This window comes from Aquimarina sp. AU474 (assembly GCF_900312815.1).
Taxonomy (GTDB): domain Bacteria; phylum Bacteroidota; class Bacteroidia; order Flavobacteriales; family Flavobacteriaceae; genus Aquimarina.
In genome coordinates this window covers 230687-346029 of record NZ_OMPE01000006.1, presented here as the reverse complement: position 1 = coordinate 346029, position 115343 = coordinate 230687, and the positions used below count along the sequence as shown (strand labels likewise).

At 33.4% G+C, this 115343-nt stretch carries 107 protein-coding genes and 1 tRNA gene (2 of these 108 running past the window's edge); 72 read left to right on the top strand and 36 right to left on the bottom strand.

The features are described 5' to 3' along the window. From DK508_RS06275 to gyrB, 3 genes are all read right to left on the bottom strand, one after another. Nucleotides 1-933, bottom strand: the 5' portion of a protein-coding gene (locus DK508_RS06275) for a DUF6588 family protein (protein ID WP_109299887.1). Its footprint begins 69 nt before the window's first position; only the first 933 of its 1002 coding nucleotides appear in the window; the start codon lies at nucleotides 931-933; its stop codon lies off the left edge, out of view. Nucleotides 934-1074: 141 nt separating this feature from the next. Further along, nucleotides 1075-2973 carry a PQQ-binding-like beta-propeller repeat protein gene (locus DK508_RS06270; protein WP_109299886.1) on the bottom strand — a complete coding sequence of 633 codons (1899 nt, stop codon included), beginning with the start codon at nucleotides 2971-2973 and terminating at the stop codon, nucleotides 1075-1077. A gap of 251 nt (nucleotides 2974-3224) precedes the next feature. Further along, entirely contained in the window at nucleotides 3225-5162 is a 1938-nt protein-coding gene (gene gyrB, locus DK508_RS06265; RefSeq protein ID WP_109299885.1) for a DNA topoisomerase (ATP-hydrolyzing) subunit B, read from the bottom strand. A 499-nt stretch (nucleotides 5163-5661) separates the two neighbouring features. On the opposite strand from gyrB, the gene DK508_RS06260 reads away from it, so the two are divergent. Continuing rightward, a complete protein-coding gene (locus tag DK508_RS06260; RefSeq protein WP_109299884.1) occupies nucleotides 5662-6828 on the top strand; it encodes a M12 family metallopeptidase in 1167 nt (388 codons plus the stop codon). 147 nt (nucleotides 6829-6975) lie between these two features. Here DK508_RS06260 and asnB read toward each other — a convergent pair whose 3' ends face one another. Beyond that, nucleotides 6976-8658, bottom strand: coding sequence for an asparagine synthase B (gene asnB / locus DK508_RS06255; protein ID WP_109299883.1), 1683 nt, complete (start codon nucleotides 8656-8658; stop codon nucleotides 6976-6978). A gap of 260 nt (nucleotides 8659-8918) precedes the next feature. Here asnB and DK508_RS06250 point away from each other — a divergent pair, with 260 nt between their 5' ends. Continuing rightward, nucleotides 8919-9452, top strand: coding sequence for a DUF2911 domain-containing protein (locus DK508_RS06250; RefSeq protein ID WP_109299882.1), 534 nt, complete (start codon nucleotides 8919-8921; stop codon nucleotides 9450-9452). A 2657-nt stretch (nucleotides 9453-12109) separates the two neighbouring features. Here the strand turns inward: DK508_RS06250 and DK508_RS06245 are convergent. Both DK508_RS06245 and DK508_RS06240 read right to left on the bottom strand, forming a co-directional pair. Continuing rightward, nucleotides 12110-12739, bottom strand: coding sequence for a 7-carboxy-7-deazaguanine synthase QueE (locus DK508_RS06245; RefSeq protein WP_109299881.1), 630 nt, complete (start codon nucleotides 12737-12739; stop codon nucleotides 12110-12112). Nucleotides 12740-12859: 120 nt separating this feature from the next. Then, complete coding sequence (locus DK508_RS06240) at nucleotides 12860-13315, bottom strand: RidA family protein (RefSeq protein ID WP_109299880.1); 456 nt, start codon at nucleotides 13313-13315, stop codon at nucleotides 12860-12862. A gap of 109 nt (nucleotides 13316-13424) precedes the next feature. Between DK508_RS06240 and DK508_RS06235 the strand changes: the two genes are divergently transcribed. The 9 genes from DK508_RS06235 to DK508_RS06195 all read left to right on the top strand — a co-directional run bounded on the left by DK508_RS06235 (nucleotide 13425) and on the right by DK508_RS06195 (nucleotide 21318). Continuing rightward, on the top strand, nucleotides 13425-14960 hold the full coding sequence (locus DK508_RS06235; protein WP_109299879.1) for a helicase HerA-like domain-containing protein: 1536 nt from the start codon (nucleotides 13425-13427) through the stop codon (nucleotides 14958-14960). Between the two features lie 42 nt (nucleotides 14961-15002). After that, nucleotides 15003-15569, top strand: a complete 567-nt coding sequence (locus DK508_RS06230) for a hypothetical protein (protein ID WP_109299878.1) — start codon at nucleotides 15003-15005, stop codon at nucleotides 15567-15569. Between the two features lie 10 nt (nucleotides 15570-15579). Further along, nucleotides 15580-15948 (top strand): cupin domain-containing protein, encoded by a 369-nt coding sequence (locus DK508_RS06225; RefSeq protein WP_109299877.1) that lies wholly within the window; start codon nucleotides 15580-15582, stop codon nucleotides 15946-15948. Continuing rightward, complete coding sequence (locus DK508_RS06220; protein ID WP_109299876.1) at nucleotides 15945-16784, top strand: alpha/beta hydrolase; 840 nt, start codon at nucleotides 15945-15947, stop codon at nucleotides 16782-16784. Before DK508_RS06225 ends, DK508_RS06220 begins: the two co-directional genes overlap by 4 nt. Before the next feature lie 21 nt (nucleotides 16785-16805). Then, nucleotides 16806-17672, top strand: a complete 867-nt coding sequence (gene rluF, locus DK508_RS06215; protein WP_109299875.1) for a 23S rRNA pseudouridine(2604) synthase RluF — start codon at nucleotides 16806-16808, stop codon at nucleotides 17670-17672. 80 nt (nucleotides 17673-17752) lie between these two features. After that, nucleotides 17753-18325, top strand: a complete 573-nt coding sequence (locus DK508_RS06210) for a hypothetical protein (RefSeq protein ID WP_109299874.1) — start codon at nucleotides 17753-17755, stop codon at nucleotides 18323-18325. Nucleotides 18326-18375: 50 nt separating this feature from the next. Continuing rightward, the gene (locus DK508_RS06205; protein WP_235016301.1) at nucleotides 18376-18822 is read left to right on the top strand and encodes a VOC family protein; all 447 of its coding nucleotides are present in this window, start codon (nucleotides 18376-18378) and stop codon (nucleotides 18820-18822) included. 142 nt (nucleotides 18823-18964) lie between these two features. Next, nucleotides 18965-19957 carry a sterol desaturase family protein gene (locus DK508_RS06200; protein ID WP_109299873.1) on the top strand — a complete coding sequence of 331 codons (993 nt, stop codon included), beginning with the start codon at nucleotides 18965-18967 and terminating at the stop codon, nucleotides 19955-19957. Further along, on the top strand, nucleotides 19954-21318 hold the full coding sequence (locus DK508_RS06195) for an aldehyde dehydrogenase family protein (RefSeq protein WP_109299872.1): 1365 nt from the start codon (nucleotides 19954-19956) through the stop codon (nucleotides 21316-21318). Before DK508_RS06200 ends, DK508_RS06195 begins: the two co-directional genes overlap by 4 nt. A 20-nt stretch (nucleotides 21319-21338) precedes the next feature. Here the strand turns inward: DK508_RS06195 and DK508_RS06190 are convergent, their stop codons facing one another. Next, a complete protein-coding gene (locus DK508_RS06190; protein ID WP_109299871.1) occupies nucleotides 21339-22139 on the bottom strand; it encodes a bifunctional 2-polyprenyl-6-hydroxyphenol methylase/3-demethylubiquinol 3-O-methyltransferase UbiG in 801 nt (266 codons plus the stop codon). A gap of 220 nt (nucleotides 22140-22359) precedes the next feature. Between DK508_RS06190 and DK508_RS06185 the strand changes: the two genes are divergently transcribed. The 25 genes from DK508_RS06185 to DK508_RS06060 all read left to right on the top strand — a co-directional run bounded on the left by DK508_RS06185 (nucleotide 22360) and on the right by DK508_RS06060 (nucleotide 44048). Further along, nucleotides 22360-23748 (top strand): ATP-binding protein, encoded by a 1389-nt coding sequence (locus DK508_RS06185; protein WP_109299870.1) that lies wholly within the window; start codon nucleotides 22360-22362, stop codon nucleotides 23746-23748. Nucleotides 23749-23755: 7 nt separating this feature from the next. After that, the gene (locus DK508_RS06180; protein ID WP_109299869.1) at nucleotides 23756-25420 is read left to right on the top strand and encodes an FAD-dependent oxidoreductase; all 1665 of its coding nucleotides are present in this window, start codon (nucleotides 23756-23758) and stop codon (nucleotides 25418-25420) included. Nucleotides 25421-25447: 27 nt separating this feature from the next. Continuing rightward, nucleotides 25448-25732, top strand: a complete 285-nt coding sequence (locus DK508_RS06175; RefSeq protein ID WP_109299868.1) for a hypothetical protein — start codon at nucleotides 25448-25450, stop codon at nucleotides 25730-25732. An 18-nt stretch (nucleotides 25733-25750) separates the two neighbouring features. Then, nucleotides 25751-26179, top strand: a complete 429-nt coding sequence (locus tag DK508_RS06170; protein ID WP_200831846.1) for a hypothetical protein — start codon at nucleotides 25751-25753, stop codon at nucleotides 26177-26179. Continuing rightward, nucleotides 26180-26899: a hypothetical protein gene (locus DK508_RS06165; protein WP_109299867.1), complete on the top strand. Its 720-nt coding sequence runs from the start codon at nucleotides 26180-26182 to the stop codon at nucleotides 26897-26899. It begins immediately after the preceding gene. Nucleotides 26900-27037: 138 nt separating this feature from the next. Continuing rightward, the gene (locus DK508_RS06160) at nucleotides 27038-27283 is read left to right on the top strand and encodes a hypothetical protein (protein WP_109299866.1); all 246 of its coding nucleotides are present in this window, start codon (nucleotides 27038-27040) and stop codon (nucleotides 27281-27283) included. Next, a complete protein-coding gene (locus DK508_RS06155) occupies nucleotides 27284-28072 on the top strand; it encodes a hypothetical protein (RefSeq protein ID WP_109299865.1) in 789 nt (262 codons plus the stop codon). A gap of 124 nt (nucleotides 28073-28196) precedes the next feature. Next, entirely contained in the window at nucleotides 28197-29093 is an 897-nt protein-coding gene (locus DK508_RS06150; protein WP_160114578.1) for a hypothetical protein, read from the top strand. A gap of 110 nt (nucleotides 29094-29203) precedes the next feature. Further along, entirely contained in the window at nucleotides 29204-29734 is a 531-nt protein-coding gene (locus DK508_RS06145) for a GNAT family N-acetyltransferase (RefSeq protein ID WP_235016298.1), read from the top strand. A 97-nt stretch (nucleotides 29735-29831) separates the two neighbouring features. Continuing rightward, a complete protein-coding gene (locus DK508_RS06140) occupies nucleotides 29832-30878 on the top strand; it encodes a dienelactone hydrolase (protein ID WP_109299862.1) in 1047 nt (348 codons plus the stop codon). Between the two features lie 91 nt (nucleotides 30879-30969). Continuing rightward, complete coding sequence (locus DK508_RS06135) at nucleotides 30970-31818, top strand: AraC family transcriptional regulator (protein WP_109299861.1); 849 nt, start codon at nucleotides 30970-30972, stop codon at nucleotides 31816-31818. Between the two features lie 110 nt (nucleotides 31819-31928). Further along, a complete protein-coding gene (locus DK508_RS06130) occupies nucleotides 31929-32402 on the top strand; it encodes a hypothetical protein (protein ID WP_109299860.1) in 474 nt (157 codons plus the stop codon). A 38-nt stretch (nucleotides 32403-32440) separates the two neighbouring features. Further along, a complete protein-coding gene (locus tag DK508_RS06120; protein ID WP_109299859.1) occupies nucleotides 32441-32812 on the top strand; it encodes a DoxX family membrane protein in 372 nt (123 codons plus the stop codon). A gap of 470 nt (nucleotides 32813-33282) precedes the next feature. Continuing rightward, a complete protein-coding gene (locus tag DK508_RS06115) occupies nucleotides 33283-33831 on the top strand; it encodes a carboxymuconolactone decarboxylase family protein (protein WP_109299858.1) in 549 nt (182 codons plus the stop codon). Nucleotides 33832-33959: 128 nt separating this feature from the next. Beyond that, a complete protein-coding gene (locus tag DK508_RS06110) occupies nucleotides 33960-34328 on the top strand; it encodes a cupredoxin domain-containing protein (RefSeq protein WP_109299857.1) in 369 nt (122 codons plus the stop codon). 86 nt (nucleotides 34329-34414) lie between these two features. Beyond that, nucleotides 34415-35143 carry a hypothetical protein gene (locus DK508_RS06105; RefSeq protein WP_109299856.1) on the top strand — a complete coding sequence of 243 codons (729 nt, stop codon included), beginning with the start codon at nucleotides 34415-34417 and terminating at the stop codon, nucleotides 35141-35143. A 248-nt stretch (nucleotides 35144-35391) separates the two neighbouring features. Further along, nucleotides 35392-36660 carry a kynureninase gene (gene kynU, locus DK508_RS06100; protein ID WP_109299855.1) on the top strand — a complete coding sequence of 423 codons (1269 nt, stop codon included), beginning with the start codon at nucleotides 35392-35394 and terminating at the stop codon, nucleotides 36658-36660. Continuing rightward, nucleotides 36660-38057, top strand: a complete 1398-nt coding sequence (locus DK508_RS06095; protein ID WP_109299854.1) for an NAD(P)/FAD-dependent oxidoreductase — start codon at nucleotides 36660-36662, stop codon at nucleotides 38055-38057. Before kynU ends, DK508_RS06095 begins: the two co-directional genes overlap by 1 nt. A gap of 27 nt (nucleotides 38058-38084) precedes the next feature. After that, complete coding sequence (locus DK508_RS06090; RefSeq protein WP_109299853.1) at nucleotides 38085-38501, top strand: RidA family protein; 417 nt, start codon at nucleotides 38085-38087, stop codon at nucleotides 38499-38501. A 27-nt stretch (nucleotides 38502-38528) separates the two neighbouring features. Then, the gene (locus tag DK508_RS06085) at nucleotides 38529-39296 is read left to right on the top strand and encodes an IclR family transcriptional regulator (RefSeq protein WP_109299852.1); all 768 of its coding nucleotides are present in this window, start codon (nucleotides 38529-38531) and stop codon (nucleotides 39294-39296) included. A 17-nt stretch (nucleotides 39297-39313) separates the two neighbouring features. Continuing rightward, nucleotides 39314-40759 carry an aldehyde dehydrogenase gene (locus tag DK508_RS06080; protein ID WP_109299851.1) on the top strand — a complete coding sequence of 482 codons (1446 nt, stop codon included), beginning with the start codon at nucleotides 39314-39316 and terminating at the stop codon, nucleotides 40757-40759. A 26-nt stretch (nucleotides 40760-40785) separates the two neighbouring features. Next, a complete protein-coding gene (locus DK508_RS06075) occupies nucleotides 40786-41565 on the top strand; it encodes an SDR family oxidoreductase (RefSeq protein WP_109299850.1) in 780 nt (259 codons plus the stop codon). Between the two features lie 84 nt (nucleotides 41566-41649). Continuing rightward, nucleotides 41650-42177 (top strand): 3-hydroxyanthranilate 3,4-dioxygenase, encoded by a 528-nt coding sequence (locus DK508_RS06070; RefSeq protein ID WP_109299849.1) that lies wholly within the window; start codon nucleotides 41650-41652, stop codon nucleotides 42175-42177. 62 nt (nucleotides 42178-42239) lie between these two features. Next, nucleotides 42240-43340 carry an amidohydrolase family protein gene (locus DK508_RS06065; protein WP_109299848.1) on the top strand — a complete coding sequence of 367 codons (1101 nt, stop codon included), beginning with the start codon at nucleotides 42240-42242 and terminating at the stop codon, nucleotides 43338-43340. A 66-nt stretch (nucleotides 43341-43406) separates the two neighbouring features. Beyond that, nucleotides 43407-44048 carry an O-methyltransferase gene (locus tag DK508_RS06060; RefSeq protein ID WP_109299847.1) on the top strand — a complete coding sequence of 214 codons (642 nt, stop codon included), beginning with the start codon at nucleotides 43407-43409 and terminating at the stop codon, nucleotides 44046-44048. A gap of 51 nt (nucleotides 44049-44099) precedes the next feature. On the opposite strand, the gene DK508_RS06055 is transcribed toward DK508_RS06060, so the two are convergent. From DK508_RS06055 to DK508_RS06030, 6 genes are all read right to left on the bottom strand, one after another. Next, complete coding sequence (locus tag DK508_RS06055; RefSeq protein ID WP_109299846.1) at nucleotides 44100-45596, bottom strand: S8 family serine peptidase; 1497 nt, start codon at nucleotides 45594-45596, stop codon at nucleotides 44100-44102. Nucleotides 45597-45938: 342 nt separating this feature from the next. Beyond that, nucleotides 45939-46232 (bottom strand): twin-arginine translocase TatA/TatE family subunit, encoded by a 294-nt coding sequence (locus DK508_RS06050; protein WP_109299845.1) that lies wholly within the window; start codon nucleotides 46230-46232, stop codon nucleotides 45939-45941. Nucleotides 46233-46320: 88 nt separating this feature from the next. Next, on the bottom strand, nucleotides 46321-48633 hold the full coding sequence (locus tag DK508_RS06045) for a M1 family metallopeptidase (protein WP_109299844.1): 2313 nt from the start codon (nucleotides 48631-48633) through the stop codon (nucleotides 46321-46323). A gap of 64 nt (nucleotides 48634-48697) precedes the next feature. Then, complete coding sequence (locus tag DK508_RS06040) at nucleotides 48698-49201, bottom strand: DUF6702 family protein (RefSeq protein WP_109299843.1); 504 nt, start codon at nucleotides 49199-49201, stop codon at nucleotides 48698-48700. A gap of 52 nt (nucleotides 49202-49253) precedes the next feature. Beyond that, complete coding sequence (locus tag DK508_RS06035) at nucleotides 49254-50009, bottom strand: hypothetical protein (RefSeq protein ID WP_109299842.1); 756 nt, start codon at nucleotides 50007-50009, stop codon at nucleotides 49254-49256. 115 nt (nucleotides 50010-50124) lie between these two features. Then, the gene (locus DK508_RS06030; RefSeq protein ID WP_109299841.1) at nucleotides 50125-50916 is read right to left on the bottom strand and encodes a hypothetical protein; all 792 of its coding nucleotides are present in this window, start codon (nucleotides 50914-50916) and stop codon (nucleotides 50125-50127) included. Between the two features lie 102 nt (nucleotides 50917-51018). On the opposite strand from DK508_RS06030, the gene pepE reads away from it, so the two are divergent. The 3 genes from pepE (at nucleotide 51019) to DK508_RS06015 (ending at nucleotide 55065) form a co-directional block, all read left to right on the top strand. Further along, a complete protein-coding gene (gene pepE, locus DK508_RS06025; protein WP_109299840.1) occupies nucleotides 51019-51726 on the top strand; it encodes a dipeptidase PepE in 708 nt (235 codons plus the stop codon). A gap of 8 nt (nucleotides 51727-51734) precedes the next feature. Next, nucleotides 51735-52649: a glutaminase gene (locus tag DK508_RS06020; protein ID WP_109299839.1), complete on the top strand. Its 915-nt coding sequence runs from the start codon at nucleotides 51735-51737 to the stop codon at nucleotides 52647-52649. 61 nt (nucleotides 52650-52710) lie between these two features. After that, nucleotides 52711-55065, top strand: a complete 2355-nt coding sequence (locus DK508_RS06015) for a tetratricopeptide repeat protein (protein WP_160114577.1) — start codon at nucleotides 52711-52713, stop codon at nucleotides 55063-55065. A 70-nt stretch (nucleotides 55066-55135) separates the two neighbouring features. Here DK508_RS06015 and DK508_RS06010 read toward each other — a convergent pair whose 3' ends face one another. From DK508_RS06010 to DK508_RS06000, 3 genes are read right to left on the bottom strand one after another with little or no spacing between them, the layout of a single operon-like run. After that, nucleotides 55136-55978, bottom strand: a complete 843-nt coding sequence (locus DK508_RS06010; RefSeq protein ID WP_109299837.1) for a GNAT family N-acetyltransferase — start codon at nucleotides 55976-55978, stop codon at nucleotides 55136-55138. A 37-nt stretch (nucleotides 55979-56015) separates the two neighbouring features. Further along, complete coding sequence (locus DK508_RS06005) at nucleotides 56016-56861, bottom strand: polysaccharide deacetylase family protein (RefSeq protein ID WP_109299836.1); 846 nt, start codon at nucleotides 56859-56861, stop codon at nucleotides 56016-56018. A 10-nt stretch (nucleotides 56862-56871) separates the two neighbouring features. Further along, nucleotides 56872-57747, bottom strand: a complete 876-nt coding sequence (locus tag DK508_RS06000; protein ID WP_109299835.1) for a glycosyltransferase family 2 protein — start codon at nucleotides 57745-57747, stop codon at nucleotides 56872-56874. Nucleotides 57748-57859: 112 nt separating this feature from the next. On the opposite strand from DK508_RS06000, the gene DK508_RS05995 reads away from it, so the two are divergent. From DK508_RS05995 to DK508_RS05980, 4 genes are read left to right on the top strand one after another with little or no spacing between them, the layout of a single operon-like run. Next, nucleotides 57860-58537 carry a DUF4956 domain-containing protein gene (locus tag DK508_RS05995; RefSeq protein WP_109299834.1) on the top strand — a complete coding sequence of 226 codons (678 nt, stop codon included), beginning with the start codon at nucleotides 57860-57862 and terminating at the stop codon, nucleotides 58535-58537. Between the two features lie 36 nt (nucleotides 58538-58573). After that, nucleotides 58574-61594, top strand: coding sequence for a hypothetical protein (locus DK508_RS05990; RefSeq protein WP_109299833.1), 3021 nt, complete (start codon nucleotides 58574-58576; stop codon nucleotides 61592-61594). After that, nucleotides 61563-62303, top strand: a complete 741-nt coding sequence (locus tag DK508_RS05985) for a polyphosphate polymerase domain-containing protein (RefSeq protein ID WP_109299832.1) — start codon at nucleotides 61563-61565, stop codon at nucleotides 62301-62303. Before DK508_RS05990 ends, DK508_RS05985 begins: the two co-directional genes overlap by 32 nt. Nucleotides 62304-62312: 9 nt before the next feature. Then, on the top strand, nucleotides 62313-63185 hold the full coding sequence (locus DK508_RS05980) for a hypothetical protein (RefSeq protein ID WP_160114576.1): 873 nt from the start codon (nucleotides 62313-62315) through the stop codon (nucleotides 63183-63185). A gap of 79 nt (nucleotides 63186-63264) precedes the next feature. On the opposite strand, the gene DK508_RS05975 is transcribed toward DK508_RS05980, so the two are convergent. Further along, nucleotides 63265-63337 (bottom strand) — tRNA-Gly (locus tag DK508_RS05975). Between the two features lie 292 nt (nucleotides 63338-63629). Between DK508_RS05975 and DK508_RS21545 the strand changes: the two genes are divergently transcribed. From DK508_RS21545 to DK508_RS05950, 5 genes are all read left to right on the top strand, one after another. Further along, the gene (locus DK508_RS21545) at nucleotides 63630-66737 is read left to right on the top strand and encodes a hypothetical protein (protein WP_304529413.1); all 3108 of its coding nucleotides are present in this window, start codon (nucleotides 63630-63632) and stop codon (nucleotides 66735-66737) included. Nucleotides 66738-66812: 75 nt separating this feature from the next. Next, nucleotides 66813-67907 carry a hypothetical protein gene (locus DK508_RS05965; protein ID WP_160114575.1) on the top strand — a complete coding sequence of 365 codons (1095 nt, stop codon included), beginning with the start codon at nucleotides 66813-66815 and terminating at the stop codon, nucleotides 67905-67907. Nucleotides 67908-67913: 6 nt separating this feature from the next. Beyond that, nucleotides 67914-70217, top strand: a complete 2304-nt coding sequence (locus DK508_RS05960; protein WP_109299828.1) for a Calx-beta domain-containing protein — start codon at nucleotides 67914-67916, stop codon at nucleotides 70215-70217. 339 nt (nucleotides 70218-70556) lie between these two features. Continuing rightward, the gene (locus DK508_RS05955) at nucleotides 70557-71705 is read left to right on the top strand and encodes a gliding motility-associated C-terminal domain-containing protein (protein WP_109299827.1); all 1149 of its coding nucleotides are present in this window, start codon (nucleotides 70557-70559) and stop codon (nucleotides 71703-71705) included. Nucleotides 71706-71860: 155 nt separating this feature from the next. After that, nucleotides 71861-73447, top strand: a complete 1587-nt coding sequence (locus tag DK508_RS05950; protein ID WP_109299826.1) for a hypothetical protein — start codon at nucleotides 71861-71863, stop codon at nucleotides 73445-73447. On the opposite strand, the gene DK508_RS05945 is transcribed toward DK508_RS05950, so the two are convergent. After that, nucleotides 73448-73804: a GNAT family N-acetyltransferase gene (locus DK508_RS05945; RefSeq protein ID WP_370443816.1), complete on the bottom strand. Its 357-nt coding sequence runs from the start codon at nucleotides 73802-73804 to the stop codon at nucleotides 73448-73450. Nucleotides 73805-73950: 146 nt separating this feature from the next. Here DK508_RS05945 and DK508_RS05940 point away from each other — a divergent pair, with 146 nt between their 5' ends. The 4 genes from DK508_RS05940 (at nucleotide 73951) to DK508_RS05925 (ending at nucleotide 76707) form a co-directional block, all read left to right on the top strand. Beyond that, complete coding sequence (locus tag DK508_RS05940; protein WP_109299824.1) at nucleotides 73951-74499, top strand: ClpP family protease; 549 nt, start codon at nucleotides 73951-73953, stop codon at nucleotides 74497-74499. Between the two features lie 41 nt (nucleotides 74500-74540). Beyond that, the gene (locus DK508_RS05935) at nucleotides 74541-75266 is read left to right on the top strand and encodes a M15 family metallopeptidase (protein ID WP_109299823.1); all 726 of its coding nucleotides are present in this window, start codon (nucleotides 74541-74543) and stop codon (nucleotides 75264-75266) included. A gap of 53 nt (nucleotides 75267-75319) precedes the next feature. Continuing rightward, nucleotides 75320-75787 (top strand): CAP domain-containing protein, encoded by a 468-nt coding sequence (locus DK508_RS05930; RefSeq protein WP_109299822.1) that lies wholly within the window; start codon nucleotides 75320-75322, stop codon nucleotides 75785-75787. Nucleotides 75788-75942: 155 nt separating this feature from the next. Next, the gene (locus DK508_RS05925) at nucleotides 75943-76707 is read left to right on the top strand and encodes a M48 family metalloprotease (RefSeq protein ID WP_109299821.1); all 765 of its coding nucleotides are present in this window, start codon (nucleotides 75943-75945) and stop codon (nucleotides 76705-76707) included. A 67-nt stretch (nucleotides 76708-76774) separates the two neighbouring features. On the opposite strand, the gene DK508_RS05920 is transcribed toward DK508_RS05925, so the two are convergent. Continuing rightward, on the bottom strand, nucleotides 76775-77155 hold the full coding sequence (locus tag DK508_RS05920; RefSeq protein WP_109299968.1) for an ankyrin repeat domain-containing protein: 381 nt from the start codon (nucleotides 77153-77155) through the stop codon (nucleotides 76775-76777). A gap of 485 nt (nucleotides 77156-77640) precedes the next feature. On the opposite strand from DK508_RS05920, the gene gpmI reads away from it, so the two are divergent. From gpmI to DK508_RS05900, 4 genes are all read left to right on the top strand, one after another. Beyond that, on the top strand, nucleotides 77641-79161 hold the full coding sequence (gene gpmI, locus DK508_RS05915) for a 2,3-bisphosphoglycerate-independent phosphoglycerate mutase (protein ID WP_109299820.1): 1521 nt from the start codon (nucleotides 77641-77643) through the stop codon (nucleotides 79159-79161). Between the two features lie 180 nt (nucleotides 79162-79341). Next, nucleotides 79342-80160, top strand: coding sequence for a type I methionyl aminopeptidase (gene map / locus DK508_RS05910; protein ID WP_109299819.1), 819 nt, complete (start codon nucleotides 79342-79344; stop codon nucleotides 80158-80160). A 45-nt stretch (nucleotides 80161-80205) separates the two neighbouring features. Next, entirely contained in the window at nucleotides 80206-80973 is a 768-nt protein-coding gene (locus tag DK508_RS05905) for a class I SAM-dependent methyltransferase (RefSeq protein ID WP_109299818.1), read from the top strand. A gap of 21 nt (nucleotides 80974-80994) precedes the next feature. After that, entirely contained in the window at nucleotides 80995-81498 is a 504-nt protein-coding gene (locus DK508_RS05900) for a nuclear transport factor 2 family protein (protein ID WP_109299817.1), read from the top strand. A 70-nt stretch (nucleotides 81499-81568) separates the two neighbouring features. On the opposite strand, the gene DK508_RS05895 is transcribed toward DK508_RS05900, so the two are convergent. The 9 genes from DK508_RS05895 to DK508_RS05855 all read right to left on the bottom strand — a co-directional run bounded on the left by DK508_RS05895 (nucleotide 81569) and on the right by DK508_RS05855 (nucleotide 90040). After that, a complete protein-coding gene (locus DK508_RS05895; RefSeq protein ID WP_109299967.1) occupies nucleotides 81569-82564 on the bottom strand; it encodes an FAD:protein FMN transferase in 996 nt (331 codons plus the stop codon). A gap of 5 nt (nucleotides 82565-82569) precedes the next feature. Next, a complete protein-coding gene (locus DK508_RS05890; protein ID WP_109299816.1) occupies nucleotides 82570-82947 on the bottom strand; it encodes a Na(+)-translocating NADH-quinone reductase subunit F in 378 nt (125 codons plus the stop codon). 51 nt (nucleotides 82948-82998) lie between these two features. Next, on the bottom strand, nucleotides 82999-83877 hold the full coding sequence (locus DK508_RS05885; protein WP_109299815.1) for a DUF4846 domain-containing protein: 879 nt from the start codon (nucleotides 83875-83877) through the stop codon (nucleotides 82999-83001). An 85-nt stretch (nucleotides 83878-83962) separates the two neighbouring features. Then, nucleotides 83963-85270, bottom strand: coding sequence for an NADH:ubiquinone reductase (Na(+)-transporting) subunit F (nqrF, locus tag DK508_RS05880; protein WP_109299814.1), 1308 nt, complete (start codon nucleotides 85268-85270; stop codon nucleotides 83963-83965). 1 nt (nucleotide 85271) lies between these two features. Then, a complete protein-coding gene (gene nqrE / locus DK508_RS05875; protein WP_109299813.1) occupies nucleotides 85272-85988 on the bottom strand; it encodes an NADH:ubiquinone reductase (Na(+)-transporting) subunit E in 717 nt (238 codons plus the stop codon). Nucleotides 85989-85999: 11 nt separating this feature from the next. Beyond that, complete coding sequence (locus tag DK508_RS05870) at nucleotides 86000-86692, bottom strand: NADH:ubiquinone reductase (Na(+)-transporting) subunit D (RefSeq protein ID WP_109299812.1); 693 nt, start codon at nucleotides 86690-86692, stop codon at nucleotides 86000-86002. 3 nt (nucleotides 86693-86695) lie between these two features. Then, the gene (locus tag DK508_RS05865) at nucleotides 86696-87451 is read right to left on the bottom strand and encodes a Na(+)-translocating NADH-quinone reductase subunit C (RefSeq protein ID WP_109299811.1); all 756 of its coding nucleotides are present in this window, start codon (nucleotides 87449-87451) and stop codon (nucleotides 86696-86698) included. Nucleotides 87452-87453: 2 nt separating this feature from the next. After that, on the bottom strand, nucleotides 87454-88680 hold the full coding sequence (locus DK508_RS05860) for an NADH:ubiquinone reductase (Na(+)-transporting) subunit B (protein ID WP_109299810.1): 1227 nt from the start codon (nucleotides 88678-88680) through the stop codon (nucleotides 87454-87456). Between the two features lie 4 nt (nucleotides 88681-88684). Next, nucleotides 88685-90040: a Na(+)-translocating NADH-quinone reductase subunit A gene (locus tag DK508_RS05855; RefSeq protein ID WP_109299809.1), complete on the bottom strand. Its 1356-nt coding sequence runs from the start codon at nucleotides 90038-90040 to the stop codon at nucleotides 88685-88687. A gap of 189 nt (nucleotides 90041-90229) precedes the next feature. Here DK508_RS05855 and DK508_RS05850 point away from each other — a divergent pair, with 189 nt between their 5' ends. From DK508_RS05850 to apaG, 3 genes are all read left to right on the top strand, one after another. Next, entirely contained in the window at nucleotides 90230-91501 is a 1272-nt protein-coding gene (locus tag DK508_RS05850) for a DUF5103 domain-containing protein (RefSeq protein ID WP_109299808.1), read from the top strand. Between the two features lie 78 nt (nucleotides 91502-91579). After that, the gene (locus tag DK508_RS05845; protein ID WP_235016296.1) at nucleotides 91580-92731 is read left to right on the top strand and encodes a DUF3667 domain-containing protein; all 1152 of its coding nucleotides are present in this window, start codon (nucleotides 91580-91582) and stop codon (nucleotides 92729-92731) included. 1 nt (nucleotide 92732) lies between these two features. Continuing rightward, on the top strand, nucleotides 92733-93119 hold the full coding sequence (gene apaG, locus DK508_RS05840; RefSeq protein ID WP_109299807.1) for a Co2+/Mg2+ efflux protein ApaG: 387 nt from the start codon (nucleotides 92733-92735) through the stop codon (nucleotides 93117-93119). A 26-nt stretch (nucleotides 93120-93145) separates the two neighbouring features. On the opposite strand, the gene DK508_RS05835 is transcribed toward apaG, so the two are convergent. Together DK508_RS05835 and DK508_RS05830 are read right to left on the bottom strand one after the other, a co-directional pair. Then, nucleotides 93146-94153: a DUF6695 family protein gene (locus DK508_RS05835; protein ID WP_109299806.1), complete on the bottom strand. Its 1008-nt coding sequence runs from the start codon at nucleotides 94151-94153 to the stop codon at nucleotides 93146-93148. Then, the gene (locus tag DK508_RS05830) at nucleotides 94150-94866 is read right to left on the bottom strand and encodes an NRDE family protein (RefSeq protein ID WP_109299805.1); all 717 of its coding nucleotides are present in this window, start codon (nucleotides 94864-94866) and stop codon (nucleotides 94150-94152) included. Before DK508_RS05830 ends, DK508_RS05835 begins: the two co-directional genes overlap by 4 nt. 171 nt (nucleotides 94867-95037) lie before the next feature. Between DK508_RS05830 and pruA the strand changes: the two genes are divergently transcribed. Together pruA and DK508_RS05820 are read left to right on the top strand one after the other, a co-directional pair. Further along, nucleotides 95038-96666 (top strand): L-glutamate gamma-semialdehyde dehydrogenase, encoded by a 1629-nt coding sequence (gene pruA, locus DK508_RS05825; protein ID WP_109299804.1) that lies wholly within the window; start codon nucleotides 95038-95040, stop codon nucleotides 96664-96666. Nucleotides 96667-96730: 64 nt separating this feature from the next. Continuing rightward, nucleotides 96731-97192 carry a GNAT family N-acetyltransferase gene (locus DK508_RS05820; protein WP_109299803.1) on the top strand — a complete coding sequence of 154 codons (462 nt, stop codon included), beginning with the start codon at nucleotides 96731-96733 and terminating at the stop codon, nucleotides 97190-97192. On the opposite strand, the gene rsmG is transcribed toward DK508_RS05820, so the two are convergent. Continuing rightward, on the bottom strand, nucleotides 97189-97818 hold the full coding sequence (gene rsmG, locus DK508_RS05815) for a 16S rRNA (guanine(527)-N(7))-methyltransferase RsmG (protein ID WP_109299802.1): 630 nt from the start codon (nucleotides 97816-97818) through the stop codon (nucleotides 97189-97191). The two genes, DK508_RS05820 and rsmG, sit on opposite strands and share 4 nt — an antisense overlap. A 136-nt stretch (nucleotides 97819-97954) precedes the next feature. Between rsmG and DK508_RS05810 the strand changes: the two genes are divergently transcribed. From DK508_RS05810 to DK508_RS05800, 3 genes are all read left to right on the top strand, one after another. Next, entirely contained in the window at nucleotides 97955-99055 is a 1101-nt protein-coding gene (locus DK508_RS05810) for an acyl-CoA desaturase (RefSeq protein WP_109299801.1), read from the top strand. Between the two features lie 42 nt (nucleotides 99056-99097). Next, nucleotides 99098-100285 (top strand): pyridoxal phosphate-dependent aminotransferase, encoded by a 1188-nt coding sequence (locus tag DK508_RS05805; protein ID WP_109299965.1) that lies wholly within the window; start codon nucleotides 99098-99100, stop codon nucleotides 100283-100285. Between the two features lie 215 nt (nucleotides 100286-100500). Next, entirely contained in the window at nucleotides 100501-100770 is a 270-nt protein-coding gene (locus DK508_RS05800; protein ID WP_109299800.1) for a hypothetical protein, read from the top strand. Between the two features lie 32 nt (nucleotides 100771-100802). Here DK508_RS05800 and DK508_RS05795 read toward each other — a convergent pair whose 3' ends face one another. Beyond that, on the bottom strand, nucleotides 100803-102299 hold the full coding sequence (locus tag DK508_RS05795; protein ID WP_109299799.1) for a TrkH family potassium uptake protein: 1497 nt from the start codon (nucleotides 102297-102299) through the stop codon (nucleotides 100803-100805). A gap of 2 nt (nucleotides 102300-102301) precedes the next feature. Next, on the bottom strand, nucleotides 102302-103651 hold the full coding sequence (gene trkA / locus DK508_RS05790; RefSeq protein WP_109299798.1) for a Trk system potassium transporter TrkA: 1350 nt from the start codon (nucleotides 103649-103651) through the stop codon (nucleotides 102302-102304). A gap of 211 nt (nucleotides 103652-103862) precedes the next feature. Here trkA and ubiE point away from each other — a divergent pair, with 211 nt between their 5' ends. Together ubiE and DK508_RS05780 are read left to right on the top strand one after the other, a co-directional pair. Next, complete coding sequence (ubiE, locus tag DK508_RS05785; protein ID WP_109299797.1) at nucleotides 103863-104591, top strand: bifunctional demethylmenaquinone methyltransferase/2-methoxy-6-polyprenyl-1,4-benzoquinol methylase UbiE; 729 nt, start codon at nucleotides 103863-103865, stop codon at nucleotides 104589-104591. Between the two features lie 92 nt (nucleotides 104592-104683). Beyond that, nucleotides 104684-105391: a porin family protein gene (locus DK508_RS05780; protein WP_109299796.1), complete on the top strand. Its 708-nt coding sequence runs from the start codon at nucleotides 104684-104686 to the stop codon at nucleotides 105389-105391. A 4-nt stretch (nucleotides 105392-105395) separates the two neighbouring features. On the opposite strand, the gene DK508_RS05775 is transcribed toward DK508_RS05780, so the two are convergent. Beyond that, nucleotides 105396-106130 carry an RNA methyltransferase gene (locus DK508_RS05775; RefSeq protein ID WP_109299795.1) on the bottom strand — a complete coding sequence of 245 codons (735 nt, stop codon included), beginning with the start codon at nucleotides 106128-106130 and terminating at the stop codon, nucleotides 105396-105398. Between the two features lie 38 nt (nucleotides 106131-106168). Between DK508_RS05775 and DK508_RS05770 the strand changes: the two genes are divergently transcribed. The 3 genes from DK508_RS05770 (at nucleotide 106169) to accD (ending at nucleotide 110920) form a co-directional block, all read left to right on the top strand. Next, nucleotides 106169-108748, top strand: a complete 2580-nt coding sequence (locus DK508_RS05770) for a BamA/TamA family outer membrane protein (RefSeq protein ID WP_109299794.1) — start codon at nucleotides 106169-106171, stop codon at nucleotides 108746-108748. A 183-nt stretch (nucleotides 108749-108931) separates the two neighbouring features. Next, the gene (gene fbaA, locus DK508_RS05765) at nucleotides 108932-109999 is read left to right on the top strand and encodes a class II fructose-bisphosphate aldolase (protein WP_109299793.1); all 1068 of its coding nucleotides are present in this window, start codon (nucleotides 108932-108934) and stop codon (nucleotides 109997-109999) included. A gap of 63 nt (nucleotides 110000-110062) precedes the next feature. Beyond that, nucleotides 110063-110920: an acetyl-CoA carboxylase, carboxyltransferase subunit beta gene (gene accD, locus DK508_RS05760; protein ID WP_109299792.1), complete on the top strand. Its 858-nt coding sequence runs from the start codon at nucleotides 110063-110065 to the stop codon at nucleotides 110918-110920. 117 nt (nucleotides 110921-111037) lie between these two features. On the opposite strand, the gene DK508_RS05755 is transcribed toward accD, so the two are convergent. Next, nucleotides 111038-111862, bottom strand: a complete 825-nt coding sequence (locus DK508_RS05755; protein ID WP_160114574.1) for a hypothetical protein — start codon at nucleotides 111860-111862, stop codon at nucleotides 111038-111040. Between the two features lie 165 nt (nucleotides 111863-112027). Between DK508_RS05755 and rpsO the strand changes: the two genes are divergently transcribed. Both rpsO and DK508_RS05745 read left to right on the top strand, forming a co-directional pair. Beyond that, the gene (gene rpsO, locus DK508_RS05750) at nucleotides 112028-112297 is read left to right on the top strand and encodes a 30S ribosomal protein S15 (protein WP_109299964.1); all 270 of its coding nucleotides are present in this window, start codon (nucleotides 112028-112030) and stop codon (nucleotides 112295-112297) included. A gap of 213 nt (nucleotides 112298-112510) precedes the next feature. Beyond that, nucleotides 112511-114703 (top strand): polyribonucleotide nucleotidyltransferase, encoded by a 2193-nt coding sequence (locus DK508_RS05745; RefSeq protein ID WP_109299790.1) that lies wholly within the window; start codon nucleotides 112511-112513, stop codon nucleotides 114701-114703. Between the two features lie 44 nt (nucleotides 114704-114747). Here DK508_RS05745 and DK508_RS05740 read toward each other — a convergent pair whose 3' ends face one another. After that, nucleotides 114748-115110, bottom strand: a complete 363-nt coding sequence (locus DK508_RS05740) for a hypothetical protein (protein WP_160114573.1) — start codon at nucleotides 115108-115110, stop codon at nucleotides 114748-114750. A gap of 182 nt (nucleotides 115111-115292) precedes the next feature. Between DK508_RS05740 and DK508_RS05735 the strand changes: the two genes are divergently transcribed. Further along, nucleotides 115293-115343, top strand: partial view of a hypothetical protein gene (locus tag DK508_RS05735; protein WP_109299788.1) — the start only. It continues 918 nt past the right edge of the window; the window shows 51 of its 969 coding nt (coding positions 1-51); the start codon lies at nucleotides 115293-115295; its stop codon lies beyond the right edge, outside the window.

Here is a 115343-nt window from a genome sequence, read left to right as displayed (position 1 = left end):
AAAAACACCAAACTCAACCCGCGCTCCAACGGTAGCTTTTACCCCATTCGTTTTAGTTTTTACACTAATAGGATCTACTACGATATCTGAACTAAAAGGACCATTTTGAATTTGATAAGTTCCTAACAAATCTGCATCATTAGCACCAAAATAATACCCCAACCCACCATAAAAATTTAACACTGGCAATTTAGTAGAAACAATACCGGTGAGTAACCAAGAATTTGAGTTTAAACGTACTTCTTGATCAGAACCAGGAACAGCACTAGCGCCATCAAGGTCATAAAATCCCTTTACATTGGTATACCCCAATAAGGCCGAAAGTCTAAAAGGCCATCTTTTTAACGGAAAAATCCAATCCGTAAATTCATGCTGAAAAGCTACACCGTACAATTGAATTTCAGCATCTTCAACAGCTTTAATTCTTGGTAAATAACGAACTTTTATTTCTGTACTTTTAATTAAACCCATCGAAGCTTGAATAAAACCTCCTGGTATTGAATTTATTTCTGCATTACCTATCCCATCTGGTAAATTAACTTCTAACTCTCCTGCTCCTCCAGCATTAATGACCACCGTTAGATCTTCTTGATTTGTTCCCAAAGCAGATGCCACCGATTGACTTAATCGGCCATCTCTAAAAGAGATATCTGTATATTCTGCTACTCTAAATACAAACGATTGCTTATCCTCTCTTACAAAAGAAAGATTGCCTACTATTCCTACCTCAAAATGCCAAAGTTTTTTCGTTTGTGCCGTAGTATACCAACCATTAGACATATTGTTTATTAACGATTCTCCCGCAGGAGCAAAATAATCCTCACTAAATCTTTGAGCGTTTTCTATACCAATCTCAAGTATTTGATCAATATCTGTTTGAGAAAACGATGCATAGCTTAGAAAAAAGGTAAATAATAAAATGATTTTTTTCATGGATTTGGGTTTATAGGCATTGCAATATAAAAAAAAACGCTCAAACACTTTGAGTATTATACTTTTGGTAAATTTCTTGAATAAAAAAAGGATGCATCCATAAATGCATCCTTTTTTTATTATACTTAAATCTAATATTGATTATTTATAATCGAAAATATTAAGGTTTTTTCCTTTAGAATAAAAGATTCTTTTCTCCACTTGATCAACATGATATTGTGGTGAGTTGTCTTCAAAAGTAAATTTATCCTTTTCTTCACCAGCATCTTTTGTTACTTGTACTAAGAATTTAGTACCTGCATCATTTTTAGTGAAATAGAATGCATAATCCCTTGTATTTGCAGAACCATCATAACGATTAGGGTTGTATAGTGCAGAAGAAGCCATTTGCGCATACGCACCACCAACATATTGGTTAGCTCCTTTATTAGCTTGATTAAACCCTCCTGTTCCTGGTGCTCTTACTCCTGTAGTTGATTCAGCAATTCCAGAACCTACTCCAGCAGTCATATTGTATGCACCTGCAACTTGATAAGCAGCACCTGCAGCTTCTCCAACAACAGATAAAGCGTTTAATAGTTTACGACCTGTCTCTCCTGGCTGAGGATAATATTGTGTTTTCTTAACTTTTCCGTCCTTACCAACAATAGCATACTCCCAAGAACTACTTAAGAAATAATTATCTCCTCTTACTTCTAACCTATTAAAATCTTTATGCTTTTTAAGCTCAAGTTTTTGATTATTATCTTTCCCCCATCCTTTATCTGGGTTTAATAAGTATAGTTTTTTACCATCAAGAACAATTACGTTCTTTTCTTTTTCATCATATGCAATTCTCGTGTCTTCATCAACTCCAAATTTCCATATTGCCTTTTTTACACCATCTTCATAGTAAGAAATTCTATAAGGAGTAGCAATTATGCTTCCTTTGCTGTATGCAAACTCATCATAAGTATCTTCCTCTCCAACATCGGCTAAGAAATCATTTCCGTTAAACTGTGGTTTTTTCCAGATTTTCTTACCCACTTCATCAACCAATAACTTTCTAGCTCCATAATACACCATATATCCCTCTGCCACTTTTTCAACTTCATTGATTCTTCTTTTTTCAAAGTCTTTCTTCCAAAGTTTTTCACCAGTTTTATAGTCATAAAGACTACCCGCTTTTTCGTGCTTCACAAACATCTTTCCGTCCACCTCTTGCACAAACATAAATCCTTCGTCTAGTTTAAGTGGTTTTTTCCAGGCTTTACTACCATCTGCATTAAAAGCATAAATCTTATCTCCTAAGGCAACTAGTTTATTTAAATTCATTGTAATAGCAGCTCCCATCATCGATCCTAGACCACCTCCTGCAGCTTCTACAGCATAAAAAATATCTTTAGAAGGGTTAAGGTAAATTTTTCCGATTTTTTCTTCCTCATTAAGAATAACATTACCATCGGCACTATTAAGAATGAAAAAGTTAGAACCTAAAGAAAAAGCGATATTGTTATTTTTATCCACAACAAGGTTATCTAATGTACCTCTCTTTTTAAGAGTAAGATCTTTTTTCCACTTTACATCATTTGATTTTAAAGAAACTAAGAATGATTTATTTATTGTCTTCTCTTCTGTTGTACACTGGAAAATGAAAGATTCTAATTCAGGAATTATCTGAAAAGATTTAATTTTTTTATACCCTTCTTTTTCTTTATCAAGTATCACTTTACCGTCTCTAGTATCAATCAAAAGGTTTGAAACAATGATATACGGAGAGAAAGGAACCATTTCATAATTTGATTGATCTGATTGGATTGCTCCTCCTAAAAGAGAAATACGATCTCCTTTAACTTCCCAAATTTTTGTTCCCTTTTCTGCATCAATTCCGGCAACAGTTTTATCTGTTAATACGATTGGAACCGCAGAAAATTCATGAAAAAATAGTTCTTCTATTTTTCCATCAAAATTTACTTGCTTATCAGCACTACGCTGAGCAAAAATACCATTACAGGCTACTAAAAGAACCAGCAATGAAAGTTTAGATAGATTTAGCTTCATTTGTAATTAATTTAAATATTTAGGGATTTAATTTCGAGTTCAAATAAAAAGAAGTCCAAATACTTATATGTATAAGGCATCGCCTTATATATACAGTTACTAGAAGAATATTTCATCATACAATTCAGACTCCTTGTTTTCTTAGCTTTTTGTTAAGATTTTGCTAATTTATGTAAAAAAAAAGAACCTACCATATTTATGATAGATTCTTAATGTCTTTTTGAAATACATTTATTTATAAATCAACACTTTTAAGCATCGATATTAGCATATACTGCATTCTTTTCGATAAATTCTCTACGCGGTGGAACTTCATCTCCCATAAGCATTGAAAATATACGATCTGCTTCTGTAAGATTATCTATAGTTACCTGACGCATGGTTCTAAATTCTGGGTTCATTGTTGTATCCCATAATTGTTCTGCATTCATCTCTCCAAGACCCTTATATCGTTGTATTTTAGAATTTTCACCAAATTCTTTTACGATGATATCTCGCTGATCGTCATTCCAAGCATACTGCTTCTTAGCTCCTTTTTTCACTAAATATAGTGGTGGTGCAGCAATATATATATGTCCTGCTTCGATTAACTCTTTCATATAACGGAAAAAGAATGTTAATATCAAGGTAGAGATATGACTACCATCGACATCGGCATCACACATAATAACAATCTTATGGTAACGTAATTTTGAAAGGTTTAATGCTTTGCTATCCTCTTCGGTTCCTATGGTCACACCTAAGGCAGTAAAAATATTTTTGATTTCTTCATTTTCAAAAACCTTATGATGCATTGCTTTTTCAACATTCAAGATTTTTCCTCGTAATGGAAGAATAGCTTGAAACATACGATCACGACCTTGTTTTGCAGTTCCCCCTGCAGAATCTCCCTCGACAAGGAACACTTCGCATAATGCAGGATCTTGCTCTGAGCAATCCGATAGTTTACCTGGTAAACCACCTATACTCATAACCGACTTACGCTGTACCATCTCACGTGCTTTTTTGGCAGCATGACGGGCTTGAGCAGCAAGAATTACTTTTTGAACAATTGTCTTTGCATCATTAGGGTTTTCTTCAAGATAGTTTTCTAACATCTCAGAAACAGCTTGTGACACTGCCGAGGTTACATCTCTATTTCCTAATTTGGTTTTTGTTTGTCCTTCAAATTGTGGTTCCTGTACTTTTACAGAAATAATAGCAGTCAATCCTTCACGAAAATCGTCTCCAGCAATTTCAAACTTCAATTTATCCAACATCCCAGAGGCATCTGCATACTTTTTTAGTGTAGCGGTAAGTCCTCTTCTAAACCCAGAAAGGTGTGTTCCCCCTTCATGAGTATTAATATTATTTACGTAAGAGTGTAAATTCTCTGCATACGAATCATTATAAATCATTGCTACTTCTACAGGGATATTGTTTTTTTCTCCCTCCATAGCAATAACATCACCAATGATAGCACTACGACTCGTGTCTAAAAATCTTACAAATTCTTTTAATCCTTCTTCAGAATGAAAAGTTTCTGTAACATCTTTTCCTTCTTCATCTTGATGTCTTTTATCTGTAAGCGTAATTGTTATTCCTTTATTAAGGTATGCCAATTCTCTCAAACGACTTGCTAAAGTATCATAATTGTACTCTAAAGTTTGCTGAAAAATAGTTGGATCTGGTCTAAAAGTAACAATCGTTCCATTAAAATCTGTATCTCCTGTTGATTTTACAGGGTATAATGGTTTTCCTTTTTCATATTCTTGTTCCCATACTTTTCCATCTTTATGAACAGTAGCGTGTAAATGATCTGATAATGCATTCACACAAGAAACACCAACTCCATGAAGTCCTCCAGATACTTTATACGAATCCTTATCAAACTTACCTCCGGCACCAATCTTGGTCATTACTACTTCTAATGCAGAAACCCCCTCTTTTTTATGTATTCCCACCGGTATACCACGACCATTATCTCTAGTGGTAATAGAATTATCTTCATTTATGGTAACTTGTATAGAATCACAATATCCTGCTAATGCCTCATCAATAGAATTATCTACAACTTCATACACCAAATGATGTAATCCTCGAGACCCAACATCACCAATATACATTGATGGACGCATACGTACATGCTCCATTCCCTCGAGTGCCTGAATACTATCCGCTGAATAATCCTTCTTAGCTTCTTCGCTCATAAAACCCTTAATTAATTATTTTATTTTTTCGACAACAAACAAAGATAAAAAAACAGTAAAAGGATAAAAGTATTTTATCAAGGATGATTTAAAGAGTTATTAACAATTAGTTAAGATATAACCCTAGAAAAAGAAAAAACACTCTTAAAAACGATAAAAATAGCCTTAAACGGATTTTAGTTTAATTTCATAATTTATCTAATCTCTTAATAATGTGTCTTTAATATATAGTTCATTACAGCAATTTCTTACTCTTATTTCTCATTAAACTTAGTTTTACTACATTTATTTTCTTCGGAAAATTACTTCTATAAAACCTATCTTTTTTCATAAAAAAGCGCAATGGTTTATCTGAAAACACGTATTTAATCTACGGTTAATAACCAATTCCTTACGAATTATCATTCTTCACAATAAATAACTACTATTTAAAATACTTTTGACGTCGGTGATGTGTTAACTCACATCAAAAACAAACTCAAACTTTTAATTTAAAAAAATGAACACAAAAAATCTAATTAACCTCACAAAGGTGGCTGCGTTAAGCTTAGGGCTTTTTATGACTTCATGTGCTACTGAAGACTTTGAAGAGATTCCTGAAAGTACTGGAATTGAACTTGTAGAAAAATACTTTTTAGGAGAACTTATTAAAGTAGAAAATTTAGGAAATGGCATCTACGCAGATGGCGATATGCTTTTATCAGACGAACAATTAAGTGATTCTCCTAGTGAATTTGATAAAGACCCTATTCCGGGAGAAGATATTACGAAATTAGGATTAGCCAACGGAATTACAAAGTGGCCAAACAATACTATAATCTACGTTCTTGACGGAAGTTTGAGTAATAATCAAATTCAAGTAACTAGAAACTCTATGCAAGAATGGAGCTCTAAAACCAATATTAGGTTTAAAGAACGTACTAACGAAAACTACTATGTAACCATCGTAAACAATGGTGACAACTGTAATTGTGCTTCAGCAAATTTAGGAGTTATTGGAACAAGAGGTAGAATTAACATGGGAGTTAGAACTAGTGAAGTAGTTATGATTCATGAAATTGGCCATACTTTAGGGTATATTCATGAACAAACTCGTTCTGACAGAGATAATCATGTAAGGATTTTGTTCGAAAATATTCAAAACGGCGCAGAAAGTCAATTCAGAAAAAATAATAATGCTCGACTTATTGGTGATTTTGACATCAAATCTACAATGATGTATGGAGCTTTTACTTTTAGCAAAAACAGACAGCCCACAATTACACTTCTTGATGGTTCAACACACCCTAGAAGAAGACCAGAATTATCTGCTGGCGATATTGCAGGAACAAACCAAGTTTATCAGGCTGGTGATGGTGATGGCGGAGGTGATGGTGACGGAGGAACCAATGACACCTGTGAAGGTGTAGATGAATGGGTTAGAGGTCAACAATATAATGTAGGAGATAAGGTTACTTACAGAGGCTTCTTATACGAAAGAGATTTTACCAGATGGAATAGAATTCTTGAGTGTGATGCAACACCACAAGGAGATATTTGTGACGGAGTAAATCCTTATAGTCGAAACAATAGTTATTCTCCAGGAGATAAAGTTACATATAGAGGTTACTTATATGAATTACAAAGTAATTTTAGATGGTCTAATCAGGGCCAATGTGGTAATTAAACAAAATAATTCTTTAAAATTACTAAAAAGTCATAGTGTATGCTATGACTTTTTTATTATATAATAAAACCCTGAATAAATTTCATTCAGGGTTTTACAATCTCAATTAAACTCAACTCTCAGCTAATAATAAACTGATCTCTTTAATTATATTGTTACTAAGGCATCATATGCCTCTTCATGTACGTTGGCCACTGCTCTTCCGCTTGGATCATTCATGTTTTTAAACGCTTCGTCCCATTCTAAAGCTATTTTTGTACTACATGCCACAGATGGTTCTTGAGGAACACTTAATGCAGCTGCATCACTTGGGAAATGACCTTCAAATATCGAACGATAATAGAATTCTTCTTTATTTTGAGGGGTCTGAATAGGGAACCTAAAGTGGGCGTTTGCCATTTGTTCATCAGACACTTCTTTTTCTACCATTTCTTTAAGTGTATCTATCCAGCTATACCCTACTCCATCAGAGAATTGTTCTTTTTGCCTCCAGGCAACACTTTCTGGTAAATATGATTCAAAAGCTTTACGGATTACCCATTTTTCCATTCGTTCTCCATTGATCATTTTATCCTTTGGATTAATTCGCATTGCAACATCCATAAATTCTTTATCCAAAAACGGCACTCTACCTTCAATTCCCCATGCTGCCAAAGATTTATTAGCTCTTAAACAGTCATACATATGTAATTTATCTAGTTTACGTACAGTTTCTTCATGAAACTCTTGAGCATTCGGAGCTTTATGAAAATACAAATACCCTCCAAAAATCTCATCAGCACCTTCTCCTGATAACACCATCTTAACTCCCATAGATTTTATCACTCGTGCCATTAAATACATAGGTGTCGAAGCTCTTATGGTAGTTATATCATACGTTTCAAGGTTATAAATTACATCTTTGATAGCATCCAAACCTTCTTGGATAGTAAACTTAATCTCATGATGAACTGTCCCAATATGATCCGCGACTTTTTGTGCTGCGGCCAAATCAGGAGATCCTTCTAGTCCAACAGAAAAAGAATGCAATTGCGGCCACCAAGCTCCCTTAGTGTCTCCGGATTCTATACGCTTCTCTGCATATTTTTTAGCAATAGCCGAAGTAACCGAAGAATCCAATCCTCCAGACAATAGTACACCATACGGTACATCAGACATTAATTGCCTATGCACAGCCGCTTCTAGGGCATCTCTAAGTTCATCAATACTTGTTTGATTTTCTTTAACCGCTTCATAATCTGACCAATCGCGAACGTACCATTTTTTAATTGTATCATCTTTACTAAAAAGATAATGACCTGGAGCAAACAATTCAATTTTTGTACATACACCTTCAAGAGATTTTAGCTCTGAGCCCACATAAAAAGTTCCATTTTGATCCCAACCCATATATAAAGGTATAACCCCCATATGATCTCTTGCGATTAAATACAGATCATTTTCAACATCATAGAGCGCAAAGGCGAAAATCCCGTTTAATTCATCAATAAAATCAGCCCCTTTCTCTTGATACAATGCCAATATTACCTCACAATCCGAGTCTGTTTGAAAATCATATTTACCCTCAAATTGTTTACGAATTTCTCTATGATTATAAATTTCACCATTAGCGGCCAATACCAGTTTTTTATCTGCACTAAATAATGGTTGTTTTCCAGAAACCGGATCCACAATAGCTAATCGCTCATGAGCCAATATTGCTTTTTCATCTGCATATATACCATTCCAATCCGGACCTCTATGACGAATTTTTTTTGACATTTCTAATAATTGAGGCCTTAACACCTCTGCATCTTGCTTTAAATCAAAAGCACAAACAATTCCACACATATTCTTCTTTTTCTATTAATTGAGAATTCAAATATGCATATATGATTACAGAATAAAAACCAAAAACACATTATACATTACACATTATAACAATAAAATCATTCATTATTATGAACTGAAACTATTTAATTAAAGAACTATAGATAAACTATCAAATTGTTATTCTGAAGATTTAACACAATTTATAGAAACGATTAACATTTAGCTTACGAGTTGGCGTATATCTTTACGACAGTATATTCGAAATTTAAAAAAGTATTATGAAAAAATCACTCTTATTAATTGCAATTATGTTATTTGGTGCGTTATCAACTGTTAATGCTCAAAAATTTGCTGGATTACAAAAAAGCCCAACAGACATTTCTTATGCGAAAGTTGATAGAAATGCTAAACCAGAAATCAAAGTGGTATACAGTAGACCTCAGAAAAAAGGTCGTGAAATTTTTGGAAACATTGTTAAATATGACAAGGTGTGGAGAACTGGAGCAGACGAAGCTACCGAAATTAAGCTATTTAAAGATGTAAAAATGGGAGATAAAACAGTAAAGGCTGGCACATATTCTCTATACACTATTCCTGGTGCAAAAGAATGGACTATTATCTTAAGTAGTGATCTTGATAGCTGGGGAGCTTATTCTTATGACAAAGGAAAAGATGTTGCTCGTGTAACGGTACCCATTTCATCAGGAGATGCTTTAGAAGTTTTCTCTATTGCTTTCAAAAAAGTAGATAAAGGATATCATATGGTTATGGGATGGGATACTACGAGAGTAGAAGTTCCTTTTTACATGTAGAACTTACCGAAAGTACCGCATAAAAAAACAGCTTGGAAAATTCAAGCTGTTTTTTTAATGCCCTAAATTGATGATTTTGATTATCCTTATATGCACAAAAAAAGGATAATTATACTGTCATTTATCTACCTATGAATTGCATTACTTGATGCTCCTGGTAGTTCTCCTAGAAATTCCATTACAATTCTAAAAGTTAATCTGAATTTAGTGTAAAATAGCCCCATATCTTTATATTAAATTAATATTAAACAAATATAACATTCAAATAATGTGATGTCAATTATTTTAAACGATTTTAGATATAACAAGAGATTTTATCGATAACAAACACAAAATTTAATTCAGTGTGAAATTTCCCCGTAAATTGTTGTTGTTTTTTACTAGGAGAATGGGGTGATTTCCCCAAAAATTTCACAATTATTTCACATTTGGTACACATACTATCTTTTGCTTTTTATATAGAATACAAAAAACATGTTATCTATGAATTGCATTACTGCAAGCCGATGGTAAATCCTTCAAAAATGACTTTAAAGCCTTAATATCAATTACCAAAATACCGTATAATAGTTTCATAATTATTTGATTTATAATTCTTTGAACAAAGATACTGTCTTGGTATCCGTGGGTAAAAAAATTAACATTTTTAATACCCTATTTTAGCTAAAGCATATTTCGAATACGACAAAATACACAAATCACATATACACTTGTTAATTCTTGAAGAAATATCCTACTCTAATTAATGCATTTTTAGGGGGATTTTCCCCTAAAATATCTACCCGCCATAATAAAAAAGTTGCGATCCTTTTCCCCAAAAGTGAACATACCTCAACTGCAATAAATTGCACCCTATTAAGTACCTTATTTATCATTATTTTTTTATTCAGTCTACAAAAAAAGAGACTACACCATTTGGGGACAGTCTCTTTTTTTGTAAAATAAATATTTTAAATTTCCTGGCTGCATTATGCCATATGCACAATATTACTTACGCATTGCATTTCCTGATGCTCCTGGAAGATCCTTGATAAATCCAATAAAAGATTTAATACCAAGCCCTATAGTTATAAAAAACCTATTCATGTGTGATTCAATTAAAAATTAATTGGTATTAAATTTAGTCAAAGAAATCGAAAAAATGAAGTGCTACGCATAATAAATTTTGTTTTTTTGACAAACCACAAATTAGATCGAACAAAAACATATTTATGATAAATAACCTACATGCTATTGAAGTTTTTTCTTACAAATAAAAAGAGATTGTTTTGCAACAATCTCTTTTTACCATTGTATTACAATGATTTACACCAATAAAATTTAAAATCACTTATGTTCTCTTGGTGCTAATATTTATTATTTACGCATAGCATAACGCGATGCGCTAGGTAAATCATTTACAAAACTTATAAACGTTTTAAAATTTAATCCAAAATAAGTGTAAAATTGCTTCATAGCATATTGATTTAAAATTACTTATGTAAATTTAACCACCACACTATCTTATGTCAAGTAAATGTTAAGTCAATAATTAAATAATCGTTACAAAACTTAAAAAAATCGTTAAAACGCAATTTTTGTGTTAAAAAATTTACATAAAATGAGTTTTTTCTTTCTTATAATAATTTATATTCAGGAGAAATCTCCCTAGAAGTATGGTTTAACCACAGTTTACCGCCTATCATATACTTGTAATTTTATTTAAAAAATTCGAATACCGTAATTAATCTAAGTTTTTATGGGAAAATATAGTCCTTTTGGACTGGGAAAGTAATTTCTAAAAGCCTATATAACTAAATAAGAGATTGTTCATGTATAACAATCTCTTATTCGAGGGGGCAAAACATCAATTATTTTGTAATAATTAGGTCTTTTCATTTTATCATATTATTTAGTGATTCATAGCATACCTTGAAGCTCCAGGTAAATCCTTTAAAAAACTGATAATAATATTAAATTTTAATCCGAATATTGTAGTAATAGATTTCATAACTTTTAGTTTTTAATTTATATCTACAAATTTAGAGGATATCTATCTTGTTTAGTAAAAAAATCGATTATTGATCCCTGGGATCGATTTAAATGCTATTTACCTTCGATGAATGGTAACTTTATCTTTAAATTACATATCTAAACTAGATATTTCTTTATATCTCAATAGTATTTAAGAGATCTTTAAATACTTATGTGTATGAAAAGAAATTTTACATACCGTAATCAATCTAAGTTTTTTATGGTAAAATAGCCCTTCTTGGGCTGGGAAAGTAATTTCTAAAAGCCAATATAACTAAATAAGAGATTGTTCGTACTCAACAATCTCTTATTCTGGGGGCAAAACATCAATTATGTTATAATTTAGTCTTTTCATTTTATAGCATTATTATTAGTGATTCATAGCATACCTTGAAGCTCCTGGTAAATCTTTTAAAAAACTGATAATAACATTAAATTTTAATCCGAATATTGTAGTAATAGAATTCATAGCTTTTAGTTTTTAATTTATATCTACAAATTTATAGGATATCTACCTTGTCCAGTTAAAAAATCGATTATTGATCCTGGGGATCGATTTAAATGCCATTTACCTTCGACGAATGGTAATTTCATCTTTAAACCAGCTCTCAAACCGTATATTTCGTTAAATTGTAATTGATTTTTTAAGGGATATTCAAATACTTATGTGTTTGCAAAGAAACTTTCCATTTTGGATTTTGCATTACATAATCTACAATTAAAGGAACTATCTTTTCGCGAACACTCCATTCGGGTTGTAAATATAAAATGCAATTATCAGAGACTTTTGCTGCCTGCTCTTCAGCAAATTCGAAATCACTTTTATTATATACAATACATTTTAGCTCATCTGCCTTATCATAAATCTCTTCTTGTGGGAGTTTTATTTTTTTTGGAGAAAGACAAACCCAATCCCATAATCCCGTTAATGGGTAGGCCCCAGAAGTTTCTATATGCGTTTTGGCTCCTCTATCTTTTAACCCTTGTGTTAAATAGGACATATCCCAAGTTAAAGGCTCTCCCCCAGTAACCACTATAACCTTACTATACTGTAAGGCTTTCTTTACTATAAGATCTGTATCTGTTGGCGGATGTAAATCTGCATTCCAACTCTCTTTAACATCACACCAGTGGCATCCTACATCGCACCCTCCTATTCTCACAAAATATGCGGCAGTTCCTTTATAATAACCTTCTCCTTGGATCGTATAAAACTCTTCCATTAGTGGAAGCATTTTACCCTCATTAACTAATTCTTGAATTCTCTCTTGCATAAGGCGACAAAGGTAATTAATAATACATTATGAATTCAGTATTTAAAACCTCGTTTTTAAGACAATTCTAATGCAAAACACAAGTTTGTCTAACTAGCATTATTCTTTAAGATTAGCCCTTTATGGTTTTACAGCTATGCATTCAATCTCTATCTTAGCTCCAACAGCTAAACCCTTTGCCGCAAAAGTGGTACGTGCAGGTTTTTGAGGGAAGTACGTTTTATACACTTTATTAAATGCTGCAAAATCTTTTATATCAGATAAAATCACTGTACATTTTACCACATCTTTCATATCCATTTTATGATGTTGTAAAACGGCCTTAATATTTTCTAAAGTTTGTTTTGTCTCAGCTTCAATACCACCTTTTGCTAATGTCCTTGTTTTATGATCCATTCCAACTTGGCCTGATAAAAAATACAAATTGCCAACTTGAACGATATCAGAAAATGGAGCACCAGCCTTTTTTGGTTCATGTGTTTTATGAAAGATAGCATTATCTTTAGCATTTTCAGATTGCGCATTGCAACTTAAAAAAACTGTAAAAAGGCAAATAATCGACACTATTTTTTTCATAGATATGGTGTATAAAAACTAATAAGATAAATTTACTTGACATTAAAAGTAACTTATAATTTCAATAGAAAAGTTAAGATTCATATTTTTATCAAAAATAATATCAATTATGAGCGATAATCAGGCATTTCTTGATCATATTAATAAAGGGTATACTACCAAAGGAGATTTTCTAACCATGGGAGCTGCTATGCATAATGGAGAAACGATAACAAATGCGCATGTAAAAATACCGTTAAAAACATTAAATCGACATGGATTAATTGCGGGAGCCACGGGTACAGGTAAGACTAAAACTTTACAAATACTTGCCGAAAATTTAAGTGAAAAAGGAATCCCTGTATTACTCATGGACATAAAAGGTGATTTAAGTGGTATTGCCGCTGCAAGTCCTGGGCATCCCAAGATTGATGAGCGTCATGAAAAAATCGGAATTCCCTTTGAAGCTAAAAATTTTCCGGTAGAATTACTTTCTTTATCAGAGCAAGATGGTGTTAGGCTTAAAGCTACTGTAAGTGAATTTGGCCCTGTTCTATTATCCAGAATTCTTGATGTTACCGAGACACAGGCAGGAATCATTGCTATAATATTTAAATATTGTGATGATAATAAACTACCACTACTAGATCTAAAAGATTTAAAAAAAGTTTTGCAGTTCTCTACTCGAGAAGGAAAAGAAGAACTTGAACGAGATTATGGACGCATCTCTACTGCATCAACGGGTTCTATTTTACGTAAAATCGTTGAACTAGAGCAGCAAGGTGCTGATTTATTTTTTGGTGAAAAATCATTTGATGTTCAAGACTTATGTCGAGTAGATGATAATGGACTGGGAATAATAAATATTATACGATTAACAGACGTACAAGATCGTCCAAAATTGTTTTCAACCTTTATGTTAAGTCTTCTTGCCGAAATTTATGGAACTTTTCCTGAACAAGGAGATAGCGGAAGACCCGAGCTAGTTATTTTCTTAGATGAAGCTCATTTAATTTTTAAACAGGCCTCTAATGCTTTGATGGATCAAATAGAAAGTATTGTAAAATTAATACGATCTAAAGGCGTTGGATTATATTTTGTAACACAAAATCCTACTGATGTTCCAGATGGGGTTCTTGGGCAATTAGGCTTAAAAGTGCAGCATGCGTTGCGAGCATTTACTGCAAAAGATAGAAAAGCTATAAAATTAACAGCCGAGAATTATCCAATTTCTGAATATTACGACACCAAGGAAGTGCTAACCTCATTAGGAATTGGAGAAGCTTTAGTATCTGCATTAGACGAGAAAGGTCGCCCTACTCCTTTAGCAGCAACGATGTTAAGAGCACCTATGAGCAGAATGGATATACTTACTCCTAATGAATTAAAATCACTACTTAAAAAGTCAGAACTAAGTTCTAAATACAACGAGGACATAGATAGAGAAAGTGCTTACGAGATCTTAACAGAGAAAATTGAAAAAGCAGAGGCTGAAGAAGCTAAAGCGATAGCAAAAAAAGAAAGAGAAAAGTTAAAAAGAAGCTCTTCTAGTTCGCGATCAAGAAGCAGAAGAACGAGCACCACAGAAAAAGCAGTTATAAAAGTATTAACAAGCGCCACATTTATTAGAGGTGCTTTGGGGGTACTTAATAAGTTATTAAAATAATTTACGTTTAAGTAGCAGACACAAATTATCAATTTATTAGCCATGACAAATAATTTTTTTCAAATACTTTTAATTTCGATACTCTTTTTTAGTTGTCAAAAGGAAGTTGAACAAGATCCTTTTGAAATCTCTAACAATCGAGTAGGTCTCTTAACTAATGAGGTTAAAGTACACCAATTAGATTCAATTTTCGCAAATGATTCTATTGCAAAAAGGGTTTCCGGAGATCAATTTTTAAGTGCTTCAAATGAAATAGAAATCTATGAAAAAGGCGGGGAGAAACTTTTAGTTCTTGAAGCCAGAAAAGAATCTGATCCCACATCAACAATAGGAAGTATTCAAATTCTAGATCCTAGATACAAAACTGCTACTGGGCTATCTTCTAACAGTATTTTTAAAGATGTTAAGGACGCTTACAGCATTTCCAAAATTAATAACACATTAAGTACTGCTGTTGTTTTTGTAGATAGTATTCAGGCATATTTTACCATTGATAAAAAAGAATTACCTAGAGATTTTCAATATACTACAGATATAAAAATTGAAGCTTCTCATATCCCTGACTCTGCCAAAATCAAACATTTTTGGATTAGTTGGAACGAAAATTAAGATTAAAATCATGAGTAAGAAGTATAAAATTCAAACAACACCCTTTGTTGTTCCAACTACAGATGGTAAATTAATTGAAGAACATTTTGGGAAAGCAACAGATGGGAACTCTGCAGTTAGTATTGCACATATGATTGCTCCACCTAATTGGAGTGAACCATTTCAAACTCCAGAATTTGATGAATACACCTATATAATTAAAGGTAAAAAGCAATTTATTATTGATGGAGAGAAAGTTATTTTAGAAACAGGTCAATCTATAAAAATTGAAAAAAACACAAGAATACAATACTCTAATCCTTTTGATACAGAATGCGAGTATTTAGCCATCTGTCTTCCAGCATTTACTGTAGAAGCTGTACATCGCGAAAGTGAATGAGAGAGAGATTTAAAAAATATCTACCCGTACTAATTGGAAAATATTTCCAACTACTCTTTTTCTTTTCTCCCAAAAGAGCTATAAGAAAAGCCTATATTCTTTTTTGCACACCTCAAAAAGGAAAAATACAGCCAGATCAAGAGTATTTTCTTGAAGAAGCCGAAGACGAAATAGTAATGGTAAATGACACCTATATCCAAACCTATCTTTGGCCTAGTTTAGGAGAAACAGTATTAATGATACATGGATGGGAGAGTAATGCGCATCGTTGGAAAGGATTAATTCAAAAACTGCAAGAACAAGGATATAACATAGTAGCGTTTGATGCACCAGCCCATGGCAATTCTTCTGGAAAAATCCTGAATGTTCCTTTATACACACAATGTTTGCAGAAAATGGTGGAGCTATATCGTCCTAATCATTTAATAGGCCATTCGGTTGGTGGAATGACCTTAATATTTCATCAGCATAGTTTTCCAAATCAAGAAATTGATAAATTGATTGTTTTGGCGCCTCCAGCAGAACTTGCCCGAATTATGAAAACATACCAAGGTATTTTACGGTTATCAAAAAAATTTATGACTGCTTTAGACGAATACTTTAAGAACAAACACGGTTTTTATTTTGAAGAATTCTCTGTCGCTGAGTTTTCTAAATCCTTAACATTACCTGGTTTACTCATTCATGACAAATACGATGAAGTAGCACCATATTCTGAAGCGGTAAGTATTAGTAAAAACTGGAATAATGTACAATTTAACACTACTGAAGAATTTGGGCATTCATTATTTTTTGATGAAGTAGATGATATGATTATTGATTTTTTGAAAGATTAATTTTTATAGCCACCTTTGCATGTGGAAAATTCTAAACTCACCAGACTTAATAAATACCTTAGCGAAGTAGGATATTGCTCTCGCAGAGAAGCTGATAAATTAATAGATCAAGGTCGTGTAACTATAAATGGAGAAATTCCTGAAATGGGAACCAAAGTAGCTACCGATGATATGGTTCGTGTTGATGGAGAACTCATCACAGAGCCTAAAGAAAAACATGTATACCTTGCCTTTAATAAACCTGTTGGTATCGTATGCACTACTGCACAAAATGAAAAAGATAACATCATTGATTATATCAACTACCCTAAGCGTATTTTCCCTATAGGAAGATTAGATAAGCCCAGTGAAGGATTGATATTCTTAACGAGTGATGGTGATATTGTAAATAAGATTTTAAGAGCTAGAAATAATCACGAAAAAGAATACGTAGTAACTGTAAACAAACTTATAAATCCACAATTTATAAAACGAATGGGCAATGGTATCCCAATACTTGATACTGTAACCCGAAAATGTGAAGTAGAACAAATCAGTAAGTTCACTTTTAGAATTATACTTACTCAAGGGCTTAATAGGCAAATTCGTAGAATGTGCGAGGTTTTAGGATACGAAGTTGTTACTCTAAAAAGAATTAGGATTATGAATGTATCTCTTGATGTACCTGCTGGACAATGGCGCTATCTAACCGATACAGAGCTAAAGGAAATAAATACCGATGTAGGAGACTCAAGCAAAACCGAAGAAGCGTCAATCATTAAGGATTCTCAACCCGAAAGAAGGAGATCTTCAGGAAATCATTCTTCCAAAAAGAACAATCGTGACAATCAAGCAAAAAGAGAAACACCTAGGTCAAAGGTTAGAAAACGTAGAGATCGTAAGCGTTAATTAAATACTAATTTTCTTCCTGATAGATTTATTACATTTTCAAAATAAGTAAATTACTAGTCATACAATTTTTTGATAATATGAAACAGCTAGTTACTTCCTTATTCCTTTTGGCACAAATAATAGCCGTGGCGCAATACTCATATGAACCTTCTCAAGAACACCCTTTTGGACTGCCCAATCCTAATGCACCAAAAGAAATTCAAGATTTCGCACCTCTTATAGGGATTTGTGATTGTCTATCTATTACCCGTAATAAAGATCAAACTTGGGCTGCACCCAATAAAATGAGTTGGAAATTTAAGTATATTATGAATGGTATGGCCGTGCAGGATGAAACACTTAAAGAAGATGGTAAACACTCGGGGAGCATAAGACAGTTCATTGCAGACAGTAGCAAATGGTATGTACACTATTATTCATCATCTGCCCCAACTACGGTGCTATCTGCCTGGGAAGGAAATAAAAAAGAAGGCAAAATCATTCTATATCGTAAACAAAAAGCACCAAATGGGATGGATGGGTTTTATAAAATTAATTTTTATGATATTAAAGAAAATGGATTTAAATGGTTAGGAGAATGGGTGAATACTAATGAGTCCATTTCTTTTCCCACCTGGAAAATAGAATGCACTAAAAGAAAAGAGAAATAATAACAGGAAAATGCATCTTGATATTTGAAATAAAATAAAAACTAAACTAATTGAACTCAAAATTTATTGTGAACACTACTTTATCTCCATTTCATCTTGCAATACCCGTTGATGATTTAAAAAAAGCAAGAGATTTTTATAATACCACTCTAGAACTAAGAGAAGGTCGAAGCAGTGACCATTGGGTGGACTTTGATTTTTTCGGACACCAATTAGTAATTCATTACAAGCCAAATACGAATCTTAAAGGTAATCACAGTAATGCAGTTGACGGAAAAAATGTCCCTGTACCTCATTTCGGTATCATATTAGATTGGGATACATGGCATGATTTAGCTAATACACTTACTGAAAAAAACATAGATTTTATTATCGAACCTTACATACGATTTAAAGGAGAAATAGGCGAACAAGCTACCATGTTTTTTATCGATCCATGTGGAAATGCTTTAGAGTTTAAATCTTTTAAAGATAGGGCTCAACTTTTTGCAAAATAAAACCTGTTTTGGATTACAAATCCCTTTTAATCGATAGACAATCGTTAAAAAATCAATTTTTTAATAATTACATCGCGATTGTTAAAGAATTACTAAAAAATCTTATTATATTCTGCCCTTATTCTAATAGAACAAAAAAAGAATGGATTTCACAAACCCCTTAGTCTACGGAGTACCTTGCTTTCTTGGGTTGATTTTGCTTGAACTTACCTACAGTAAAACGCATGATCATAAAAATCTTTATGAATGGAAAGATCTTGGCGCCAGTTTATTCATGGGCGTAGGTTCTGCCGTGTTAGCACCTTTAATCAAAACTATTTCTGCGATTGTAATTTTCAACTACGTTTATGATGTTTTTAATCCAGAAATTGATGGGATTCGCACCAATATACTCGGTTGGAAATCCTTTGGCTATGCATGGTACATTTGGCTAATATGCCAATTACTAGATGATTTTACCTACTACTGGTTTCACAGGCAAAATCATATGGTTAGAGCACTATGGGCTGCACATATTGTACATCACTCTTCTGATAATTTTAATTTGGGTACTGCAGTACGCAATGGGTGGTTTACCATATTATACAAACCTTTATTTTATATGTGGTTACCTGCAATTGGGTTTCCTCCAGAAATGGTAGTTGTTTGCCTAGGTATAGAAGCTCTTTGGCAATTTCAGTTACACTCAGTGTATATTCCAAAAATGGGATTTATCGAAAAGATTTTTAATACACATACTATGCACCAGGTACACCATGCCAAAAACATAGAATATATGGATAAAAACCATGGTGGATTTCTTAATATTTTTGATAAGATTTTTGGAAGTTGGAAAGAATTAGATGAAGATATAAAAGTACAATACGGTGTTACACATGCACCTGATTCTTATAATCCTTGGGTTATATTAACTCATGAGTATAGAGATATTTGGCTTGATACTAAAAAATCAAAAAACTGGTATCATAAGTTTATGTATATTTTTGGTCCTCCGGGATGGAGTCATGACGGGAGTACCCTGACCGTAAAGCAAATGCAACGAGAATTGGAAGAGAAAAAAAAAGTCGAAAAACACAACCAAAAAAATATTCATGAGACTGTAGATTTTAAAACCCCAGAACAAGTCAAGCTATGAATTATCAAAAAATTATAGATCAGCAACGTAGTTTTTTTAACTCGAATGCTACTAAAGATATTTCGTTTAGAATTCAAGAATTAAAACGTTTAAAGAATGCTTTAAAAAAAAATGAAGCCTTACTTTATGAAGCCATTTATAAAGATTTTAAAAAATCTGAATTCGAAACCTATGTCACCGAATTATCAATAATTTATCACGAAATAGATCTTGCTCTCGTAAAAGTTAAAAAATGGGCTAAAAAGAAAAAGGTTTCAACTAGCATAGTTAATCTACCCGGAAAAAGCTATATCATACCTGAACCATACGGCAGTGTTCTTGTTATCGGAGCTTGGAATTATCCTTATCAGCTATCTATTTGTCCTGCAATTGCTGCAATTGCTGCAGGATGCACCGTTGTTCTTAAACCAAGTGAGATTCCATCAAATACCGCGGAGATCATGGCAAAGTTGATCAATCAAAATTTTGATCCAAAAATCTTTAAGGTAATCGAAGGTAGTGTAAAAGAAACAACAGAATTATTAAGCATTAAGTTTGATAAAATATTCTTTACTGGAAGTGTTGGAGTTGGAAAAATCGTCTATCAAGCTGCAGCAAAACACTTAACTCCTGTTTGCTTAGAATTAGGAGGAAAAAGCCCTGCAATCATTACTAAAGATGTAAACGTTGATATGACCGCAAAAAGATTGGTTTGGGCTAAATTCTTAAATGCGGGACAAACTTGTATAGCACCAGATTATGTATTGGTCTCTTCTTCTATACATGATAAACTTCTCGCAGCAATAAAAAAACATATCGAGAAATCTGATTATAAAGTAGAAAATCAAAATTATACCCAAATCATTAACACCAAAAACCTAGATCGACTTAATGATATGATTGATCCCCAAAAAGTATTTATTGGTGGCAAAGGCAATGAACAAGATAGAGTAATTCCTCCTACGGTTCTTACCGATGTTGAATTTTCGGATAAAGTAATGCAAGAAGAGATTTTTGGACCTATTTTACCCGTATTAACATTTGACACAATAGATGAGGCCATAGAAAAAGTGAAACGATTTTCTAAACCACTCTCCTGTTATGTATTTACCAAAAACAATTCAATCAAAAAGAAAGTCTTGAATGAAATTTCTTTTGGAGGCGGAGCAGTAAATGATGCTGTTATGTATTTTACTGAACAAAACCTGCCATTTGGTGGTGTTGGAGATAGTGGAATTGGTAACTATCACGGGAAATATGGTTTTGAAACATTTTCACACTATAAAAGCGTTTTACAAAAACCGTTTTGGGTAGAACTCGATCTAAAGTATGCCCCTTATAGTGGAAAGAAACTTAAATGGTTGAAAAGACTTATTGGTTAAATATCTCTCTATTAAAGATTTTAGAGTGTAGCCTTTATTGCAAATAACAACGGATATAATTTATCCTTAGTTACGTACATTCCTTTTTCTTTTTCAATCAATCCTGGAAATATTTCGTAAGGTGAAGCATCATGTTCCTCAAGAGATTCTATTGTAAGTCCAGCTTTAGAAAGAGAAGAAATTACTTCGCCTAATCCATGATTCCACCCATATTCTTTACTAATCATGTTCGAATTTGTATCTGCATATGTTCCCTCATATTCTTCATAAATCACTTCCTTTTGATTATACCCATATTTAATTACAGGTGTTTTCTCTAAATAATCAAACATCCATACTATAGGATGAAACTCTACAATATAAAAAACTCCTCCCGGTTTTAATCGTTCTGCGATCATTTGTGCCCATGGCATTAGATCTGGCAACCAACCTATCACTCCATAACTTGTAAACACAATATCAAATTGATTTTTTATATATAATGAAGTATCTAGCACATTGCAGCACACAAAATTTGCATCTAATTCTAATTCAGAATTTAGTTCTTTTGCCAAAGTAATAGCATTCTCTGAAATATCAACGCCAGTACATTTGGCTCCCATCCTACTCCAACTCAATGTATCTTGACCAAAATGACATTGTAAATGTAATATTGATTTCCCCGAAACATTACCTAGAGCCTTTAACTCATACTTCTTAAGCGAAGTCTCGCCCTTTTTAAAAGAATCCAAATCATAAAAATCGCTTTTTGCATGTACTCCCACTTTATTATCCCAGGTTTGCTTATTTGTTTCGAAATATTTTTGAAATTCTTTAGACATGATACTTTTTATATTGGATTATATGAGTGTAATAATTTAGTTCAAAATCTAAATATAATAAATTGTTTCACATTCAAATGCATAAAGGCCTTTTACCCTTTATTAAGGAGTTTTGCAGACCAATTTTACGCGATATATGTTTTAAAACTTTATAAAAACCTTATGAATTGTGTAATTTAGGAATATTGCAAAGCGATTTTTTATTACCTAATTTTAGAAGATGAAAATCACTCCTCACGATCTTAAGGAAATACCCGATTTTATTAATGTTCCAAAAGAGCAACTACAATGGCTAATTGACAATTCTAATATTCAAACATTTAATCAAGGTGAGTTCTTTTTTAGTAAAGGAGATAGTATTGACAAACTATCCATAGTTCTTGAAGGAAAAATTGAAATTAAGTTTGAACAAAATGGAAGTTACAAGATCATAGGGCAAATTAAAAAGAATGGCATTTCAGGGTTACTTCCATTTTCAAGGATGAGCTCTATAATGGGCTATGGTGAAGTTGTTGAAGACACAACAGCTCTTTTCTTAGACAAATCATTTTTTAAGGAAATGATTTCTAATTATTATGAACTTACTGAGAGCCTGGTACATAACATGACTTCTAGGGTACGCGAATCCACAAAAAACAATGTGCAATCAGAAAAAATGATGGCGCTAGGAAAGCTCTCTGCAGGACTAGCACATGAACTTAATAATCCTGCCTCTGCCATTTTAAGAAGTGCTAAAGCATTAAAGCAGCACCTTGGTAATGTTCCTGAAAAGTTTAAAAAAATTACTTCAATTAGAATATCAGAACATGAAGTAGATGGTATAAACAACATTCTTTTCGACAAGATTAATAATCGCCCAGAAAATAATATGAAACTCATTGAGCGTAATGCGAAAGAAGAAGAACTTGAAGAATGGTTAGAGGACCATGGCCTTGAGAACGCATACGAACTTACGGAAACACTTTTAGATTTTTGTATGGACGTAAAAGGAATGAAAGAGATTTATGATATTACTGGAGAGCAAAATTTCCCTCATGCTATTGAATGGATCGAAAATGTATTAACAACCGAAAAAATGGTTGATGAGATTGAAGAAGCGTCTGATCGAATATCAAATTTGGTACAATCTGTTAAAAGCTATACTCATATGGATAAAGCCATCGAAAAAGTAGCCACAGATATTCATTTAGGCATAAAAAGCACGTTAACCATGCTTAATCATAAGCTGAAAAAGAAAAATATTGCTCTTGAAAAAGATTTTGAAGAGAATCTTCCTGCGCCTAAAATATTCGTAAGTGAAATTAATCAGGTATGGACAAACTTAATTGACAATGCTATTGATGCAATGGATCATTCGGGAATATTAAAAATCAAAACTCAAAAAGATAATGAATTTATTAAAATAGATATTACTGATAATGGTCACGGAATTCCTAAAGAACACCTGCACACTGTTTTTGATCCTTTCTTTACTACCAAAAGTATCGGAAAAGGAACAGGAATGGGGCTTGAAGTAGTACAACGTATTATTAATCAGCATCAGGGAGACATAAAAATTGTTTCAAAAAAAGGGGAAACTACATTTACAGTTTGTCTACCTATTAATTAATTTGAATATGAAAAAACCAATCATTTTTGCGTTGGATGACGATCCACAAGTATTAAGAGCTATCACAAGAGATTTAAAAGCAGAATATCGATCGACGTATCGAATTATGAGTACTGACTCTGCGAATGATGCACTTGAAGCATTAATAGATTTAAAAAAGAAAAATGAAACCGTGGCTTTATTTTTAATCGATCAACGAATGCCAGAAATGCTTGGTGTAGAATTTTTAACCAAGGCCAAGCAACATTATCCTGAAGCTAAAAAAGTATTATTAACTGCTTATTCTGACACCGACGCTGCCATTAAAGCTATAAATGACGTACAGTTAGATTATTACTTAACCAAGCCCTGGAATCCCCCTGAAGAAAAACTGTACCCTACCTTAAATGATCTTCTTGATGTCTGGCAAGTTAGTTTTCAACCCGAGTTTGATGGCATTAAAGTTATTGGATATCAGTTTTCTCCAAAATCACATGATATCAAAGATTTTTTATCTGGTAACCTATTCCCATTTCAATGGTTGGATGCCGAAACTAGTGAAAAGGCAAAAGAAATTATCGATCTATATAATCTATCTCCAAAGGACATGCCCGTGATTTCGCTTCAGGACGGAAAATGTTTTAAAAACCCAGAAATTGTTGAACTTGCTACAGCGCTAGGGCTAAATGCGCAACCTAAAGATAGCCTATACGATGTAGTTATAATAGGCGCAGGACCATCTGGGCTCGCAGCAGCGGTTTATGGAGGATCAGAAGGTTTAAAAACATTACTTATCGAAAAACATGCTCCTGGTGGACAGGCAGGAACAAGTTCTAGAATAGAAAATTATTTAGGATTTCCTAATGGATTAAGTGGACAAGAGTTAACGCATCGAGCTATCACTCAAGCCAAAAGGTTTGGCATCGAATTTCTATCTCCTCAAGAGGTTACTTCTATTTCAGAAAAAGATGGTTATAAAAGTCTTACCCTAGGAGATGGAAAATGTATACGTACTAAAAGTGTTGTTATTACTACAGGGGTAAACTATAGAAAACTTGAAGCAGAAGGTATCGATACCTATACCGGTGCCGGGATATATTATGGCTCTTCAATGACAGAAGCGCAAGCATGTAGCAATAAAGAAGTATATATTGTTGGCGGCGGTAATTCAGCAGGGCAATCTGCCGTATACCTATCCAAATATGCGAAAAATGTATATATTATTATTAGAAAGAAGGACCTATCCAGTAGTATGTCTAGCTACTTGATAGATCAAATAGACGCGATAAATAACATTACTCTTATTGACCATACCAACATCACCAAAGCTGAGGGGCAAAACGAACACCTTTCAGCCTTAGAGCTCACTAATAATCAAACCTCTGAAATCAAAAAAGTACCAGCCGATGCTTTGTTTATTTTTATTGGAGCAAGACCATATACTGATTGGGTTCAATTGGATATTATCAAAAACGAAAGAGGTTTTATTGAAACCGGTAGAGATCTCACTCAATATGCCAATTTTAAACAAGTTTGGAAAAAAAATCGAGAACCTTTTCTATTAGAAACATGCAGCCCTGGTATTTTTGCTTCTGGAGATGTTCGAGCAGGAGCCATGAACAGAGTAGCCTCTGCCGTAGGAGAAGGAGCCATGGCTATTAAATTTGTTCATGAGTACCTTGCAGAGATTTAATTTGTTATATTACTGCAAACTAAGGTTATGAAATTACAAGTCAAAATATGTGACCATCTAAAAAGTTTTGATGTAGCAAGTATAAAAGAAAAAACTTCATATGAATGTGAAGAATGTATAAAAGCTGGAGATACATGGGTACACTTGCGTACTTGTCAAGAATGTGGTGTGACTTTATGCTGTGATTCATCTCCAAACAAACATGCCAGTAATCATTTTAAATTGCATCAAAATCATAGCGTAATCATTTCTGCAGAACCTAATGAACATTGGGCTTGGTGTTATGAACATAAGTCATTTTTAGAATATTAGTCCTAAAAATCAAATGAAATGAAAAATGATCTCATTTTTGAAAAAATAACCTTAACGATTAGCATATTTCTTTATGCTTTGGTAGTTCCATATTTAGAAATTAACAATACGCATGTTTTTAATCCAGATTGGACTCCCCATGTTCGTATACATGAAGTATGGCAATTAATTACCAATACAAGTATTGGTATTTTGTCACTTTGGTTGATCTATAAAAAAAGACAAGTGCTACTCCCTTTTATATTGAGTATGATTATTACTGGTAGCTTTTTGATTTCATTTATGATTAAAAATACATATGATGGATCTATGAAATATTTAGATGGAAGCGAAAAAACACTATTTGGATTAAACATTGGCATTGTGGGGTTTGGGTTTGCTTTTGTGCTACTTGTATTATCCCTCATTACGTATTACAGAAAAAACATAACAACAAAAAATACGTAAATGAATAAGTTATATATACTCATAGCGTTATTCATTGCCTTTTTGGGAAACTCCCAAACATCATCAAAAAAAGTATTATTTCTAGGTAATAGCCTTACTTATTCTAATGATATGCCCAAAATCTTAGAGCATATTGCCAAAAATTTTAAACTAACAATCAAAACTAAGGCGCTATGTTATCCTAATTACGGTCTTGAGGATCATTGGAAAGATCAAAAGTTTCAAAACCTCATACATCAACAACGCTTTGATAATGTTATTATACAACAAGGCCCGTCGTCGCAAGAACCAGGAAAAAAGATGCTTGTACATTATGGCACAAAAATTAAAGCCGTTTGTAAAAGAAAAAACATCACTTTAGGATACTTTATGGTCTGGCCTGCAAAAAGATATTATCATACTTTTGATGGTGTTATTACCAATCATCAATATGCAGCAAAAATCTCGGCTGCTCAATTATATCCTGTAGGGGCTATATGGAAAATGTATGAAGCAAAAGACAATCTAGAGTCTTTATATAGTTATGATCAGTTTCATCCTTCAACAGCTGGTAGTTTATTGGCTGCTCTCACTATTTTTAAAGGATTATACCCTAACAAGGACATTACTACTCTCAATTTTAAGAAATACAAAAAGTGGATCAATGACCAAAAATCTTTTGAGAAGATGATAGAGTTGATACAAACTTATAAATCCCCTTCAAACAAAATATCCAATTAACAAATAACACTACTCTCTCCAGCATTAAAATTACCCAGTATTGGGTATTGAAATGGTTATGTATACATAATACTTTTGGTAAAGAAATTACAATTAGTAATAATCAATAATAAATTGTTTAATCATAAATTTAAAATTATGCCAGAAGTTACAAGTGATCAAATCAAAAATGTTCTAGCAAGTCATGGAATAGAAAATCTAGATGATCTAGCAAGTTTATTAGCTGAACAGGAAAATTCACCAGCAGGTTCCATCGCAAAACCCAACTTAGGTGAGCTTGATAAAAGTTGGGTCATCAAAGTCTGGAAACTTGATAAAAGTCTTGAAGAGCTAGATATAAAAGAACTCCCAAGTAATTTAGGAGGAAATATATTAAGCGAATAAATGACTACTGAAAGATGGATATACGATTTTATATCCAAAGATATTTTAGTTAACACATCAGAAAACAGTGTATTAATAACTAAGTCTTTAGGTGAGTTTTCTATTTTTTGTTTTTTATTACAAGAAAAAGAAAGATTACCTAAAGACTATCTGCCTCTTCTGAAAGAAATAGATAACAGAAAAGTTTTAACTAATTACCATACCGTTTTTTTAAAAAATTGTTTAAAATGTTATAACTATCATAACTATATAACAGAACCTAGTGAAGAAGGGTTAGAAATAGACTACATCAAATCTAAATTTTTTCAGAAAAAAGGTAATTGGCATAACAAATTGATCTCTCTTCTGTATCAAATTAGATCAAAAGGAATTGATATTCATAATTCCTATTATTTAACTCATATTATCTTTTACAGTACTGATTTCGGAAAGAATACATATTGGGATAGCCACCCTAAAATAAGGAATATAATCTTGGAAATTTTAACAATTTGCGAAAAAAAGTTTTATTCTGATCTTAATTGGGATATCCTTAGGGAAATTCATTTATCTCGAATTTTTATTGACAACAAAGCTCATCTTGATGTTTTGATAAAGTTTGAAAACGAAAATACATTTATTCAATCCGATCAAGGTTGGTTTTTATCCGATGGAAATAAATTAAAAAAGTACGAGAACGCATATAAATCTTTAAAGTTGGAAGAAAAATACAGTCTATATCATACGACTTTAATTTCTGTAATCTTAAATTATACTATCAAAGATTTCTCTAACACATTTATTATATAGTTCGATTAATTGATAATGGTTATGTATCTCAATCAACAATAAATCAATTCACAAGAACACTACAACTATATACAGACTTTAAGTCTAAAAACTTATAAAACTAAATATCTAATACAAAATTATTATGAAAACATTCAAAATAATATTTATCGCTTTCGTTATATGCTTCACTATAAATATGCGAGCCCAGGAAGAAGAAGAATTCGAAATATTAAGTGTGCAAATTGAACAAACAATAGCACTTATACAGGAAAAACAAGAGAGAATACAAATACTTGAAGAATATATCAAAACATTAAACAGTTTAGATGACAACCGAGTAAAAGAGATTAAAAATAAAGAAGATGAAATCGAAAAACTTCGGTTTGAAATCCTTAACACATCTCTAAAATTAAACACACTTAAGCAACAACAACTAGATAGTAACGAAATTTTCACGCCAAGTCCCGATATAAATTATTTAACAACTAAAGAGAAAAGACGGCTTGATAATTATAAGAATAATATCATTCTAAAAAATGAATATCTTAATACTACCGAAGAAGCAAATCAAATATTTGCAGATAAGACGGTAACATTTAAAGCTATTATATGGAACACAAATTTCAACGTACCTATAGCGCGATTTAATTTCGCAAAAGATGATTCTGAAAAAAGAGGTGATATTCTATTATTTAGTTCTGTTGGTGCCGGATTTGGAATAAGCTCGGGTCGTATGACCGAGACGAGAGATGAAAATGGCGATCTAATAAGTAATGAATTTGAAAATTCGATAGGACTACACCTTGGTTTTTTATTTTCTGCTTCTACCGGAGATGACAATAAAAATGTCTTTGCCCCAACCATTTCTTTAAGTTTATTAGATTTTCAACTAGGCTACGGTTATGAACTAGGAACTACTACTATAAATCAGCAACGAAACTTTATAACGTTAGGATATGGGATTCCATTGTACAAATTAACAAGGGGAAAATTTAGATATCTACACAGAGGGAAGCCTACTAAATTTTCTAAGCGTTAATAATCAATAAGAATTGATCTAACCTTACTATAACACTTAATATTTTTATTTATCCAAAATCTTATAGCTTTGTGTTAATCTCTTATTCATAAATAGGTAGACAAATGCAAATGAAATATTTACTCACAGGACAAGAAACCGAAAGATTAAAATTCAGACTACTAGAACAAAAAGACTTTGAAGAATGGACAAAGTTATTTAAAGAAAAGAATGTAGCTAATTTTTTAAAACTTGATACCGCACTCTCACCTACTCAACTATGTCAAGCATGGTTTGACAAAGCTTTTTATAGATACGAAAACGAACTAGGAGGAATGAATGTGCTTATTGATAAAGCAACCAATAAATTTATTGGCCAATGTGGATTATTAGTACAAACCATTGACGATGTAGAACGTTTAGAAGTTGGGTACTCTATACTTCCCGAATTCTGGAGTCAAGGATATGCATATGAAGCAGCATCTAAGTGTAAAAATTATGCTTTTGAACATAATTTTTCAGATTCGCTAATCTCTGTAGTACATATCAACAACATAGGTTCTGAAAAAGTAGCTCGTAAAAACGGAATGACTTTCGAAAGAATGACAGATGACGTATTTAACGTTTTCAGTATTGATAAAAAAAATTGGAGTCATCCGTGATATTTTCAAATTAGGTAAGTCATTTGTATTAATGCAAACAAAGTGTAACAAATGATATTTTAAGACATCTATTATATACAACACTAATCATACACCAATGCAAAAAGTACTAATTGCAGGTATATTAATGGGGTTATTTTTTTCTTGCAACTCTACCTCTACCTCTAAAAAAGAAAATCAATACCGTATAGGTCAAAAATCTATTACCTATACAGATCAATCTAGAAATCGACCTGTGGTAACCGAAATTTGGTATCCTACTAATGATACAATTAGTCAAAACCAAATTCCTTCTCGGCGAAAAGAGTTATTTAAAAGTATTGATACTAAAAAAAATGCTAGTATCCCCGAAGATAAATTCCCCTTATTACTAGTTTCTCATGGAACTGGCGGAAATCGTTTTTCGTTAACCTGGTTTATCGAAAAAATGGTAAAAGAGGGATATATTGTGGTCTCAATAGATCATTACGGAAATTCTACTTTTAACAAACTACCGCGAGAATTCGTCAAATGGTGGGAACGGGCAATAGATATGCAATATGCACTAACTAATGTACTCAAAGACCCACTGGTAGGATCAAAGATTGATGTTTCCAAAATTGGTGGTGTAGGTTTTTCTTTAGGAGGCTATACCAATATTGCTTTGGCAGGAGGATATGTAGATAGGAATCATCATGAAGGCAATAACGATGATAGAGCTATGCCTCCAGAATTCCCTAAAACCGATGAAATCATTGATTTTGATACGGACAGTCTGATTGTTTCCTCTTATAACATGTATAAAGATCAAGTAAAAGATGATCGCATAAAAGCTTTTTTTGTAATGGCTCCGGCGATTGGTTTTGGGTTTCATTCTGAAAAACAAACCGACAAAATAACCGCACCTATTTTCATTGTTGCAGGTAAAGGCGATACCAATACGCCAATAAAAAGTAATGCACTGCATTATCATAATTTAATTAAAACTAGCTCACTACATCTATTTAATGAGCATGTAAATCATTATGTTTTTTTAAATGAATCAACGGAATTTGGAAAAAAAATTGCTCCCATCATCACTACAGATCATCCCGAAGTAAACCGAAAAGAGATACATCAAAAAACAGTAGATCTAGCAATTGATTTTTTTAATCAACATCTATAGCGGCCATATCAATAGATTTAAGCTTTAACATTAACAATAAATTATTACTCCCCATTTGTAATGAAATCATTAAAAACACGACCTTTATAGTATGATCAAGGAGTTTAAGGAATTTTCGACCGAAGCCGTATTAAAAGTAGCCAATGAAGAGTTATTACAATCCTATCAAAAATCTGAAGTGATAGGTTTATATACTTTTATTTGGGTTAAAGACAAAGAAACGGTTTTAGAGGTGGATGGAATTTCTGTTACGGTACCTATAAATAATATTGTGGTACTAACCCCTAATCAGTATTTCAAATTTATAAGCGGATCAGATCTTATTGTTTATCAATTTAACCGTGAGTTTTATTGTATTAAAGATCATGACAAAGAAGTTAGTTGTATGGGTGTACTCTTTTACGGAAACAGTGTTATTCCAATTGTACATCTTGATAACGAACAACGCAGTAAATTAGAATTGTTTCACCAGATTTTCCTTGAAGAACTGGACACAGTTGATACTATACAGGCAGAAATGTTACGTATGTTGATGGCTAGATTTATTATTACGACGACCAGACTTATTAAGCAGCAAGATGATTTTAACAGCATTAAAGATCAAGCTGATTTAATTAGACAATTTAATGCTTTAGTTGAGTTTAATTTTAGAGAAGAGCATTCTGTGGGGTTTTATGCCGACAAACTTTTCAAGTCACCTAAGACATTATCTAATAATTTTGCCAAATTTGAAAAGAGTCCCTTAAAGATTATTCATGATCGAATTATTCTAGAAGCCAAACGCCTACTTATCTATACAGAAAAAACTGCTAAGGAGATTGCATACGAATTAGGTTTTGATGATGCCTCTCATCTAAGCAGAATGTTTAAAAAACATACATCTTTTTCTCCCTCTGAATTCAAAAAACAATTAAAACTTGAAGTCGTAGGGAAATATTGACAAGCTTAAAGGAAGAAGAGCTATGTTTTAATTTTGATTTTTGCCCCACCTTTGTACTATAATTTAGTTAAACAACCACCGAAATTTTTTCGGGTAAAAATATAGAAAAGATGAAAACATATTCACAACATATCCAACTCACAATATTAAGTCTTTTATTATTAGTGTTCTCGACAGGTAATGCACAGGTTACTTATGAAGACGAATTAGAAACTGTATACTTAAATGATCAAGTAGAAGAAGTAGTATACACAAATAATTTTAGCGGTTATAACAATGACTTAATTGCAGACAATAGTATCAATTTTAAAGTTAAAATTAAAGAAGCTAAACAAAATAACGAGTATTTATTGTTTCTTTCTGAAAGAAGCAATCTAGAAATCCTGAGTATATCTTACTTGAAAACCATACGTAAAGGAGCAAATAGAAGTACTGACCCTGAGGCTTTTGCAGAATTCTTAAATGAGCGACTTCCAGAGTTAATCAATCAATTTAGAAAAGATAATAATCTAGAAGAATTGTATATTATCTCAAGAAAGAATACTTTTAATGGGAAAATAGATGCTTTACCGAGCGTTTTATAATTTTCGATAGAGCCAAAAAAGTAAACACAAACTCAAAAATGAAAAAGATCCTACCCCTATTGCTACGAATTATCGTAGCAATTATCTTGATCCAAACTCTTAGATTTAAATTTACTGCCCATCCCGATAGCGTATACATTTTCACAAAAGTTGGAATGGAGCCATATGGTCGTATTGCCACTGGTGTTACAGAACTGATTGCAGGAATATTACTATTAATACCCAGAACAGTTTGGATTGGAGCAACGTTGACTCTAGGAATTATTGGTGGAGCAATTATGCTACATCTCACCAAACTGGGAATTGAAATTAACAGTGATGGTGGTATCTTATTTTTTACTGCCGTTATTACCTTTATATTAAGTGCTATTATACTTTGGATAAACAGAAAACAAGTAATTTTTTTCTAAAAAAGATTACAAGACTAAAATCAAAACCTCTGTAATGCAGAGGTTTTTTTATGCTCGGGAAATATTGACAAGTCTCCGGGAAGAACAACCATTTCTTCAGCATCATCTATATCGCATCTTTGTATTGTTAATTTAAAACAATATCAAAATGACAATTCAAAATAAATCAATTTTCAATTTAATAGAAATTTTCCGTCAAGGAAAAAAAAGAATTATAACTTCATTAAGTACGAAAACACATTGTGAAAGAAGTGCTATTCATGATTTTTATTGTGATGCAGAAAAGCCTTTTATAAAAGAACAACACTAAAAGAACAACACAGGAAATATTGACATGTTATCGGGAAAAACGATCATTTTTTCACAATCGCTCTCTCCCGATCTTTGTAAAGAAATTAAGAATAACGAATTAGAAAAATAAATATTAACCGAATCTGATAGAATATCAGACTAACAAAAACCTTAAAATTATGAGCACATTTAATGTACCAACAAGAGATGAAGTAAGCGCTAATAACCAAGCCATATTTGATAATCTAAATAAAGCTTTAGGATTTGTTCCTAATCTATATGCAACATACGCACATAGTGATACTGCCCTAGAAAATTATCTTACTTTTTCTAATGCAAAGACATCTCTATCTGCAAAAGAAAAAGAAGTAGTTAACTTAGCTGTAAGTCAAGTAAATGAATGTATCTATTGTTTATCCGCGCACACTGCAATTGGAAAAATGAATGGTTTTACCGATGAGCAAATTTTAGAATTACGAGCCGGAGCAGCTTCTTTTGACTCAAAATTAGATGCATTGGCAAAATTAGCGAAAAACATTACCGAAAAAAGAGGTAAAACGGACCAAAATGTAATTGATAACTTTTTTGCTGCAGGATACACGAAAGGAAACTTAATTGATACTATTTCATTGGTAGGAGATAAAACAATCTCAAACTATATTCACAGTACAACTCAGATTCCTGTAGATTTTCCGGTAGCTCAACCATTAGAAACAGCAGCGATATAAGTTGTAACCACTAAGAATTATCCCAATTATTTATATATCTGAAAAGGAATGGAAAGATATTTTATTCCTTTTCAGTACCCAAATTAAAAATTAGTAAATCATTTAAATAAATAAATTAAATTAAAATCATGAAAAAATTAATCACATTATTCACATTTGTTTTAGCAGTAACTTTTTCTGCACAAGCTCAAGAAGTAAAAAATGTATCTCTTGAACAAACTAAAGGAGAGTTTACTGAAAAAGAAGTAACACTTTCTGAAGGAAGTTATGTTTTTAACATTACTAACAATAATGTTGGAACTGATGTTGGATTTGTATTAGTACCTGAAGGAAAAGATGCTTCTGATCCTAAGAATCACATTACATCTGCTTATGTAACTAAAGTAGTTGCAGATGGTAAGACAGAAAGTTCTAATACAGTTACATTAAAGAAAGGAACATACAAATATTTCTGCCCTTTAAATAAAACACCACAATATACATTGACTGTCAAGTAAATTGACTTTCATAAAAACCCTAAAACCTTGTTAATCTCGATTAGCAAGGTTTTTCTTTTTATATTTTAGCCCAAAACTAATCCAACATGAAAACCCTGGTATTCTATACAATGTGTTCTTTGCTTTTTTTAAGCTGTAAAAACGAAGTAAAAAAAGAAAACCACCAATATGATGATGAAGTTGAAGTTAGAGACCCACAACCTATAACAAAAACAGAAAATCCAAAAATATCAACTACCGCTAGTGCTATTGCTTCTGCCAATGGTTTACAAAATTGGAGTAATGTAAAAGAAATTAAATTCACATTTAATGTGGATCGAGACACAACACATTATGAACGTTCTTGGACATGGAAACCAAAAAAAAATATGGTTTCTTTAACTTCAGTAAATGATACTATTACCTATAACAGAAGTAAAATAGATAGTACTAATCAAAGAGCAGATCAAGGGTTTATCAATGACAAATATTGGTTATTAGCCCCTTTTAATTTGGTTTGGGATGCAGCAAGTTTTACTACAAAACATGAGGCCATAGCCGTAGCCCCTATAAGTGGAAAAAATATGCAAAAATTAACTATCGTATACAATACCGATGGCGGATATACTCCTGGCGATGCTTATGATTTTTATTTTGAGGGTGATTTTATCATCAAAGAATGGGTTTTTAGAGAAAAGAATACTAAAGAACCATCTCTTATTACTTCATGGGAAAATTACCAAACTTATAATGGTATTAAAATAGCAAAAACTCATAAAAAAAATGAAGGAAATTGGACGCTTCATTTTACAAATATTGAAGTGATTACAGAATAAACACATTCTCGTTTTTAATGTATCAAATAATATCTAACCGTACGAAATAATACATTATGGTTTGACATCTTTCTATTCTCCCATTTTAATAATGCCTACAATTTCATCTTTCCGGTTCCTGGAATGAACTATTAATATACTATAGAGTATAATCTTATTTATATTAAAATAACGAGTATTATTTTAATATAAATAAGCATTTTTTTGTAACTTTATGAAACACTGTTTCAATTATTAAAACACGTTAAATGTCAACTCTACTCAAAACTAGTCTAGCATACGCAAAAGAGCAAGATCAAAAAGATGAATTAAATCACTACAAGAACCAATTTCATATCCCAAAAGATGATCAAGGAAATGATTGGATTTACATGTGTGGTAATTCATTAGGGTTACAACCAAAAGCAACTCAAGAGTACATTTTACAAGAATTAAAGGATTGGGCTAACCTTGGTGTCGAAGGGCATTTTGAAGCCAAAAACCCGTGGATGCCATATCATGAATTCTTGACTGATTCTATGGCCAAAGTAGTTGGAGCTAAACCATTAGAAGTAGTAATTATGAATACTTTGACTACTAACTTACATTTGCTAATGGTTTCTTTTTACCAACCCAGCAAAACAAAATTTAAAATAGTTATAGAAAGTGATGCATTTCCTTCGGATCGATATGCTGTAGAATCTCAACTACGTTTTCATGGTTTTGATCATAAGGAAGGAATAATAGAATGGAAACCCAGAAAAGGAGAAGAGTTACTTCATTTAGAAGATTTAGAAACCATTCTTGATCAACAAGGAGATGAAATTGCTTTATTATTAATTGGCGGGGTAAATTACTATACCGGCCAGTATTTAGATCTTAAAAAAATTGCATCCTTAGGGCATGCCAAAAACTGCATGGTGGGTATAGATCTAGCCCATGGGGTTGGCAATATCACCCCTGATCTTCATAAATCAGGAGTAGATTTTGCAGCGTGGTGCACTTACAAATACCTTAACTCTGGGCCTGGGAGTCTAGGGGGCTTATTCGTTCATGAAAAACACGCACATAATAAAAAATTAAAACGCTTTACAGGATGGTGGAGTCATAATAAAAACACAAGATTTAATATGCGCCAAGAGTTTGATCTCATGCCTGGAGCAGAAGGTTATCAATTAAGCAACCCTCCTATCCTTTCTATGGCTGCCATAAAAGCTTCTCTGGATATTTTTAATGAAATAGGCATGGATACGTTAAGAAAAAAATCCAAAACACTTACTGGGTATTTTGAATTTCTAATTCATCAAATAGATACTGATAGAATTCGAATTATCACACCTAGTAATCCAGAAGAAAGAGGTTGTCAGTTATCTATTCAAGTAAAAAACGCAGATAAAAATCTACACCAAAAACTTACTGATCATCATATAATTACAGATTGGAGAGAACCTGATGTAATACGATGTGCCCCAACACCGCTATATAATAGTTTTGAAGATGTATACAGAATGACAGAAATATTAAAAACCTTGCTATAATGCCAAAAAAGGAAAACATACTAATTATTGGTGCTGGTCTATGTGGATCAATGTTAGCACTAAGAATGGCCCAAAGGGGCTATAAAGTATCGGTATATGAAGGAAGGCCTGATTTAAGAACTACCGATATTTCTGCCGGACGTTCGATTAATCTGGCATTATCAGATCGAGGATTAAAAGCTATACAAATGGTTGGGATTATGGATAAAGTACTTCCCTATTGTATCCCTATGTATGGCAGAATGATGCATGACATAGAAGGAAACACCTTCGCATCTGATTATTCGGGAAGAGATGGCGAGTACATTAACTCAATGTCTCGAGGAACTTTAAATGGGTTATTACTTACTGAAGCAGAAAAGCATGAAAATGTAAATTTATATTTCAACAAAAAATGTATTGGCGTAGACATTGAAAATACTGTAGCCAATTTTAAATGCTATATCACCAAAGAGAAACTTCAGGTAAACGCCGATATTATATTTGGTGCAGATGGCGCAGGTTCTGCTCTTAGAAAAAGTTACTATCTCGAAAAGAAATTTTTATTCAGTAATTCTCAGAACTATCTAACGCACGGTTATAAAGAGTTAGAAATCCCTGCTAATAAAACCGGCAATCATAGAATCAGTAAAGATCATTTACATATATGGCCAAGGGGGCAATATATGCTTATTGCACTGCCAAATTTGGATGGTAGTTTTACAGTGACTTTATTTTTGGCCTACGAGGAAGGAGAATACAACTTTAATAACCTTGTAACTATCGAAAAAGTCACAGAATTTTTTGAGTCGCAATTCCCAGATGCCCTAGCATTAATTCCAGATCTTAATAACGAATTTTTCAATAATCCAACCGGTGCCTTAGGCACTGTAAAATGCTCTCCATGGTATTATAAAGGAAAAACCCTGTTAATTGGGGATGCTGCCCATGCAATTGTTCCGTTTTACGGTCAAGGTATGAATGCTTCTTTTGAAGATGTTATCGTTTTTGACGAAATCCTAGATCAATCTGAAGGAGATTGGGGCGCTATCTTTAAGGCATATCAAAAAGAAAGAAGAAAGGATACAGATGCGATTGCGGATTTAGCAATCGATAATTATTACGAAATGCGTGACCATGTAGCGAATCCAATTTTTAAAGAAAAGCGAAAATTAGAAATGGCTTTAGAAAAAGCATTCCCTAATGAATATTTTTCAAAATATTCGTTAGTAACATTTAATGAAAATATTACATATGCCGAGGCGATGAAAATTGGTAGAGCCCAGGATAAAGCTTTATTAAATATGATAGCTGATAGCGAAATAGATACAAGCACTGATTTAGAACAAATTTTAAAACTTGTGCAAAAAGAAACTAACAACATATTACAAGAAGATAAAATAGCTGGTTTAAAATAAATTTAATCCATGCATTAAGTAAAAAATATGAATAAAGGAAAACTAATACAAGGCAAGGCAATACCAAGAGGCAAGTTTCCGCATGTTAAACGTGTTGGTGATTTTATATATGTTTCTGGCACAAGTTCTAGAAAACCAGACAACTCTTTTGAAGGAGTAAAAGTAGATGAGTTTGGCACAACCAACCTAGATATCAAAGCACAAACAAGAGCTGTTTTAGAAAATATCAATGATATTTTAAAAGAGGAAAACGCTAGTTTAAAGGATATTGTCGATGTTACTTCTTTTTTGGTTAACATGAATGATTTTGGTGGATATAATGAAGTTTATGCTCAGTATTTTGATTACGATGGCCCTACCAGGACAACAGTTGCAGTACATCAACTACCTCATCCCCATTTATTAATTGAAATAAAAGTAGTTGCTTACAAAAAACAGAGCTAACAAAAACTAAAAAAAAATGAAATAACAATGAGTACAGTAACAGACAAAAAAATTCTAAACACTTCTGTAGAAAAAGCATTCAAAATTCTTGATTGTTTTTCTATCGATAAAATGGAATTAGGTGTTACTGAGATTGCTAAACAAATGGGTACCAATAAAAGTGCAGTATATCGCATGTTGGCAACCATGGAAGCTCTTAATGTTATTCAACAAAATCCCGAAAACGGAAAATATCGACTAGGATTAAAATTATTTGAGTTAAGTCAAAAAGTAAGTATACACAAAAATTTTATATCCAAAGCACGACCGTTTATGGAAGAATTGGTTAAACGTGCTGGAGAGACCGCTCATCTTGCCATTTACAAAAATCAAAAAGTATATTTCTTAGATAAAGTTGTAGGTAGACATGACCTTCAAATTAATTCACAAATTGGTACCGAAAAGCCCTTACACTGTACGGGTCTCGGAAAAATTATGCTTGCCTTTGCAGAACATAATTATAACAATATTGTCGAGCATATTAACTTAGAAACTATTACCAAGAACACTATAATTAATAAAAAAAAGCTACTCCTTGAAGTAGAAAAAATAAAAAATCAAGGTTTTGCCTTAGATATGGAAGAAAATGAAATAGGACTAGTTTGTGTAGCTGTTCCTGTTTTTAGCACCAATGGCAAATTCATAGCCGCAATAAGTACATCTGGTCCTTCTGCAAGATTTAATGAAAATGAAATTCAAACCTATACAGGAGACCTAAAGCATACTGCTGAACAGTTAAAACATATTTTCAGTTAATTGAAAACTTGAGAAAAATGAAAAAAATATTGAACTATATCAATGGCGAATTCAAAGCTCCTTTGCTTGATCAATGGCTTGATAATTACAATCCATCCACAGGAAAAATATATAGTTTGATTCCTAACTCGTCTACAAAAGATGTTCAATTGGCCTATGAAGCAGCCAAACAAGCATTTCAAAGTTGGTCAAACACTCCTTTACAAGAGCGTAGTGAAATTCTATCAAGAATATCATCCTTAATTATTGAGAATATAGATACTCTGGCTAATGCCGAAGCTATAGATAATGGAAAACCATTAACTCTAGCGACCCGTGTTGATATCCCCAGGTCCTCTTCTAATTTTCAGTTTTTCTCCCACGCCATTACTCAATTTGCAAGTGAAGCACATGAGAGTATTGGGCTAGATGCTATTAACTTTACACTACGGCAATCTATTGGTGTAGTGGGTTGTATTTCACCTTGGAACCTACCTCTCTATTTATTCACATGGAAAATTGCTCCGGCTCTTGCTGCGGGTAACACCGTAGTTGCTAAGCCGAGTGAAATAACTCCTATGACGGCATATTTATTAGGAGATATTTGCACAAAAGCTGGACTCCCAAAAGGGGTTTTAAATATTGTTCACGGATTAGGAAACACAACGGGCCAGGCCATTATCGAACACCCAGATATAAAAGCTATTTCCTTTACAGGCGGAACTGCCACGGGTGCTCACATTGCCAAAACCGCAGCTCCAATGTTTAAGAAATTATCGCTAGAATTAGGAGGTAAAAACCCAAATTTGATTTTTGCAGACTGTGATTATGATAAAATGCTCAGTACTACAGTGAGATCCTCTTTTGCCAATCAAGGGCAAATATGCTTATGTGGTTCGCGAATATTTGTAGAAAGAACAATCTACGATAAATTCAAAATCGATTTTATTCAAAGAACGAAATCTTTAAAAATTGGCCCTCCGTTAGATTCTACAACAGAGATTGGCGCGTTAGTTTCTAAATCCCATATAGAAAAAGTTAAATCGTATATCGATCTCGCCCAGCAAGAAGGAGGAACAGTTTTATGCGGAGGAGAGTATGTAACTATAAAAGATCATGAAGATGGATACTATTTACAACCAACGGTTATAGAAGTAACCGATATCAATTGCAAGTTAACACAAGAAGAAATTTTTGGTCCAGTCGTGACTATAATGCCTTTTGATAATGACGAAGAAGCGCTTGCCCTAGCAAATAATGTTCGTTATGGATTATCCAGTACAATCTGGACAAATAATTTAAATCGAAGCATGTTTTTGGCAAAACATATTCAAGCTGGAATTGTTTGGATAAACACATGGATGATGCGCGATTTACGTACAGCTTTTGGAGGAGTTAAAGACTCTGGGGTAGGCCGTGAAGGAGGCCAGGAAGCATTGCGGTTTTTTACAGAACCCAAAAATGTTTGTATACACTATAAATAATAACATAAATTATAGAAACACTAATAATGAATCTAAATCTTACACATAAAAATGCACTAGTTTGTGGTAGTACTCAAGGTATCGGAAAAGCTTCAGCTATTCAATTAGCGACCTTAGGGGCAAATGTAACATTGGTCGCTCGAAACGAAGAAAAACTTAACGATGTCCTTAGCGAACTGCCCACAGATCAAGGACAATCTCACACATATGTTGTTGCGGATTTTCTAGATCCAGAAAAATTACAACAAAAAATTTCTAGGACAAACCATATCTATCATATCTTAATCAATAATACTGGTGGTCCAGCCGCTGGACCTGTTTTTGGTGCTACTTTGGATGAATTTGAAAGAGCATTCACGCAACACTTAAAATGCAATCATGTTTTGGTCCAATCAGTAGTTCCTGGGATGAAAACCGAAGGTTATGGTAGGATCATCAATGTTATTTCTACCTCTGTCAAGCAGCCTCTCAACGGATTAGGTGTTTCTAACACTATTCGTGGAGCGGTGGGGAATTGGTCTAAAACCTTAGCTAATGAATTAGGCGCATACGGAATCACAGTAAATAACGTATTACCCGGAGCTACGGCAACAGAACGATTAAATGAAATTATTAACAACAAAGCAAAAAAAACAGGTAAATCAGTTGAAGAAATTTCTGAAACTATGATGAATGAAGTTCCTGCCAAAAGATTTGCTAAACCAGAAGAGATCGCCAATGCTATTGCATTTTTAGCATCAGAAGCAGCATCCTATATCAATGGGATAAATGTACCAGTTGATGGAGGAAGGACAAAGTCCTTATAGTTAACGATTTGTTATTACTAAAAACAAATCAAAAGGATTAAATTTAATACAGAATAACAAGCATTTACATATAAAAACAAGCGCATGAGTAATTTAGTTTCACCCTTAAATTTTAAAGCCTGGATAGATGAACATCGCCACTTATTAAAACCGCCAGTAGGTAATAAGTGTGTATGGGAAAATGGAGATTTTATTGTGATGGTTGTAGGAGGTCCTAATAATCGCAAGGACTATCATTATAATGAAACTCCAGAATTTTTTTATCAAGTAGAAGGTGATATTGTTTTAAAAATAATTAATAATGGTACTCCTGAAGATGTACATATCAAAGAAGGTGAAATTTATTTACTCCCTCCCAAAGTTCCTCATTCACCGCAACGAGGTGAAAACACTGTTGGCATGGTCATAGAATACCCTAGAAATGAAGGAATGATGGATGCTCTAGAATGGTATTGCGAAAATTGTAATACACTATTGTACAGAGAAGAATTTGCTTTGGACAATATAGAAACAGATATGCCTATCATTTTTGACAAATATTATAGTGATAGAAATAAATGTACATGTTCTAATTGCGGTACCATTATGGACGCTCCTAAAAAGAAGCAATAATATTTAGATAGAAAACCAAAAAAAAGTTTCATCAATATCTCTCTAAACAACACAATATACCAATGAAAAGAAAACTTAGAATAAACGGACATTCGCATTTGTTACCATATCCCGAAGAGATCCCTCAATTCATGAAGGACAAAGAAATTTTTTGGGTAGATGATGAACGCAGATATATGTTACAAAAAGGTTGGAAACGACCTGTAACGCACTCTAGTTTTTTCCTGGATGAAAAACTAGCATGGATGGAGCATAACAAAATTGACCATGCAGTAGTACTCAATCTTTCGCAATTATATGGTAATGGTCTACGTCTAGAAGAAATGAAACATGCGCTGCGATTTCAAAATGATTTTAATGCCAATGTACAACGAGAGCATCCTGATAAGTTTTCTTGTGGATTTGTAGTGCATCCTGGTTTTATAAATGGAGCATTATGGGAGATGGAGCGTTGTGTTGAGGAATTAGGGATGCATGTATTATGCTTACCAACTCACTTTATGGATTCTATTGGACAGTGGAGATGTATTTTTGATGAAGAAAATGATCCTATTTTTGAATTAGCAGATAAATATAAACTAGCTATAGAGGTTCACCCATATGACGGTGATAAAATGATTAAACTAGAAAATGTGGCTTGGCGTTTTCATTTAGTATGGATGTTAGCACAATGTGGTGATGCTTATCATTTTTACACCCTTAATGGTATGCAAAATCGTTATCCTAATATTAGAACATGTTTCGCTCATGGAGGGCAGTTAGCCCAAATGAACTTAGGTAGGCGTATTCAAGGGTTTGATGGTAGACCAGATTTATTTGAAGGAAAGCAACACCCAAGAAAAGCTGTTGGGCATCCAAACATATATTTTGATACCCTAGTACATGATACAGATTCTTTGAAACTTACTGTGGAACGCCAGGGTAGTAAACAAGTCATCATGGGATTAGATGATCCATATCCTCTTGGCGAGATGGAAAGTGAACCACAATCATCATATCCGGGAAAAATTTTGGATCTTGCTTTAGACCGTGATATTATTAATCAAAAAGAATATGATGATATTTGGGAGTGTAATGTATTACAATGGTTGTTTGGAGATAATGAAGATGCCAAAAAGGATCTAACCAATAAAATCTTGGGTACAACAATGGAAGTAGATTAAAGTTAAGAAAACAATTTTATCAACTTATCTTTTTAAATAATTTAGCTTTGCAAAAAAGTAATATATATGCATTTCATACCGGAAGAGCTAGACAATTATGTAGTTAATCATACCGAAAAAGAACCTAAATTACTACAACAGTTAACAAGAGAGACTTATCAAAAAATACTACAACCTCGTATGCTCAGTGGAGCCTATCAAGGTAGAGTATTAAGCATATTATCTAAGCTTATTAGACCAAAAAATATTCTCGAGATAGGTACTTACACAGGGTACTCTGCATTATGTTTGGCCGAAGGTATGCAAACTGATGGAGTATTACATACTATTGATATAAATGAAGAACTTGAAACTTTTCAAAGAAAATATTTTGACCTATCTCCCTACGGAGAACAAATTCATCAACACGTAGGTGATGCCACCCAAATTATCCCTAAACTAGATTTAAAATTTGATTTGATATTCATCGATGCCGATAAACCCAATTATCCTGCCTATTTTGATTTAGTTATTAATCGAATGAATCCCGGAGGAGTAATACTATCAGACAATGTATTATGGAGTGGTAAAGTTATAGATGCTGTAGCCGAGGATGATTTTTCAACCAAAGCACTTTTAGAATACAATACGTTATTGTTAGAAGATCATAGAGTAGAAACTGTATTATTACCTATTCGAGATGGGTTAACAATTAGTAGAGTACTATAAAAAAATGGAAGCCTTTTGAGCTTCCATTTTTTTTCAATTACAATTTATATTTTATTGAACCGCCTTAAGAGCGTCTATATTTCCGTAACCGAATTTACTATTTCGGTTGGGATAAAACTCTGCAGCTCTTTTCAACTTATCTAATACTTGTGCCCTAGTCATATTTGGATTACGCGCCCATACTAATGCAGCTATACCTGCTGTAGTTGCAGTCGCCACAGATGATCCACCTACGTAATTTCTACTTCCAGAATTAAATCCTATTACAGGAACATTTCTACCAGAATCTCCAGCTCTTTGCATCACAATAGTAAAGTCAATTTTACTTCCTTCATGACAATTATTGCATCGGTTATATCCGTTATCTTTAAGTCCTGTAACTGCTACTGTTTCATTCATATTTGCCGGAAAAATAACACCAACAAAACTTGTAATTGAAGTAGAAGTTCCTCCTGCCGCAATTACCATTTTACCACGGTTATGTGCATATCTTACAGCATCTCTTACATTACCAATACTAAAAACCCAACCAATAGACATAGAAATGATTTTAACATCTCCACGATTCCCTAAAGCTCTTAACGCATTAGTAACCCCTTTACGCTCATGATAATCATTCAACAATACATCTGATGTACCTCTATATGCCACCAAATTAGCATTATAAGCTACACCGACAGGCATACCATCATCATTACGAGGAGATGCAATTGCTGAAGCCATTGAAGTACCATGTCCGCATCTATCATTAGGGCCATCTATATTATTAGACCACCACCAAGGAGAATCGATATACGTTCCAAACCTTTGAACAAATCTACCATTAGAAGCACCGTCATTAAAATTGCTTCCTAATAAACTTTGACTTGCCGAAATACCTGTATCTATTAAACCAACTGTAATACCTGCACCTGTACTATAGTTCCAGGCTTGAGGCACTTTATGAATATCAAAATTCCATGGTAACCATGCATTTGGAGAGATTACTCTGTAATCGTTACCATTAATATTTTCACCACTTTGAGCACATCCAAAGTCTTTTTGCTGAACGGCTTCGTCGTTTAAGTATCCAGTATAAAAGGTATCAATATATCTAATTTGATCTGCTTTTTGTAACGCAATAATCGTCTCGAGTTTGGTAACCTCAACATCTACAAAATTGAATGTATCATCATCATGTTTCACAACATTAGATTTTGTTTGTTGTTCTGTATCTTGAACAATATTGAATATATTATTTTTAGCTCCTACCAAATCTGGAGAACGTTGTTGTAAAGAGAAACTATCTCCTTTCTCACCATAACCAACGCTAACAATATTACCACCATGAACGGCAGCACTCCAAAGGACAACTGCAGGAGCTTCTAACCATACAACATCACCTTTAGTTTTGAGTTGATCTTGTATATATTTATTTATTTCATCAACCGAAAGTAATTTTTGATTATCAATAGATGTTACGGCAGGATCATTAATTTCACTAGGGTCATCTTTGGTACAAGAAAACACAAGAAATAGCCCTAAAGTAAAAAGGATAACTTTTTTCATTTTAGAATAAGATTTATGAGTTTGTGTGTAAATAATTACTAAATATAAAATCCTTAAAAATCAGAAATATTTATCATTTAGTTAGTTTCATGGCTAATATATTAAATATTATCTAAATATTTAATCGTTTTTTTGAAAGAATAGCAATGAAAACCGATTTATTATGCTCGCATAGCACCGTTTTTTATACTGAAATTTCCCCAAAAGACTAGTAAACATTGAGACTTACCCATACTCGAGAATAATATTATTATAGTGCTAAAAAAAAGTTTATTTTTTTACGAAAAAATCAAAATTTACAATAAAAATTGAGCAAAATAAGAATTTGAAGAAGTAAATTATCTAGAATTTCCTTTTAACAGGACCAGTTATTTCATGTATATCATCTTTAACCTGGTCTATTTCTTTCTTAATATCTGTAGTAATCGAAGAAGGGATATCGGTATCGATGCCATGTTTCTCGGCACTTTTTGTGATCTCTGTTTTGATATCATTAGTCGCATCTTTAACGATACGCATTCCTTTTCCCAAACCACGAGCGATTTCTGGGATTTTATCGGCACCAAAGACCATTACTAATATAAAAACAATAAAAGCAATTTCGGTTCCGCTAATAAACAAAGGTAGTGTTGTCATAACAGTGCAAATATAGGCATTATCCACAAAACAAAAGCCATCGAATACTAATCGATGGCTTTGTTTATGAAAATTTTATAGCTCTTAATTATTGACCTTTTACTTTATTTTTAAATTTATCAAATTTTCCAATTTTATTTTTTTGTGGCCAACTATTATTTGATGTATCAATATCCGCAGTTTCCATATTAGGATCTACTACAATTTTTGTGATACTCTTATCAGAAGCTATGGCTCTTTTTACACTTTTATCATTTTTACGCCATATTTCTGCAGGATACTTTATAGTTTCTGAGCTACCATCCTCATAGGTATACTCTACAATTAAAGGCATTACTAAACCTCCTGGTTTTTCGAATGTAACTTCATAAAAATACTTAGGTTCTTTTAATTTTTGTTGTTCTCCTATAGAGAAGTTATCCATAAGGTACTCTTTCAATGTTGTAGCATTATCTATAACATTACCATTCTTTTTTATAGTTGCATATTCTTCACTACCCTCTTCTACCATAAACACTAATGGCCCAAAATCCTCAATTCTTGCTCCTCTGGCAGCAGCAAATGCTTTCGCTTTCTGAGTAGGTTCTTTAGAAACTACAAATTTCTTAACATCTTTTACACCAATATCCGTATAGTCTGTAGTATAGAACCATCCTCTCCAGAACCAATCCAAATCTACTGCCGATGCATCTTCCATTGTTCTAAAAAAGTCTTCAGGAGTTGGATGCTTAAACATCCATCGTTGCGAATACGTTCTAAATGAATAATCAAAAAGTTCTCTACCCATCACCGTTTCTCTTAGGATATTTAAACCTGTAGCAGGTTTTGCATATGCATTTGGTCCAAATTGATGAATATTATTAGATTGAGTCATTATCGGAGATAAAAAATTCTGATTTCCACTCATATAAGGAACTATTTTTGGTGCAGGACCTCTTCTAGAAGGATATTTTTTTGAAGGAGCTACCGCAGCTGGATACCACTCTGCAAAATCTTGCTCTGCCACATATTGTACAAAAGTATTTAAACCTTCATCCATCCATGTCCATTGACGCTCATCACTATTAACAATCATTGGAAAAAAGTTATGTCCAACCTCATGAATAATAACACTCATCATTCCATATTTCACTCTATCGCTATATGTTCCATCAGGGTTTGGTCTTCCGTAATTCCAGCATATCATAGGGTATTCCATTCCCTGATTCTTTGCATGTACAGAAATTGCTTTATGATAAGGGTAATCAAATGTCATACGACTATATGATTTTAGTGTACTAGCAACAGCTTTTGTAGACCAGTCTTCCCAAAGAGGGTTTCCTTCTTTAGGATACATCGATACTGCCATAATATCTTTACCACCAATTTTAACTGCCATCATATCCCAAATAAACCTTCTAGATGTTGCAAATCCAAAATCTCTAACGTTCTCTGCTTTTAATTTCCAGGTTTTCTTATTCTCAGAAAAGGTTTTTTCTTTTGCTATAGTCTCTTCTTGAGTTACAATAATAACAGGTTTATCATATGACTTTTTTGCTTTTTCATAACGACTCATCATCTCCTTAGTATACATTTCTTTTCTGTTTACTAAGACTCCTGTCCCATCCAAAATGTGATCTGCTGGTACAGTTATGTTGACTTCAAAATTTCCAAAAGGTAATGCAAACTCTCCTCTACCCCAAAACTGATGATTTTGCCATCCTTCTACATCATTATAGACTGCCATACGTGGATAAAATTGAGCAATTACATATGCTCTATTACCATCTGCAAATTCTTCATATCCAGATCTTCCTCTACCATTTACATGATTATTAATATTGTACCACCAATCAATAGAGAACACAAATTTTTCTCCTGCTTTCAAATCACTAGGCATCTCTACTCTCATCATTGTAGCATTAATCGTATGTTTTAATGGCTTTCCATTTGCATCTTTTACCGCAGTAATATTGAAACCTCCATCAAAAGCTTCACCCAAATACTTAGTCACAAAACCACCGGGCTGATCTGCCGGAGCGACTCCTCCTCCTTGTATTAATGGAGTTTTAGAATCTTTGGCTCTCATATTTTGATCTAATTGAACCCAAAGAAATTCTAAATTATCTGGTGAATTATTGGTATAAGTAATGGTTTCCTTTCCGGTAATTTTTGTGTTCTTATCGTCAAGTTCAATGTCCATTTTATAATCAGCTTGTTGCTGATAATATGCTGGACCTGGGGCCCCAGAAGCAGTACGATACATGTTAGGAGTAGAAAACTCCTCGTACATTTGCTTAAATTTATTTTGATTTGTGTGCCCGAGTTCGCGAGCATCTTTAGCCTCCTTTTGGTTTTGAGCATATGACATAGTTCCCGACATCATAAAAGCCGCCAAAAGAAGTAAAAGTACTTTTTTCATCTGAGTGATTTTGAGTTAATTGATAATGATTTGCAAAATAATCGTTTTTTAAAAGCTTAATGATTTATTCACTAAACTTTAACATCCCAGAATCTCTTCTTTTCTCTAGGATAAGACTCTTTCTGTTGTTTTCTTTTTTAACGTGAACAATATTCTGTTGTTCTTCAAAAAGATCCATCAAGATTTGATTTGAAATTTCTAAACTTTCTAAAGAGCTAATATTTTCTATTTCAAGATAAAATATAATTAAATCATCTTCATATTCTTTACCCAGGTATGTAAAAGAAGCCTCTTTGCCATTAATTAAAAAATTAATTTTTTGGTCAAAATATTTTTTAATATACTCCTCTGCCCCAACAGTTTCTTTATTAACCTCTAACCGAATAGCATCATCATATCTTTTACGTAAAACTTCTTCTAAATCATCAATAAACACTCTTGAAATTATCTGTAACGACTGTTCTTCTTTATTATATTCTATTTGCATAACACTAACATAAAACTTATGCGCTGTAAAAGAACTTAAGATTACTACCCCTATCAATGCTATTAATACTACTTTCTTCATTCTAAAAAATTATAAAGGTTAAAAGTAATTAAAACAAACGTATTTAAAATAACTAATCAATTTCTTTAAGTTTTTTATAAGATATTACCTTCTTTTTAAAAAACTCCAGTAGTGTTAATTTTTTAGAGTTCTCTAATAGATTTTTAAAATACTGATCCTCTGCACAATAATACATAAAATCAGTAATTAAATCTTGTGAGAGGTCTAAATCGTTTACAAAAAACGAAGTATCAAAAGTAATTTCTGCTCTCTCAACTAAGTACTGAAGATCTGTAAGTGCTTTAATTCGTTTTAATCTCTTTAATTTTCCGTTAAGATAGTTAATAGGTAAGTCTAATATTCCAGATCTAGCCGTATATATTCGTCTTTCTATTTGTGTAGGTTGTGGTTTATCGGTGAAGGGAAGACCCAGTGTCTTATTATCCACAAAAGGTTTGAGCTCTACTTTGCCTACATCATCATCTAGATTTCCAGAAAGTTTAATATTACTTACTTTTACTTGATCAAGTAGCTGTATTTTGGGTCTTAAAATAATTTTCACTCCCTCTTCTTCAAAATGGTTTGGGGTAACGACAATAGATATTATATCATATTGAACAGATGAAAAAGTAATAGAATCTCCAACATTTGCTGGTATTTCAAAAACTCCATTTTGATCATTAGTTGTTCCTGTTTTATTGGTGAAATTCACAATATTTATTGCATAGTCTTCTAATGACTTCGCTAGTATTTTTCCTTTAAGGGTTTTAGTTTGCCCAAAAGTCTGAAACGAGCTAACGATGAGAAAGGCTAGAATTATCTTACGCATATATATTCTTAATTATAAATGACCATATGTATATCGATATACATATGGTCATTTATAAAGACGCAAAAAAAATAATACAGTTACAGATTGGATTTGATGTAATGTATTTCTTTCTCTATTTTTGATCTAGATATAATTTACTTTGAAATACTAAGAACTGAAGAAGATCAAGTTCTTTACCAGTTTCAAAATATATGTTACTCAATCCATTATCTTCTGCAAAAAAAATAAAATCATTAATCTGATCCATTTCTAGGGCCAAATGATTTTTAAAAAAATCATCGTTGTACATATTTCGAATTTTCACATCAATATCGGCATTCTTTTTCTTCTTTTTAGATGTGTTTTTATTATCGTATACCAATTTAAATAAGTTCACAAAATTTAACCCATTGATCATTCTATCTTCAAGAAAAACTTTATTATCTAGCGTTGAAAGCTCATCAGGTCTAAAATCATAATCCGTATCATTAATTTTTGTACCCGTCTCTTTAGAAACTTCGGTAATTCCGCTTTCACTAAAACCAATTTTCTTTACATCAACCGTAACATTACCCAATAAATCATATGGTGTTACTATAACTTCTTCGAGTTGATTTATAGATTCATTTAAAAAAACATGAAGTCTTTTACTATCTACGACCCCTTTATCAATCAATACCAAAAAATGCTGATATTGCATGGCTACAATCTCTATTTTATCATTAATTCCTGCATTGATTTTAAAAGTTCCTCCTTTGTTCGTAATGGTTCCTTTATTAGTACTACGATTATAAACAACTACTCCTTCTACATCATCTCCAATAGGAGCACTAATCTTTCCATTTACAACAACTCTAGAAGTTATCTGGCCAATGGATTGGCTTACTACAATACAAATTAAAAAGATCGATAATTTTATTCTCATGTCAAATTGGGTTATTTTTTCTTCATTAAGATACTACATTTTTTTATCTTCCCTTCCTGTTTCAATATAAGAAAACGTTAAACCATCTTTACAAAAAAGTCAATGATAAATTGTGTAATCGCTAGTACTTCTACAATCCATGGAAGTCAGCCCTTAGAATACCTGAAAGATACATTAATAGAACTGTATAGCAATAGTGATGAAATATTATTTATTCCCTATGCCCGCCCAGGAGGAATTTCTCATGATGAATATACCATAGGAGTCAATAATATTTTCAAAAAAATTAATAAGAAAGTAGTTAGCGTACATATGTTTACCAGTATTGCTGAGGCTTTTGAAAATGTTCAAGGGATTTATACTGGTGGTGGTAATACTTTTTTATTAGTTGATCAATTATATCGCAATCATTGTATCGAACCTTTAAAAAAGGCAATACAATCCGGTATACCGTATTTGGGTACAAGTGCAGGTAGTAATATTTGCGGTTTAACCATGCAGACGACTAATGATATGCCTATTGTTTATCCAGAAAGTTTTAAAACCTTAGGCGTATTCTCGTTCAACATTAATGCACATTATTTGGATCCAGACCCTAGTTCTACACATAAGGGAGAAACTAGAGAAACGCGTATCAAAGAATTCCACAACTTAAATCCCCAACCAGTTGTCGGTTTACGTGAAGGCAGTTGGTTGAGAATAAAAAACAAAGATATTGTTCTAGAAGGAAATTTATCTGCGAGAATTTTTGAGCCTAATAAAACACCTTATGAAATTGAAACAGGAAGTTCTTTAAATGAATTACATTAGATGATTCTATGGAGTATCAGAAAATACTTAATCAAATTGAAGCAGAGTTAACGGCAAAACAAAGTACAGGTCAAGTAGCTTCTTACATTCCTGAGTTATCCAAAATTAGTTCCAAAAAACTTGGGGTTCATTTATATTGTATTAATTCTGGTCATTATAATTTTGGAGATAGTACCGAACGTTTTTCTATCCAGAGTATCTCTAAGGTATTTGCGCTAACAAAAGCAATGTCTTTGCTAGACGATGAATTATTTGAACGTGTAGATGTAGAACCCTCTGGTGATCCATTCAATTCATTAGTGCAATTAGAATATGAACAAGGTATTCCTAGAAATCCTTTTATTAATGCCGGAGCATTGGTTATATCCGACATTTTGATTTCTTTGTTAGATAATCCTAAAGAAGATTTTTTACGTTTTATTCAGAGCATAGCACATAATGATAGCATAAAGATTAATAACGAAGTATATGAATCCGAAAAGAAATACAGTCATCGCAATGCCGCTTTATTAAATCTAATGAAATCTTTCAGAAATATTAAAAACGACATTGAAGTTGTTTTAGATTTCTACATATTTCAATGTGCGATTGAGATGTCTTGTGAAGAATTATCGATAGCTTTTATGATATATGCAAACCAAGGAAAAACACTTTCTGATGGTCATCAAGTTCTAGCACCAAGAAAAATAAAACGTATTAATGCAATTATGCAAACCTGCGGTTTTTATGATGAAGCCGGGGAATTTAGTTTTAGAGTGGGTTTACCAGGCAAAAGTGGTGTTGGCGGTGGCATTGCAGCTATTCATCCTGGACAATACACTGTAACCGTGTGGAGTCCGCCTCTTAACCCCAAAGGAAACTCAGAATTAGGTATGTATGCGCTAGAGCGATTGACTACATTAACTGGGTTGTCTATTTTTTAGATTTGTAATTACAATCTGCTTAAAAACTATTAATTTTAAATAACGTAAAAGATCTCGTAAATTGAAATTACTTATTAAAAATAAAAACCTACTCTTCATCATCGTAATGATTATTGTTACTACAGTAACATATCTAAATCATTTTGATAATGCTTTTCATTTTGATGATTTTCATACCATTACTGAAAATCCTAACATTAGGAGTTTAAAAAATATAGTTAGTTTCTTTACTGATGGTAGCACCATAAGTTCTTTACCACAAAACCAAACCTACAGACCAATTGTAACTACTTCGCTTGCATTTGACTATTGGTTGGGAAATGATTATACACCTTTCTTTTTCCACCTCACTACATTTATAATCTTTCTTTTGCAAGGAATTCTAATTTTCTTTTTTACTAAAAAAATTTTAAACATATCCACTGAAAACCCATATAATTACTATATATCTGGTGCAATTGCATTATGGTATATGTTACATCCAGTAATGGCTGAAACGGTCAATTATATCATTGCACGCTCTGACCTACAATCCACTTTCTTTGTTATACTGGCATTTGTTTTATACCAATACTCATCAATAGCTCAAAAATATCATTTATACTTAATACCTATATTAATAGGAGCTTTAGCAAAACCTTTAGCTATTATGTTTGCCCCATTATTCTTTGTATACGTTCTTTTATTCGAGAAAAATCTCGATTTTTTCGACCTCTTTTCAAAAAAATCAATTACTCCAATACTACAAACTATAAAAAAAGTATGGTTGTCATTTGTTTTTTGCTTTGTAGTTTACATTTTTCATAACACAATGACACCAGAATCTTTTACCACTGGTTCGTCTAAAACATTTGAATATTTAATTACTCAACCTTTATCTATCTCCTATTATTTTGGAAGTTTATTTTTACCAATTCAGTTAAGTGCAGATACAGATTGGGTCGTTTTACAAACAGTTTGGTCTCTAAAATTTTTGTTGGGAATACTCTTTATTATAATACTCTTAATAATCGCTTTATACTCATCAAAAAACAAAAAGTATTACCCTATAAGTTTTGGCATATTGTGGTTTTTTATTTCACTTGCTCCAACCTCAAGTATTATCCCTCTTGCCGAAGTCATGAATGATCACCGTATGTTTTTTCCTTATGTTGGTCTGATTATTAGCGTAGGGTATTCTTTATGGCTATTTGTAGCATATTTAAAAAAGCGATATGAACTAAAAAACATTTATATAATGGCAAGTACTATTATTCTACTGCTAATGTATAGCATAGGAACATATCAAAGAAACATTGTGTGGGATTCTGAAGAGTCATTATGGAAAGATGTTACTATAAAAAATCCTAAAAATGGTCGTGGTTTAATGAATTACGGGTTAACTCAAATGTCAAAAGGTAAATATGATATTGCCGAAGGTTACTTCACAAGAGCTCTAAAACTTGCTCCAAGATATCATTATTTACATACCAATTTAGGAATTTTATATAATGCACAAGGAAATTTAACTAAAGCCGAACAATACTTCAAAAATGCCATTACTTATGGTGGAAATTACTATACGCCATGGTATTATTATGGTAATTTCTTATTTCAAAATTCTAGAACTGCTGAAGCTATCGAAAAGTTGAATATATCAAAAACACTATCACCTTCTCATATCCCCACAAGACATCTTTTGCTCCAAATTTATTCAGTTACTGGTGAATGGAAAGAATTAGAGAAACTTGCTATAGAAACTTTGGCAATTGACAACAACGATTTAAAGGCTAAAAGATTTTTATTGGCTAGTACAAAAAATGTAGATCTACATCAATCCGAAAAGAAACTAACATCCAATAGTTCGGCTCTAGGAGAATACCTCGATTTAAGTTTTAAATATTATCAGAATAAGCAATACCTCAAATCTATTGAAGCGGCAAAAGAAGTGTTAAAAATACAACCTCAATCCTATAGAGCATACAACAATATTTGTTCTGCTCTTAACCTTTTGGGAGAATTTGACAATGCCATTATTGCTTGTAATAAAGCTCTCGAATTAAAACCTGATTTTCAATTGGCTCAAAACAATCTCAATTATGTTATTTCTCGTCAATCCGAACTACAAAATCTCATTACTCTCATCGCAAAAGAACCTTCAGAAGCAAACTACCTAAGTCTAAGTCTTTTGTATTACAATTATGAACTTTATGAACAATGTGTAAAAGTTGCCAAAGACGGCATACGTTTATTCCCTAACTCTGATAATCTATACAACAATGCTTGTACAGGGTACAATGCCCTTAAGAAATGGAACCAAGCTATTGAAGTTGGAAACAAGGGTATTAAAATAAACTCAAATAACCAATTACTAAAAAACAATCTTAATTGGGCAATAAAAATGAAAAAAGAAACTCAAGGAAAAAGCAACAATTAATAGTAAATTATAAAATTTTTTATTCTGTAGACATACTATATCATATACTCATTACAACATAGTTTTGATATCAGTAAGCATCAAAATCTAGTGCGCTAAATTTTACTCCTGAAAAGTTAAATTGTCGATTTTGCGATGTAAGATCCTTAAAAATTAAATTCAAAGGAGAAGGCCTCATTTTTAAAGGAATATCAAAATAAAAAGATTTTTTCCAATTAATGGTATCATCTATACCAATCCAAAGTTTAATAGGTCTAAAGCCTAAATAGTTTTTATTATCCTCGAGACTATATTGGCTATCAAAATCATTTAAAATGGCTTGTATTCCAAAAATATCTGTAGCAGCTAAAACCCTATTATCTCTAACTTTATATTGCAATTCAGGGTTAGATAAACGCCATTTTAAAGAAGAGGTATCCCAATCCCTTTGGTAATCCAAAACATTACTTCCTTCTTTACGCACAATTTTACCACAGCCCAGTTTAGCTTTTAACATTCCCACCAACTGAAAATCCAGTTTCTTCAAAAATCCTGGAGTACTCTGCGCATTAGCCACTCCTATTATAAAACCAAAACCCAGCTTCGCAGCCAATGTATAGCTTTCACTGGCAAGCGTTGGAAATAGTTTTTTCCCTCTATGATTCGGATGCGTGGCTGTGTTCAATGAGAGCAGACCTTTTTCTTCTTTTCCAAAAATCTTAGCTTTTATAGGCATTAGTGCATAATGGGCTGCAAGTTCTCCATCAAAATATGCATTATATCCCAACATAGGATGAATAGGGTTCTCAGCATATTGCCACCTTATAAAGTCTTCAGTATATTTCTTAGCCTTTGGAAAAGTAACACATAGAAGATCTGTTATTTCTTTAATAGCCGCGTCATCAATTTGAATAGGTGAAAAATTGTAATTCATTATTTATAAACACATTAACCTTATCTCTAGGTAATTATTATTCATTATCTATACCTTCCACAAAACTCTTATACGTTATTATTTTCGAGTCGTATAACTTCATAATTTTATGAAGTCTAGTAAATACTTTTTTTCTATTAAAATACATTAATTGATTATACATCCAATTGTTATTGATTTCGGGATGCATAAATCTTTCTTGATCCACATCAATATCGTAAGGATGAAAATAGCTTGTCACTGCTCTGTTTTTTTGATAATGAAAATCAAAACTTCTTTTTATAAAATAGAACGGTAAAAATCTAAAGTATACCCCTCCAGAAAAAGGTACTTTGAAAAAAGATCCTTTTCTTAAACTAACAGGTATTTCCCATAAATTAGCATTCATTTTTCTGGGATTTTCACCAAAATCCTTCCAGCCATATAAAAGATTCTGGGCCGGTAATACAGAACTAGAATATCTAAACCCTAAATCTGTCAAAACCTCAAAAACCCATGGAGTATCCTTTGTAAGCGAATATGTTGGAGCTCTGTACCCTATTAGTTCCTTTGCACCAGCAGTATATAAGCTTTCCATATTTAATAACAAGTCATCTCTAAACTCTTTACTGGTTTGACTAGTAATAGGTAAATGTTTGTGCGAATGACAAGCTACCTCGTGCCCTTCTTCAACAAGCATATTGATAAGACTGGGATAATATTTAGGAATGTCTCCAACTGTAAAAAAGGTTGCTTTTGCTTGATATTTATTCAAAAAATCTAAATAATATTCAATCATTTCTTCGACTCTGGGGCGATAAGATAAGCCTTTATGTACTCTCAAACGAACATCTTCCAAGTCAACACTAAACAAGAAAAGGTTTTCTTTTTTTCTAGACATCATTAATAGAACTTTACATATTTTTTCTCATCCCAGATAATTGTTCAGCAATTAAACTCAAAAGAAAAACAATTAAACCTGTCAAAATCAATGTACTGGCACCTATACTTATCCCTTTTCCTTGGAAAAAAAAATATGCTCCCCATATCGTTCCGAAAACAAGGAAAAAAGCAGAAATTGGGAGAAAGACTCTTGCTGGGTTAAACAATATTATAATGTTAATGATCTCCATTACAGTTTCAAATGCCGTCCTCACACCTATTGTACTTGTACCCTTGAGTCTATTTTTTATCTGTATTGGCTCTTCAATAACCAAATGTTTATTATTTACAAAAGTCAACGTAATAATATCGCTGAAAGACATCGTATCAGGTGTGAGTTTTAGATATTGCTTAGCCAGTTCAGTATTATAAATCTTCATTCCTGAATTGATATCATAAATTGACAATTTCATTAGCATACGTGCAACTGTACGAATCAAACTTTTACCCACACCTCTAAACCAAGAAGCAGATAATTGCCCCTTTCTACTCCCCACAACCAAATCTGCATCTGTTTCTTTAATTTTATAAAAAAGCCTATCTACATCTTCCATATAGTGCTGACCATCAGCATCTATCGTAACAACATAATCAGTATCGCAAGCATTGATACCACTTTTTAATGCTCCTCCATATCCTTTATTAACCTTATGTGAAACTATTTTAAAAAATTCTTCCGGTGCTGAAAAAGAAGATAGCACCTCTAAAGTATTATCTAATGACCCATCATTTACAACAATTAATTTATAATTTTTCTCTTTACAATGATGTATAACTTTTGGTAAAAACAATTCTAAAGACTCTTCTTCATTAAATGCTGGTATAACAACAGTCAGGTTTTTTGTCATTAATTAAATTTTTAATATGATAAACTTACTAAATTTATTTATATATCTTTTTAAGGCAGTGCAAGAAGATAATTTTTTCTATTTTCACTAACTTATCAATAAAAATAAAATAATGAACGATTTTATTAATCAATTAAATCTAAACTTTGAAGAAAACTTTTCAATCCTAAACTTTGTAATAAACATTGTTATATGTGGATTACTTCTTTTTTGCTTACGAATCATCTATATAAAATATGGTGGTTCGATATCCAATAGATCTCAACTATCCAAAGTTTTAATGTTAGTAGGAGTTACTACCTTTATTATTATTTCTATTGTAAAATCCTCTTTAGCTCTGTCTTTAGGATTAGTTGGTGCACTATCAATAGTAAGATTTAGAACTGCCATTAAGGAACCCGAAGAATTAGGATATTTCTTTATTGCCATTTCAATTGGCCTAGGGTTAGGTGCAAATCAATTATTACCAACTATTATTGGCTTTATTTTTCTGACATTAATCATCGTTCTTTTCAGTAAAAAGAAATTGAACAATTCTTTTACACAAAATTTATTAATTAATCTAAATTGTAAAGAGACTGAAAGATCAAAAATTACCGATCAAATAAGCGCTGTAGTAACAGGTAATTCGAAACAAGTTGATGTAAAACGAATTAAATATTCTAAAGAAGAAATCAGCTTTAATTTTTTGATCAATGTATCCTCTCTAGACACCATTAAAAAGATCAACGATCAGTTGATTAATATTAATAATTCTATTGACATTACTTTTGTGAGTAATGATATTTAATAAATCTGGATATTTAGAATACATGTTTGACAATATATGAAAATCAAAAGACCAGAAAACACAAAAATAACTCTTATCCCTATAGGGGTAATTATCCTTGTTCTTCTGACAATCAGCTTAAAAGTAAAAATTAATAAAAGGAATAATAGCCAAACTATTACAACCAGCAGTATACACGACACCAGTGTCACCACAACTGTCATCAAAGAATATGGTATTCTTGACATGTTAAAAGAAAATATTAATGTTATCCACTCAGACCCAGAGTTTACCATACATTTTAATAAGATCAATAGTATTCCCAAAATCTATTATGTATATAAAGATAGCCTAACACCTAGGCAATTAAACGATAAATTTTTCATTCATGTATTTCCTAAAAACAAACAAGATCTTTTAAAAGTAAACCCATATAATTACATCAATATGGACTTTACTGATATTGATCCGGAAGAATACACTATTAATAATGAAAAATATTATGTTTTTCAACGAGAATTTACCCACGAAAGTTTAGGTAAATTTATAGAAGTAGATAACATTGACTTTTTTAACACGGGTAGATATGAACCTACTCTCGGAAGATCATATCAAGTGTTCAATGTCAAATTTGATATATTATCCAATAACAAATCCACAAATATTTTTGAAAAACTTACCATTACCATAGATCAAAAGGATTTTGACAAAATTAAAAACCGAAGAAACGAAGCTTTGAAAAGCAGGGTTCTAGCAAAAAAAGATGATGATTTTGTAAAATCATTTATTTCTTTTAACAGTTCTGATAAAATCGTTTCAAAAATAAGATTAAAAGGTGACTGGACTGATCATCTACAAGATGAAAAAAAATGGTCTTTTAGGGTTATTCTTGAAGAAGATAAAACCGTAAAAGGCATGAAAAAATTTTCTATACAACATCCCAAAGTAAGAAATAATGAATGGGAATGGCTTTTTAACAAAGTTATAAAAAGAAATGGCCTAATAGGCTTGCGCTATGATTTTATTAATGTAGATCTTAAGATAACTAAGAATAATAGCTCCAAACTGATTCCTATAGGAATCATGGGGTTTGAAGAATCCTTTGACAAACATTTAATTGAAAACAATAAAAGAAGAGAAGGCATTATACTTTCTTTTCACGAATCATTTCTATGGGAAGATCGAAAAAAATCATTTGATTTAGGTCTTAATATAAAAACTTGGAATCAAAAACTTCAAAAAGCCAAAAATTTACCTATCAAAGTTTTTGATGAATCTAGAGTTCTTTCAGATCCTAAACTATCAAAACAACTTAACATTGCTAAAGATTTATTGAATGGTATTAAAAAAGGAGAACTAAAAATTTCGGAAGCATTTGATATCGATAAACTCACGATGTTTGTAGCGTTGTCAAATTTATTTGGAGGACATCATGGATTAATAGATCATAACCTAAGAATTTACTTTAATCCTATCACAAATAAACTAGAACCTATTGCTTTTGACTCTCATGGTGGATTTAGAATCGATAAAATAATAAATTATCCGTTTTCGGATAATGATCCAATATATAAACAGAAACTTCTCGAGAAACTCGAATTAATAAGTAGTCAAAAATTTATAAAAAATTTCGTTGATGAGTTTTATAAGGATTTAAACTTAATATCTGCTAGCTTAAAAACAGAATTAAAAACTTACACCAATCTTTCTGTTTTGGATTATAACAGCAACTTTATCAAGAAACAAATCGATCCCGCTAACACTATCATATCCAACTTAGTACAATTTGATGAAAATAAGATTCAACTTGCCATTTCAAACATAACAAACTTTCCTATAGTAATAAAAAACCTCGAACATATAGATGGAAAAATATTAAATAAACCGTTCTCTTCTTCTCAAATTATTTCTCCACAAGAGAAACAACTTATCACATTTGATTTAAAAAATTCCTTTGACAATGCTTTTGTCTCTAAAAAAAATAAAAAGGGTGGATTTCGTTTCCCAAAAGATGTCAAGAAATTAAAAATAAAACACAAACTCCAAGGAGTATCTTTTTACAATAAAAGCGCTATAATACCATATGGTTCGACCAACAAAAAACTTAAGAATAATATAATTTCGTATAAAAAATCATCTAGTTCAAATTATAGCGATTTTGGTTTTATAAAAACTAATCAGAATCAAATAATCTTACCAAAAGGAAATTATCAAGTGAACAAAACACTTTTTATTCCTGCTAATCACAAAGTGATTATAGAAAAGGGCGTTTCCTTAGATCTAATAAATAATGCATCGATAATATCATATTCACCAATCATAGCTGAGGGAACTAAAGAACTACCTATTACAATATTCTCTTCAAATAATTCTGGTGCCGGAGTTTTTGTTTCAAGCAGCAAAACTAAATCAATACTACAATTTTGCGAATTCATTAATTTATCCAATCCAAATTCTGATGTATGGGATTTATCCGGTGCAGTAAATTTTCATGAAACTGATGTTCAAATATCACATTCTACTTTCAGAAATAACAGATGTGAAGATGGCTTAAATATTATTAGATCTAATTTCTCTATTAATCATTCCTCTTTCGAAAACACATTTTCTGACGCTTTTGATGGTGATTTTGTAGAAGGATCTATTCAAAATACTATATTTACAAATAATGGTAATGATGGTATTGATATTTCTGGGTCTTCAATTTTTATAAATAATATTGAGATTAAAAACTCTTCAGACAAAGCAATTAGTGCAGGAGAATCAAGTACTATTACCGGTAAAGACATAGTAATATCTGGAGGAGAAATAGGAATTGTAAGTAAAGATCTCTCAAAAATTTCCTTACAGGATGTTCATATTTCTAATACAAGATTAGGTTTATCTTCTTTTCAAAAAAAACCAGAATATGGTACTGGATCAATTGATATTTCAAAGTTAATCCTAAAAAACAATGAATTAGATCATTTAATTGAAAACGGATCACAATTATTGGTTGACAATATTGCTGCGCAAACAGTATCGGATAAAGTTATTGATCAAATGTATGGTAAAGAATATGGTAAAAGCAGTAAATAATCCTAAAATCAGTAAACATAATTTTAGGTATGAAAGAAAGTTTATTTTTCAAAACATACATCTTGATGATCTTATAGCTACTCAAATCAACACCAATTCCTTTTGTTTTCATGAAATCTTTGAAAAAAGAACAATAAACAATATTTACTTTGATGATTACAATTATTCCTTCTACAAAGAAAATGTATCCGGAGATGGAACACGAAAAAAATATAGACTTCGCTGGTATAATGATGTTTTTTCTGAAGTCAAAAAACCAACTATAGAAATTAAACAGAAATTTGGAGAAGTTGGAGACAAGATTAGTTACAAAATAAAAGATTTCTTGATTGATTTAGATTCAGTATCTGCTACTGAAATTAATTCGTCTCTAATAGAACATCTTGAAAAAACTGAACATCGTGAATTAGTCTCAAAACTAGAAAATCTTCACCCTACTCTATATAACAGTTATGAAAGAAAGTATTTTTTATCAAACTGTGAAAAATTTAGAATTACTCTAGACTTCAATATGAAGTTTTACAACCCAAATACTTTTAATCAAAATAATATAATTAAAAATCAAATCGATGAAATTATTCTAGAGTTAAAATATGATATAGAACATGATATTGAAAGTAGGACACTTACACAAGAAATCAATTCAAGACTATCAAAAAACTCTAAATATGTAAGAGGTGTAGATTTCATTAATTATCAAATCACTTAAATCAAACAAATGAGAAACTTCATAAAACATATGATGTCCTCAGGAATTCTATGTTGTGTTTTGAGCTGTGCTCCTTTGTCGCAAAACAATAATAATTCATCTTCTACATATATTTTTTTGTCACATACAAGAACAAGTACTAATGATCGAATTTTCAAAAAAGTATATGATTTAAATTTAGAACTATACGAAATGACCTTATTAGGCGGAGACCTAGGAGTAGACTCTTTTCAAGACGACTTCATAAATCATATAGATTCAATTTTTAATTTAAAAAGTAAAAATACATTATGGAGTGTTGGTAATCATGATGTAACCACTAACGAAAATTTTAAGAATCTTACAGGAAAAAACAAATATCATTCATACAAAACCAACAACACTACTTTTATAACGTTAGACACACAGGACAGTCTAAGTAATATTGTTGGAAAACAAAAACAATATTTCTTAGATATTTTAAAAAATACTTCATCTAAAAATATAATAATTATATCCCATAAGTTGATTTTTATGGATCAACATCCCATTATGGATGGGCAAATAAATAAAGTATGCAATGGTCCCAAAGGAAAATGTGATTATTGTCATAATCGAAATAATTTTCAACATGAAATATATCCCGAACTAGTAAAACTAAAAGAAAAGGGTATAAATATAATATGGATCGGAGGTGATTTAGGGTACAAAACATCTAGTTTTGAGTATAAAGATCTAAATGGGATCATTTTTCTTGGAAATGGCTTTTGGTTTAAGAATAAAGAAAATAAAGTACTAGTTCTATCGGAAGATAAATCTTCAATAAAGTATAAATTCGTTTTTATCGATTCCTTAATAAAAAATCAAACTAAGGAATATATTAATCACTTATTTGAAGAGTAAACTATCGTGAAGTCAATATTAGTTTGGAAAAATTAATTTCTTAAACAAAAAAAGGTTTCATATTTAATGAAACCTTTAGAGCGGGAGACCGGGTTCGAACCGGCGACATTCAGCTTGGAAGGCTGACGCTCTACCAACTGAGCTACTCCCGCTTTTTGCGATGGCAAATGTATTAGATTTCTTTTAAATTAAAAATTAAAAACTTCATTTAAATTAAAACTATTTAAATTTTAACATTCTAAAGATAAAAAAAGCAACAAAGTGTTTTTAATCGTTAAAAATTGTATTTTATCGAAAAAAATGTATATTTGTCTTGTTAATTGCGTTTTAATGCCTTAACATTTTATATTTATGATGCATGTGAAACGTCACAACAAGTAAACACAGATAAATATTACGGCCAAACCATAAATACGTATGGTGCATGGTTCTAAACTTATATATATGAAGATAAAATTACTCCTCATAATCTTATTTTTATCTTTAGCCAGTGCTCAAGCTCAGGTTAAGATTGGTGACAATCCTGATTTAATAGATGCATCCTCTTTACTAGAATTAGAAAGCTCTGACAGAACACTAGTTCTTACGAGAGTAACAACTGCGCAAATGAATGCTATCACTCCACTTAATGGAGCGTTAGTATACAATACAACAAACAATTGTATTTTTCAATACAACAATAACACTTGGAGTAGCTTATGTACTGGAAATGATGATCAACAAATTAGTTTCGATTCTTCGACTAATATTCTTACTCTTGAAAATGGAGGTTCAATTGACCTTACTTCCCTTATTAATGATTCTGATCCAGATCCAACTAATGAAATACAAATTTTAAGTAAAACCGGTAATACTATTACTTTATCTAATGGTGGAGGAAGCATTACCGAAACTAACTCTACACTAGAAGATCTTGGTGGTGGAGTTTTTAGATATACTGCAGAAGATGGTACGGTAACCACAATAAATCTTACCGGACCTACAGGAAATCAAGGACCTACTGGGCCTACGGGTAATCAAGGACCAGTTGGACCTACGGGTAACCAAGGACCAGTTGGACCTACAGGAAATCAAGGACCGGTTGGACCTACAGGAAATCAAGGACCAGTTGGACCTACGGGTAACCAAGGACCAGTTGGACCTACAGGAAATCAAGGACCAGTTGGACCTACGGGTAACCAAGGACCGGTTGGACCTACAGGAAATCAAGGACCGGTTGGACCGACAGGAAATCAAGGACCAGTTGGACCTACGGGTAACCAAGGACCAGTTGGACCTACAGGAAATCAAGGACCAGTTGGACCTACAGGAAATCAAGGACCAGTTGGACCTACAGGAAATCAAGGACCAGTTGGACCTACAGGAAATCAAGGACCAGTTGGACCTACAGGAAATCAAGGACCGGTTGGACCTACAGGTAACCAAGGACCAGTTGGACCTACGGGAAATCAAGGACCAGTTGGACCGACAGGTAACCAAGGACCGGTTGGACCTACGGGAAATCAAGGACCGGTTGGACCTACAGGTAACCAAGGACCGGTTGGACCTACGGGTAACCAAGGACCAGTTGGACCTACGGGTAACCAAGGACCAGTTGGACCTACAGGTAACCAAGGACCAGTTGGACCTACAGGAAATCAAGGACCAGTTGGACCTACAGGAAATCAAGGACCGGTTGGACCTACGGGTAACCAAGGACCAGTTGGACCTACAGGAAATCAAGGACCAGTTGGACCTACAGGAAATCAAGGACCAGTTGGACCTACAGGAAATCAAGGACCAGTTGGACCTACAGGTAACCAAGGACCGGTTGGACCTACGGGTAACCAAGGACCAGTTGGACCTACGGGTAACCAAGGACCAGTTGGACCTACAGGTAACCAAGGACCAGTTGGACCTACAGGAAATCAAGGACCAGTTGGACCTACGGGTAACCAAGGACCGGTTGGACCTACAGGAAATCAAGGGCCGGTTGGACCTACAGGTAACCAAGGACCAGTTGGACCTACAGGAAATCAAGGACCGGTTGGACCTACGGGTAACCAAGGACCAGTTGGACCTACAGGAAATCAAGGACCAGTTGGACCGACAGGAAATCAAGGACCGGTTGGACCTACAGGAAATCAAGGACCGGTTGGACCTACAGGAAATCAAGGACCGGTTGGACCTACGGGTAACCAAGGACCAGTTGGACCGACAGGTAACCAAGGACCAGTTGGACCTACGGGTAACCAAGGACCAGTTGGACCTACAGGTAACCAAGGACCAGTTGGACCTACGGGAAATCAAGGACCAGTTGGACCGACAGGTAACCAAGGACCGGTTGGACCTACGGGAAATCAAGGACCGGTTGGACCTACAGGTAACCAAGGACCGGTTGGACCTACGGGTAACCAAGGACCAGTTGGACCTACGGGTAACCAAGGACCAGTTGGACCTACAGGTAACCAAGGACCAGTTGGACCTACAGGAAATCAAGGACCAGTTGGACCTACAGGAAATCAAGGACCGGTTGGACCTACGGGTAACCAAGGACCAGTTGGACCTACAGGAAATCAAGGACCAGTTGGACCTACAGGAAATCAAGGACCAGTTGGACCTACAGGAAATCAAGGACCAGTTGGACCTACAGGTAACCAAGGACCGGTTGGACCTACGGGTAACCAAGGACCAGTTGGACCTACGGGTAACCAAGGACCAGTTGGACCTACAGGTAACCAAGGACCAGTTGGACCTACAGGAAATCAAGGACCAGTTGGACCTACGGGTAACCAAGGACCGGTTGGACCTACAGGAAATCAAGGACCGGTTGGACCTACAGGTAACCAAGGACCAGTTGGACCTACAGGAAATCAAGGACCGGTTGGACCTACAGGAAATCAAGGACCAGTTGGACCTACAGGTAACCAAGGACCAGTTGGACCTACAGGAAATCAAGGACCAGTTGGACCTACGGGTAACCAAGGACCGGTTGGACCTACAGGAAATCAAGGACCGGTTGGACCTACAGGAAATCAAGGACCAGTTGGACCTACAGGTAACCAAGGACCAGTTGGACCTACAGGAAATCAAGGACCAGTTGGACCGACAGGTAACCAAGGACCTACTGGACCGACAGGAAATCAAGGACCTACCGGGCCGACAGGAAATCAAGGACCTGCGGGACCTACAGGTGCAACTTCGATTGGGCCTACAGGACCAACAGGAGCTATGGGTGATACATTCATAAAAGCAATGGGTAAAGTCGCAGGTAATGGAACTGCTTTAAAAATAATGAACGCAACCGTTTCTAGATTAAATGAAGGTGACTATGAAGTACTATTCCCGGTTGGATCACCTATGCCTGATGCCAATTATATCATTCAACTTTCTATACTAGATTGTGGTGGTGATTGTCCAGGAAATACAGGACAAGATTATGATGATCCTGGTATCACATATTATAGTCAGTCTACCACTGGGTTTAGAGTGAATATTGGAGATAGCGATAATGGTACCACTCAAAAAGATGATATTGATTTAGAATTTATGTTTATCGTTATTGATTTTTAATAAATAGTAATGTATCGTATTTTTCTATTGAAAAAAAACATAAAAATGATAAGTCAAAGTAAATAATATCAAAAAATGAAAAAAGCACCTCTATACATATTATTTATAGCATTGATGAATGTTGCACATTCTCAAATAGGTCCTAATGACGCAAATGCGTTGTTAGGTTTACCTAATGCTACTGATTTAACAGAAATCAACGCTATTTTAACTCCACAAATTGGTGCCGTGGTTTACAATCTAGCCGATGATCAAATTTATCGTTTTACCAGTTCAGGTTGGCAGGTTGTAAATGGAGAAAATATTTATAATACAAATGGAGCGCTAAATGGAGAGCGCACAGTAGACATGGCTGCAAATCAATTAAATTTTGACATAAGCAGTGATACCAGAACAACATTAAGTTTACGAAGAACAAATAATGCAAATAGTGTTGGTATTGCCTTCCGGAATTCTGGAAACGCCTACCCTACTGCAATTGTATTAGGTTCGGCAGGCAGTGGCAACTCGAATGGATTAGATTTTTACGCTGGAGGAAATGATGGGAATGCCGATAATTTAAATAAAACTTTGGCCCTTCAAAACAGCAATCAAATAGAATTTTCACAATATGGAACTGCAAATACGTTTCAATTTGATAATAATGCTGCTACCCGATTTCTAGGCATTGAAAATGATGGAGACGTAGTAACCATAGATCCTTCTACTATAGTAGACACGGATGATCAAGATGCGTCTGAGGTTAATTCTGATACTCCTGTAGATGTGGATGGTGATGGTGCAATGGAGGCCACTGTAGAAGACGTAATACAAGACATTGCTCCTATCACTTCAAAAGCAGCCAGAATATTTTATCCTCCTTCGATAACTATTAATGCATCGACTACAGGAACAGGGTTCACAGAAGATTTATATGACGAATATGTTGATCAATTTACGCTGGCAAATCCAGCAACTTCAGCTTCTAGCAATGGTGCACCTGGTACCATTCCTATATACAATAGAGATGAACTTTATTACTATGTAACTTTTGCCGACCCCGCTGTTTTTTCTAATATTACCATTGGTGGTACTGGAGATGGAGTTAACGAAGGTGTAATGACCTATAATATTGTAGGTACACCTCTAGATTTCAACACATTAATCAATGTGGTTTTCGTAGTTAAATAACCTTCTATGAAATTATCCAGCACTACATATCTTATCTTTATTGTATTTCTGTTCGGTACATTACTTGTATCTGGGCAGACTACTTTTGCCGATAATTTTACTACTCAAGCTTATAATAGAAATGATGGTACTGGTACTTGGTCCACTAATTGGATAGAAACCAATGATAATGGATCTCCTACAACTGGAGATGCCTTTATCTTTTTAGGAACCGTAAGTGGCAATACTAATGTTTTGGCATTTGTTGGAGGAACTGGACACGGAATCAACAGAACAGTTGATCTTAGTGGTGCAGCATCGGTCACTTTATCGTTTGATTGGGTAGCTAATGGATTAGATGTTTTTGGTGGTGGACAAGAAGAATTAGGAATTTTTATGTCTAACAATAATGGTGTTTCTTTCACCCAAATAGGTGCAGGAACTATAGTAGGAACAAATAATGGAAATTTCACGCAAGATATATCGGCATTTATATCAGCAAATACCGTATTTAGACTTCAGGTAATCGGTGGTAATCAAACCTTTGAAGGAGGAGAATTTGCTGTTATCGATAATTTAGTAATTTCTGGAACCTTTGGTCCATCATTATCTATAACCGATGCAACCTTTAATGAAACTGCTGGAACTGTTAGTCTAACCGTTAATCATATAGGAACTAACGCTTCAGGGCCGTTTACTGTAGATGTGAATACAATTAATGGCACGGCCTTTTCTGGTAGCGATTTCAACGTAGTTTCTGGTAGTCTTTCTTTTTCGGGTACGGCAGGTGATTCTGATACTATTGATATAGCTATAGTGGATGATAGTGATGTTGAAGTTGATGAAATATTTTCTATTGGTTTTACAAATACCAGCGATCCCGCTGTAGACATAACAGATCAAGCTACAATAACGATTACTGATAATGAAACCGATAATCCTCGTCCTTATGAGGAACGAATTACATTTAATGTACGAGGTAATTTTGATATGATTGGTAATACAAATCTTACCTGTACAGCAAATTGCGCTGCTCCTGTGGCCAATAATCCACCTGTGGTTATGGGATATGCATCTATTGATGGAACCACTGTTAACTCAAGTAGTGCGGATCTTACTCTACCCGTCGGCGCCACTGTTACATGGGCGGGTTTATATTGGGGAGGAAATTACAGTTCTTCTTTTGGAGGAATTAACAATCCAGATCCCTCAATACTTAGTACTGATCAAGTAAGATTTAGAGTTCCTGGATCTGCCACATATAATACAATTACTGCAAACATCTCAAATTATGAAAATTCATCTTTTAATGGGTGGGCCGTTTTTCAATCTTATGCAGATGTTACAAGCCTCGTTCAAGGAGCCGGCTCTGGATCTTATACTATCGCAGACATAGCCTTAACTACGGGAAGTGCTTTTACCGGGCCTTTCGGTGGTTGGACCATGATTATAATATATGAAAACCCAGCTGATATCACACGAAGTGTTAGCATCTGGGATGGTTTTGACTTTTTTGGGTTTGGAGCAAACGATTCGTTTACAGTTACTGGTTTACTAACCCCATCTTCAGGAGCATTCGATACTGACTCCGGGTATTTTGGTTTTGACGGTGAAGCAGGTGCCGCTTTTATTGGTGATTTTGTTGCTATTAACGGTACCGCTCTTTCTAATGGATTAAACCCCGCAAACAATACATTAAACAGTACAATTTCAAAATTTGGTGTAGATGTTGGAGGTAGAAACCCAAATCAAAGCTATAATTGGGGTCTAGATATTGATATTTTTGATGCTACGGGACTTGTACCAAATAATGCTACTTCTTTAGATGTAGATTTAGGAAGTGCAAATGAAGGTATTTGGGGTGGTGTTTTCGCAGTGTCAACGGAAGTGGCTTTCCCTGCTGTCGCCAATAAAACTTTTGCCCCTACACGAATAGGATATGGAGAAGAGTCTACAGTAACTATTCTTTTAGAAAATCCAGCTACAGGAGTGGATCTTACTAACTTAACACTTACCGATAATTTACCTACAGGAATGAATATATCGACTACCCCTAATCCAAGTTCTTCCTGTGGTGGCACTATAACTGCAGTAAGTGGATCCGATAATTTTAGTATTTCTGGAGTGAGTTTACCAGCTGGTAATAGTTGTACATTTACCTTTGATGTTATAGCAACCCAGGGAGGTACATTGTCTAACACAGTTTCTTCTGGAGATATTACTAACGACCAAAATATACCATTAGCAGGTACAACAACGGGTATACTTGATGTCATTGTGCGTACCGTAATAACAAATAGAAAAATAACTTATAGAGTAAATAGAAATTAATATATTACCCCCTTAAAAATTAAAGTAAATTAAATATCGTCAAAATATGAAAAACTTTCCCTATTTAAAATTTTCGAAAAACAGACTATTGTAAAGGTAAATTTGTATATCAGATATTATTTTTTCCTTGTACCGAAAGGATTAAATAATTTATCGACATACTAGTAATTCAACTGTATGTATGCACTTCATTAAAAAATCATTTATCGGAAGAAAAGTGCATTTCGTCGAAAAAAACACGCTTTTTATCGTCAACAATTGGTTGGTTACAGTTTTTTAGTGTAATTTAGCCTCATTAAAAGTACGGTTTTACAGTAAACGCATTTACCCCCAAATACCATGAAAAAAATAATATTCTTAACAACCTGTTTTCTATCATCATTTACTCCCTTCGCTCAAGAAGCGTTTCATAATTTCGGAGATGTACAAATCCATAACCAAGGAGCCATCGGTTTTCATGTAGATGTAATTAATGATGGATCTTTTGACCAAAACGTAGGCTTCACTGGTTTTTATAGTGACACTGAAAGTCTAACTGTTTCTGGAGATAACCGACCAGTTTTTCATGATGTAGAGATTGACGTTGCTAATGATCTTTTCCTTGAAGTAAGTATGGGGGTTAGTAATTTTCAAGAATTTGTTAATGGTAGAGTACAAACTCCAAGAGATAGAAAAAATGTTTCTTTAGATTATATAGATGACGCTCCATATTTAGGAGAAAACGATGATCGATATGTAGATGGTTATGCATCTATGACAGGGTTATTGGATTTTACTTTTCCTGTAGGAGATGATTTTAGATTAAGACCAATGAGCATCCAAAGTCAAGCAGCTGTTAATACAGCTAATGGCGCATATTACTTTGAAGATCCAAATTCTCCTAATTTTTTTCCTGGTAGTTTTAATACAAATAATTTTGGTGATTTACTATTTGGAATAAGCACTTTTGAATTTTGGGATTTGGACGGAGATGTAGAAACTAGAGTAACGCTTACTTGGGATGACAATAGTAATATCCCAACATTAGTTAACGATCTTACGAATCTTAGAGTTGTTGGGTGGGATAGAAATTTAGAACAATGGGTAAATCTTGGAAACACTTCTGTATCAGGAGATTTAAACAATGGTCAAATTATATCAGAACTTATGATACCAGACAATTATATTGTAATAACATTTGGTACTTCAGATATTCTATTGGATGGTGATCTAGAGATATTTACTGCTGTATCTCCAAATGGAGATGGTCTTAATGATACTTTCATTATACAAGGTATCGCTCAATTTCCGAATAATGAACTATCTATTTTTAATAGATGGGGTGTTGAAGTATATAATAAAAAAGGATATGATAATTCGTGGGCAGGAGTTTCTGAAGGTAGAGCTACTATCGCGAAAGGTGAAGAATTACCTGTCGGAACTTATTACTACGTATTTAAAATCGAAGGTCGAAAAGATCAAGCCGGATATCTTTATATTAATAGGTAATTTCATTTAACTTTAATAAATCTTATATTTGGAATTAATGACACTTTATCGAGCTATAAGTGGAATAATATTATAAATTACTAAAACTACTTTATCCTAGAATAATAATAGTTTTTCAATGGTATTTGTGTTTTAGTATGACAAAAATCATTATAATGAAAAAACTATTACTCCTACTACTTATTACACAATCTATTTTTTCTCAAATCGACGAGTTTTCGGTTATGGGATTACCTACCGCAGCTACTAATATAGAAATGAACGCTGTTACTGCTGCATCTACAGGATCTATTTTATATAATCTTGAAGAAGGTAAGATATTTGTTTATGATGGTACCAATTGGGTCTCCACTAGCAATGATAACTGGTTAGTAGATGGTAATACAGGTTTACCCACTACTTCTTTTTTGGGACATATTGATGATGTTGCTATGGAGATACGCTCTAACAATTTACCCCTCTTGCGATTTGGACGTAGACAAACTCTGGGGTTAACTCAAGGATTTCCTGATTATACCGATGATGATCAGCCTCTAGTCTTCGTTAATGGAGACGGAAACGTTTCGGCCTTACAATTTGCTGCTTCTGGAGCCGGGTTTTATAAACCTCTTTTTTTTACAACCACAAATGGAAGCTTTAGATTAAAAGGAAGTACAGGAGGTTCAGATTTGTTTGAAATAGGTTCTGCTGGGCCAGCAAATGATGGAAGGTTAGAGTTTATTATTGGCGACGATGGTGCAGAACCCATTATATTTAAACGATATGATTTTAGACGAGGGCAATTTAATAGAGAGTTTTTTAGGGTTCAAGGAAGTAACAACACTGCAGATGCAACTACCCGGTTTGGTATAAATCTTAATCCACAAGAGGTTCCTGTAGATGCTGATTATGATGATTCATCTGCTGGCTTTGCAATTGCAAATTCTACTTTGCAACTCGAAGGGTCTTTTTCTACTTCTATACTTAATACAACAGGAAATCTGACTTTAACTGAAGATCACCATACCATAGTGATTACTGGTACTCATAACATAACTCTACCCGCCGCCAATACGTGTGAAGGTAGAATGTATGTTATTAAAAATAGAACTAATGTAAATAGAACAATTAGCACCTATGTTGATCTTACCAATTCAAATCAATCTACCATTACCAACGAATCTATGTTATGGATAAAAAGTGATGGTACGAACTGGCAACAAATAAATAACAATAGTGATTCTGGTAGTAGTGTGATTGTAAGTGCTGATGCCAATAATGATATTACAACAGGCACCGATGGGGGAGCTTTTTACAACGCACCCAATGTTAGAGTGTTTGAAGCTTATGACAATGCCGGTGGAACAGCTGCCAATGAAGGTTTTGGCACCTATAATATCTTAAATTTAGATACACAAAGAACAAATCAAAGCGGATTTGTCTTAAATAATGATAGAGTAACAATACCTGAAGATGGGATTTATGAAATAGGATATTCTGTTACGTTTGCGTCTAATGCAGGAAATAATAATAACAGTACTGTAGAAACAATTATCTTTTTAAATCTGGTAGAAATCGACGGATCGTCAACATATGTTACCTTAGATAACAATGGGGATGATTATAGCGCTTCTAAAAACCTTATAATATCTTTAAGTAATGGAGATGAATTACTATTAGGCGCTAATAGAACCGGAACAACTAGTGGTACAGCCAACACAGTAGCAGATGGCACTAACATAACTGTAAAAAAATTAGATTAACTATAATCTTTTCACAAAGTGATGTCCCCATATCTCATACCCTTCATTTAAATAGAACTTATGAGATGGATAATTGACTACGTAACTATTTAACTCAGACATCACGCATCCTTTGCTTTTGGTATATTCATAAATCCATGCAAATACCTTCTTCCCTATTCCTTTACCACGATAACCATCGTCAATATACACATGATCTGGCTCGCACGAACGACCTGCATAATGTCTAGTCATAAACCATAGTCCAAAAATCCCAATTCGTTCTTCTCCTAGATATACCCCCCAGCATTCATAATTTTGATCAAACATTTCTCCAAAACGTTCGATTAAGATCTGATCAGAAAACTGATTATTCATCAATTTTTGAATCAAAGGTAGAACCTCGAGAAAGTCTTGCTTTAAAATTTTGTGAAATGCCAAATCCATATGATGCTTTTCTGCAAAAATAATTATACTTTTATCTCAAAGATGTAAAAAATTCTTAAAAAAATAAAACCTTTAGAATGAAAGAAAAATCAGGAAAAATCCAAGATATAATAGATAGAAAGTTTTTAGAAGAACGAAGTGTTTTTTTATGGGGGCAAGTAGATGACAAATCAGCCAAGCATGTAATCGACAGGTTAATGTATTTGGATATGATTAGTAATGATGAAATTAAACTATATATCAACAGTCCAGGTGGGTATGTTACTTCGGGATTTGCTATGTATGATACTATCAAAAGTTTGAAAAGTCCAGTTTCTACAATTTGTACAGGCCTAGCGGCATCAATGGGATCAATTCTTTTGAGCGTTGGTGAAAAGGGACGAAGATTCATCCAGCCAAATGCCAAGGTAATGATTCATCAACCAAGTGGTGGTGCTAGAGGTCAAGCTTCTAATATAGAAATTCAAGCTGCCGAAATTCTTAAAACAAAAGAATTAAGTGCGCAAATTCTTGGTGATAATTGTGGTCAAGATGTAGAAAAAGTCCTAAAAGATTTTAATCGTGATTACTGGATGGATGCTCAAGAATCATTGGAGTATGGCATTGTAGACGGGATTCAGGAATAATTTTCGTACCAAACTATTTTATAACGCAGTAACAGGGTTTTATGATAAGACGAGATTTTATAAAGTTAAATTCACTAACTATACTTGGATTATCATTGTCTTCATTCACTGTATTTCAAAAAGAAATATCCAAAGATGACCTTATGGGAAAAAGTAACCCTTCGCTTTTTGGCGAGGGTTACCATCTTAGAAAAGAGGCTCATGAAGCTTTTATAAAAATGAAACTTGCTGCTGCAAAAAATGGTTTCAAAATTAAAGTAGTTTCTAGTTATAGAAATTATGCGCATCAGAACAGGATTTGGGAACGTAAATACAAAAAATTTACGACCGAAGGTTTATCTCCGATCCAGGCAATAAAAAAAATTATTGAATACTCTACAATCCCAGGTACATCAAGGCACCATTGGGGAACAGATCTTGATATTGTAGATGGAAACGCCCATCAACCTAAAGGTTTACTATTAGCCAAAAATTTTGAAGGTGAAGGTCCTTTTTGTAAATTCAAAGAATGGATGGACAAACATGCCAATTCTTTTGGATTTTATTTAGTGTACACAGATAAAATCGATAGAAAAGGATTTAAATATGAGCCTTGGCACTACTCATATGCACCACTTTCTATCCCAATGCTTAAAGAGTATCGCAAACTAGACATCTCTACAGAACTAAAAAAAGCAAAATTATTAGGGAGTGATTTCTTTAGTGAAGACTTTATTCATCAATACATTAAAGAAAATATATCTGACATTAACCCTCAATTATTATAATTTATATACTAAAATTATACTATTTTAGTTATTTATTTAAAGACCCCATACTAATGAAAACTAATTTTATTACCTACTTCTGCGCTTTCGTAGTACTATTAAGCGCCTTTTCATGTTCTGAAGACGAAGATCCCGTTGCTTCAGAAAACGATTTAACTATAACAGATCAAATATTAAATTTGATAAATGCGCACCGACAAGGTGAAGGTTTATCTCCATTAGAAAAAAATGCAACTGCAGAACGACTTGCTGTTGAACACACACAATACATGATTTCTCAAGCAGAAATTAGTCATGATAATTTTTCTTCGAGAGGAGATGTTTTAAGAGATCAAGAAAATGCCTCGGGCTCTGCCGAGAATGTTGCTAGTTTTTATCCAGATGCTGCCAGTGTTGTAGAAGGTTGGATTAATAGCCAAGGGCATAGAAACAATATTGAAGGTAATTATACCTATACTGGTATAGCTGCTCTTAAAGATGAGAATGGAAATTATTATTACACACAACTTTTTTATCGCTAAACTATGCAAACTCAACTCTGCTAGGTTAGCACTATTCACGTTCTATAAATAGAACACAACCTCTAGTAGTTGCTTACTAAGAAGTGTTTTTACATTTTATTAGTAAGCAACTTTTATATTTATTAACTTTAAGTTTTAATTAAAATACATTTCTAATGAGACGTGGTGGCCTTAAAATCAGGATACTTATTGGTTTGGTAATTGTTGCTTTTGCATTTATTAAAAAATGTAATAATAAAACTCTAAACCCATATACTGATAGAGTACAAAATATTAATATGACTAGTGATCAGGAAATTGCAATTGGCCTTCAGAGTGCTCCTGCAATGGCCGAACAGCATGGAGGATTATACCCGGATCAAAAGTTACAGAGCTATATCGATATGGTGGGCAACAAATTGGTAAATTCTAGTATGGCCAAGCAAACACCTTATAGATATGAATTTCATTTACTTGCAGATCCTAATACGATTAATGCCTTTGCTCTACCCGGTGGGCAGGTATTTATCACCTATGCTTTATTATCCAAATTAGAGAATGAGGATCAGGTGGCAGGTGTTTTAGGTCATGAAATTGGCCATGTATTAGGACGACATTCTGCGGAACGTATTGCCGAGCATGATTTCTGGAAAACTATTTCTACAGGCGCATCTGTTGGTGCAGACATGGGAGGTTTGGTAAACGGTATCGGACAAAATGTACTTCTGGGTAATGGTAGAGATGATGAACTAGAGAGTGACAAACTCGGTATTTTGTTTATGATTAATTCTGGATATAATCCTGAGGAAATGATTGGTGTCATGAAAATATTAAAAGCCGCTGCTGGACCAAATCGTACTCCCGAATTTCAAAGCACACATCCCGATCCTGAAAATAGGATAGAAAAAATAAGAGAAGCCATACGAGAGTATAGAAAATAAAGCATAAAAAAATCCGGTATACAGGTGATTAGCTGCATACCGGATTTTTTATTTCAATTGTTATTACTTAGGACATTTCCTCAAGAATAGCAACTGCTTCTTTTGCATTTGATAGTTTAGCAAACTTCAATGCAGTATATCCCTTATCATTTCTAGCCTTAATTTTTGCTCCCTTTTCTACAAGTAGTTTGATAATGTCTACTTTGTTATAGCGCGCTGCATACATTAATGGGGTCATCCCATTCGATTTTTGATTAACATCAGTTCCAAGTTCGATCAGTTTCTTTACTGTATCAGTATCACCTTTTACAATTGCCATACAAAATGGGCTCGTTTGTGGTACTACGGTTTCAAACTCGTTGGTGTCATTTGCAATATTAGCTTCTGTAGCAAAACTCATTGAAGAGATAAATACTACCATTAAGGTAAATAAAAATGTTTTTTTCATGATGAATGAATTTAAGTTAAAAATTGATTTATAATTAATAAGACCTTCCATCTAGGTCATTTGTTACATATAAAAACGTAAATAACATAATATTAACCTTTGGTCAACATAATACCAGTATCGTTAAACTTAATAATTAACTCATTTTCAACAATTTGAAACCCATTACCCAAAATCGCATTACTCTTTCTAACATATCGTTAATTTCTCTCTTTCACTAATTTTTTACTTTGGCAAATGAATTACATTATCTACATAAAAAAGCTAGTAATTTTAAGAATAACCTACTTTTAACCTTCTGTATACAAATCCGTTAATAGTTTCACAAAAAAGGGCTATTGGATAATCTTAAGAAAAGGTTTAAATCACTAATGAATAACTTGTGGTTTTTGTGTACTTGCCAGTGAAGTTGTAACTTTGTCTCTTGTCCATTTTTAAAGCTTTTAACCAAAAAAAAACCAACCAGGAATTAAATTAAACGCCACATGAATAAAAAAGTTATTTTAATGATACTTGATGGATGGGGAACATCGCCAGACCCTAAAGTATCTGCGATTGATCATGCAAAAACCTCATTTATCGATAATTTATATAATACTTATCCCAATGCCTCTTTACGTACTGATGGTCTTCATGTAGGCTTACCCGATGGACAAATGGGAAATAGTGAAGTTGGGCATATGAATTTAGGTGCAGGTAGGATTGTATATCAAGATTTGGCTAAAATTAATCTGGCTGTCGAAAAAAATACGCTAAAAGATGAATTAGCACTTACCGAAGCTTTCAAATATGCCAAAGAAAATAATAAAAATATCCATTTACTCGGCCTGGTAAGCGACGGTGGTGTACACTCACATATTAACCATATTAAAGGTTTATTAGATGCTGCACATGCTTATGAATTAGACAATGTGTTTTTACATGCTTTTACCGATGGTCGTGATGTAGATCCAAAATCTGGAAAAGGGCATATCCTGGATATTCAAAAACACATGAGTAAAACCACAGGTAAAATAGCTTCTATTATTGGTCGCTACTATGCCATGGATAGAGATAAAAGATGGGAACGTGTAAAATTAGCTTATGATCTTTTGGTTAATGGTGTTGGAACATCTAGTAGTAATGCCGCAGAAAGTATTCAGACTAGTTATGACAATGATATTACTGACGAGTTTATCAAACCAATTGTACTTGAGGAAAATAATACTGCCGTAGCTACCATACAAGAAGATGATGTTATAATTTTTTTCAATTTCAGAACAGACAGGGGGAGAGAATTAACCGAAATGTTATCTCAAAACGATATGCACGAATACAATACACATAAACTCCCACTGTATTATGTTACTATGACTAACTATGATGATACCTTCAAAGATATTCATGTTGTTTATGATAAAGAAAATATTACCGAAACTTTAGGACAAGTGTTATCTGAAGCTGGTAAAACACAAATTCGAATTGCCGAAACAGAGAAATATCCGCATGTTACTTTTTTCTTTTCAGGAGGACAAGAAGAACCTTTTGATGGTGAATCAAGAATTTTAAGAAACTCACCTAAAGTAGCAACATACGACCTTAAACCAGAGATGAGCGCTTTTGAATTAAGAGATGCTCTAGTACCTGAATTACAAAAGGGAGCAGTAGATTTTGTGTGTTTAAATTTTGCTAATGGGGATATGGTAGGCCATACAGGAGTTATGGACGCCGCTATTAAAGCTTGCGAAGCCGTTGATGAATGTGTAAAGGATGTAGTAACAACTGGACTTGAGCATGGATATACTACTATTCTTATTGCTGATCATGGTAATTGTGAAACCATGATTAACCCAGATGGCTCTCCACATACGGCACATACGACTAATCCGGTTCCTATTATATTAATTGATAAGGATCAAATAGAAATAAAAGATGGTGTGTTAGGTGATATTGCTCCTACGATCTTGCAGCTTATCGGGGTAAATCAGCCAGAGGCTATGACACAACATTCTTTACTCGATCAATAGCAAAAGACCTATTTATTATAAAGTGTTTAATGCATAATTTCATGTACGTAGAAATATGTGAAAGAGTCCAAAAAAGATATCATATAGATGTTCTTATAAGGATTAAGATGCATCTATTAGATGTATCTTAATATTCTTCGTAAATTTGCCTTCTTTTAATACGGAATTGTTCACAAGCTTATGATTATTACTAAAACAAGAGAAGAAATTGAATTAATGCGTGAAAGTGCATTAGTTGTATCCAAAACACTAGGTATGTTAGCCAAAGAGGTTAAACCAGGGGTGACTACTTTACATTTGGATAAACTTGCCGAAGAATTTATCAGAGATCATGGTGCAATTCCTGGTTTTTTAGGATTATACGATTTCCCGAATACACTATGCATGAGCCCCAATGCACAAGTAGTACACGGGATTCCTAACAACACCCCTCTTAAAGAAGGTGACATTATATCTATCGATTGTGGAGCCATTAAAAATGATTTTTATGGAGATCATGCCTATACATTTCCTGTTGGAGAAGTATCTGAAGATGCTCAGCGGTTACTTCGTATTACTAAAGAATCTTTATACGTAGGTATTGCCGAACTGAAAGTTGGAAACCGAGTAGGAGATGTTGGATATGCCATTCAAAAATTTACTGAGGATGCAGGTTATGGCGTAGTTCGAGAATTAGTGGGTCATGGTCTGGGGCGTAAAATGCACGAAGATCCCGAAATGCCAAATTATGGCCGTCGCGGAAGAGGTAAAAAATTTATTGAAGGAATGGTAGTCGCTATAGAGCCTATGACAAATATGGGCACACATCGTATTAAGCAATTGCGTGACGGTTGGACTATTCTTACTGCCGATGGAAAACCCAGCGCACATTTTGAACATGATGTAGCGATTGTGGATGGCAAACCAGAAATCCTTTCTACCTTTAAATATATTTACCAAGCTTTAGGCATTGAATCTGATGAAGAAGATGCTTTTAGACAAGAAGTACTAACCGTTTAGACAGTACTTCCTATGTAAAAATTGAAGCTTTTACAGCTTTTCAGGATGAAAAAACTCTTTAAACTTATATTAAATACGATCCCGAGGCCATTACTTATTCGTTTAAGTTATCTGGCTAGACCCATTATTGCTCTTTTTTTAAGAGGAAATACATATACAGATCCTATTGATGGTAAAAGTTTTTCTAAATTTTTGCCTTATGGATATGGTACGCAAAGAGATAATGTACTCTCCCCTTCTACGCTATCCTTAGAGCGCCATCGATTGCTATGGGTATATTTAAAAAGTGAAACTAATTTTTTTACTGCTCCGGCAAAAGTATTGCACTTTGCTCCCGAGCAAGCTTTTTACAAAAGGTTTAGGAAATTATCTCATCTTGATTACACTACAACAGATCTTAATTCGCCACTAGCCGATATAAAAGCAGATATTTGTAATCTTCCTTTTAAGGATAATCAATACGATATTATTTTTTGTAATCATGTATTAGAACATATACCTGATGACACTAAGGCAATGCAAGAGATGTACCGAGTTTTAAAACCTGGTGGAATGGCCATTTTACAGATTCCCCAAGATCTTAATAGAGCCATTACTTTTGAAGATGATAGTATTACTGATCCTAAAGAAAGAGCCAAGATATTTGGGCAATACGATCATGTGAGAGTATATGGTAGGGATTATTTTGATAAACTTAGAACTATTGGTTTTGCGGTTGATGAAATTGATTATACAACTATACTTTCTTCTAGAGAAGTAGATTTATATAGATTAGCACAAGGAGAAATTTTACCAGTGTGTAGAAAGCACTAAGTACATTTTAAATCAAAGTATATGAAATATATGTATCTCTTTTTTGCATTGGTCATAATGCAAACGAACGCACAAACCAGTATTGATACCATACAGAAAGAAATAGATCAAACTGTATGGAAACCTTTTCAAACAGCGTTTGAGACTTTGGATGCAGAGGCCTTAAACAATACGTATGCCGCTAATGTATTACGGGTTACTCCAGAAAAAATTGACACCAAAAATGTTTTTAAGAAAGGAAATATAAAACGTTTTATGGGTATGAAAGAAAAGGGGAATGCCATTAGTTTAGATTTTTGGTTTGATGACAGAAAAACAAATGAGACTACATCCTACGAAGTAGGGTTTTATCGTATTGGATTTACCTTAGACGGAAAAACTGAATATAGTTATGGTCAATTTCATATCGTATTACAAAAAATTGATGGCCAATGGAAAATCACTCAAGATTGGGATACTACAGCCATTGCAGGTGAGACTATCACCGCTTCACATTTTAAGAAAAAAGAAGGTATACGTTTTTGATAATTATATATCATAAAGAAAATATAGTCTTATTCGATACAGTTTATATTTAAATGAGAAAAAATATGTATTAACCCTCTGGAAATCCATTAACAGCAAGGGTTCGTAACTCCTTATTTTCATTTTCATAAATAAAAAAAGCTTTTAATCCAGGATGAGTTTCTAAAAATCGTTTAGATCTTTCTAAGCCCATAGACATTAAAGCTGTCGCGTATGCATCAGCATCCATACAAGTATTGGCAAGAATAGACACGCTTAATAAATTAGATTTATGAGGATATCCAGTTTTGGTGTCAATAATATGGGCATAGCGATTTCCGTTCTCATCTAGTTTAAATTTACGGTAGCTCCCTGAAGTTGCCATTGCTTGATTTTTCAATATTACAACTTTGCTATAAGATTGCGTATCATCAAAATTGGGATCTTCTACTCCTATCCTCCATGGTTTTTGCTTTAACAAATTACTCCCTTTACCTCGTATTTCGCCTCCTATTTCAACCAAATAATTGTCATACCCTTTGTGTTCTAAAAACTCTGCAAATACATCCACAGCATAACCTTTGGCCAATGCATTAAAATCTATAAATGTATTGGTGTGTACTTTTATAATTTTACCGCTGTTTAATTTCACTTTATCTAATCCTACAGCTACTAGCAAACTATCTATTTTAAGACTATCTAAAGCCACAACTTTTCCCTTTGGCCCAAAATCCCATGCATTTACCAAAACACCAATAGTTGGATCAAAAGCCCCTTCAGTCTCTCTGTGAATTCTCTTTGACGCAGCGAATACATTTTTAAAATGTTGATCTATCGTTACCGATGTATCCCCCTTATTTATTCTTGATATATCAGAGTCCTTGATATACGTCGACATAGAGGCATTAATTACATTGATCAAACTATCATATGATTTTGAAAAATCTACTTCTTTATTATCAATAAACTGAACTGTAAATGTGGTTCCAAAAGCATTACCAGTTGCATAATTGAGGTGTGTTTTTGATGTTTCATTACAAGAAAGCAACAATGTAAATATTGCTAAAACTACTATATTCTTGATCATCTGCATTAGTTTAGATTCGTTTCTATAAGCTGTAATCCGGCATATTCTAATATATACTCTTCGTTTAGAAATACAGGTTTATTCGGATTTTCGGCATTTTGTAAACCAACTCCAGCATAAAACACCTTAGCTTCTTGTTCTATTGCATGTTTTTTAAAAGCTTCCATCCAGATTACATCATAGTTATGGGGATTATCAGGATGCGAAATCGCTTTAACCAATACAAAATAGCGTTGATTTGATTTATCAACACAAACAAATTGTGGATGTTTCCCCAATTTGCTATTGATGGCAATAAATTCGAATCCTTTTTTCTCTAATTCTTCCCCAACAATATTCATTGCAAGGTTATGTAGTTCTTGTTGATTAAGTATCCTAGTCATAGCGGTGCAAAGATACAATCAAATTGAAGAATTTAAATCTACTACGTTAAATTATTTAAACCGTATAAATCTAGCTTTGTCAAAGTAATAACTTGGAGTATCTACAGATGTATTCTCATCAAATGTATACCAAGGAGAAGTCGAAGTATTCTCAAAATTCTTGAGTAAACATACGTTTTGAGCAGGAGTATTTCCTTGTGCCAAAAGATACATTTTCTCTCCTTGATCATTTATAATTTCATCAACTATAATTTCTATATGTCCAGGAGAACCTGGTTTAATGAGCATATCCCCTATTTTTATATCTTTTACCTTTATTTTTTCAAGCTCTGTATACATCGATAAAGTACCAGCATAAGTATAAATTAAATTAAGATATTTATAAAAATTAGATGTAGAAGTATTTGTCGAAGCCGTTTTGTGAAAGGTTACTTTATTACCTCTAATTTTTGGTCGATATCCTTGGGCATATTTTGCCCACGAACAATAATGTCCTGAAGTGAAGTTAAATCCTATTTCATTCTTTCTATTTTGATCCCACAAATATTCTGATCGCATCCTCATCAAAGCATCTGCGCATTGTTGTAATCCATTTGATGGTACAGGAACTTCTAAAATAGCTTCATGCCAATCCTGCGCAAAATAAGTACTGCCATCATAGTTAATAATATTACTCCCGTAAGGTTTTAATTGATAATGACGAAGGTATTCCTGAAAAGATCCCTTTTCATAGGATACTCTTTTATAACCGTCTGGTACAATTACTCTGGTCGAAATTGAATCTCCTTTTTTATTAATATAATCGGGGGCACTTTTACCCATAGAAAACACCCCTTTTACAGGTTGCACAACCTTATGATTAATAATTGTGTTTCTTAGTAGAATTACTAATATTACAATTACAGCAGAGAAAAAAACATACTTTTTCATATGATTAATTTATATTCAAAAATATAAAAACCGATACAAATTAATTTGTATCGGTTTTTATTATATCCTTGAAAGACCTTTATGTCTATCCACCAAAGTCATCAAATCTAATGTTCTCATCAGGAATTCCGAAATCCTCTCCCATTTTCTGAACAGCTTTGTTCATTAATGGAGGACCACAGAAATATAATTCTATATCTTCTGGAGATTCGTGATGATTAAGGTAATTATCGATTACACAATTATGTATAAATCCAACAAAACCATCTCCATCGGCATCAATATTTTCTTTCACTTTCCAGTTATCTTCTTCTAATGGCTCAGATAGTGCCAAATAAAACTTGAAATTAGGGAAGTTTTTTTCTAAATCATAAAAATGATCTAAGTAAAATAATTCTCTTTTAGATCGACCACCATACCAGTATGTTACCTTTCTACCAGTTTGCAATGTTTTGAATAAGTGGTATAAGTGTGAACGCATTGGTGCCATACCAGCTCCTCCACCTACATATAACATTTCAGCTTCAGATTCATTAATAAAGAACTCACCATAAGGTCCAGAAATTACTACTTTATCTCCCGGTTTTTGAGCAAAAATATACGATGATGCAACTCCAGGGTTAACATCCATCCATCCATTTTTTGCTCTGTCCCATGGCGGAGTAGCAATACGCACATTAAGCATGATCTCTCTTCCTTCTGCAGGGTAAGAAGCCATAGAATATGCTCTTTCTACAGTATCGTTATTCTTCATTACTAAAGGCCATAAACCAAACTTATCCCATTCTGCCTGAAATTTATCAGGAGTTTCATGTTCTTCGGGATGAGCAGTAATATCTATATCCTCATATTTAATCTCACATTGTGGGATTTCGATTTGGATATATCCTCCTGCTTTATATCCCATATCTTCAGGAATACGTACCACAAATTCTTTAATGAAAGAAGCTACATTATAGTTACGTACTACTTCTGCTTCCCATTTCTTGATTCCGAATACTTCTTCAGGAACCTCGATATTCATATCTTGTTTTACCTTTACCTGGCAAGCTAATCTTGCCCCATGTTGTAACTCTTTACGAGAAAAATGAGGTGTTTCTGTTGGTAATGCTTCTCCTCCTCCTTCAAGTACATGGCACTCACATTGAATACAGGTTCCACCACCACCGCATGCCGATGGTAAAAATATCTTTTCATTACCTAAAGTAGATAGTAATGTTCCTCCTGAGGCCACCTCTATCTCTTTTTCACCGTTTATAGTAATCTTAACCGGTCCTGATGGTAATAATTTATCTTTTGCAAATAATAAAATCCCTACTAAAACTAAGGTTAAAACCAAAAACGAAATAATGGTTATAACAATTGTTCCCAGTGTTGATGCTAAAAATATCATGTTATTTAAGTATTGTAACGTTAGTATTTTCGGCTACTTCTTTTGTAGTCTCTTCTTTTTCAACTTGAACCGCTTTAGATTCTTTTTTCTCTTCTTCATCACCACCTGTCAACATACCTCCAAAACTCATAAAACCAATCGCCATTAATCCTGTAAGAATAAATGTTATTCCTAATCCTCTTAATGGAGCTGGTACATTAGAGTATCTTATTTTTTCTCTAATAGCAGCAATTGCCAGAATCGCTAAGAACCATCCGATTCCTGAACCGATACCATACACACCTGCATGAGTAATCGTAGCAAATTCTTTTTGTTGCATAAACAATGAACCACCTAAGATTGCACAGTTTACAGCTATCAATGGTAAGAAAATACCTAATGAGTTATATAATGATGGTGAAAATTTCTCAACAATAATCTCAACCAATTGCACCATAGTTGCTATCGTAGCAATAAACAAAATAAACGTTAAGAAACTCAAGTCATAATCTGCATACTCAGGCCCTAACCACACCAAAGCTCCTTCTCTTAAGATATACTTATCAAGTAAGAAGTTTAATGGTACTGTGATTGCCAAAACGAATATAACCGCTGCTCCAAGACCAACAGCAGTTGATACCTTTTTGGATACAGCAAGGTATGAACACATTCCTAAAAAGAATGCGAATACCATATTATCTATAAAGATCGATTTTAAAAATAATTCTAAATATTCCATGTTTCTTTATTTTAATGATCTTCGATTAATGCTTTATTTTTACTTCTCTGAATCCAAATAATAACTCCTACAGTTATTAACGCCATAGGTGCTAATACCATGAAACCATTATTTTCGTAACCATAAGCATACAATCCTGTTTTATCTATTGGATCACCTAATACTTTAGCTCCAAATAATGTTCCTGATCCCAATAACTCTCTAAAGAAAGCCACAATTACCAATAAAACACCATAACCTGCAGCATTACCAATACCATCCAAAAATGATTTCCATGGTCCATTACCCAAAGCAAAAGCTTCAAAACGTCCCATGATTATACAGTTAGTAATAATCAATCCAATAAATACCGAAAGTTCTTTACTAAGTGTATATGCAAAAGCTTTCAGTACTTGATCAACAACAATAACTAAAGCAGCTACAACAACTAGCTGAACGATAATTCTAATTTTTGAAGGAATTATGTTTCTCATTAAAGAAATAACCACATTACCAATCCCTAATACAAAAATTACCGAAATGGCCATCACAATTGATGGCTTTAATTGAGCTGTAATTGCTAGCGCAGAACAAATACCTAATACTTGAATAGTAATCGGATTATTATCTGCTAGTGGATCTGTAAGTAATTTTTTGTTTTTCTTCGAAAACAAAGGCTCTTTAGGCTCTTTTGCTTTTACTTTTTCTTCTGTTACTTCAGCCATTTGTTATTTTTTTAAAGTTTCGAAATAAGGTTGATACATCTTTATTCCTTTCTTTACCATTGCTGTTACACCGTCTCCAGTAATTGTAGCTCCAGCCATAGCATCAACTGCATTATCATCTTTTCTTACATTTTTAGGATCTGCATTACCTTTCTTTACTGTAATCCCTTTATAAGTGCCAGAAGCATCTACAATGCGTTCACCAATAAAGTCATCTCTAAAATAAGCTTCTTTGATATTAGCTCCTAATCCCGGAGTTTCACCTTTATGATCAAAAAACGCTCCTTTAACCGTTTTAAATTCTTTATCTAAAGAAACATATCCCCAGATAGCATCCCAAAGACCATTTCCTCTCATAGGCACTACATAAAATTCTTGACCATCTTTTTTACCGATGAACATAGGTAATTTTCTTTCGTAACTATCATCTTGTTTTACCTTGTCATTCTCTTTCTTAACTTCGATATCAAATGCATCTGTAGTTTTTTGAGCTGTACTTCCAACAATGATGTATTGTTCTTCACCTACATACTTATCGAATAATTCCTGAGCTTGCTCTGCAGGCACAAATTCGTTAGGATCTTCGGTATCAGTAACCCCCATTGCAAAAAGTATGTTCTGCTGCTTTTCTGTACGTTTATTTGCATCTATCCTTCCTTTTAACGAAGAAGCAGTAAATGCTAATAATGAACCAACCACAACTACCATCGCGATAGCAAATATGATTGTATATGAATTTTTATCTGTATTAATCGCCATGATTAAGCCGTTTTAAGTTTTAAACGTTTCATTCTTTTCTTCACGTTACCCTGAACCACATAATGATCAATGGTTGGAGCAAATACATTCATCAATAAAATTGCTAACATTACTCCTTCTGGGTATGCTGGGTTGAATACGCGAATTAGTATAGATATAAATCCTATAAAAAATCCGTATATCCATTTTCCTTTATTAGTTTGTGAAGCTGTCACAGGATCAGTTGCCATAAAAACAACACCAAAAGCAAAACCACCAATAATTAAATGATGCCAAAACTCTGTGCTCATCAAACTATAGAATTTACTTCCTTGACTAATCCATTCGGCATTTACAATACCATTAAAAATTAATCCCATTGCTAATGCTCCTAGTGTAGCACTTAACATAATTCTCCAGCTTCCAATCTTAGTAAAGATCAAAAACAATCCTCCTAATAATATCAAAAGTGCAGAAGTTTCTCCAACAGAACCAGGAATAAACCCAAGGAACATATCAGAAACAGAATACGAAAGATCTTTTCCTTGAGCCAAAGCTCCTAAAACGGTTTCTCCCGATATCGCATCTAATTTTGCACCATCTGCAATTTCATTTGCTCTTTCTACAGCACCATGCACCCAAACCTTATCTCCAGACATCCATGTTGGATATGCAAAGAATAGAAATGCTCTAATCGTTAATGCAGGGTTAAGAATATTCATTCCTGTTCCTCCAAAGACTTCTTTTCCTATAACCACACCAAAGATTACGGCTACTGCTAGCATCCATAATGGAGTATCTATCGGTACTATTAAAGGTACTAACATCCCAGTAACCAAATACCCTTCTTCAACTTCGTGTCCTTTAATAACCGCAAATAAGAATTCTACGCCAAGTCCAACTCCGTAAGAAATAATCACTAATGGTAATACTTTCCATAGTCCAATAGTAAGGTTATCAAAGGCCCAAAAACCTGCACTAAAAAAACCATTAGCAACAGCTTCTATATTTCCTTCGGCAAGATTATGTTGATATCCAGCATTAAACATCCCAAATATTAAACATGGCAATAAAGCCATGATAACAGTATTCATGGTTCGTTTTAAATCATCTGCTCCTCGAACATGAGAACCAGAATGTGTAGTTTCATTGGGTAAATACAAAAATGTATGGATAGCATTAAAAGCTGGAGCCATCTTTTTACCCTTATACTTAAGTTTTAGTTTATGTAATTTATCTTTTAATCCCATAGCACTATCCTATTTCTTTTAACATTAAGTCTAACCCTTCTCGTATAATTTGCTGATGTGGTTGCTTAGAAACACATATAAATTCTGTAAGGGCAAAATCCTCGGGAGCAACTTCATACATCCCTAACTGCTCCATAGCATCCAAATCATTTACCGCGCATGCTTTAAGCAGTTGTAATGGATAAATATCAAAAGGGAATACACTCTCATAGTTTCCTGTAACTACAAAAGCTCTATGCTCACCATTAGTATTTGTATTAAGACTATATTTTTTATTTGGAAATAACCAAGAAAAAGTAAGTGCTCTTGATGGAGATATTTTATTAAAAATTGGCTTGTTCCATCCAAAGAACTCATAATCATCTCCTTCTGGAATCACAGAGATACTACTATGATAATATCCTAAATAACCATCAGGTTTTACATTTTCTCCGGTAAGTACATCACCACTAATCACACGTATATTTCCTTCATCATATACTCCAGAATCGTATACAACACTTGATACTTGAGCTCCTATTTTGGTTGTGTAATACTGTGGATTTTTAACCGAAGAACCTGCCAAAGCAATGTTTCTTTCTGCATTAAATTTCCCAGTTAGCAATAATTCCCCAATAATAATAAGATCTTGTGGATTTACTACCCACACAACTTCTCCTTTATTAATAGGATCAAGTTTTGCTATTTGTACGCTAACATTTCCTGCCGGATGTGGACCAGAAACATTATGAAGTACTACATTATTAAGTTTTGCAAGAGGAGAGTTTCCATTTTTACCAATCGACACATGAACTTGTCCATCGGTTAATTTGCCAAGTGCATCTATAGCAACTTGAATTTCTTGCTCTTTACCCTCTAGAATATAATCATAATCTGCCGATAAGGGTGCAGTTGCATATCCAGAAATAAATATTGCCTTTGGAGCAACATCGGGATTTGCAATTACATCATAAGGACGTTGTTTAATGAATGGCCAGCAACCAGATGCTAATAGATGAGTTTTAACCTCATCTCCACTCATAGCACTTACGTCTTTAGCTCCAAAATCTGCATACTTCTGCTCCTTATCACTAAGGATTTTAAAGGCTAAAATCTTTCTTTTGGCACCACGAACAATTTCCGCTATTTCTCCACTTACAGGAGAAGGAAAAAGTATTTTTTCATTAGATTTAGAGTGAAAAAGTGGTTCGCCGGCTTTTACTTCTGTACCCTGTTTTGCAATAACTTTTGGCACAATACCGTGAAAATCGTCAGGCTTAATTGCGTAAACATTACTTCTGGTAGCTTTTGAAGTCTTCTTCTCTGCCTCACCAACAAGCTTAATGTCTAAGCCTTTTCTGATACGAATGTCTTTTGACATATTTGTAGTCTATGTTAATTAACTAAAAAAATCGTGCAAATTTACTAATTAAAACACGTAAGTGAAAGCTGGTTGTGTTATAAGATTTTATTTATAACGTTTCTAAATAAAGGTTTTACTCTCAAAGAAACCAACTTTATCATTTAGGCACGTATTTTGTTTATATTTATACCCTCAACAACCTTAATAATGTTTAAAAAACTTCAACAAACTACACTTTTACTTGTATTTCTTACCAATATTAATCTTACTCTATTTGGTCAGTCTATTGTTGAAGAAACTCCCGCAGTTGATTATATCCGGACCATACAATTTACTGGCAATCAAGAATTCGCAGGAATCCCAATTATTAAACTAGGAGAACCTCTTAGAATTACTTTTGATGATATTCATGGTGATGAGGCCGATTACTATTATAGAATTACGCATTATAATTTTGATTGGACTCCATCGGTTTTATATAAAAATGAATTCATGGATGGATTTGATGAAATTCGAATAGTTAATTACGAAAACTCATTTAACACCTTGCAAATGTATAGTCATTATACATTAAGTATCCCAAATGAAGACACAAGAGGATTAAAAGTAAGCGGAAATTACATACTAGAAATTTATAATGATGATGACGAAACCGTATTTTCTCGCAAATTCATCATTTACGAACCATTAACAACTGTAAAGGTATACACCAAAAGATCAAGAGATTTTAAATATATCGATACCAGACAATCCGTTCAATTCGAAATAAACTCACCTAACCAAATTCTAAGAAATCCTAAAAAAACAGTACAAACCCTAGTCATTCAAAATAATGATATTAAAGAAGCTATAACCAACCTTATACCGCAATTTACTATTGCCAACAAACTGGTGTACAAATACGATCAAGAATCCAGTTTTTGGGGAGGAAACGAATATTTATCATTTGACAGTAAAGATATACGTGCTGCCTATGCAAGTATCGCCAAAATAGAACTAAAAGATATTTACCATAATTATCTACATCGTAATATCACAAGGGCAAATAGAAGATACACGTACAACCCCGATATTAATGGAAACTTTGTAATTCGAAATATTAATGCTAATGATAACAACAATGTTGAAGCTGATTATGTCTGGATGCATTTTTTATTAGAATCTTATGAAGGTATAGGGGATGGAGAACTTCATATATATGGTAATTTTAATAATTATACGCTAGACGATTCCACAAAACTACAATACAATAAAGAAACTGGTTTTTATAGTGCTACGAGGTTATTTAAACAAGGTTTTTACAACTATAAATACGTTCTTTTACGCCCAGACGGAACTCTGGATCCTGGGATTATTAGCGGTAATTATGACGAAACTGAAAACGAATATACCGTTATCCCATACTACCGAGCTCCGGGAGCTCGGTATGATCGTGCTATCGGAAAAGGTACAGGAAACTCTTCGACTATTACAAATTAGAATATTTAGTTATTCATTTTTGGCATTGTAATAAACTCCTATTATTTTAGTCACCTAGTTGGGACAAACTAACCATTCATGAAAAATAAGGGGAGATTTTTAAAAAAGTATCGGGGAAACGAATGTCTTAATTGCGGCGTTCCTTTAGATATGATTGATCGGTATTGCCATAATTGCGGACAAATCAACACCACAAAAAAACTATCATTAAAAGATTTTTTTGGTGAGTTTTTTGCCAGTATTTTTTCATACGATTCTCGATTAAGGCACACTATAATTGCTTTACTATTTAGCCCTGGAAAAATCTCTAAAGATTATGTAGAAGGCATTAGAGTGAAGTATGCTAATCCTTTTCGATTTTACCTTAGTGTTTCTATAATATTTTTTATCATCAATGGGTTGTTTATTGATTTTGATGATTTTAGCACAGGAGTAGAAGACAAGATATCTTTTGGAAAAGATGCTGTTAATGAAATAAAAGAAAATGTTGATGTAGATTCTCTAAAACAGAAAATCACTAAAGACATTAAAGGAAACAAAGGGCTTTCGGTATCACAAAAAGAAGAAATCGCCAAAAATATAGCAGAAATAGAAAACACCTCACCTTTCTTTACAGAAGAACAAGAACCTGAAAAAATCATTTATTATTCGCAAGAACAAATTGATTCTATGGGCTTTTTTAAGAAAAGTACAAAACTATGGACAATGTACGATGATCATTATGACAAAACAGGGGAAGTCTCAGCTATTCGAGCCCTTACAGAATTAAATCATAAAAAAAATAGATTTAATAAATATATCTACCACAGAGCTATAAAAACAAATAGTATTAACGATAATTATGGCCGTGAACTATTAGAGTTTATATTTAACAAATTGCCTTTTATTATATTCTTCTTCCTTCCTTTCTTTGCATTAAGTATATGGCTACTCTATGTTAGAAGGCCTTTTACTTACATGGAGCATTTAGTATTTACGTTTCATACGCAAACCATGTTTTTTATACTTATCGGAATATCTATACTAATTGATCAAATCATAAAAAGCAAAGCAGCTTCGGGGATTGCCATATGGATATTTCTTTTTTACCTTTATAGAGCAATGCGAAAATTCTATAATCAAGGTAGAGGCAAAACTATTGTTAAATTTCTATTATTGAATGTTTTATTTTTTATCTTAGCAGGTATTGGCTCCGCCATTACTATTGCAGGTTCGATTTTTATTTTTTAGGATGGTTCAACAAATAACAAGAGGTATAAAGATTTCGGTGGACACCACCTTTGAAGGTACGTTCTATAAGAACTACAAGATTCATTTTGCCTTTGGTTATCGTATCACAATTGAAAATCAAAGTAAAGACTCTGTACAACTCACTTCGCGTTTCTGGGAAATCAAAGACGCCTTAAACAGCACTGAAGTTGTGGAAGGGGAAGGTGTTATCGGCAAAAAACCTGTTCTTAAACCTGGAGAATCTCACACATATAACAGTGGATGTCTTCTTAGCTCTCCATTTGGTGCTATGAAAGGACACTATAATATGGTTAACTTCACTTCTACCAGAAAGTTTAAGGTATTAATCCCTGGCTTTAAACTAAGCGCACCATTTGCTCTTAATTAATCAGACATTCTTATTCATTCTATATTCTAGCCATTAATTGGTATAATGCGATGTTTTAAATCAAATCGGATTTTATTCCCTTCTTGCTCAACATGGCAATACTTACAATTAGAATCATAAACAAAAGAATAATCTTTCTCTATATCAAAGTGTTTGCTCTTAACAGAAAACACACCTTTAAAATCTTCCTCTCCACACTCTGTATATCTTGTGATCTCAAACAGATTTTGACTGGATTCGTGAGAATTCATAACAAAGTATGCACTACTTCCTATACCATCCAGAAAATGAGCGTTCTTTAAAAATCCTTGTGGACTAACCACATGGTTATTCGTCATTTCAGGAATTTTCTTATCAAAGTAGTTTGTGAGGTTTTCTTTAAAAACTGATCCTGGATACACTATCAACTCCCCTTTTTCAACTTGATAAATAGGGTTTTTTAAACGCGATTTTTCAACATTACCCAAAGGACTTGGTGTAAACATTTTATTTCTCAATAATGGGGTTCTAATTTTCGAATTGTCTGTGCTTTCCAATATGGTATCAGTAACGATTCTCGAACAATTACTTCCTTCTTTTCTAAACGTGCTATACGGAATACTCCCTCTGCTTTGAGTCTCTATAACATACGCCCTTGCCTTATCATAAAAAATATTATCACATACCGAAGCCACTAATCGACCACTACCATGAGTTTTTTCGGGATGCTTTTCAAGCCACAACAAAAATTCATTAATATTTGCTAATTTTTGGTCTGAGGTAAATGTAGCCTTAAAAGGTATTTCTAACTCCACATCGGTAACAGCACTTCTAACCCTCCCTTTACCTTGAGGAGTAATATACCGTCCAAAGTCATAGTATTCTGCAATTCCTGTTTTGTTTTCAATAAGAACAAAGGCTGCATGTCCAGCTTTAATCACTCCATTCTTACCCAAACCAAATAATTGTAATAGGTTTGATGCATTTTTCTCGTCAGAAAAACGAACAAAGGTATCAGGAAAAGCAAGCGAAATTATTTTGCCTGTGTAGTTCACGCCGTTATAGCTTCAAAAGTAACCGTATTTACCTCTTTGTTTTGTAAGTTCTCATATCTCATAGATAAGTCTTCATCATTCTTAACAATCTGCGTTATGCTTCTTGTTTTCAAAAAACCTCTATCTATTTGCAGATCAACATCCTTATCTCCAATTCCAGCATTTTTATGAAAATCTAATAAGGTATCTGGAGTATGGATATTTTCTTCTTCAAAGGTCTTAAACCACTTTTTACGAATGGTCTTCATTTTTTGATTATAAAGCGTAGAAGATGACCAAATATGGGTTTCTTTCTCTAAGGAACGGAAATGTTTTTTCTTACCATCCCAGACCAATTCAAAAAGCACCAAATCAGATTGCCAATTTGCCGCTACTATAGTAAATGGCTCTATACCGTTATAATCATATGCTAATATGGCCTCCTCTAAATAATCTGCTTCTAGCAAATCCTTTACAACAACCCCTCTACTTTGTCTATATGACGAAAGCCTTTCATGAATTTCAAAGCCACCATTTAGTAAACATATCATTGTATTTTTATCACTTACACCTATCCAAGTACCTCCTGCTACAGCATCTTTAGGAAATAGCATTCTTGTTTTATTTACTTGATAGAACTCAGGAAGTAATGTTTTTCTATTAATAGCCTCATCACGATTAGAGGTTAGAATAAAATTATTTTCTTGAGTTGGAATTAACGTTACTGTACACATAAATTTTGGGTCGGCTAAATATTTGACAACTTACAAAAAAAAATACATACCCCACAATGTTTATAAAAGGTTAAAATAGATATTAACTTTTTTAATTTTCTATCTTTGCTATCCTAATTGACTAACTCATTAGATAATACATCTTAATAATTTTAAACAACATATTACATTATGGGAAAAGGTTTTTTTCAAGTTCCTACAGCAATAAATGAACCTGTAAAGTCTTACGCTCCTGGAACACCAGAGAGAGAAGAAGTTCTGGCTACTTATAAAAAAATGTATAGCGACACAATAGATGTTCCTTTATATATTAATGGTGAAGAGATAAAAACCGGGGACACCGGCACAATGTCTCCTCCTCACGATCACAAGCATGTATTAGGAACATACCACAAGGCAGAAAAAGCACACGTACAAAAAGCAATTGATACCGCCATAGAAGCAAGAGAGCAGTGGGCAGATCTAGCTTGGGAACAACGTGCTGCTGTATTTTTAAGAGCAGCAGAACTAATAGCAGGGCCATATAGAGCAAGAATTAATGCATCAACAATGTTGGCTCAATCTAAGAATATTTTTCAGGCTGAAATTGATGCGGCATGCGAATTCATAGATTTTCTACGCTTCAACGTAGAATTTATGACTCAAATTTATGAGGACCAACCAGATTCTACCTCAGATTCATGGAACAGATTAGAATACCGACCATTAGAAGGATTTGTATATGCTATTACACCATTTAACTTTACTGCTATTGCAGGAAATCTTCCTGCAAGTGCTGCATTAATGGGTAATACTGTAGTTTGGAAACCTAGTGATAGCCAAATATTTTCGGCTAAAATTATTGTAGACATCTTTAAAGAAGCTGGCGTGCCTGATGGAGTAATTAATGTGGTATATGGAGATCCTGTAATGATTACAGATACAGTTTTAGCCAGCCCTGATTTTGCGGGTATTCACTTTACTGGAAGCACACATGTATTTAAAGATATTTGGGCAAAAATTGGAACCAATATCCATAACTACAAAACATATCCTAGAATAGTTGGAGAAACAGGAGGTAAAGACTTTATAATCGCTCACCCTAGTGCAAATGCTAAGCAAGTAGCCACTGGTATCTCTCGAGGAGCTTTTGAATTTCAAGGACAGAAATGTAGCGCTGCTTCAAGAGCTTATATTCCTAAAAGCCTATGGGCAGATGTAGAAAAGTTTTTAATTGAAGACACTAAGTCTTTTAAAATGGGATCACCAGAAGACATGAGTAACTTCATTACTGCGGTTATCCATGAAGGATCTTTTGATAAACTAGCAAAATATATCGACCAAGCTAAGAATGACCCTGATGCAGAAATTATTGCAGGTGGTAACTATGACAAATCCAAAGGTTATTTTATAGAGCCTACAGTAATTCTTGCAAAAGACCCAAAATACACTACAATGTGTACAGAACTTTTTGGGCCCGTAATTACCATTTACGTATATGATGACAATCAATGGGCAGATACCTTAAAATTAGTTGACAACACTAGCGAATATGCCCTCACAGGAGCTATATTTTCTACAAATCGTTATGCAGCAGCAGAAGCTACTAAAGCATTACAAAATAGTGCTGGTAATTTTTATATTAATGATAAACCAACAGGAGCTGTTGTTGGACAACAACCTTTTGGTGGTGCTCGAGCTTCTGGAACAAATGACAAAGCAGGATCATATTTAAATCTATTGCGTTGGGTTTCTCCAAGAACCATTAAAGAAACTTTTGTTTCACCAAAAGATTATAGATATCCTTTTCTAGGAGAATAATACAATTAACAAAAAAGGATGTCTTAAGACATCCTTTTTTTATTTCTTTTAACACCAATACCATATGATTCTTAGAACTGCTAAAATAGAGGATTTACCTACCCTTCTTGATTTTGAACAAAAAATCATAGAAGCCGAGCGTCCTATGGATATCACTTTAAAGCAACATGAAAAAATAAGTTATTATAGTATTGAAAAATATATCCTTTCGAAGCAAACGGAAGTTGTGGTTGCCGAAATTAATGACGAAATCATTGGTAGTGGTTATGGTCAAATTAGAGATAGACAAGATTTTTTTTTACAAAAACAGCTAGGGTATATTGGTTTTATGTATGTAAAAGAAGAACATAGAGGAAAAGGTGTTAGCCAGGCCATTATAACACATATTACCAATTGGTTTAGCACTAAAGACATTGAAGAGATTCGTTTAAAAGTTTATGAGAAAAACCCGCGAGCTATAAAAGCCTACCAAAAGACAGGCTTTAAAAAACATTTAATTGAGATGCGGTTAAATTTAAAAAGTTAAAGTTTATATTTTAAAGGAAGATACACCACCTTCTTTGTTTCGAAGAAACCTTCTTTAAAATAATCAGAAAGATTATGTTCTACAGCTTTTGGAAAAAGTGCTAGCTCCTGAGTTAAATCTCCGCCTTTCAGGTACAAAATCCCATTTTGCAACTCATGATTACTTTTTTTAGCAATATTTTTGCGTACCCATTTCACAAAATCCGGCATATTAGTAACTGCTCGACTTACTACAAAGTCAAAACGTTCGTCAAAAGTTCCTGCTCTGCGTTGTTCAGCTTTTACATTTTTGAGCTCTAAAGCATTTGCCACTTCATTAACCACTTTAATTTTTTTGGCAATAACGTCGATCAAATAAAACTGCGTTTCTGGGAATAAAATCGCCAAAGGAATCCCCGGAAACCCTCCACCCGTACCTACATCCAAAACATTAGATCCAGGCTTAAAACTCTGTATTTTAGCTATTCCCAGAGAATGCAATACATGTCGTTCATACAGCAATTCTATGTCTTTACGAGAAATTACATTAATCTTTGCATTCCATTCAGTATACAATTCTCTCAGCTTAGAAAACTGATCTTGTTGTTCTTCGGTTAAATCCGGAAAATATTTTAATATGGTATTCATCAATTCAAGTTAAAGCGCAAAAATACATGTTAAACTGATATATTTTACTTCTTTTTAGGAACTTAAAAAAATTTAAATACCTAAATTTACCCAATATTACGATGACCTATAACGTTTGGTCATAAACCTCAATAACATGACAACACCTAATGTACGTTTTAGCAGAGCCGATTCTGCCAAATTTTTTAGAACGCTAAATAAGCGTGTTAATCAGTATTTCAAAGATAACGATATCAAAAGAACAGGAAACTGGAGATTGCACTTAAAAACAATAGTTATGTTCTCCCTTTTCTTAACACCATATTTTTTAATCCTTACCCTTGATATCTCTCAATGGTGGTTATTATTACTTACCATAGTGATGGGAGTTGGTATGGCAGGCGTAGGTATGAATGTAATGCATGACGGAAATCATGGGTCATATTCTTCTAAGAAATGGATCAATCAATTAATGGGAAACAGTATTTATATCCTAGCCGGAAATGTGTACAATTGGCAGGTACAACATAATGTTTTACACCATACATACACAAATATCCATGGACATGATGAAGACATGGACGCCGGACGAGTGATTCGATTTACTAAACACGCACAATGGAGACGTTTTCATAGGTTTCAACATTATTACTCTATATTCCTATATGGATTGTTAACTTTTAATTGGGCGTTAACAACCGATTTCAAACAAACTAAGAATTATTTGGCCCGTAAGTTATCTTATGGTAAGCTACCTAGTCCTTTAAAGCAATGGAGTACTGTGGTAGTCACCAAAACGATTTATGTTTTAATATGGATTGTAATCCCCATGATATTTATGTCTATAGCATGGTGGAAGATTTTACTAGGCTTTTTTATAATGCATTATGTTGCTGGATTAATATTAAGTGTTGTATTTCAACTGGCTCATATGGTTGAAGATGCGCAAATGCCTGTTCCTGATCAAACGGGAACAATGAAAAATTCTTGGGCTATCCATCAACTATTTACTACTGTTAATTTTTCAACCAAAAATAGATTGGTAAATTGGTTTACTGGTGGATTAAATCACCAAGTGGAGCACCATATTTTTCCAAATATAAGTCATGTTCATTATACCAAAATTTCGAAAATCGTAAAACAAACTGCTTTAGAGTTTAATTTACCCTATAACGAATATAAAACCACACGAAAGGCTATAATTGCTCATTTCAAACACCTAAAAGAGATGGGAGTTAAGCCTGCAATTCAATCATAACTTTTATTATTACCAATTAAAATGAGTACACAAGTATCGGAAATGAGTACACAATTATCAGACAGAATCAATGCTCTTGAAGCTTCGGCAACATTAGCGATGGCTGCAAAAGCAAGAGAACTAAGAGCAGAAGGAAAAGACATTATTGGTTTAAGTCTTGGAGAACCAGATTTTAATACTCCAGATTTCATTAAAGAGGCTGCAATACAAGCCGTTAATGACAATTATAACTCATACACTCCAGTAGATGGTTATGTTGAATTAAAAGATGCGATTATCACCAAATTTAAACGAGACAATAACCTTGTTTATGACCGCTCTCAGATTGTTGTTTCTACCGGAGCTAAGCAATCTTTATATAACGTTGCGCAGGTATATATTAATCCGGGTGACGAAGTTATATTACCATGTCCTTACTGGGTAAGTTATAGTGATATTATAAAACTATCTGGAGGAGTACCTGTAGAAGTAAAAACATCTATAGATACTGATTTTAAAATGACTGCCGAGCAATTAGAAGCTGCTATCACACCAAACACAAAAATGTTATGGTACAGCTCTCCTTGCAACCCTAGTGGCTCTATCTACAGTAAACAAGAACTTAGAGCTCTGGCAGATGTGTTACAAAAATATCCGGAAATAATCGTAGTAAGTGATGAAATCTATGAGCATATTAATTATGTTGGTGATCATGCTTCTATGGCACAATTCGAAGATATGTATGACAGAACCGTAACAATTAATGGTGTTGCAAAAGCATTTGCTATGACGGGATGGAGAATTGGTTATATAGGAGCTCCTAAATCGATAGCCAGAGCTTGTAATAAAATACAAGGTCAAGTGACTAGTGGTGCAAACTGTATTGCTCAACGAGCGGTAATCACAGCACTAGAAGCTCCTGTAAGCAAAATTCAATACATGGTTGATGAGTTTAAAGAACGAAGAAAACTTATCTTAAACCTATTATCTGAGATCCCAGGATTTGAATGTAATGAACCAGAGGGTGCGTTTTATGTTTTCCCTGATGTTTCTTATTACTTCGGAAAAACATTACAAGGGCAAACTATTGAAAATGCTACAGATCTTTCTATGTTTTTACTAGAAAAAGCCAATGTTGCCACCGTTACAGGAATTGCTTTTGGAAATGGAAATTGCATTAGAATTTCGTATGCCGCTAGTACAGAACAAATCATAGAAGCTATTAAAAGAATTAAAGAAGCTATAGGCTAAAAAGTTCAAAATATTATAATACAAACCGACTATATCACACCTCGATATAGTCGGTTTGTATTTTTTAGAAATATCTTAATACATCTTAACTTTTATTTACCATTAAAAGATTTTTTTTCGATAATAAATAAATGAAATCAGAGTTATAGCTATCTATGTTACGGTCCTGTTTCACCTAAACAGGTCATAAAAACCAACTTAAAACCATTTCCCCCATGGATATACAGGAAAAAGAACGTATAGTTCAAAAAAATGTATTGCAAATCTTTAAAGAGAATTTCAATGTAACCAAAACCGACGACGAAATTTTAGACATGAAACCTGAAAAGGAGTTTATATCTAATCATTTGAGTTATTACGAATCTATTTTGGATATTTTTTTAATAGAGCCCGAACACCTGGATAGCATAACCGGAAAAGTAAAAGACACTATAAAAAAAGTTACAGAGCTTTGGACTATAACACTACACTACTCTCTTCCTTAAGAAACTAGCCGTTTATTTTTAAAAAATCTATATTACCTATTACGCCAGAAAAAAGGTGTAAGAAGTATTAACACCGTAAAAAGTTCTAATCTTCCGATTAGCATTAAGAAACAACACCACCATTTCCCAAAATCAGGAAGAACATCGAAATTATTAACCGGACTGAGTTTTCCAAAAGCTGGGCCAACATTACCCAATGATGAGGCTGCCCCACCAATAGCCGTTTCAAAATCCAAACCTAACGCTCCTAACACCACAGAACCTATAATAAAAGCGAGCATATATAATATAAAAAATGCTAATATATTAAATACAATTTCTTTAGATACAGCTCTTGTATTATAACGTACTGGCAATACAGCTCTAGGGTGCAGTGTTCTTTTAAACTCCAAAATTCCGTTACGAATAGTAATTAAATGCCGAACTACTTTCATCCCTCCTGAGGTCGATCCTGCAGATCCTCCTAAAAACATAATCCCGAAGAAAAATACTGTTAAAAAAGGTGTCCACATTGTAAAATCAGCACTTACAAAACCAGTGGTCGTGACTACTGCTAGTACTTGAAATAAAGCATGACGAAAGGCACTTTCTGCTTCTCCCCAAACCATGGGGTGATCTATTGAAGAAATAGAAACATCTGCTTTAAAATATATAATCACCGTTGCAATAACAGTAAATGCAATTACAAAAAGGCTATACAACTTAAACTCTTCATCTTTAATAATTTTCTGAACCTTGCCCTTAAAACCGAAATAACTAAGTACAAAATTCATCCCTGCCAAAAACATAAACAACATAATGATATATTGTATCATGGGTTGATCATTCCAATAAGCTACACTCGCATTTTTGGTAGAAAAACCTCCAGTAGATAGTGTACTTAATGCATGGTTTATAGCATCAAAGAAATTCATTCCTGCCAGCTTTAACAAAATAGTTTCGGCTGCTGTATATCCAAAATAAATCAACCACAATCTTTTTGCCGTATCTGTAATTCGAGGATGCAATTTATCGGCATTTGGCCCTGGCGCTTCAGCTGCAAATAATTGCATACCTCCTATTCCTAATAATGGTAAAATAGCAATCGCCAAAACAATAATCCCCATACCTCCTATCCAATGCGTTAAACTACGCCAGAACAAAATTCCTTTAGGGATAATTTCTATTTCATTTAAAATAGAGGCTCCTGTGGTAGTGTACCCAGACATCGTCTCAAAAAAAGCATTTGTAAAAGTTGGTATTGCTCCAGAAAACAAATAGGGTAAAGTACCGCTCAAAGACATAAAAATCCATCCAAAAGTAACTACTATATACCCTTCTCTTTTATTAATTTCTTTTTGATGTTCTCTAGTCAAAAACATCATTGCAATACCAATAAACATAGTCGCCAAAGATGCCATCATAATCTCTAAGGTCACACCATCTTTATAAATAAAACTGATAATAGTTGCGAACAACATAAAACAACCATTACAGAGCAACAAAAGCCCCATAATATGTGAAATAATTTTATAGTTTAATTTAGACATGTTTACAAGAAGAGCTTTTCTATTTTCTTAATAGATTTTGGTAAACAACAAACGACTACCCTATCCCCTGCTTCGATATAAAAATCTCCTAATGGGATCATTCCTATTCCATCTCGAATAACTCCTGCAATAATAGCAGAACGAGGAAAATCAAGTTCTTTAATAAGATTATCGCTTACCTCTGAGGTAGGTTTAACAATAAACTCGAGTAGTTCGGCATTCATATTGTTAAGTTTGGTCATCGCTACAACCTCACCTTTTCTGATAAACCTAAAAATATTATTAGCTGCAAGTAGTTTTTTATTGATTAAAGTATCGATACCTATAGAGTGCGATAATTGAAAATAATCCATATTCTCTACCAGTGCAATTGTTTTTCTAACCCCTTTGGACTTGGCCACTAAACAGGACATAATATTTGTTTCAGAATTACCTGTCACCGCAATAAAAGCATCCATATCCTCTATACTTTCTTCTTGTAATAGCTCTACATTGCGGCCATCTCCATTAATTATTAATGCATTTGGTAAATCATCTGCCAAGTCAAAAGATTTGTCTTTATCTTTTTCAATAAGTTTTACCCTAAATTTATGATCACAAAGATCACATGAAGTTTGATATCCTATTTTACTTCCACCAAGAATCATTACATTTTTAATCTGCTCTTTTACTTTACCCGTAAGTTTATAGAGCTCCTCGACTCCCCCTTTGGAAGTAACAAAATACACCTGATCTCCTTTCTTAAAGGATGTATCTCCTCTTGGTATAATAGTATATTGTGTTCCTGAACGCTGAATAGCGATAGGCATAAAATGGAGTTCTGGAAATATCTCTGCTGCTTCTCGTACTGTTTTACCCACAAACAAAGCTTCTGCAGATAATGTGGTCCCCACCATAGTTAATGCTCCATCTTCGAACTCATAACTGTCGTGAAATGCCGATTGATTAAGTAGTAATTCTATTTCACTTGCGGCAAGTGCTTCTGGAGATATTAATTCATCAATACCGAATTTGGTAAAACCGACTTCTTCCTTATTCTCAATAAACTCCGCATTCGAGATTCTTGCAATAGTTCTTTTAGCACCTAATTGTTTTGCTAATACACAAACTGTAATATTAGTTGTTTCGCTAGAAGTTACGCTAATAACCATATCAACATTGGCGACTCTTGCTTCTTTTAAAATCGTAATAGAAGTAGCATCTCCTTTAATAACTCTAATATCTAGATGAGTATCTGCATAGTTAAGACATTCCTTATCTGTATCTATAAGAGTAATATCCTGGGACTCAAACGAGAGTAATTTAGCCAAATGAAATCCTACTTCACCTGCTCCGGCAATAATGATTTTCATCGGTTTTGTATATTGTTTTTCATCTAAAGATAAAATAGAACTAAAAATTATTTTTTACTCCATTATATAACGACACTTACTGTCTTAAAATATAAAAGCGTACAAAGATAGTGCAAATTGAGTAACTGGTGAAATTTGATTATATCCAACTTAATTCGAATCTGTTATCACAAACAATATCAAAAATGTATATTTGCCTAAATTTTTTTGAATGTCAGAAAATATAACACCATATAAAGATAATAACAGATCTAAAAAAGAACAGGTTACCGAAATGTTTGATACAATTTCGGGAAACTATGATGGGTTAAATCGTGTTATTTCTTTTGGTATTGATGTTAAATGGAGAAAGAAAGTAGTAAAACTGGTAGGTAAAATCAAGCCTGAAAAAATTCTAGATGTAGCTACAGGAACCGGAGACTTGGCGATAAACCTATCCAAGACTGGTGCTTCGAAAATTGTAGGTCTTGATATTTCGACAGGAATGCTAGAAGTAGGTAGAAAAAAAATAGAAACAAAAAATCTAGATACTGTAATTGATATGGTTACAGGGGATAGTGAAAATCTTCCTTATGAAGAAAACTATTTCGATGCTGTTACGGTTGCTTTTGGGGTTAGAAATTTTGAGAATCTCGAAAAAGGGCTTTCAGAAATTTACAGAGTGCTTAGACCAGGAGGAATTTTTGTGGTGTTAGAAACTTCTCTTCCTACCAAAACCCCTTACAGGCAAGGCCACAAGCTATATACCACAAAGGTATTACCACTTATTGGCAAGATTTTCTCTAAAGATCAATCCGCATATTCTTACCTAAGTGAAAGTGCTGCAGCTTTTCCTTATGGTGAAGCGTTCAACAATATTTTAAAAAAAATTGGGTTTATAGATGTTGAAGATAAACCTCAAACTTTTGGAGTAGCTACTATTTATAAAGCTAAAAAATAATATAAAAGCCCAATCAATAGGGCATTTAAAAAGCAACTATACTGATTAATATAAACATGATAGACATCATGAGTCAGTAAATTTTTAGGTAGATGAAAAAACTTTTTATTGTAATTGTCCTTGTAATGTGTGCTCAAGACATGAGTGCTCAATTATTTTCGAAAGAAAAAGTACAAAACTTACAAAATTTTGACAAACCTCGATTTAGTTGGGGTTATATTCTTGGATTTAATAGTTACGATTTTAATTTTGATTATGCCACCGAGTTTGAAAATGCAGATATTGTAGTAGATAAGACAATAGGTTTTAGTGTAGGTTTACTAGGGAACATGAGAATCAATGATTATCTCGACCTTAGATTAGAACCAATGGTTACATTTACAAGCAGAAACCTAAATTTTTCTAATCCAGCATTTACTTCGCAATTCGAGTCATTTCGAGAAGTTAAATCAACTTATGTGCATGTGCCATTGCTCCTAAAAATATCAACCAAAAGGATTAATAATTTCAAACCCTTTATTATAGGAGGAGTATCTACTTCTATTAACTTATCCAGTAATGAAGATAATCCTGATGACAATAGCACCGGAGAGTTTAGAATGACTACCAATACTAATTATTATGAAATAGGTTTTGGTATAGACTTATATCTTTTCTACTTCAAGTTCACTCCTTCTATAAGAGGTGTATTTGCAATGTCTGATGAATTGGTAAAAGACAACGACCCTAATAGCCCTTGGACTGCGGATATAGATAAAATGTCTACTCGAGGAGTTTTTATAAACTTTACCTTTCAGTAAATCACTATAAAGATCTTTTAAATTCGCTGAGAACAATTGCTGTTGCTGTTGCCACGTTTAAACTTTCGGTTTTTTGGCCAGCACCAAATTGAGGTATTGCAATTCGTTTATTAACAAGGTTTTCAATTTCGGCAGATATTCCATTAGCTTCATTTCCCATTATAATAACAGCTTGTTCTGGTAATTGCATTGGATATATATTATCTCCATCCATAAAAGTACCAAAAATATTAGCACCTTCTTTTTGAGACTGTAAAAATGCTACTGTATCAGTATAATTAATATTTACTCTAGTTATAGAACCCATAGTGGCTTGAATCACTTTAGGATTAAAACAATCTACCGTTTGATTCGAACACACCAGTTCTTTTACTCCAAACCAGTCACATAAACGAATAATAGTACCTAAATTTCCTGGATCTCTAATATCATCCAATAAGAGCACAATGCCATCATCATTAATTTCTCTAGGCTTAGGAGTAGAAAAAATAGCTAATACGCTTTGAGCTGTAGCCAAAAAACTAATTTGTTTTAACTCTTCTTCTGTTACAATGAACTGCAGTTTATCATCAATATTAAAGATTTCTTCATCAACAGTGTACAGTGCATACAACTCAAAATTTGCATCAAGCAATTCTTTTATCACTTTTTTTCCTTCAGCAACGAACAGTTCATGTTGTTTTCGGTACTTTTTTTGATATAAACTCTTTATTAGTTTCTTTTGGTTTTTGCTAACCATACAAATAGTGTATTTTTGAATCAATAATGAAATAGGGATTGAAACACTTTCTGACAAAAATATTATTTATTACCTTAACTACAATCTTTTTAATTTCGTGTAATGCGGTTAAGAGAGTTCAGGAAAACGAATATCTACTAGAAAAAAATCAAATTTTTGTTGATAGCGTCAAAACCAATGATGTCAAACTTGAAAATCAACTAATTCAAAAGCGAAATACTAGGCCTCTAGGAATCCCACTGCGCCTCCATATATATAACCTTGCTAGTGTAAATAGAGATTCTTTATATCAAGATTGGTTACATCGAAAACCAAAAAGAGAAAAACGAATGATTCGTTTTTTATCCAAAAAACAAGTTGATAGACTAGGTGTAGGGCTTTCAGGTATTAATGAATGGGTAAAAAAAACAGGAGAACCTCCTTCAATTCTTGACGAAAATAAAACAAAACGTTCAGAAAAAAGGTTAGAAGCTTATTATTGGAACAATGGTTGGTTTAATGTTGAAACTGATTATAAAATAACCAGAAAAGATAATAAAAGAGCTTTTGTGGATTATTATATCAAACCAAACAAACCTTATTTTATAGATTCTTTACAAACCAAAATTGAATCTCCCATTGCAGATTCAATCTACAGGATCAACACGGATAAATCGGCTATAGTTTCAACAAAACAATACAAAACGCTGGATATCGAAGCCGAAAGAGATAGACTTACCTCTTTATACCGAAACTCTGGTCTTTTTCATTTTGAGAAAGAATTTATAAAATTTGATGCAGATACTGTAAACACGGATCATAAAGTAAATCTTAATTTAATTATTAAAAATCGCCCAGTAACTTTTGGAGATTCTACTGCAAGAATTCCATACAAAGTTCACAAAATTAGCGAGGTAAATGTATTCACTGATTACTCATACAAAAACAGAGACAAAAAACCGACAGATAGCACCTCATATAAAGGGTACAACATATACGCTTATGACAAAATCAAATTTACGCGAAAAGCAATTGCCAATTCTATTCTGATCACACCTGGAGAGGTTTTTAAAGATCAGGACAGAACAATTACTTATAATCAAATAAATAACCTAAGAACATTTAAATATCCTAACATCAGTTATGATATAGATCCTAATGATCCCACGGGAGAAAGTCTAATTACAAATATTTTATTGACTCCAAGAAAAAAGTACAGCACCAATGTACAGTTTGATGTTTCTACATCTAACATTCAAGCATTTGGTATTGGTTTTGGAGGATCTTTATTAATCCGGAACGTTTTTAGAGGAGCAGAAATCTTAGAAATATCAGCTAGAGGAAGTATTGGTTCATCTAGTGATGCTGTAGATGGTGGAGAAAGATTTTTTAATATTTCTGAAGTTGGGGCCGATGTGAAATTATCTTTTCCAAAAATCGTTTTTCCATTTAAAACAAATAAAATTATTCCGAAAAGAATGTCGCCAACTACGAATCTAATTTTTGGAATCAACATTCAACAAAACATTGGGTTAGACAAACAAAATGCCTCTGGGATATTCAATTACCGTTGGAACTCCAGCAATATCGTAACCAATCAATTTGATCTTATAAACGTCCAATATGTACGCAATCTAAATACGAACAATTACTTCAACATATACAACACCTCCTTTAATCAATTAAATGATATTGCTCGCCAAGTTTTAGACCCTAACTCTCCTTTCTTTGTGCAACCAAGCACAGGTATACCTGATATCAATGATGCTGTATTACAAATCCCAGGAGGAGCTGATGATTTTATAACAGAATCTTTAGGAGCCGCTCCTGATAATGACCTAAATGCAGAACAACTTCAGGATATAAGAAATATCAACGAGAGAAAAGTAAGATTAACTGAGGATAACTTAATCTTTGGCTCAAGTTATACGTATACAAGAAATAATAAAGAAAATTTATACGATGAAGATTTTTCGAGGTTTAGAGCCAAACTAGAACTTGCGGGAAATGTATTAAGTACCGTATCTAATTTGGCAGATTTGAAAAAAAATTCGAATGATCGATTTGAAATCTTTGGAGTTGAATTTTCTCAATATGCAAAAATCGAATTAGACTATACAAAGCATTGGGATCTTGCAAGAAAAAATATAATTGCATTTAGGGCTTTTGGAGGGATTGCGATCCCATATGGCAATGCCAACAGTATACCTTTTGCTCGAAGTTTTTTTGGCGGAGGCCCAAATGACAATAGAGCATGGTTAGCCTATGATTTGGGCCCAGGAAGTAGTGGTGGGAGAAATGAGTTTAATGAAGCTAATTTAAAATTAGCTTCAAACTTAGAATACAGATACAACATTTTAGGCTCACTTAATGGCGCATTATTTATCGATGTCGGGAATATTTGGAATGTATTGGATAATGTAGAGGAAGAAGAAGCTGTATTTTCTAGATTAGATGATATACAAGAAGTAGCCGTAGGCTCAGGTTTTGGTTTTAGATATGATTTTGAATTCTTCGTTGTTCGATTAGATATTGGATTTAAAACTTTTAATCCAGCTAGTGATCGAGATCAAAGATGGTTTAAAGGATATAACTTTTCTGAAGCCGTTTATAATTTTGGAATTAACTACCCTTTTTAATCAAAATCCATCACTTATTTACCTTAAGATTTTCTCTTCTCTAACAAAATAATAATGTTAAAAAAAGAGTCCCAAGTTCTACTATCAAAACTTCATAATTCTAAGGATACAAAGATTATTTTATTCCTACAGGTTTACGTATAATTTTACTATTTTTGTAAGCTTATAAACCAAAACTAAATTATGAGTCACAACATCAAACCAGGAGTTGCTACAGGAGACGAAGTGCAAGCAATTTTTAAGTACGCGAAAGAAAAAGCTTTTGCCTTGCCTGCGGTTAATGTAATAGGTTCTAGCTCTATCAATGGAGTTTTAGAAGCTGCCGCAGAATTAAATGCTCCGGTTATTATTCAATTTTCTAATGGAGGTGCCCAATTTAATGCTGGAAAAGGCCTTCCTAACGAAAACCAAAAATCAGCAATCGCAGGAGCGGTAGCTGGAGCGAAACATGTACATCTTTTAGCGGAGTCTTATGGAGTACCAGTAATTTTGCATACTGACCACTGTGCAAAAAAATTACTTCCATGGATAGACGGATTACTTGATGCAGGAGAACAATTTTATAAAGAAACAGGAAAACCTTTATATAGTTCTCATATGATCGATTTATCTGAAGAACCAATTGAAGAAAACATTGAAATTTGCAAGGAATATTTAGCTCGAATGAGTAAAATGGGCATGACCTTAGAAATAGAATTAGGAATTACTGGAGGAGAAGAAGATGGAGTAGATAATAGTGATGTCGACGATTCTAAATTATATACTCAACCCGAAGAAGTTGCTTATGCTTATGAAGAATTGAGTAAAGTAAGTGACAAATTCACTGTTGCTGCCGCTTTCGGAAATGTACATGGAGTATACAAACCAGGAAATGTAAAACTCACTCCTAAAATCCTTAAAAACTCTCAAGAATTTATCTCTGAAAAATATGGAGTCGAAAATAACCACATCGATTTTGTATTTCATGGAGGAAGCGGTTCTTCATTAGAAGAAATTAGAGAAGCAATTGGATATGGAGTAATAAAAATGAATATTGACACCGATCTTCAATTTGCTTTTAATGAAGGTATACGAGATTACATGACCACTAATATCGAGTATCTAAAAACGCAAATAGGTAATCCAGAAGGATCTGAAGAACCGAATAAGAAATATTACGATCCAAGAAAATGGTTACGAGAAGGTGAAGTCACCTTTAAGACCCGTCTTAAAAAGGCATTCGAAGATTTAAATAATGTAAATACATTATAAAAGACTGAAAACCAAGCTGAAACTCACCCTTAGGAGTTTCAGCTTTTTTAATATAAATATTTTATGGCTTGGTTTAAGAGAACACAAAAAGGTATACAAACCGCTACAGAGGACAAAAAAGATGTACCAAAAGGACTTTGGTATAAATCTCCCACAGGAAAAATTGTAGACGCAGAACAATTAGAGAAAAATTTCTATGTAAGTCCAGAGGATGGATACCATGTAAGAATTGGAAGTAAAGAGTATTTCGAAATCTTATTTGACAACAACAAATTCAAAGAGTTAGACAAAAACCTTTCTTCTAAGGATCCTCTTAAATTCGAAGACAAGAAAAAATATGTAGATCGTCTTAAGGATGCTCAGGAAAAAACTAATCTTAAAGATGCCGTTAGAACTGCAGTAGGAAAATCTAATGGAAATGACTTAGTCATAGCATGTATGGATTTTTCATTTATTGGTGGATCTATGGGAAGTGTTGTAGGTGAAAAAATAGCTAGAGCAGCAGATTACTCATTAGAACACAAGATTCCTTTTATGATTATTTCAAAATCAGGAGGAGCCAGAATGATGGAAGCTGCATTATCACTAATGCAATTAGCAAAAACCTCGGCAAAACTAGCGCAATTGGCAGATGCCGGGATTCCTTATATATCACTGTCTACGGATCCAACTACTGGAGGAACTACTGCTTCTTTTGCAATGTTAGGTGATATCAATATTGCCGAACCCGGAGCTCTAATAGGGTTCGCAGGACCACGAGTAGTAAGAGATACAACAGGTAAAGAACTTCCTGAAGGTTTCCAAACTTCAGAGTTTTTAATGGAACATGGATTCTTGGATTTTATTACGCCAAGACAAGAATTAAAACAAAATATAAACTTGTATTTGGACTTGATTTTAAATCGAGCACTTTCTAATTAGTGATACATTTATTATAAAAACATAAAGCCCGGTATTTTACCGGGCTTTACTTTTAATCAAAAAAGTGCATGTTTACAGAATCATATAGACACTTTTTCTACTCACTAATCAAAAAATTTATAATCGAATTTCTTTTTCTTCTCCGTCTGCATTTACAAATACAGCCAAATTATCGCACTCTCCTTCTCCATAATTTAACGTGCCACTAAAATTAGTGCGCACTAACTCAACCTCTCCACTTACTAAAAACTTACAACTAGCCTCTCGTCTCACTGGTGTGGTAATCGTTGTACTATGCGTATTTCCATTTACAAAATTGGTTTCCCAAGCTCCTGTAATTAAAAAAACATTATCCCCCCAATTACCATTAAGTACTCCTTCTACCCATTCTCTAGTTTTGGTTCCTATTCTTGAGGCTTCGGTACCATTGGCAAAAGTAACTTTGAAATCTAGATCCATTATGTACTGGGGATTACCATTTTCATTGATTCTTTGTCTAGTTATAGTTTTTGATCCTTCAAATTGTATATCATCAATAAAAAAGTCTTCGAGAATATAATTGATAACCAATGCTTTTGTATCGGTATCAACTTCATAAGACATGTTGACTTTTCCTTTAATCAAGCGCCCTCTTACTTCACAACCTTCCGATCCGAAATCGACTAATATAGCTTTAGAACTATCAGTGATTTCAATAGTAATGGTTGCACATTCGGGGATAAAAGGATGGACTGAGCTTTTAAACGGACTTTCTTCGAACTCATATATCTGTAGAAAGGTATCACTAATCACTTCGGCAGAATTATCGATTTTTGCACTAAGTTCTGCCTCTTCAATTTTCAGAGATTCGGTCATAACTTCATCTGATTCGTTTTCGCTACAACCAATTAAAAGTATCGACAAAAACACGGTTAGACCAAATTTTAAGATGCTGTTTTTCATAATATTTAATTTTAACGTTACCATCCTAAGACTCATATTTTTATAAAAGGTTTAAAGCCTTGCGTTTTTTTTTGATAATCAGCATTTCTTATCTAAAAAATATTATATTTGCACGCTGATAGCAAAGAGCTATCCATACATAAAAATCATTTAAATAATATTGGAATGTATTTAACAAAAGAAACTAAAGAAGAAATCTTCGCAAAGCACGGTAAAGGAAAGAAAGACAGTGGTTCTGCAGAAGGTCAAATTGCTTTATTTACGCACAGAATTACTCATTTAACAGAACACTTAAAAAATAATCGTAAAGATTATAATACAGAGCGTTCTTTGGTAAAATTAGTAGGTAAGCGTAGAGACTTACTTGATTATCTTAAGAAAAAAGATATCATGAGATATCGTGCAATTGTAAAAGAATTAGGATTAAGAAAATAATAAAAGAGAGGCTTTATGCCTCTTTTTTTATATAGAAAATAATTATAAAAAACATTCATTACCGCGGTAGGTATGAATGCATGCCTTAGTTTTTCATTGGTCGCACAAACACTACAACAACACAACCTTGTCCGTCCGAGTAAGACGGAAACCAATGTTTAATTAAACCTATTTCATCAATAAAATGATGCAATAGGCTAGAATCAAAAAAATATGATTCCACAAGTTTATAGAGAGGTCATAGACCTTGGTGACGGTAGAGAAATTTCTATCGAAACCGGAAAATTAGCAAAACAGGCTCACGGTTCTGTAGTAGTACAATCAGGAAAGTGTATGTTGCTATGTACAGTTGTTTCAAATTACAAACAAAGTGATGTAGATTTTTTACCATTAACGGTAGATTATAGAGAGAAATTTGCGGCAGCTGGTCGTTATCCAGGAGGCTTTTTCAAAAGAGAAGCAAGACCTAGTGATGGTGAAGTACTTACAATGCGTTTAGTAGATCGTGTACTTCGTCCACTTTTTCCAAAAGATTATCATGCCGAAACGCAAGTGATGATCCAGTTAATGTCTCATGATGAAGATGTAATGCCTGATGCAATGGCAGGATTAGCTGCTTCGGCAGCCATACAATTATCAGATTTTCCATTTGAATGTGCTATTTCTGAAGCACGCGTAGGTAGAGTAAATGGAGAGTTTGTCATCAACCCAACAAGAGCACAGTTAGACGAATCAGACATCGATATGATGATTGGTGCATCTGCTGACTCTGTAATGATGGTTGAAGGAGAAATGAAAGAGATTAGCGAAGAAGAAATGGTAGAAGCCATTAAATTCGCTCATGATCATATTAAGGTACAATGTGCTGCTCAACTTAAATTAGCAGAAGCTTTCGGAAAAAAGGAAGTTAGAGAATACGAGCCAGAAAGAAATGATGAAGAATTGGCTAAAAAGATTCATGAAATGGCGTATGATAAAGTATATGCTATTGCAAAGGCAGGTTCTTCTAAAAAAGAACGTGGTTTAGCTTTTTCAGAAATAAAAGAAGAAATTCTTGCTACTTTTTCTGAAGAAGAATTAGAAGATTTTGGAGATTTAGCTTCTAAATATTTTTACCAAGCAGAAAAAGCAGCTATCCGTGATCTTACTTTAAATGAAGGCTTGCGTTTAGATGGTCGTAAAACAGATGAGATTAGACCAATTTGGTGTGAAGTTGATTATTTACCTTCTACACATGGTTCTTCTATATTTACAAGAGGAGAAACTCAAGCATTAGCAACAGTTACTTTAGGAACTTCAAGAGAGGCCAATCAAATTGATATGCCATCTTATGAAGGTGAAGAAACATTTTATTTACATTATAACTTCCCTCCTTTCTGTACTGGTGAAGCAAGACCTATTAGAGGTACTTCTCGAAGAGAAGTAGGACATGGTAATTTGGCCCAACGAGCTCTAAAAGGAATGATTCCTGCAGATTGCCCATATACTGTACGTATTGTATCTGAAGTATTAGAATCTAATGGTTCTTCTTCTATGGCTACTGTATGTTCTGGTACTATGGCTTTAATGGATGCTGGAGTGCAAATGACTAAACCTGTTTCTGGTATTGCAATGGGATTAATTTCTGATGGCGAAACTGGAAAATATGCAGTTTTATCTGATATCTTAGGTGATGAAGATCATTTAGGTGACATGGATTTTAAAGTTACTGGTACTGCAGATGGTATTACCGCTTGCCAAATGGATATCAAGGTTAAAGGTCTTTCTTATGAAATTCTTGTAAATGCCTTAAAACAAGCAGCAGATGGTCGTTTACATATCCTTGGTAAATTAACAGACACTATCGCTACACCAAATGCCGATGTTAAAGCTCATGCTCCAAAAATGGTTACTAAAACTATTCCTGGAGAATATATTGGTGCATTAATCGGACCAGGTGGAAAAGTAATTCAGGAATTACAAAAAACAACTGGTACTACTATTGTAATCAATGAAGATCCTGTTACTGAAGAAGGAAATGTAGAAATTCTTGGTACAAATCAAGAAGGTATCGATGCTGTATTGGCAAAAATAGATTCTATTACTTTTAAACCCCAAGTAGGAAGCGTTTATGAAGTGAAAGTAATCAAGATGTTAGATTTTGGTGCTGTTGTAGAATATATGGAAGCTCCAGGTAATGAAGTATTACTTCATGTTTCAGAATTGGCTTGGGAACGTACAGAAAATGTTAGCGATGTAGTAAACATGGGTGACGTTTTTGATGTAAAATATTTCGGAATCGATTCGCGAACTCGTAAGGAAAAAGTTTCTAGAAAAGCGCTTTTACCAAGACCTCCTAGACCAGAAGGTAATGATAAGCCTAGAGATGATAGAAGACCTCCTCGTAGAGATAAAAAAGAGAATTAATTTTCTATATAAAAAAAAGCCTTCCAAATTTGGAAGGCTTTTTTTTACCTCATTGCCAAAGATAAATATACTAGCCCTACTCCTGTAGCAGCATACGACACTGGTAAAATCACGAAAGTTTTTATAAACGAGAATTTTCTGTTTTTAATTTCCTTTATTTCAGAAAAAGGAATATGTTTTTGTTTTTTATCTAATATAGTAGTAATACCATAATCCGTTATCTTCAATATTTTTATTTTTTCCTGATCCAAATCCTGAGTAGTAACCTTGTATTTTTTATTTAACACTATCTCATCTGTACTTAAATCCATACTTCGATAACTATGACAGCTAGACAAAATAAATAAACATGCTATACCAATACTCAAAAGAAGTCTTGTTTTTGTGCAATCTTTTTTTAAAATCATCTCTTTAATTTTTACATTTTAGAAATTATACTTCTCAAACATACTTGCTTTGCTTCAATCTTAAATAGTAAAAATTGCAAGGGTTTTAATTATTTTTTGCGATAATCGCAAAAAATATATACTTTTCTATTTTACCTTACCAGTCCTCTAGCAATACATTTTATGATTTAAAACCCCTAAAAATGATCCAACAAACCTTTTTAGAACTAATAAAATCACAACTAACTCAAAAA

Bases quoted from the DNA above. Each gene is read 5' to 3' on its own strand.
- DK508_RS06270 (WP_109299886.1), bottom strand. From the start codon at position 2,973: ATGAAGCTAAATCTATCTAAACTTTCATTGCTGGTTCTTTTAGTAGCC.
- gyrB (WP_109299885.1), bottom strand. From the start codon at position 5,162: ATGAGCGAAGAAGCTAAGAAGGATTATTCAGCGGATAGTATTCAGGCA.
- DK508_RS06260 (WP_109299884.1), top strand. From the start codon at position 5,662: ATGAACACAAAAAATCTAATTAACCTCACAAAGGTGGCTGCGTTAAGC.
- asnB (WP_109299883.1), bottom strand. From the start codon at position 8,658: ATGTGTGGAATTGTTTGTGCTTTTGATTTAAAGCAAGATGCAGAGGTG.
- DK508_RS06250 (WP_109299882.1), top strand. From the start codon at position 8,919: ATGAAAAAATCACTCTTATTAATTGCAATTATGTTATTTGGTGCGTTA.
- DK508_RS06245 (WP_109299881.1), bottom strand. From the start codon at position 12,739: ATGCAAGAGAGAATTCAAGAATTAGTTAATGAGGGTAAAATGCTTCCA.
- DK508_RS06240 (WP_109299880.1), bottom strand. From the start codon at position 13,315: ATGAAAAAAATAGTGTCGATTATTTGCCTTTTTACAGTTTTTTTAAGT.
- DK508_RS06235 (WP_109299879.1), top strand. From the start codon at position 13,425: ATGAGCGATAATCAGGCATTTCTTGATCATATTAATAAAGGGTATACT.
- DK508_RS06230 (WP_109299878.1), top strand. From the start codon at position 15,003: ATGACAAATAATTTTTTTCAAATACTTTTAATTTCGATACTCTTTTTT.
- DK508_RS06225 (WP_109299877.1), top strand. From the start codon at position 15,580: ATGAGTAAGAAGTATAAAATTCAAACAACACCCTTTGTTGTTCCAACT.
- DK508_RS06220 (WP_109299876.1), top strand. From the start codon at position 15,945: ATGAGAGAGAGATTTAAAAAATATCTACCCGTACTAATTGGAAAATAT.
- DK508_RS06210 (WP_109299874.1), top strand. From the start codon at position 17,753: ATGAAACAGCTAGTTACTTCCTTATTCCTTTTGGCACAAATAATAGCC.
- DK508_RS06200 (WP_109299873.1), top strand. From the start codon at position 18,965: ATGGATTTCACAAACCCCTTAGTCTACGGAGTACCTTGCTTTCTTGGG.
- DK508_RS06195 (WP_109299872.1), top strand. From the start codon at position 19,954: ATGAATTATCAAAAAATTATAGATCAGCAACGTAGTTTTTTTAACTCG.
- DK508_RS06190 (WP_109299871.1), bottom strand. From the start codon at position 22,139: ATGTCTAAAGAATTTCAAAAATATTTCGAAACAAATAAGCAAACCTGG.
- DK508_RS06185 (WP_109299870.1), top strand. From the start codon at position 22,360: ATGAAAATCACTCCTCACGATCTTAAGGAAATACCCGATTTTATTAAT.
- DK508_RS06180 (WP_109299869.1), top strand. From the start codon at position 23,756: ATGAAAAAACCAATCATTTTTGCGTTGGATGACGATCCACAAGTATTA.
- DK508_RS06175 (WP_109299868.1), top strand. From the start codon at position 25,448: ATGAAATTACAAGTCAAAATATGTGACCATCTAAAAAGTTTTGATGTA.
- DK508_RS06170 (WP_200831846.1), top strand. From the start codon at position 25,751: ATGAAAAATGATCTCATTTTTGAAAAAATAACCTTAACGATTAGCATA.
- DK508_RS06165 (WP_109299867.1), top strand. From the start codon at position 26,180: ATGAATAAGTTATATATACTCATAGCGTTATTCATTGCCTTTTTGGGA.
- DK508_RS06160 (WP_109299866.1), top strand. From the start codon at position 27,038: ATGCCAGAAGTTACAAGTGATCAAATCAAAAATGTTCTAGCAAGTCAT.
- DK508_RS06155 (WP_109299865.1), top strand. From the start codon at position 27,284: ATGACTACTGAAAGATGGATATACGATTTTATATCCAAAGATATTTTA.
- DK508_RS06150 (WP_160114578.1), top strand. From the start codon at position 28,197: ATGAAAACATTCAAAATAATATTTATCGCTTTCGTTATATGCTTCACT.
- DK508_RS06145 (WP_235016298.1), top strand. From the start codon at position 29,204: ATGAAATATTTACTCACAGGACAAGAAACCGAAAGATTAAAATTCAGA.
- DK508_RS06140 (WP_109299862.1), top strand. From the start codon at position 29,832: ATGCAAAAAGTACTAATTGCAGGTATATTAATGGGGTTATTTTTTTCT.
- DK508_RS06135 (WP_109299861.1), top strand. From the start codon at position 30,970: ATGATCAAGGAGTTTAAGGAATTTTCGACCGAAGCCGTATTAAAAGTA.
- DK508_RS06130 (WP_109299860.1), top strand. From the start codon at position 31,929: ATGAAAACATATTCACAACATATCCAACTCACAATATTAAGTCTTTTA.
- DK508_RS06120 (WP_109299859.1), top strand. From the start codon at position 32,441: ATGAAAAAGATCCTACCCCTATTGCTACGAATTATCGTAGCAATTATC.
- DK508_RS06115 (WP_109299858.1), top strand. From the start codon at position 33,283: ATGAGCACATTTAATGTACCAACAAGAGATGAAGTAAGCGCTAATAAC.
- DK508_RS06110 (WP_109299857.1), top strand. From the start codon at position 33,960: ATGAAAAAATTAATCACATTATTCACATTTGTTTTAGCAGTAACTTTT.
- DK508_RS06105 (WP_109299856.1), top strand. From the start codon at position 34,415: ATGAAAACCCTGGTATTCTATACAATGTGTTCTTTGCTTTTTTTAAGC.
- kynU (WP_109299855.1), top strand. From the start codon at position 35,392: ATGTCAACTCTACTCAAAACTAGTCTAGCATACGCAAAAGAGCAAGAT.
- DK508_RS06095 (WP_109299854.1), top strand. From the start codon at position 36,660: ATGCCAAAAAAGGAAAACATACTAATTATTGGTGCTGGTCTATGTGGA.
- DK508_RS06090 (WP_109299853.1), top strand. From the start codon at position 38,085: ATGAATAAAGGAAAACTAATACAAGGCAAGGCAATACCAAGAGGCAAG.
- DK508_RS06085 (WP_109299852.1), top strand. From the start codon at position 38,529: ATGAGTACAGTAACAGACAAAAAAATTCTAAACACTTCTGTAGAAAAA.
- DK508_RS06080 (WP_109299851.1), top strand. From the start codon at position 39,314: ATGAAAAAAATATTGAACTATATCAATGGCGAATTCAAAGCTCCTTTG.
- DK508_RS06075 (WP_109299850.1), top strand. From the start codon at position 40,786: ATGAATCTAAATCTTACACATAAAAATGCACTAGTTTGTGGTAGTACT.
- DK508_RS06070 (WP_109299849.1), top strand. From the start codon at position 41,650: ATGAGTAATTTAGTTTCACCCTTAAATTTTAAAGCCTGGATAGATGAA.
- DK508_RS06065 (WP_109299848.1), top strand. From the start codon at position 42,240: ATGAAAAGAAAACTTAGAATAAACGGACATTCGCATTTGTTACCATAT.
- DK508_RS06060 (WP_109299847.1), top strand. From the start codon at position 43,407: ATGCATTTCATACCGGAAGAGCTAGACAATTATGTAGTTAATCATACC.
- DK508_RS06055 (WP_109299846.1), bottom strand. From the start codon at position 45,596: ATGAAAAAAGTTATCCTTTTTACTTTAGGGCTATTTCTTGTGTTTTCT.
- DK508_RS06050 (WP_109299845.1), bottom strand. From the start codon at position 46,232: ATGACAACACTACCTTTGTTTATTAGCGGAACCGAAATTGCTTTTATT.
- DK508_RS06045 (WP_109299844.1), bottom strand. From the start codon at position 48,633: ATGAAAAAAGTACTTTTACTTCTTTTGGCGGCTTTTATGATGTCGGGA.
- DK508_RS06040 (WP_109299843.1), bottom strand. From the start codon at position 49,201: ATGAAGAAAGTAGTATTAATAGCATTGATAGGGGTAGTAATCTTAAGT.
- DK508_RS06035 (WP_109299842.1), bottom strand. From the start codon at position 50,009: ATGCGTAAGATAATTCTAGCCTTTCTCATCGTTAGCTCGTTTCAGACT.
- DK508_RS06030 (WP_109299841.1), bottom strand. From the start codon at position 50,916: ATGAGAATAAAATTATCGATCTTTTTAATTTGTATTGTAGTAAGCCAA.
- pepE (WP_109299840.1), top strand. From the start codon at position 51,019: ATGATAAATTGTGTAATCGCTAGTACTTCTACAATCCATGGAAGTCAG.
- DK508_RS06020 (WP_109299839.1), top strand. From the start codon at position 51,735: ATGGAGTATCAGAAAATACTTAATCAAATTGAAGCAGAGTTAACGGCA.
- DK508_RS06010 (WP_109299837.1), bottom strand. From the start codon at position 55,978: ATGAATTACAATTTTTCACCTATTCAAATTGATGACGCGGCTATTAAA.
- DK508_RS06005 (WP_109299836.1), bottom strand. From the start codon at position 56,861: ATGATGTCTAGAAAAAAAGAAAACCTTTTCTTGTTTAGTGTTGACTTG.
- DK508_RS06000 (WP_109299835.1), bottom strand. From the start codon at position 57,747: ATGACAAAAAACCTGACTGTTGTTATACCAGCATTTAATGAAGAAGAG.
- DK508_RS05995 (WP_109299834.1), top strand. From the start codon at position 57,860: ATGAACGATTTTATTAATCAATTAAATCTAAACTTTGAAGAAAACTTT.
- DK508_RS05990 (WP_109299833.1), top strand. From the start codon at position 58,574: ATGAAAATCAAAAGACCAGAAAACACAAAAATAACTCTTATCCCTATA.
- DK508_RS05985 (WP_109299832.1), top strand. From the start codon at position 61,563: ATGGTAAAGAATATGGTAAAAGCAGTAAATAATCCTAAAATCAGTAAA.
- DK508_RS05980 (WP_160114576.1), top strand. From the start codon at position 62,313: ATGAGAAACTTCATAAAACATATGATGTCCTCAGGAATTCTATGTTGT.
- DK508_RS21545 (WP_304529413.1), top strand. From the start codon at position 63,630: ATGAAGATAAAATTACTCCTCATAATCTTATTTTTATCTTTAGCCAGT.
- DK508_RS05965 (WP_160114575.1), top strand. From the start codon at position 66,813: ATGAAAAAAGCACCTCTATACATATTATTTATAGCATTGATGAATGTT.
- DK508_RS05960 (WP_109299828.1), top strand. From the start codon at position 67,914: ATGAAATTATCCAGCACTACATATCTTATCTTTATTGTATTTCTGTTC.
- DK508_RS05955 (WP_109299827.1), top strand. From the start codon at position 70,557: ATGAAAAAAATAATATTCTTAACAACCTGTTTTCTATCATCATTTACT.
- DK508_RS05950 (WP_109299826.1), top strand. From the start codon at position 71,861: ATGAAAAAACTATTACTCCTACTACTTATTACACAATCTATTTTTTCT.
- DK508_RS05945 (WP_370443816.1), bottom strand. From the start codon at position 73,804: ATGAATAATCAGTTTTCTGATCAGATCTTAATCGAACGTTTTGGAGAA.
- DK508_RS05940 (WP_109299824.1), top strand. From the start codon at position 73,951: ATGAAAGAAAAATCAGGAAAAATCCAAGATATAATAGATAGAAAGTTT.
- DK508_RS05935 (WP_109299823.1), top strand. From the start codon at position 74,541: ATGATAAGACGAGATTTTATAAAGTTAAATTCACTAACTATACTTGGA.
- DK508_RS05930 (WP_109299822.1), top strand. From the start codon at position 75,320: ATGAAAACTAATTTTATTACCTACTTCTGCGCTTTCGTAGTACTATTA.
- DK508_RS05925 (WP_109299821.1), top strand. From the start codon at position 75,943: ATGAGACGTGGTGGCCTTAAAATCAGGATACTTATTGGTTTGGTAATT.
- DK508_RS05920 (WP_109299968.1), bottom strand. From the start codon at position 77,155: ATGAAAAAAACATTTTTATTTACCTTAATGGTAGTATTTATCTCTTCA.
- gpmI (WP_109299820.1), top strand. From the start codon at position 77,641: ATGAATAAAAAAGTTATTTTAATGATACTTGATGGATGGGGAACATCG.
- map (WP_109299819.1), top strand. From the start codon at position 79,342: ATGATTATTACTAAAACAAGAGAAGAAATTGAATTAATGCGTGAAAGT.
- DK508_RS05905 (WP_109299818.1), top strand. From the start codon at position 80,206: ATGAAAAAACTCTTTAAACTTATATTAAATACGATCCCGAGGCCATTA.
- DK508_RS05900 (WP_109299817.1), top strand. From the start codon at position 80,995: ATGAAATATATGTATCTCTTTTTTGCATTGGTCATAATGCAAACGAAC.
- DK508_RS05895 (WP_109299967.1), bottom strand. From the start codon at position 82,564: ATGATCAAGAATATAGTAGTTTTAGCAATATTTACATTGTTGCTTTCT.
- DK508_RS05890 (WP_109299816.1), bottom strand. From the start codon at position 82,947: ATGACTAGGATACTTAATCAACAAGAACTACATAACCTTGCAATGAAT.
- DK508_RS05885 (WP_109299815.1), bottom strand. From the start codon at position 83,877: ATGAAAAAGTATGTTTTTTTCTCTGCTGTAATTGTAATATTAGTAATT.
- nqrF (WP_109299814.1), bottom strand. From the start codon at position 85,270: ATGATATTTTTAGCATCAACACTGGGAACAATTGTTATAACCATTATT.
- nqrE (WP_109299813.1), bottom strand. From the start codon at position 85,988: ATGGAATATTTAGAATTATTTTTAAAATCGATCTTTATAGATAATATG.
- DK508_RS05870 (WP_109299812.1), bottom strand. From the start codon at position 86,692: ATGGCTGAAGTAACAGAAGAAAAAGTAAAAGCAAAAGAGCCTAAAGAG.
- DK508_RS05865 (WP_109299811.1), bottom strand. From the start codon at position 87,451: ATGGCGATTAATACAGATAAAAATTCATATACAATCATATTTGCTATC.
- DK508_RS05860 (WP_109299810.1), bottom strand. From the start codon at position 88,680: ATGGGATTAAAAGATAAATTACATAAACTAAAACTTAAGTATAAGGGT.
- DK508_RS05855 (WP_109299809.1), bottom strand. From the start codon at position 90,040: ATGTCAAAAGACATTCGTATCAGAAAAGGCTTAGACATTAAGCTTGTT.
- DK508_RS05850 (WP_109299808.1), top strand. From the start codon at position 90,230: ATGTTTAAAAAACTTCAACAAACTACACTTTTACTTGTATTTCTTACC.
- DK508_RS05845 (WP_235016296.1), top strand. From the start codon at position 91,580: ATGAAAAATAAGGGGAGATTTTTAAAAAAGTATCGGGGAAACGAATGT.
- apaG (WP_109299807.1), top strand. From the start codon at position 92,733: ATGGTTCAACAAATAACAAGAGGTATAAAGATTTCGGTGGACACCACC.
- DK508_RS05830 (WP_109299805.1), bottom strand. From the start codon at position 94,866: ATGTGTACAGTAACGTTAATTCCAACTCAAGAAAATAATTTTATTCTA.
- pruA (WP_109299804.1), top strand. From the start codon at position 95,038: ATGGGAAAAGGTTTTTTTCAAGTTCCTACAGCAATAAATGAACCTGTA.
- DK508_RS05820 (WP_109299803.1), top strand. From the start codon at position 96,731: ATGATTCTTAGAACTGCTAAAATAGAGGATTTACCTACCCTTCTTGAT.
- rsmG (WP_109299802.1), bottom strand. From the start codon at position 97,818: ATGAATACCATATTAAAATATTTTCCGGATTTAACCGAAGAACAACAA.
- DK508_RS05810 (WP_109299801.1), top strand. From the start codon at position 97,955: ATGACAACACCTAATGTACGTTTTAGCAGAGCCGATTCTGCCAAATTT.
- DK508_RS05805 (WP_109299965.1), top strand. From the start codon at position 99,098: ATGAGTACACAATTATCAGACAGAATCAATGCTCTTGAAGCTTCGGCA.
- DK508_RS05800 (WP_109299800.1), top strand. From the start codon at position 100,501: ATGGATATACAGGAAAAAGAACGTATAGTTCAAAAAAATGTATTGCAA.
- DK508_RS05795 (WP_109299799.1), bottom strand. From the start codon at position 102,299: ATGTCTAAATTAAACTATAAAATTATTTCACATATTATGGGGCTTTTG.
- trkA (WP_109299798.1), bottom strand. From the start codon at position 103,651: ATGAAAATCATTATTGCCGGAGCAGGTGAAGTAGGATTTCATTTGGCT.
- ubiE (WP_109299797.1), top strand. From the start codon at position 103,863: ATGTCAGAAAATATAACACCATATAAAGATAATAACAGATCTAAAAAA.
- DK508_RS05780 (WP_109299796.1), top strand. From the start codon at position 104,684: ATGAAAAAACTTTTTATTGTAATTGTCCTTGTAATGTGTGCTCAAGAC.
- DK508_RS05775 (WP_109299795.1), bottom strand. From the start codon at position 106,130: ATGGTTAGCAAAAACCAAAAGAAACTAATAAAGAGTTTATATCAAAAA.
- fbaA (WP_109299793.1), top strand. From the start codon at position 108,932: ATGAGTCACAACATCAAACCAGGAGTTGCTACAGGAGACGAAGTGCAA.
- accD (WP_109299792.1), top strand. From the start codon at position 110,063: ATGGCTTGGTTTAAGAGAACACAAAAAGGTATACAAACCGCTACAGAG.
- DK508_RS05755 (WP_160114574.1), bottom strand. From the start codon at position 111,862: ATGAAAAACAGCATCTTAAAATTTGGTCTAACCGTGTTTTTGTCGATA.
- rpsO (WP_109299964.1), top strand. From the start codon at position 112,028: ATGTATTTAACAAAAGAAACTAAAGAAGAAATCTTCGCAAAGCACGGT.
- DK508_RS05745 (WP_109299790.1), top strand. From the start codon at position 112,511: ATGATTCCACAAGTTTATAGAGAGGTCATAGACCTTGGTGACGGTAGA.
- DK508_RS05740 (WP_160114573.1), bottom strand. From the start codon at position 115,110: ATGATTTTAAAAAAAGATTGCACAAAAACAAGACTTCTTTTGAGTATT.